95 protein-coding genes, 5 tRNA genes, 2 pseudogenes and 1 other annotated feature (2 of these 103 running past the window's edge) are annotated in these 115343 nt (G+C 47.6%); of the genes and pseudogenes, 51 read left to right on the top strand and 51 right to left on the bottom strand.

Annotated features, from left to right (window positions below; translation table 11 throughout):
• The 5 genes from acs to K4H25_RS14960 form a co-directional block, all read right to left on the bottom strand.
• Nucleotides 1-1375, bottom strand: the 5' portion of a protein-coding gene (gene acs, locus K4H25_RS14980; RefSeq protein ID WP_221021207.1) for an acetate--CoA ligase. Its footprint begins 596 nt before the window's first position; 1375 of the gene's 1971 nt are visible here — the first part of the coding sequence; the start codon lies at nt 1373-1375; the stop codon falls past the left edge of the window.
• A gap of 196 nt (nt 1376-1571) precedes the next feature.
• A complete protein-coding gene (locus K4H25_RS14975) occupies nt 1572-2177 on the bottom strand; it encodes a 3'-5' exonuclease (RefSeq protein WP_221021206.1) in 606 nt (201 codons plus the stop codon).
• Nucleotides 2174-3976, bottom strand: a complete 1803-nt coding sequence (locus tag K4H25_RS14970) for a DUF294 nucleotidyltransferase-like domain-containing protein (RefSeq protein WP_221021205.1) — start codon at nt 3974-3976, stop codon at nt 2174-2176. Before K4H25_RS14970 ends, K4H25_RS14975 begins: the two co-directional genes overlap by 4 nt.
• Nucleotides 3977-4043: 67 nt before the next feature.
• Nucleotides 4044-5867: a cation acetate symporter gene (locus K4H25_RS14965; protein WP_221021204.1), complete on the bottom strand. Its 1824-nt coding sequence runs from the start codon at nt 5865-5867 to the stop codon at nt 4044-4046.
• The gene (locus tag K4H25_RS14960) at nt 5864-6172 is read right to left on the bottom strand and encodes a DUF485 domain-containing protein (protein ID WP_173532263.1); all 309 of its coding nucleotides are present in this window, start codon (nt 6170-6172) and stop codon (nt 5864-5866) included. The genes K4H25_RS14965 and K4H25_RS14960 overlap by 4 nt, the downstream gene beginning before the upstream one ends.
• 228 nt (nt 6173-6400) lie before the next feature.
• On the opposite strand from K4H25_RS14960, the gene K4H25_RS14955 reads away from it, so the two are divergent.
• A complete protein-coding gene (locus tag K4H25_RS14955) occupies nt 6401-7303 on the top strand; it encodes a LysR family transcriptional regulator (RefSeq protein ID WP_221021203.1) in 903 nt (300 codons plus the stop codon).
• 170 nt (nt 7304-7473) lie between these two features.
• On the opposite strand, the gene rpmG is transcribed toward K4H25_RS14955, so the two are convergent.
• The 14 genes from rpmG to flhB all read right to left on the bottom strand — a co-directional run bounded on the left by rpmG (nt 7474) and on the right by flhB (nt 22495).
• Nucleotides 7474-7629, bottom strand: coding sequence for a 50S ribosomal protein L33 (rpmG, locus tag K4H25_RS14950; protein ID WP_027469283.1), 156 nt, complete (start codon nt 7627-7629; stop codon nt 7474-7476).
• 17 nt (nt 7630-7646) lie between these two features.
• Nucleotides 7647-7880, bottom strand: coding sequence for a 50S ribosomal protein L28 (gene rpmB / locus K4H25_RS14945; protein WP_173532261.1), 234 nt, complete (start codon nt 7878-7880; stop codon nt 7647-7649).
• Nucleotides 7881-8031: 151 nt separating this feature from the next.
• Nucleotides 8032-10431, bottom strand: a complete 2400-nt coding sequence (locus K4H25_RS14940; protein WP_221021202.1) for a DNA translocase FtsK — start codon at nt 10429-10431, stop codon at nt 8032-8034.
• Between the two features lie 105 nt (nt 10432-10536).
• The gene (locus K4H25_RS14935; protein WP_221021201.1) at nt 10537-11277 is read right to left on the bottom strand and encodes a lysophospholipid acyltransferase family protein; all 741 of its coding nucleotides are present in this window, start codon (nt 11275-11277) and stop codon (nt 10537-10539) included.
• A 162-nt stretch (nt 11278-11439) separates the two neighbouring features.
• Nucleotides 11440-12183: a flagellar motor protein gene (locus tag K4H25_RS14930; protein WP_221021200.1), complete on the bottom strand. Its 744-nt coding sequence runs from the start codon at nt 12181-12183 to the stop codon at nt 11440-11442.
• The gene (locus K4H25_RS14925; RefSeq protein ID WP_221021199.1) at nt 12183-12923 is read right to left on the bottom strand and encodes an RNA polymerase sigma factor FliA; all 741 of its coding nucleotides are present in this window, start codon (nt 12921-12923) and stop codon (nt 12183-12185) included. The genes K4H25_RS14930 and K4H25_RS14925 overlap by 1 nt, the downstream gene beginning before the upstream one ends.
• Nucleotides 12924-12961: 38 nt before the next feature.
• Nucleotides 12962-13564 carry an ABC-type transport auxiliary lipoprotein family protein gene (locus K4H25_RS14920; protein WP_221021198.1) on the bottom strand — a complete coding sequence of 201 codons (603 nt, stop codon included), beginning with the start codon at nt 13562-13564 and terminating at the stop codon, nt 12962-12964.
• Complete coding sequence (locus tag K4H25_RS14915) at nt 13561-14607, bottom strand: MlaD family protein (RefSeq protein ID WP_221021197.1); 1047 nt, start codon at nt 14605-14607, stop codon at nt 13561-13563. Before K4H25_RS14915 ends, K4H25_RS14920 begins: the two co-directional genes overlap by 4 nt.
• Nucleotides 14608-14610: 3 nt before the next feature.
• The gene (locus tag K4H25_RS14910; RefSeq protein WP_221021196.1) at nt 14611-15399 is read right to left on the bottom strand and encodes an ABC transporter ATP-binding protein; all 789 of its coding nucleotides are present in this window, start codon (nt 15397-15399) and stop codon (nt 14611-14613) included.
• 2 nt (nt 15400-15401) lie between these two features.
• Nucleotides 15402-16490, bottom strand: a complete 1089-nt coding sequence (locus tag K4H25_RS14905; protein WP_221021195.1) for an ABC transporter permease — start codon at nt 16488-16490, stop codon at nt 15402-15404.
• The gene (locus tag K4H25_RS14900) at nt 16477-17376 is read right to left on the bottom strand and encodes a MinD/ParA family ATP-binding protein (protein ID WP_221021194.1); all 900 of its coding nucleotides are present in this window, start codon (nt 17374-17376) and stop codon (nt 16477-16479) included. The genes K4H25_RS14905 and K4H25_RS14900 overlap by 14 nt, the downstream gene beginning before the upstream one ends.
• Nucleotides 17377-17412: 36 nt before the next feature.
• Nucleotides 17413-18999: a flagellar biosynthesis GTPase FlhF gene (gene flhF / locus K4H25_RS14895; RefSeq protein WP_221021193.1), complete on the bottom strand. Its 1587-nt coding sequence runs from the start codon at nt 18997-18999 to the stop codon at nt 17413-17415.
• A gap of 225 nt (nt 19000-19224) precedes the next feature.
• Nucleotides 19225-21294, bottom strand: a complete 2070-nt coding sequence (gene flhA / locus K4H25_RS14890; RefSeq protein WP_221021192.1) for a flagellar biosynthesis protein FlhA — start codon at nt 21292-21294, stop codon at nt 19225-19227.
• A 70-nt stretch (nt 21295-21364) separates the two neighbouring features.
• The gene (gene flhB, locus K4H25_RS14885; protein WP_221021191.1) at nt 21365-22495 is read right to left on the bottom strand and encodes a flagellar biosynthesis protein FlhB; all 1131 of its coding nucleotides are present in this window, start codon (nt 22493-22495) and stop codon (nt 21365-21367) included.
• Between the two features lie 81 nt (nt 22496-22576).
• Between flhB and K4H25_RS14880 the strand changes: the two genes are divergently transcribed.
• From K4H25_RS14880 to K4H25_RS14835, 10 genes are all read left to right on the top strand, one after another.
• Entirely contained in the window at nt 22577-23761 is a 1185-nt protein-coding gene (locus tag K4H25_RS14880) for a flagellar hook-length control protein FliK (RefSeq protein ID WP_221021190.1), read from the top strand.
• A 161-nt stretch (nt 23762-23922) separates the two neighbouring features.
• Complete coding sequence (locus tag K4H25_RS14875) at nt 23923-24468, top strand: flagellar basal body-associated FliL family protein (RefSeq protein WP_221021189.1); 546 nt, start codon at nt 23923-23925, stop codon at nt 24466-24468.
• Between the two features lie 37 nt (nt 24469-24505).
• Nucleotides 24506-25525, top strand: coding sequence for a flagellar motor switch protein FliM (gene fliM / locus K4H25_RS14870; RefSeq protein WP_221021188.1), 1020 nt, complete (start codon nt 24506-24508; stop codon nt 25523-25525).
• Nucleotides 25518-25952: a flagellar motor switch protein FliN gene (gene fliN, locus K4H25_RS14865; RefSeq protein WP_221021187.1), complete on the top strand. Its 435-nt coding sequence runs from the start codon at nt 25518-25520 to the stop codon at nt 25950-25952. The genes fliM and fliN overlap by 8 nt, the downstream gene beginning before the upstream one ends.
• A 63-nt stretch (nt 25953-26015) precedes the next feature.
• The gene (fliO, locus tag K4H25_RS14860) at nt 26016-26381 is read left to right on the top strand and encodes a flagellar biosynthetic protein FliO (RefSeq protein ID WP_221021186.1); all 366 of its coding nucleotides are present in this window, start codon (nt 26016-26018) and stop codon (nt 26379-26381) included.
• On the top strand, nt 26378-27121 hold the full coding sequence (fliP, locus tag K4H25_RS14855) for a flagellar type III secretion system pore protein FliP (RefSeq protein WP_221021185.1): 744 nt from the start codon (nt 26378-26380) through the stop codon (nt 27119-27121). Before fliO ends, fliP begins: the two co-directional genes overlap by 4 nt.
• Nucleotides 27122-27123: 2 nt before the next feature.
• Nucleotides 27124-27393 (top strand): flagellar biosynthesis protein FliQ, encoded by a 270-nt coding sequence (gene fliQ, locus K4H25_RS14850; RefSeq protein ID WP_182075536.1) that lies wholly within the window; start codon nt 27124-27126, stop codon nt 27391-27393.
• Nucleotides 27390-28178: a flagellar biosynthetic protein FliR gene (gene fliR, locus K4H25_RS14845; protein WP_221021184.1), complete on the top strand. Its 789-nt coding sequence runs from the start codon at nt 27390-27392 to the stop codon at nt 28176-28178. Before fliQ ends, fliR begins: the two co-directional genes overlap by 4 nt.
• Before the next feature lie 100 nt (nt 28179-28278).
• A complete protein-coding gene (gene folE2 / locus K4H25_RS14840; protein WP_221021183.1) occupies nt 28279-29067 on the top strand; it encodes a GTP cyclohydrolase FolE2 in 789 nt (262 codons plus the stop codon).
• Nucleotides 29068-29125: 58 nt separating this feature from the next.
• Nucleotides 29126-29326, top strand: a complete 201-nt coding sequence (locus tag K4H25_RS14835; RefSeq protein WP_221021182.1) for a hypothetical protein — start codon at nt 29126-29128, stop codon at nt 29324-29326.
• A 158-nt stretch (nt 29327-29484) separates the two neighbouring features.
• Here the strand turns inward: K4H25_RS14835 and pgeF are convergent, their stop codons facing one another.
• The gene (gene pgeF, locus K4H25_RS14830) at nt 29485-30228 is read right to left on the bottom strand and encodes a peptidoglycan editing factor PgeF (protein ID WP_255587733.1); all 744 of its coding nucleotides are present in this window, start codon (nt 30226-30228) and stop codon (nt 29485-29487) included.
• The gene (gene rluD, locus K4H25_RS14825) at nt 30197-31252 is read right to left on the bottom strand and encodes a 23S rRNA pseudouridine(1911/1915/1917) synthase RluD (RefSeq protein ID WP_374706350.1); all 1056 of its coding nucleotides are present in this window, start codon (nt 31250-31252) and stop codon (nt 30197-30199) included. Before rluD ends, pgeF begins: the two co-directional genes overlap by 32 nt.
• Here rluD and K4H25_RS14820 point away from each other — a divergent pair.
• The 5 genes from K4H25_RS14820 (at nt 31251) to K4H25_RS14800 (ending at nt 32542) form a co-directional block, all read left to right on the top strand.
• The gene (locus K4H25_RS14820) at nt 31251-32054 is read left to right on the top strand and encodes an outer membrane protein assembly factor BamD (protein WP_221021181.1); all 804 of its coding nucleotides are present in this window, start codon (nt 31251-31253) and stop codon (nt 32052-32054) included. The genes rluD and K4H25_RS14820 overlap by 2 nt on opposite strands.
• A gap of 70 nt (nt 32055-32124) precedes the next feature.
• Nucleotides 32125-32200 (top strand) — tRNA-Ala (locus K4H25_RS14815).
• A 45-nt stretch (nt 32201-32245) separates the two neighbouring features.
• Nucleotides 32246-32320 (top strand) — tRNA-Glu (locus K4H25_RS14810).
• A gap of 30 nt (nt 32321-32350) precedes the next feature.
• Nucleotides 32351-32426: transfer RNA gene (locus tag K4H25_RS14805), tRNA-Ala, on the top strand.
• A gap of 41 nt (nt 32427-32467) precedes the next feature.
• Nucleotides 32468-32542 (top strand) — tRNA-Glu (locus K4H25_RS14800).
• Between the two features lie 50 nt (nt 32543-32592).
• On the opposite strand, the gene K4H25_RS14795 is transcribed toward K4H25_RS14800, so the two are convergent.
• The 8 genes from K4H25_RS14795 to zwf form a co-directional block, all read right to left on the bottom strand.
• The gene (locus tag K4H25_RS14795) at nt 32593-32778 is read right to left on the bottom strand and encodes a hypothetical protein (RefSeq protein WP_221021180.1); all 186 of its coding nucleotides are present in this window, start codon (nt 32776-32778) and stop codon (nt 32593-32595) included.
• 286 nt (nt 32779-33064) lie between these two features.
• The gene (lpdA, locus tag K4H25_RS14790; protein WP_221021179.1) at nt 33065-34855 is read right to left on the bottom strand and encodes a dihydrolipoyl dehydrogenase; all 1791 of its coding nucleotides are present in this window, start codon (nt 34853-34855) and stop codon (nt 33065-33067) included.
• 113 nt (nt 34856-34968) lie between these two features.
• A complete protein-coding gene (gene aceF / locus K4H25_RS14785; RefSeq protein WP_221022969.1) occupies nt 34969-36585 on the bottom strand; it encodes a dihydrolipoyllysine-residue acetyltransferase in 1617 nt (538 codons plus the stop codon).
• 102 nt (nt 36586-36687) lie between these two features.
• A complete protein-coding gene (aceE, locus tag K4H25_RS14780) occupies nt 36688-39348 on the bottom strand; it encodes a pyruvate dehydrogenase (acetyl-transferring), homodimeric type (RefSeq protein ID WP_221021178.1) in 2661 nt (886 codons plus the stop codon).
• Between the two features lie 93 nt (nt 39349-39441).
• Nucleotides 39442-41088 (bottom strand): glucose-6-phosphate isomerase, encoded by a 1647-nt coding sequence (gene pgi, locus K4H25_RS14775; protein WP_221021177.1) that lies wholly within the window; start codon nt 41086-41088, stop codon nt 39442-39444.
• 55 nt (nt 41089-41143) lie between these two features.
• Entirely contained in the window at nt 41144-41989 is an 846-nt protein-coding gene (hexR, locus tag K4H25_RS14770; RefSeq protein ID WP_173532233.1) for a transcriptional regulator HexR, read from the bottom strand.
• Between the two features lie 89 nt (nt 41990-42078).
• Complete coding sequence (pgl, locus tag K4H25_RS14765; RefSeq protein WP_221021176.1) at nt 42079-42777, bottom strand: 6-phosphogluconolactonase; 699 nt, start codon at nt 42775-42777, stop codon at nt 42079-42081.
• Between the two features lie 103 nt (nt 42778-42880).
• Nucleotides 42881-44329, bottom strand: a complete 1449-nt coding sequence (gene zwf / locus K4H25_RS14760) for a glucose-6-phosphate dehydrogenase (protein ID WP_221021175.1) — start codon at nt 44327-44329, stop codon at nt 42881-42883.
• 312 nt (nt 44330-44641) lie between these two features.
• On the opposite strand from zwf, the gene edd reads away from it, so the two are divergent.
• From edd to gap, 3 genes are all read left to right on the top strand, one after another.
• Nucleotides 44642-46465 (top strand): phosphogluconate dehydratase, encoded by a 1824-nt coding sequence (gene edd / locus K4H25_RS14755; RefSeq protein ID WP_221021174.1) that lies wholly within the window; start codon nt 44642-44644, stop codon nt 46463-46465.
• 192 nt (nt 46466-46657) lie between these two features.
• Nucleotides 46658-47284: a bifunctional 4-hydroxy-2-oxoglutarate aldolase/2-dehydro-3-deoxy-phosphogluconate aldolase gene (eda, locus tag K4H25_RS14750; RefSeq protein WP_221021173.1), complete on the top strand. Its 627-nt coding sequence runs from the start codon at nt 46658-46660 to the stop codon at nt 47282-47284.
• 218 nt (nt 47285-47502) lie between these two features.
• Nucleotides 47503-48507: a type I glyceraldehyde-3-phosphate dehydrogenase gene (gene gap, locus K4H25_RS14745; protein ID WP_221021172.1), complete on the top strand. Its 1005-nt coding sequence runs from the start codon at nt 47503-47505 to the stop codon at nt 48505-48507.
• 80 nt (nt 48508-48587) lie between these two features.
• Here gap and K4H25_RS14740 read toward each other — a convergent pair whose 3' ends face one another.
• On the bottom strand, nt 48588-48824 hold the full coding sequence (locus K4H25_RS14740; RefSeq protein ID WP_221021171.1) for a hypothetical protein: 237 nt from the start codon (nt 48822-48824) through the stop codon (nt 48588-48590).
• 184 nt (nt 48825-49008) lie between these two features.
• Between K4H25_RS14740 and K4H25_RS14735 the strand changes: the two genes are divergently transcribed.
• The 14 genes and pseudogenes from K4H25_RS14735 (at nt 49009) to K4H25_RS14670 (ending at nt 63915) form a co-directional block, all read left to right on the top strand.
• Entirely contained in the window at nt 49009-50118 is a 1110-nt protein-coding gene (locus K4H25_RS14735) for a porin (protein WP_221021170.1), read from the top strand.
• Between the two features lie 230 nt (nt 50119-50348).
• The gene (locus tag K4H25_RS14730; RefSeq protein ID WP_221021169.1) at nt 50349-51419 is read left to right on the top strand and encodes a porin; all 1071 of its coding nucleotides are present in this window, start codon (nt 50349-50351) and stop codon (nt 51417-51419) included.
• Between the two features lie 465 nt (nt 51420-51884).
• Nucleotides 51885-52970: a porin gene (locus K4H25_RS14725; protein WP_221021168.1), complete on the top strand. Its 1086-nt coding sequence runs from the start codon at nt 51885-51887 to the stop codon at nt 52968-52970.
• A gap of 159 nt (nt 52971-53129) precedes the next feature.
• Nucleotides 53130-54233: a chorismate synthase gene (gene aroC, locus K4H25_RS14720; protein ID WP_221021167.1), complete on the top strand. Its 1104-nt coding sequence runs from the start codon at nt 53130-53132 to the stop codon at nt 54231-54233.
• The gene (locus K4H25_RS14715) at nt 54230-54871 is read left to right on the top strand and encodes a DUF4136 domain-containing protein (protein ID WP_221021166.1); all 642 of its coding nucleotides are present in this window, start codon (nt 54230-54232) and stop codon (nt 54869-54871) included. Before aroC ends, K4H25_RS14715 begins: the two co-directional genes overlap by 4 nt.
• Before the next feature lie 168 nt (nt 54872-55039).
• Nucleotides 55040-55876 (top strand): presqualene diphosphate synthase HpnD, encoded by an 837-nt coding sequence (hpnD, locus tag K4H25_RS14710; protein WP_221021165.1) that lies wholly within the window; start codon nt 55040-55042, stop codon nt 55874-55876.
• A 211-nt stretch (nt 55877-56087) separates the two neighbouring features.
• Nucleotides 56088-56240, top strand: a pseudogene (locus K4H25_RS17160) (endonuclease domain-containing protein); the annotation flags it as partial.
• A gap of 213 nt (nt 56241-56453) precedes the next feature.
• On the top strand, nt 56454-56690 hold the full coding sequence (locus tag K4H25_RS17155) for a DUF559 domain-containing protein (protein ID WP_374706349.1): 237 nt from the start codon (nt 56454-56456) through the stop codon (nt 56688-56690).
• Entirely contained in the window at nt 56687-58006 is a 1320-nt protein-coding gene (hpnE, locus tag K4H25_RS14695) for a hydroxysqualene dehydroxylase HpnE (protein ID WP_221021163.1), read from the top strand. The genes K4H25_RS17155 and hpnE overlap by 4 nt, the downstream gene beginning before the upstream one ends.
• 213 nt (nt 58007-58219) lie before the next feature.
• Nucleotides 58220-58981, top strand: a complete 762-nt coding sequence (locus K4H25_RS14690) for an SDR family NAD(P)-dependent oxidoreductase (protein ID WP_221021162.1) — start codon at nt 58220-58222, stop codon at nt 58979-58981.
• Nucleotides 58982-59283: 302 nt separating this feature from the next.
• On the top strand, nt 59284-61269 hold the full coding sequence (gene yoaA / locus K4H25_RS14685) for a DNA repair helicase YoaA (protein ID WP_221021161.1): 1986 nt from the start codon (nt 59284-59286) through the stop codon (nt 61267-61269).
• A gap of 71 nt (nt 61270-61340) precedes the next feature.
• On the top strand, nt 61341-62351 hold the full coding sequence (gene mltG / locus K4H25_RS14680; RefSeq protein ID WP_255587729.1) for an endolytic transglycosylase MltG: 1011 nt from the start codon (nt 61341-61343) through the stop codon (nt 62349-62351).
• Nucleotides 62352-62406: 55 nt separating this feature from the next.
• Nucleotides 62407-63297, top strand: coding sequence for a DMT family transporter (locus K4H25_RS14675; RefSeq protein ID WP_221021160.1), 891 nt, complete (start codon nt 62407-62409; stop codon nt 63295-63297).
• Between the two features lie 87 nt (nt 63298-63384).
• Nucleotides 63385-63915: a bifunctional adenosylcobinamide kinase/adenosylcobinamide-phosphate guanylyltransferase gene (locus K4H25_RS14670; RefSeq protein WP_221021159.1), complete on the top strand. Its 531-nt coding sequence runs from the start codon at nt 63385-63387 to the stop codon at nt 63913-63915.
• A gap of 98 nt (nt 63916-64013) precedes the next feature.
• On the opposite strand, the gene K4H25_RS14665 is transcribed toward K4H25_RS14670, so the two are convergent.
• The 3 genes from K4H25_RS14665 to K4H25_RS14655 all read right to left on the bottom strand — a co-directional run bounded on the left by K4H25_RS14665 (nt 64014) and on the right by K4H25_RS14655 (nt 70192).
• On the bottom strand, nt 64014-65612 hold the full coding sequence (locus K4H25_RS14665; protein WP_221021158.1) for an EAL domain-containing protein: 1599 nt from the start codon (nt 65610-65612) through the stop codon (nt 64014-64016).
• A gap of 467 nt (nt 65613-66079) precedes the next feature.
• Nucleotides 66080-67147, bottom strand: a complete 1068-nt coding sequence (gene hisC, locus K4H25_RS14660) for a histidinol-phosphate transaminase (RefSeq protein ID WP_221021157.1) — start codon at nt 67145-67147, stop codon at nt 66080-66082.
• A gap of 102 nt (nt 67148-67249) precedes the next feature.
• Complete coding sequence (locus tag K4H25_RS14655; RefSeq protein ID WP_221021156.1) at nt 67250-70192, bottom strand: bifunctional diguanylate cyclase/phosphodiesterase; 2943 nt, start codon at nt 70190-70192, stop codon at nt 67250-67252.
• A 105-nt stretch (nt 70193-70297) separates the two neighbouring features.
• Between K4H25_RS14655 and K4H25_RS14650 the strand changes: the two genes are divergently transcribed.
• Complete coding sequence (locus K4H25_RS14650; RefSeq protein WP_221020333.1) at nt 70298-71230, top strand: IS5 family transposase; 933 nt, start codon at nt 70298-70300, stop codon at nt 71228-71230.
• A gap of 23 nt (nt 71231-71253) precedes the next feature.
• Here the strand turns inward: K4H25_RS14650 and K4H25_RS14645 are convergent, their stop codons facing one another.
• The 3 genes from K4H25_RS14645 to K4H25_RS14635 form a co-directional block, all read right to left on the bottom strand.
• On the bottom strand, nt 71254-71607 hold the full coding sequence (locus K4H25_RS14645; protein WP_221021155.1) for a phytochrome family protein: 354 nt from the start codon (nt 71605-71607) through the stop codon (nt 71254-71256).
• Complete coding sequence (locus K4H25_RS14640; RefSeq protein ID WP_221021154.1) at nt 71597-72181, bottom strand: biliverdin-producing heme oxygenase; 585 nt, start codon at nt 72179-72181, stop codon at nt 71597-71599. The genes K4H25_RS14645 and K4H25_RS14640 overlap by 11 nt, the downstream gene beginning before the upstream one ends.
• A gap of 754 nt (nt 72182-72935) precedes the next feature.
• Nucleotides 72936-73628 (bottom strand): VC0807 family protein, encoded by a 693-nt coding sequence (locus K4H25_RS14635; RefSeq protein WP_221021153.1) that lies wholly within the window; start codon nt 73626-73628, stop codon nt 72936-72938.
• A gap of 211 nt (nt 73629-73839) precedes the next feature.
• Here K4H25_RS14635 and K4H25_RS14630 point away from each other — a divergent pair.
• A protein-coding gene (locus tag K4H25_RS14630) for an IS3 family transposase (RefSeq protein WP_374706346.1) occupies nt 73840-75059 on the top strand; the annotation gives its coding sequence in 2 pieces (ribosomal slippage) (nt 73840-74119 and nt 74119-75059; 1221 coding nt in all).
• Nucleotides 74115-74231, top strand: a sequence feature (AL1L pseudoknot). Its footprint overlaps the gene before it by 117 nt.
• 1185 nt (nt 75060-76244) lie before the next feature.
• Here the strand turns inward: K4H25_RS14630 and K4H25_RS14625 are convergent.
• From K4H25_RS14625 to K4H25_RS14595, 7 genes and pseudogenes are all read right to left on the bottom strand, one after another.
• Nucleotides 76245-77354: a hypothetical protein gene (locus tag K4H25_RS14625; RefSeq protein ID WP_221021152.1), complete on the bottom strand. Its 1110-nt coding sequence runs from the start codon at nt 77352-77354 to the stop codon at nt 76245-76247.
• Nucleotides 77355-77569: 215 nt separating this feature from the next.
• The gene (locus K4H25_RS14620) at nt 77570-77944 is read right to left on the bottom strand and encodes a hypothetical protein (RefSeq protein WP_221021151.1); all 375 of its coding nucleotides are present in this window, start codon (nt 77942-77944) and stop codon (nt 77570-77572) included.
• Nucleotides 77916-80579, bottom strand: coding sequence for a transglutaminase-like domain-containing protein (locus tag K4H25_RS14615; RefSeq protein ID WP_221021150.1), 2664 nt, complete (start codon nt 80577-80579; stop codon nt 77916-77918). Before K4H25_RS14615 ends, K4H25_RS14620 begins: the two co-directional genes overlap by 29 nt.
• A gap of 216 nt (nt 80580-80795) precedes the next feature.
• On the bottom strand, nt 80796-81599 hold the full coding sequence (istB, locus tag K4H25_RS14610; RefSeq protein ID WP_221021149.1) for an IS21-like element helper ATPase IstB: 804 nt from the start codon (nt 81597-81599) through the stop codon (nt 80796-80798).
• Nucleotide 81600: 1 nt separating this feature from the next.
• A pseudogene (gene istA / locus K4H25_RS14605) lies at nt 81601-83095 on the bottom strand (IS21 family transposase).
• Nucleotides 83096-83186: 91 nt separating this feature from the next.
• Nucleotides 83187-83948 carry a tyrosine-type recombinase/integrase gene (locus tag K4H25_RS14600; protein ID WP_221021148.1) on the bottom strand — a complete coding sequence of 254 codons (762 nt, stop codon included), beginning with the start codon at nt 83946-83948 and terminating at the stop codon, nt 83187-83189.
• A gap of 175 nt (nt 83949-84123) precedes the next feature.
• Nucleotides 84124-84210 (bottom strand) — tRNA-Leu (locus K4H25_RS14595).
• Nucleotides 84211-84527: 317 nt separating this feature from the next.
• Between K4H25_RS14595 and K4H25_RS14590 the strand changes: the two genes are divergently transcribed.
• Nucleotides 84528-85025, top strand: coding sequence for a hypothetical protein (locus tag K4H25_RS14590; protein WP_221021147.1), 498 nt, complete (start codon nt 84528-84530; stop codon nt 85023-85025).
• Between the two features lie 460 nt (nt 85026-85485).
• Here K4H25_RS14590 and K4H25_RS14585 read toward each other — a convergent pair whose 3' ends face one another.
• Nucleotides 85486-88032 carry a family 20 glycosylhydrolase gene (locus K4H25_RS14585; protein ID WP_221021146.1) on the bottom strand — a complete coding sequence of 849 codons (2547 nt, stop codon included), beginning with the start codon at nt 88030-88032 and terminating at the stop codon, nt 85486-85488.
• A 210-nt stretch (nt 88033-88242) separates the two neighbouring features.
• Between K4H25_RS14585 and K4H25_RS14580 the strand changes: the two genes are divergently transcribed.
• Nucleotides 88243-89103 carry a helix-turn-helix domain-containing protein gene (locus tag K4H25_RS14580; protein ID WP_221021145.1) on the top strand — a complete coding sequence of 287 codons (861 nt, stop codon included), beginning with the start codon at nt 88243-88245 and terminating at the stop codon, nt 89101-89103.
• A gap of 38 nt (nt 89104-89141) precedes the next feature.
• Here K4H25_RS14580 and K4H25_RS14575 read toward each other — a convergent pair whose 3' ends face one another.
• Nucleotides 89142-89333: a hypothetical protein gene (locus K4H25_RS14575; protein WP_221021144.1), complete on the bottom strand. Its 192-nt coding sequence runs from the start codon at nt 89331-89333 to the stop codon at nt 89142-89144.
• On the opposite strand from K4H25_RS14575, the gene purL reads away from it, so the two are divergent.
• The 3 genes from purL to K4H25_RS14560 all read left to right on the top strand — a co-directional run bounded on the left by purL (nt 89332) and on the right by K4H25_RS14560 (nt 94022).
• Entirely contained in the window at nt 89332-93288 is a 3957-nt protein-coding gene (gene purL, locus K4H25_RS14570) for a phosphoribosylformylglycinamidine synthase (protein ID WP_221021143.1), read from the top strand. The genes K4H25_RS14575 and purL overlap by 2 nt on opposite strands.
• A gap of 78 nt (nt 93289-93366) precedes the next feature.
• On the top strand, nt 93367-93624 hold the full coding sequence (gene bamE / locus K4H25_RS14565) for an outer membrane protein assembly factor BamE domain-containing protein (protein WP_221021142.1): 258 nt from the start codon (nt 93367-93369) through the stop codon (nt 93622-93624).
• 137 nt (nt 93625-93761) lie between these two features.
• Nucleotides 93762-94022: a hypothetical protein gene (locus tag K4H25_RS14560; protein ID WP_221021141.1), complete on the top strand. Its 261-nt coding sequence runs from the start codon at nt 93762-93764 to the stop codon at nt 94020-94022.
• Nucleotides 94023-94153: 131 nt separating this feature from the next.
• On the opposite strand, the gene K4H25_RS14555 is transcribed toward K4H25_RS14560, so the two are convergent.
• The 4 genes from K4H25_RS14555 to K4H25_RS14540 form a co-directional block, all read right to left on the bottom strand.
• Nucleotides 94154-94651 (bottom strand): hypothetical protein, encoded by a 498-nt coding sequence (locus K4H25_RS14555; protein WP_221021140.1) that lies wholly within the window; start codon nt 94649-94651, stop codon nt 94154-94156.
• Nucleotides 94652-94661: 10 nt separating this feature from the next.
• Nucleotides 94662-95411 carry a DUF2092 domain-containing protein gene (locus K4H25_RS14550; RefSeq protein WP_221021139.1) on the bottom strand — a complete coding sequence of 250 codons (750 nt, stop codon included), beginning with the start codon at nt 95409-95411 and terminating at the stop codon, nt 94662-94664.
• A 96-nt stretch (nt 95412-95507) separates the two neighbouring features.
• Entirely contained in the window at nt 95508-96602 is a 1095-nt protein-coding gene (locus K4H25_RS14545) for a tetratricopeptide repeat protein (protein WP_221021138.1), read from the bottom strand.
• Nucleotides 96599-98209, bottom strand: coding sequence for a GGDEF domain-containing protein (locus tag K4H25_RS14540; RefSeq protein ID WP_221021137.1), 1611 nt, complete (start codon nt 98207-98209; stop codon nt 96599-96601). The genes K4H25_RS14545 and K4H25_RS14540 overlap by 4 nt, the downstream gene beginning before the upstream one ends.
• A 184-nt stretch (nt 98210-98393) precedes the next feature.
• On the opposite strand from K4H25_RS14540, the gene K4H25_RS14535 reads away from it, so the two are divergent.
• Together K4H25_RS14535 and K4H25_RS14530 are read left to right on the top strand one after the other, a co-directional pair.
• Nucleotides 98394-99332: a LysR substrate-binding domain-containing protein gene (locus K4H25_RS14535; protein WP_221021136.1), complete on the top strand. Its 939-nt coding sequence runs from the start codon at nt 98394-98396 to the stop codon at nt 99330-99332.
• A gap of 296 nt (nt 99333-99628) precedes the next feature.
• Nucleotides 99629-99922 (top strand): YkgJ family cysteine cluster protein, encoded by a 294-nt coding sequence (locus tag K4H25_RS14530; protein WP_221021135.1) that lies wholly within the window; start codon nt 99629-99631, stop codon nt 99920-99922.
• A gap of 68 nt (nt 99923-99990) precedes the next feature.
• Here K4H25_RS14530 and K4H25_RS14525 read toward each other — a convergent pair whose 3' ends face one another.
• On the bottom strand, nt 99991-101898 hold the full coding sequence (locus tag K4H25_RS14525) for a B12-binding domain-containing radical SAM protein (protein WP_221021134.1): 1908 nt from the start codon (nt 101896-101898) through the stop codon (nt 99991-99993).
• Between the two features lie 607 nt (nt 101899-102505).
• On the opposite strand from K4H25_RS14525, the gene K4H25_RS14520 reads away from it, so the two are divergent.
• Entirely contained in the window at nt 102506-104131 is a 1626-nt protein-coding gene (locus tag K4H25_RS14520; protein WP_221021133.1) for a methyl-accepting chemotaxis protein, read from the top strand.
• 215 nt (nt 104132-104346) lie between these two features.
• Here K4H25_RS14520 and K4H25_RS17075 read toward each other — a convergent pair whose 3' ends face one another.
• Nucleotides 104347-105666, bottom strand: coding sequence for a methyl-accepting chemotaxis protein (locus tag K4H25_RS17075; protein WP_221021132.1), 1320 nt, complete (start codon nt 105664-105666; stop codon nt 104347-104349).
• A gap of 500 nt (nt 105667-106166) precedes the next feature.
• Here K4H25_RS17075 and K4H25_RS14510 point away from each other — a divergent pair, with 500 nt between their 5' ends.
• The 8 genes from K4H25_RS14510 to K4H25_RS14475 form a co-directional block, all read left to right on the top strand.
• Nucleotides 106167-107456: a tyrosine-type recombinase/integrase gene (locus K4H25_RS14510; protein ID WP_221021131.1), complete on the top strand. Its 1290-nt coding sequence runs from the start codon at nt 106167-106169 to the stop codon at nt 107454-107456.
• 89 nt (nt 107457-107545) lie between these two features.
• Complete coding sequence (locus K4H25_RS14505) at nt 107546-108370, top strand: hypothetical protein (RefSeq protein ID WP_221021130.1); 825 nt, start codon at nt 107546-107548, stop codon at nt 108368-108370.
• 141 nt (nt 108371-108511) lie between these two features.
• On the top strand, nt 108512-108718 hold the full coding sequence (locus K4H25_RS14500; protein WP_221021129.1) for a helix-turn-helix transcriptional regulator: 207 nt from the start codon (nt 108512-108514) through the stop codon (nt 108716-108718).
• A 203-nt stretch (nt 108719-108921) separates the two neighbouring features.
• The gene (locus K4H25_RS14495) at nt 108922-109845 is read left to right on the top strand and encodes a hypothetical protein (RefSeq protein WP_221021128.1); all 924 of its coding nucleotides are present in this window, start codon (nt 108922-108924) and stop codon (nt 109843-109845) included.
• Entirely contained in the window at nt 109845-110732 is an 888-nt protein-coding gene (locus tag K4H25_RS14490) for an ATP-binding protein (RefSeq protein ID WP_221021127.1), read from the top strand. Before K4H25_RS14495 ends, K4H25_RS14490 begins: the two co-directional genes overlap by 1 nt.
• Nucleotides 110733-110882: 150 nt before the next feature.
• Entirely contained in the window at nt 110883-111116 is a 234-nt protein-coding gene (locus tag K4H25_RS14485; protein WP_221021126.1) for a hypothetical protein, read from the top strand.
• A 1134-nt stretch (nt 111117-112250) separates the two neighbouring features.
• Nucleotides 112251-113864, top strand: coding sequence for a type I restriction-modification system subunit M (locus K4H25_RS14480; protein ID WP_221021125.1), 1614 nt, complete (start codon nt 112251-112253; stop codon nt 113862-113864).
• Nucleotides 113865-114024: 160 nt separating this feature from the next.
• On the top strand, nt 114025-115343 hold the 5' portion of the coding sequence (locus K4H25_RS14475; protein WP_221021124.1) for a restriction endonuclease subunit S. Its footprint extends 7 nt past the window's final position; only the first 1319 of its 1326 coding nucleotides appear in the window; its start codon is at nt 114025-114027; its stop codon lies beyond the right edge, outside the window.

Here is a 115343-nt window from a genome sequence, read left to right as displayed (position 1 = left end):
CAGATTCATCGACGATATCGGCCATAATGCCTGGAATTGGCAAGGTGCAAGAGCCCGGTTTGATCGCAACTGCGCCTGGCAACGGTGCAATCATATTGCAGCCGGTTTCGGTTTGCCACCAAGTATCAACGATAGGGCAGCGGCCACCACCGATGGTCTCAAAATACCACATCCATGCATCTGGATTGATCGGCTCACCCACCGTGCCCAAGAGGCGCAGTGATGAAAGATCATATTGTTTTGGCAAATCGCCACCGAGTTTGATCAATGAACGAATCGCTGTTGGCGCGGTGTAGAACGTGGTGACTTCGTGTTTTTCAATCATTTGCCAGAAGCGTGATGCATCTGGATAGGTTGGCACGCCTTCAAATACCACTTGTGTTGCGCCAATGCCCAATGGACCGTAGGCGATGTAGCTGTGACCTGTGATCCAGCCCACGTCGGCAGTGCACCAGTAAACGTCAGTTTCTTTGTAATCGAATACCCATTTCATCGTCACTTGCGTGCCGAGCAAGTAGCCTGCTGATGAGTGTTGCACGCCTTTGGGCTTACCCGTTGAGCCTGAGGTATATAGAATAAATAGTGGGTGCTCAGATTCAACCCATTCTGGTTCGCACACGTCGGCTTGGTCTTGAACCAGTTTGTGCCACCAGACATTACGTTCTGCATTCCAATATTCTGGTTTATTGCTAGTGCGTTGGAAAACGATCACTTTTTCGACTGAATCGCAGCCACCTAAGCCCAAGGCTTCGTCGACCATTGATTTGAGTGGTGTTGGTTTGCCGCCACGGATGGATTCATTGGCGGTAATAACGAGTTTAGCCGCAGCATCTTGGATGCGATCACGCAATGCGCCAGCTGAGAATCCGCCGAATACCACTGAGTGAATCGCGCCGATACGCGCGCAAGCTTGCATGGCAATCACGGCTTCAACCGTGTGTGGCATATAGATGACGATGCGATCACCTTTGACCACGCCAAGGCTTTTCAGACCATTGGCAAATTGGCAAACGCGGTGATACAGCTCGCGGTAAGTTACGCGAGTCACTGAGCCATCGTCGGCTTCAAAAATAATCGCGACTTTATTGGCTTTGCTTTCTAAATGGCGATCGAGACAGTTGTACGACACATTAATCAAGCCATCTTCAAACCATTTAAAAAACGGTGGATTGTCTTGATTCAAAATTTGGGTAAAGGGTTTTTTCCAGCTCAGTAGATTGCGGCCTAAATCAGCCCAAAAGCCTTCGTAGTCGGCTGTGGCTTTTTCACACAGCGCGTTGTAGCCTTCCATGCCTGAGACTGTCGCATTGGTGCGAAATTCATCAGAGGGTTGGAATAAACGGTTTTCTTTTAATACTGAATCGATACCACTCATGAGTGAACCCCTTAGCAAAGAAACTGAGTTGGAAATAATCTGAGATCAAATTTATGGGATTACAGTGCTGAAAGCTAATTGTCTTTTTTGATGTGGCAAATCAGTCAGACTGATGTGCTAGGCAATAAGTTGAATTACTTGGTTTTTTCGCCCTTGCTGCTGCGCACAGATTGATATCAACAGCGCGTAATGTGAGTCAATTGGCGTTGGCTTTGAGTTTTAAGAAAATTAACGCGGCAATCACTGCGTCGTTGAGCGGATTGTGGCGCGGTAGTGGAGGGATCTCTAATTCGGTGAGCATGGTCTCTAAGCTCAAATCCACATCAGGCCGATAAGCGCTGACTTTTTTGTCGTAATACAAGCCCGATACTTCAATGCCTTGATTCGGTAGCGATATGCCCAACCATGGCTTGAGCTGCCGATTTATCACCGCTAAATCAAATTCAAGGTAATAACCCACAATGGGTCGGCTGCCGATGAAATACAGCAATTGGCTCAGCGCTTCGTGGAGTATTAAACCTTGAGCGACGTCTTGCTGGCGTAGGCCATGAATCGGAATCGTTTTGGGATCAATCGCGCCGCTGGGTTTGACGAGCCATTGCCGGCTGCTGGATCTTAAAATGCTATTGCCACGAATAATCACGGCGGCAATGGATAAGATTTCTGCCTGTTTTGGATTGAGACTGGTGGTTTCGCAATCAATACTGACCCATTCATTGTGTGGCGGTTTGGCAAATAAAAACTCAAACTGTGGATCGCGTAAACGGCGCTTGGCTTGCCAGCGTTGGAATATTTGGATCATAGCGTGTTCAATTTAAATTGATGGGCAATGGTCTGTTTAAAGCGTTTCACCACGGTGAGGGTGTCTTTAAGTAAGTCGCGCTCAAGCGTAGTGAGCTGGGCTAGCTCAATGCCGTAGTCGAGTAATTTACCTTGCTGGGCTTTGATTAAGCCGTATTTCAATTGCAGGCTTTGCAGGTAGGCCAGTGACTCTCGGATGTCGCTAGCTAGTGTTGGCGAGAGGATTTCTTTTTGTTTGAGTATTTCAATTCTGCGGTAGGTATTGCGCTCTGAGAGCTTCGCCTTCAAGGCCAAGCTGCGTATACCGTGCACTAAAGTAAAGATGCCGCCCTTTTTTAAATCGAGTAAACCGCCTTTGCTGCGCAATTGGGAGAAAAACCCCAGCGGCGTATCAAATTGTTCGATTGGCAAAGCAAAGTGCGCCAGTAAGCTGTCGTTTTCGACTAGCCCTTGATAAAAATAATCGCGCAGCCGAGCAAACAGCGCTTTATTGCCATACACCGGATAGGCATCAAGCCAAATCGCCAGATGCAGCATGTTTTCACGATGCGTTTGCACCTGCCATTCATCCAGCAAAATTCTAAATTCGCTTTCACTGCGCCGCCAATACGGATTGTTGACCATGATTTGCCCAGGGCAGGGCGGGTAGCCAAAGCGAATCAGCGCTTGATTAAATGCCGCGCAGATGGCAGCTAAATCGGGGTGTTCAAAGCCATCGGCGATAATCAAGGCATTGTCTTGATCGTTAGCCAAAATTTGTTCGCCGCGCCCTTCTGAGCCCAAGCACAGCAAACAGACATTGGCGCTGATCTCAGCTGGTGCGAGTAGTTGCCAAGTTTTGGCGAGTAATTTGCGGTGTAGCTCACGCATGGTATCGGCAATCAGCGTGACTTTAACGCCTTGGCGTTGTTGCTGCCGTATCAGCTTATCGACGTGTGACCAAGCTTGTGCCAATTCATCAATCGACACCGCGCGCTCGATTTGACTTTGAATTAAGTGTGAATGCTGCGTGAGAAAAGCCAGCAAATCGACTTGCTCTAAAATCCCGAGTGTTCCATCGGCGCTGCGCACAATCACCCGACTAATGGTGTGCTTGGTCATTAACAGCATGGCAGCATGGATCGGTTCGTCGTCGGCCACGCTATGCAAACGATAGTGGGCATAGTTGGCAATTGCGGTACTGCGCGCGGGTAATTCGCTCATCACAAAGTCGCGTAAATCACGTTGGGTAAAGATGCCAATGTGTTCGCCATTTTTAATCAGCACTGCCGTGCAGTGCTTGCTTTGCATGCGCTGGGCTGCGTCAAGAATGCTGGCATCGGCGCTCAGCCATTGGACTGGATGAAGATAAGCGGCTTTGATTGGGGCCAGTAGTAAGGTTTGTAATTCATTTTCTTCTGGAGTTTGATGCGCTAAGGACGTCATCCGTACTGCAATATCCTGATAAAAATAGGCGCCAAACTGTGGGTTGCTACGGATGAGCTCTAAAATTAATTCGCGTGGAATGCTAAATACAATGCTGTCGTCAATCGCGACCCATTGCTGTTGGGCGGTTTCATTGAGTACCGCCTTGCTATTGATGGTGTCGTGTTCGCTATAAACGGTGAGTACTTCGCCGTTTTCTTCTTCAGCAATCAAGCCTTTACTTAGAATGAGAAGCGCATGATGGGGTACGCCAGCCGCAATGACGGTGTGACCGCTGGCAAAGTATTGAATATCGAGCGCGTTTTCAAAGCGTTCGCGTTCACTGGGCTTGAGGCTGCGATAAGGTGGAGCAGAAAACTCAAATAGCGTCGACATAATGTACCTTGCATCAAAAACGCCCTACATCGCTAAGCGTGTAGGGCGTGTTGCGATGTATCTACTCTTAATGCTTGTCAGTTGCGCCTTCTGCGCCAATACCTGTCATAGAGCGGATAAATTGTGGCAAGAATTTAGCTTTTTCTTCCGCCGCTTGCTTGCTGGTATCGAGTACCGAAACCAACCAAATCACAATGAAGGCTAGTGTCATTGAGAAGATTGTTGGGTTTTTGTACGGGAACCATTCGCTGCCTTTGTCGTGACCGAGTACTTCAACCCAAACCGATGGGCCAAGGATAATCAGTGCTAGCGCGGTGATTAAGCCAACAAAACCACCCACCACTGCGCCACGGGTTGTCAAACCTTTCCAGAACATCGACAAGAACAGCACAGGGAAGTTGGCCGATGCCGCAATCGAGAACGCTAGACCAACCATGAAAGCGATGTTTTGCTTTTCAAAGGCAATCCCTAAGAACATCGCCAATACGCCAAGCGCGATGGTGGTGATTTTTGAAACGCGAATCTCATCAGCTTCATTGGCTTTGCCTTTCTTGATGACCGAGGCGTAAATATCATGCGATACCGCTGATGCACCCGACAAGGTCAAACCGGCGACCACTGCCAGAATGGTTGCAAACGCCACCGCTGAAATAAAGCCAAGGAAGTAATCTCCACCGACTGCGTCAGACAAGTGAATCGCCGCCATATTCGAGCCGCCAATCAATGCGCCAGAGACTTCTTTAAATTTCATCCCCGCTTCGCCTGACAACAGCACAATCGCACCAAAGCCAATGATGAAGGTCAAAATGTAGAAGTAACCGATAAAGCCTGTCGCATAAAACACTGATTTACGGGCTTCTTTGGCGTTCGATACTGTAAAGAAACGCATCAAGATGTGTGGCAAACCGGCAGTACCAAACATCAAAGCCATACCAAGTGAAATCGCATCGATAGGATTCGATACCAAGCCACCTGGCGCCATGATATTGGCTTTAGCAGCAGCAACCGCAGCTTTTGAAGCCGCAGCAGCACTAGCAACAGCCGCAGAGGCGTTCGGGGCATTGCTAGAAACGGCCGCCGCCGCTGCTTCTGCAGCCACATTGGCTTTGAGAGCCAAGGCTTCAGCGCCAGCGTGTTTTACGGCAACAGCTTGTTGGAATAGCGTTTCAAAGCTAAAGCCAACGTGTTTCATCACCATAAAGGCCATAAATGATGCGCCTGACAGCAACAAGATGGCTTTAATGATTTGCACCCAAGTGGTGGCTAACATGCCGCCAAAGGTGACATACATAATCATCAAAATACCGACCAAGATGACGGCGTAGGTGTAATCCATGCCAAATAGCACTTGAATCAATTTACCTGCGCCAACCATTTGCGCGATCAAATACAGTGCCACCACAACTAAAGTGCCGGTTGCGGCAAAAATACGCACTGGTATTTGCGATAAGCGATACGAAGCCACGTCAGCAAAAGTGTATTTACCCAAGTTACGTAAACGCTCGGCAATCAGGAAGGTAATCAAAGGCCAGCCGACCAAAAAGCCGATCGAGTAAATCAAGCCATCGTAACCAACACCAAACACCATTGCGGAAATACCGAGGAACGATGCAGCTGACATATAGTCACCTGCAATCGCCAAGCCATTTTGAAAACCGCTAATCCCGCCGCCCGCAGCGTAAAAGTCTTTCGCTGATTTGGTGCGACGAGCTGCCCAGTAGGTAATACCCAGCGTAAAGGCAACGAAAATCAAGAACATCACAATCGCAGGGATATTGAGGTCGTGACGTTTTTCGACTGCGCCGTCAATACTGCCAGCAGCCCAAGTCGGGAGGCTGCTGGCGAGCATCAAGCTGGCGAGAGACAAGCGTTGCAAAGTAGATTTGATCATTTTTTCGCGTCCTCAACGACTTCACGGGTCAATTGGTCGAATTCTGTATTGGCTCGACGTACATAAATGCCGGTAATCACAAACACTGACAAAATAATCATGATGCCAATTGGGATGCCAATCGTGGTGACGCCACCAGATAGTGATTGCCCTAGGGTTGCGGGTGAGAATGCAATCACCAAAATAAAGCCGTAATAAATCACCAGCATTACAAAAGAGAGTAACCAAGAGAGTCCGGATTTTTTCCGTACCAACTCTTGAAATTTGGGGTTCTGCTGAATGCGTTCAATCGTATGATCTTGCATGCGTTGCCTCCTCGGATAAATCAATCGTCAAACCCAGATGGGTGTTGTGCCGCTAATTTATGTGAGAGTGGCTAATTTAAGCTAATTGCATTTTTTGATGCTCTAAATCAGTTCGACTTATGTTGCATTGCGCATACCTTACTGGAGTTTGTGTAATTGCTGATTTTAAAACTACATAGCCGGTGTAATTAGTTCACAAAAAGGCAAGGAGTAGGTGATAATCGGTGAATGGAAATCTATCAACTTCGCACATTTGTTACCGTGGCGCAGCAGGGGCACCTCACGCAAGCCGCTGAATTGCTGCATTTATCCCAGCCGGCAGTGACGGCGCAGATTAAGGCGCTGGAGGAAGAGTTTGGCGTTGCCTTGTTTGAGCGCTACCCCGGCGGAGTGCAACTGACTGAGGCCGGGAAATTAATCCTGCCCGATGCACAGCAGATCTTGGCGCAAGCCCGCAGCCTGCTCTATCGAGCTAAAGCGTTGCAAAATGAACCCAAAGGTAAAGTCAGAATTGGTACGATAGGGGTGCCAGGGCGTTTAAAACTCGGCCCTTGGTTAGCGCAATTGCGAGAAAGTTATCCTTTATTGACTGTACAGACCACGCATGGGATTTCGGTTGGCGTCTTAAATGAAGTTCGCAAAAAAATGCTCGATGCTGGGTTTTATTTAGGTCGAAATCCGTACCAAAATGTCAACACTGTGCCATTGAGCGAGATTGGTTTTTGCGTGGCATTGCCGCCGACCATGGCGTATTTGCAAGATGCGGATTGGAAAACCTTGGGTTCGGCTTTGTGGTTGGGTCTATCGCAATTCACTAGCTTGGCCGATATTTCGCAAGAGCTGTGGCGCAGTCAAAATATTGCCCCTAAATTAGTCGGTGAATTTGATGAAGAGGCAACGCTGCTCGAATTGATTAAGTCGGGTGTTGGCATTGCGATTTTGGCTGAGCGCACTGCACATCGCTATGCTGCGGATGGCTCGATTGTGTTGTGGCGTAATGGTGAGGTGGCGACCAGGGCTTTATTGCAGTTTATCTACTCGAGCGATCGAGAAAAAGATCCGATGATCGACATGCTGATTAAAGCTTTGCGCACCACATGGCAGGAAGAATCGGCGTCTTTTATTCAATAATAGGTATTGAGCTAGGGCCTAATTAGGTCTTAGCTTTCGGGTATATACCTTCTATTTTTGCGCTGCGTAGGCGAGTTAGTCGTGAGTTTTTCGCTATTTTATTGAGGCGCGAAAAAACAAAAACCCCGCTGAGGTAGCGGGGTTCTCGAGTATGGCGTCACTGCCCTGAATTACTTCAGTTTAGTTTCTTTGTAGATCACATGTTTACGAACAACAGGATCGAACTTCTTGATTTCCATTTTTTCTGGCATGGTACGTTTGTTCTTGGTCGTGGTGTAGAAATGACCAGTACCAGCAGAAGATTCTAGCTTGATTTTATCACGCATGATTTATAGTCCTTAGCTTACAGTTCGCCGCGCGCGCGCAGATCTGCCAAAACCACATCGATGCCGTTCTTATCGATGGTGCGCAGAGCTGCGGTCGAAACGCGCAAGCGGATAAAGCAGTTTTCGCTCTCAACCCAAAACCGGCGGGATTGCAGGTTAGGTAGGAAGCGGCGTTTAGTTCTGTTATTGGCGTGGGAAACGTTATTCCCTGTCATTGGGCCTTTGCCCGTGACTACACATACTCGTGCCATGATTCTGTCCTGACGTTCGGAACTGGAAAAGTCCACGTTTATATCACAAAGTGAAGATTCGATTCAAGTCCATTAATGAAAAAACTCCAGACTTTAGTCGCTGAAGTGACTGATTTACAACATAATGCATCGCGAAAATGCTCAGGCGACATTATTCACTGATTGGTGGCGCAAGTACAGTCCGGTTGCCATTTGTTTCCATAGAACTGACTAATCCGGCACTTTCCATTTGCTCAATCAAGCGAGCTGCGCGGTTATAGCCAATACGCAGTTGTCGCTGTACCGATGAAATCGATGCACGGCGGCTTTTAAGTACAAAAGCTACCGCCTCATCATACAGTGCGTCGCCTTCGCCAGCATCTGCATTCCCGCTACTGCCTGCGGCGGCTTCAGCATCAAAGCCGCCGTTTAAAATGCCATCAATATAATTGGGTTCACCTAAAGATTTTAGGTAATCAACCACATGGTGGACTTCATCATCGGCGACAAATGCGCCGTGAATTCGGAGTGGATAGCCTGAACCGGGTGGTAAAAATAACATATCACCTTGGCCGAGCAAGGCTTCGGCGCCCATTTGATCCAAAATGGTTCGACTATCGATTTTACTTGAAACTTGAAACGCCAATCGAGTTGGAATATTGGCCTTGATTAAACCGGTAATCACGTCGACTGAAGGGCGCTGTGTTGCCAAAATCAAATGTATCCCTGCGGCGCGGGCTTTTTGCGCGAGGCGGGCGATGAGCTCTTCGATTTTTTTACCGGCGACCATCATTAAATCGGCAAATTCATCAACGACGACGACAATAAACGGCAAATGTTCCAGCCGCTCAGGATCATCGGGCGTGAGACTAAACGGATTGGTGAGGTGTTTGCCGGCTTTTTCGGCATCTTTGATCTTTTGGTTGTAGCCAGCTAGATTTCGCACGCCCATGGCACTGAGTAGGCGGTAGCGTTTCTCCATTTCAGCGACACACCAATTGAGCGCGTTGGCCGCGAGCTTCATATCAGTTACCACCGGTGCCAGTAAATGCGGAATGCCTTCGTAGATCGATAGCTCCAGCATTTTGGGGTCGATCATAATAAAGCGCACTTCGTCTGGCGTGGCTTTATAGACTAAGGACAAAATCATCGCATTCACGCCAACCGATTTGCCTGAGCCTGTCGTTCCGGCAACCAACATATGTGGCGCTTTACCTAGATCGGTGACAATCGGTTTGCCGGTAATGTCTTTACCGAGCGCGATCGTTAGTTTGCTGCCCATGTCGTGATAGGGCTCGCTAGATAAAATCTCAGAAAGACGAATCATTTGCCGCGTCGGATTAGGGAGTTCCAACCCCATATAGGTTTTTCCGGGGATGGTTTCCACCACACGAATCGATACTAAGCCCAGAGCCCGCGCCAAATCTTTCATTAAGTTAACGATTTGTGAGCCTTTTACGCCAACGGCAGGTTCAATCTCATACCGGGTAATCACTGGGCCGGGATAAGCGGCGACAATTTTAACCTCGACATTAAAATCGGCCAATTTGCGCTCAATTAGCCGAGAGGTAAATTCCAGCGTTTCTTTGCTAATGGTTTCTTGCGACTGCAATGCCGGAGCGAGTAAGCCCAACGCCGGCAGTGATTCATCGGTTTTATTGCTGATATTGGCGCGTTTTACGGGTGCTGGCGGCAGATCGTCTTCAGCAAATAATAAGGGCTGCGCAGCTTGCTTGGCCACTTCGACTTGTTGTTTTTCGAGCTCTTTCTTTTCTCGAACAATGCGCTTTTCGACTTGACGCGCAACGGGGATGTCCAATTGAGCAGGCTCGATAATCAGCGGTTCTTTGCCCGCTTGTTTTTGTTTGGCGGCGACCACTTGTTCATTGCGAACTTTTTTGGTTTCGCGGCCGATGCGCCGATCTTTCGCCGCTTGAATGGCATTGAGCACGTTGAAAAAACTGTTCTCAACGACAGTACCGATGTTTTCCATCACATTGAACCAAGACAGGCCAGTAAATAATGAAATACCAAAACCAAACAGGGTAATTAAAAATAAGGTGGCACCGCTAAAGCCAAGGCTAAGCGACATCCAACTGGCCACGGTTAAACCTAACATGCCGCCGGGAACATAAGGTAGTGGTGCGCTCAGGGAATGCAATCGCAAAGCTTCAAAAGCACTACTGGCGATCAGCATCAGGAAAAAACCGCTACACGCTAAAAAAACCACAGGACGCGATGATTCGGCGACACGATCAATTCGGCGATAACCCCATAAAATGGCGGCTAAGCAAAATACCGTCCACCACCAAGCCGAAAAACCAAAGGTATACAGCAGTACATCTGATAACCAAGCACCAAAACTGCCACCGCGATTATAAATTTGAGCCTCAGTGGCGCTATGCGACCAGCCTGGATCGGCCTGATGATAGCTAGAGAGCACGAGGACTAAGTAGGCGAGCAAAACGACTAAAATTAACCACCAAGACTCGCGCAGCAAATTGGCCATGCCTGGCGGTAAAGCGGCACGGGTCGAGACATTGGCGACGTTTTTCTTGCGAAATAAGGGCATATATATATCAAGGAACGAGAAGCTGAGGCGATTATAAGGGCAAGCTTGCGCTTTGAGTGCTGTAAATGAATCGCATTGTGTTGGCAATCATCACAATTGAAACATTTAAATTAAATAACGTTTCTGCCAAGCTAGGTAATGTTGATAGCATGTTTCACAAAAGATTTCTTTATTCTCAAAGTCAGCAGGATAAAGCGCCGGAAAAACATGGTAGTGAACGACTGGATTGGGGCTAGTAAAAATGGCGAATATTTTTTGCAGCAAGCTTTCATTGGCACGCCATTCAAAACTGATTTGCGCTTCATGATGTAAAAACACCGGAACAATTGGCGTATTGGTGGCAAAAGCGACTGAAAAAGCACCAAACTGAAAGCGCTCGGCCAATAGCCTGCCGTGACAACCGCCTTCGGGAAATATCGCGATATTGTCACCAGCGTTGACGGCGGCAATCAGCTCAGCCAAAGCCGCTTGCCGTGAGGCTTTGTCTTCTCGGCGTACAAATAAAGTGCCTGCCGCTATGGCAATTTTGCCAACGAAAAACCAATCGCGAACTTCAATTTTGGCTAAGCTGCGCACCTTAAATAATGCAGGAATGCCAACGTCTTCGAGTGCCGAAGGGTGATTGGCAATCAAAATATACTGCTCGGGTAATGGTGCGTGCTGGTGTAGGCGCAATTGCACGCCTAAGGCGCGAACAAAGCAGCGACACCATGATTGAAATAAGCGCGGATAAATGGTGTGAATCAGTGCGTGGGGTAATGCCGCAAGCAACAGCATCAGTAATGTAAATAGCAGCAAATCCAACAGGGCAATGCTGCGTATTAGGACGCGAATCAGCCAAAGCATGGCATACCTTAAATCAATAGTTGGGTTTAACTATAGGTGATAGTAAGGTATGGATTAAAGGCGTGTTTTGAGTGGCAGGATTTAGTTTAGCTGTGTAGTGGGTATATCTTGCTAGGTATTTTCTATAAATGGTTAGCGATATATACCTACTAGCAGTATCAATCAATGATGCAAGAAACCAGAGAGTTTATTCTCAAGTAATCGCGGATTTTCGCCATTGGCGATGGTGACCAGCCCTTCGGTGAGCATTTCGCGGCGCCGCACTTCGAGCAAAATATAATGCTTTAATTTATTGGCCACGGGTAAGAAAAACATATTGGCTGCGCCAACGCCATAAATCGTTGCGACAAAGGCCACGGCAATACCTGCGCCTAATTTGGACGGATCAGATAGATTTTCCATTACATGAATCAGACCTAAAACGGCGCCTAAAATACCAAATGTTGGAGAATAACCGCCTGCGGCTTCCCAAATTTTAGCTGCTGCGCGAGCTTGATCTTCGTAAGCATCAATGTCGAGCTCCATCGCACGGCGTATGGTTTCGGGTTCAGCGCCATCGACGACCATTTGTAAGCCACGGCGTACAAAGGGGTCTTTTTCGCTATTAAAAAAAGCTTCTAATGCCAGCAATCCGCCGCGACGAGCTTGTGTCGCCCAATTGACTAAGGTCGCCAATAGTTTTTTGAAATCCATCGTCGGCGGGAAGAAAATCCAGCGCAGCATTTTGATACCAGCAATAAAGTGGCGCATTTGCGTTTGTAGCATGACCGCACCAATGGTGCCGCCCATCACAATCAAAAAGGCAGTAAATTGCAGTAAGGAACTGATATGGCCGCCTTCTAGCCATTGACCAAGAATGATCGCAACCAGGCCTAAAATAACCCCAAATACGCTGATTTTATCCATTAGACCAGCCAATCCTTTAGTTTGCCGCGCAGGCGGGCAATTGCCTGGCTATGCAGCTGGCAAACGCGTGATTCTGAAACGCCGAGTACCGCGCCGATTTCTTTTAAATTGAGTTCTTCATCGTAATACAGCGCCATCAACAGCTTTTCTCGCTCGGGTAGCAAGCCAATGCCGGCAATGAGTTGATCGCGAAAATGCGCATCGGTGAGCACTTGCGCCGGATTGTTGTGCGTATCTGCCGCATATTGATCGAGTTGATCATTATCGCCATCTTGTTCGAAATCTTCATAATGCAATAACTGATGGCCGCGCGCATCGCCAAGCATTTCTTGGTATTCAGTGAGGGGCAGGTTCATTTTTTGCGCAATTTCTGACTCTAGTGCAGCGCGGCCAAGGGTTTGTTCTAGCTGCACTGTGGCGCGTTCAATTTCACGCATATTGCGCCGCGCTTGGCGTGGTAACCAATCGGCGTTGCGCAATTCATCGAGCATGGCGCCGCGAATGCGTTGACTGGCAAAGGTTTCAAATTGCACACCCGCATCGGGGTCAAAATTGCGCGCAGCTTCCATTAAACCAATTAAACCGACTTGAATTAAATCATCGACATCCACACTGGCCGGCAGCCGACTCATCATGTGATAGGCGATTTTACGCACCAAAGGCGCGTGCTTTTCTACACGAAGATCTTCGCTGCTATTTTGGGTGCGACGATAAAGAGAGAGGGCACGATGGGCGGACATGGCATTGAATTAAGTGGCGTCTTGCTCAGTGTAGCTCACTACGGTGTGTTTACGGTAAGCAGAGACGATTCTAGTTGCAATAAAATAGTGTTTAAAGCGCGATTAAAGCCAATTACAGCTTGCTCGGGGCTGGCATCGACAATGGCTTCGGTTTGCGTGAACTCAAAAATAAGCGGTGTATTGTGCTCTACTTGGCTTAAAGCATAACGAATGCTCAGGGTGACTCGGGGCTGCGCAGGGATAGTTACATCGACATACAGTTGTTGTAATTCACCTTCTAAGCGCCAACTTGGCATTAGGCTCGAGCCTAGCGGTAAGATGACGGTAAACAATCCGCTGGCTGCCAAGGCTTCTCGCGTCAAGCTGCTAATTTGCTGGGCTGGCGGCGCGAGAAAGCCATTGTAGGGATCAAGTACAAAGCGCTGCGCGCTTTCGCGATAAATTAACGATGTGCTGCGGTAGGGCGAGAGTGCATGTAAATCTTGAACTTGCAAACTGCCTTTAAAGTGCGGCGTCGCTAAACGTGCGTGGTGCTGGCTGACTGGTACATTTGAGAGTAAAAAATCCTTACGTGGCGGCGTTGTGCTGCTACAGCCGAATAATAAGGCACTGATACAGCAAAGAGTCAGGATAGTTTTCATGGTTTTGGCGGCGTATACACTGGCGGCGGGTTAGAGAATAACAACTGGCTGGGTTGTTGCTCGGCTTTGTTGAGTAATTGCTTCATGCTCAAACTAGCGCTGCTCAGTTGTTCAATCAAGGCGTCGAGATCAGCTTCGCGATGGCTACTGAGGCGATCGAGTCGTTGGCTAACCCGGTCAATCCGCTGTAGGGTGCTGGCGATTTGCGGGTCGGTGGCGATTTTTTTGGCACTTTCGGCGGCAATGGCTAAATCGGCAGGTGCGCTACGCCAACCGGGTTGCATTAGAATTTCTTGTAAAGCTTGATTGCTTTGTCGTGCTTCAACCAGTAAGGCTTGGGTTTCTTTGGCCATGCTGGCCATTGGCAATTGGGCGACATGATCTAAAACGGTATTCATTTTTTCGCTCATGCTCAATAGAGGCAGTGGCGCGAGTTTTTGCTCTGCTGTGAGCAGTAATTGATCGAGTCTGGCCATGGTTTGTTCAATATCGACGTGCTGCATTTTGGCGATTAAATTTTGCGTGGCAGTGACAATTTGATTCACGGTGCTGGGGCTGGACGGGATATACAGCTGTTCGGGCGTCCAAGCAATCGGCAAGGGGCGGCCGGCGTTGGCACCCATATAGTCAATTTCTAAATAACTGGTGCCAGTGACGCCTTGTGGCGCGATTTTAACGCGTAAGCCCTTGGCAATTTCAGCGTTGAGTGCTGCTTGTGTTGGTGCCGGCAAACCTTTGCCGCTCATCATTTCGGTATTTAAACGCGACTCGATTAAGACGTATTGATAACGCTGTGCGCTCGGTAGTGCTTGTTGGTAACGGGTATAAGTAAAGGTAATCGCGCTGACTTCACCCACCACTACGCCGCGATAGCGCACTTTAGAGCCAATATCTAAGCCTTGTACCGACTCATTAAAGTAGGTCTCGAGCATGAATTGCTGGCGAAACCATTTACCACTGCCCAGAGCAATCATTAGTCCGGCGGCGAGGGTAATGGCGACGAGAATAAATAGGCCTAAGCGAAAATTGGATCGTTGTTCCATGGTTTAGCCTTGCAGGGGGGACTCGCTCGCGGCGCAGTCGTATGGCACGATCACTTGGCCACGATTAAAAAAGCGATTGACTCGTTCATCGCTCGATTGGGCCAGCGCCTCTGGGGTATCAATGGCGATAATGCCTTGTGTAGATTGATCTAACATAATGGCGCGATCGGCGATGGCATGAATGCTGGCCAATTCATGACTCACTAAGACACAGGTAACGTGCTGGGTTTCGGCGATGCGGCGAATGAGCGCATCGAGTTCGGCCGAGGTGAGTGGATCTAAACCGGCAGAGGGCTCGTCTAAAAATAATATTTCCGGATCCAGTGCCATGGCCCGCGCAATTGCTGCGCGTTTTTGCATTCCGCCCGATAGCGCGGCGGGGGCATAGTCAGCAAAAGACTCTAGCCCAACGAGGCGCAATTTAAGGCGAGCAATAATTTCAATCGCGTGTGCATCGAGTTGGCTAAAGCTTTGCAAAGGCAGCATTACATTGTCGAGTACGCTCATCGAGCCAAATAAAGCGCCGGCTTGAAACATTGCGCCAAAATGGCGCAGTATTGCCTCGCGATCCGCACCCGTAGTGCCGACTAGCTCATTACCTGCTATCCGTATACTGCCAGCTTGTGGCGAATACAGGCCAATCAGGTGTTTGAGCAAGGTCGATTTACCACAACCTGAGCCGCCTAAAATCGCCACCACTTCACCGCGTTCAATACTGAAAGAGACGTCTTTTAAAATGGTTTTGTTACCATAGCCGCAGCTTAAGCCTTGCACTTCAATTAAGGCGCTCATGTTTACCAGCCCATATGGTAAGCCACCACGGCAAATAAACCATCGGCGACCACCAATAGCACCAAAATTTGCACCACCGCTTGGGTGGTTGCTGCGCCGACGGCACTCGCGCCATTCCCTGTCGAAAGGCCTCGAAAACAACCGACAGCGGCGACAATAAAGCCAAAAATAGCCGCTTTACTCAGGCCCGATAGCAAATCGACTAAGTCAACTTGCCCAGCGATTTGCGAATAATACGTGGCAAACGGTATGCCAAAGCCTTTCATGACTAATGCACCGCCAAATAGACCGATGACTTCAGCAAATAAGGTCAGCAATGGCGCCATCAACACGCCGGCCAATAAACGCGGCAAGACTAAAAATCGAATGGGATCAAAACCAAAAGTAACCAGCGCATTGATTTCTTCGTTCACCTTCATCGTGCCTAGCTCAGCGGCAAAGGCAGCACCGGTGCGGCCAGCCAGTAAAATGGCGGTAATTAACGGTCCGAGCTCACGAACTAATGACAGCCCGAGCAAATTGGCGACATACAGCTCAGCGCCAAATTGCCGCATCGGAATCGCCGATTGAAATGCGAGAATGACGCCAAATAAGACGGAGATTAAGGCAATAATCGGCACTGCATTGGCGCCAACAAGTTCGCATTGCACACAAAATTCGCGCCAACGAAAACGTTTCAGCGAGTGCAAGCTATGCCATAGCGCAGCGCATATACCACCTAAAAAGCTGATCTGCTGATAAAAGTCGGCGCTGCTGCGCCGAACTTGTGATCCCAACTGGGCGATTGGCGTAATTGATGGTTTGGGAGCAGGTTTTAAGAGCGGCAACTCTGGAGATAGGGCATTGAGTAAACGTTGCCCTTGCTCGGGTAGCGCTAAAATATGCGCGCCGCGCTGCTGTAATTCAAATAATAGCGCCGCCCCCGCGCCATCAATGGTTTGCACTGCACTGGCATCAATCTCAATCTCTGCCCATTGTTGCTGCTGAATGCGCTGCCACAGTGGGGCGCTGGTCGCTAAGGTTAAATCACCACTTAGTTCAAACTGAGTGGCTGTTGTGCTAGGGCGTAATTGAGCTTCAGTAGGGCGCATGATCGATTCGATTGGCCAGTAAACGTGATGATTCGATTAAGCGATAAATAAAGCTCGCCATATTGCCTTGTGCTTGGCGTGGTGGCGCCCAGCGTAATAAGGCGTCAGCCAGCTGGCGAATCGCCGCGCTGGCCTCGGCATCAGGAAAGGCTTCCAGCACCGGACGGCCAAGGCGTGTGGCGCGGTTAAGCCATTCATCTTCTGGCACATAACCAATCAATTTGAGTTGAATTTCTTCCCCCAAATATTGCTGGGCCACTGCGCGAACGCGATCAAACAAAGTCATGGCTTCGCCTAAGCTGGCAACGCGATTGACCAACACGCGAAAATCACGCCGCGCATATTCGGTCGCCAATTGCTTAATGGTGGCATATGCATCGGTGAGGGATTCGGCTCGATTGGAGAGCACAATGACCACATCGTCAGCGGCAAGCGATAAGCTAGGTACACCTTGCGCCACAGCAGGGCGGGTGTCGAGTAAGAGGTAATCTAGCGATTCGGTCAGTTGCGCAAATTCACTCGCCAAGCCGCGTTGTTCGTTGTCGTTGAGCTGAGCGAGTAAATGCGGCGGGGCGGCAATCGGTAAAATGCCAAAACCGTATTGGCTCTCAATCAAGGTATCGAGTAGCCGTGCTTCACGTCGTATCACCTGCTCCAGCGCAAAGCGCGGGGTTAAATGCAAGCGATGGGCAATATTGTGTAAACCGGTAAATTCATCCAACACTACGACCTGTCTTTGTCGATCAGCCAAGGCGGCGGCTAAATTAATCACCAAGCTAGTGGTGCCCGCATCGCCACGGCCACCCGATAAACTAATGGTGCGGCAGCTGGGCGTGGCAACAAGTTGCCGTAAACCTGCGGCTTGGTCTGGCCAGCGTTTAGGCACGATGTGGTCCTACTGGGGAATGACTAAAAAGCAGATTCATCGTGGCGAAGTGGCAAGGCTAAAATCAGTCGGAATATCTTGGGTACTCATAAAGAGTGGATATTCGTCTTTATGCAATTGAAACACGCTATTTTCTTGTGGATTGCGAAAGGCACGATCCACCAGATAGGCCAAATTCGCCCGATGCAGATCTTCCGGCACGCGCTGACCATTGGTCACAAAGTGCAGCGGCAATTTATGCCGAATCGCTACATCAAGGCAGCCACCCAGCGCCATGGTTTCATCGAGCTTGGTTAAAATGCAGCCGACTAAATGGCTGTTTTTATAGCGCCGAGCCACATCATCGAGCGTGCTGGCTTGGGCATTGGCCGACAATAACAACACGGTGCCGACATTATCATGTCCAAACATCGCTAATTGTTCACCGATGCGTTGATCGCGCTGCCCCATGCCTACGGTGTCGATCAGCACTAAATGTCGATCGGTGAGCTCGCCGAGCGTGAGTTGTAAATCGGTTTCATCTTTAACTTCATGCACCGGCACACCCAAAATTCGGCCATAAATTCGCAGTTGATCGTGAGCGCCAATTCGGTAGCTATCGGTGGTGAGTAAGGCGACCGATTGTGGGCCGTAGGTGAGCGCACAACGCGCGGCCAGCTTGGCAACCGTCGTCGTTTTGCCAACGCCTGTTGGGCCAATTAAGGCATACACGCCGCCACGTTCAACGATATCGTCTTTGGCGCTAACGCTGGGTAAATTATGGGTGAGCGCAGCTTTGACCCATTTCATACCGGTATCTAAGCTCATCGCTGCTGGCATTTTATCTATGAGCTGACGCGACAGTGCAGCGCAAAATCCAGCACCGAGTAATTGGCGTAAAATTTCTAATTTTTCAGGGGCGTGTTTGGATAATTCGCCCCACGCCATGCCTGCCATTTGGCTCTCTAATAAGCCGCGAAGCATGCGAATTTCACGCGCAATATCTTGCATTGCAGCTTGATCGGCAACAGGAGCGGCGTTTTTAGCCGACGCATCCTCAAAACTAAACGTCGGCAACGGTTTTTCAGCCACTACAGGACGGCGTGGTGGGACCGGGCGGCGTTCTGCTTCTTGGCTTAATTGTGGTTCGCGTGGCGCAGACGGCGCTGGCTTGTCTTGGGCTCGCGGCGGTTGAGCGACTACTTCGGGCCGATTGATGTAATCGGTAAATGGCACTTCATTGGGCGTTTCATTGCGAGTGGTGCTGGTTTTGGGCGCACGATTACTACGCAACACTGACGGTATTTCATAAGGTACATCGTCGAGCGTTGGCTCTTGTTCATCGTCTGGAATGGCGTATGAGCGCGCCAAGGCTTTGGAAATATGCGGTGTGACCGGGGTTTGTTGCGCTGAGCTCATTAAGCGCGCGCCATTTTGCGCCGCGCGCGTTGCCGGTTTGGGCGCAGCTGCGACGGTTTGAATGCTTGTAAGTGCGGCGACATCCGCATCGGCCACCGCCATGATTTCGATCCCGCCACCCGCCACTTGCCGGTTGGACAGAATCAACGCATCTGGGCCGAGTTCATCTCGAACTTGGCGCAGCGCGTCACGAGTGGTAGCACCAAAGAATTTTTTAACCAGCATAAGAAACGATGATCACCGCGTTTGCGCTTTCAATTGCATCAACAAAGTCAGCCTCAAAAAATTAAGCTCGCAGCTAGAGACAATAAGCAGTTTATTTTTGTCTCTGGTGCGCGCCAGAAAAGGGGTCGAACAATGATTATCACTGTTCCTGTGCTTCTGCACAATTGAATAGCGTACTGACGACAAGGGTTTGTTGGCGTTTTGCTGCTGCAATACGCTGCAGTTTTAAGCACCTAAGACATTAATAATGCGTAAAGTTTTACTGTCTGGAATCTCGGTATGCGCAATGACGCGTAATCCGGGAATTGAACGGCGTAAAAAGCGCGATAACATCGGTCTTAATTGCGCTGGGGTAATTAAAATGGGATTAATGCCTTGCATTTCCAGTTGCTCGGTCATCGCGGCGGCTTGTTGGAGCAAGCGCTCGGCAAGGCCGGGTTCTAAGCCGCCTTGCGATTTGCCACTGGCGGCCGAGAGTAAAATGCTTTCTAGTTGTGGTTCTAATGCGACAACTTGGAGCTCTTGTTCCCCTGCAAATAATTGATGAACAATCGATCGCCCTAATGCAACCCGCACTGCCGAGGTTAATTCGTCGATATCGGCGGTGCGTAAAATCTGTTCGCTCAGCGTTTCGATAATGGTGCGTAAATCACGAATATGCAGACCATCTTCGAGTAGCGCTTGCAATATTTTTTGCAGCGTACCAATCGGCACCACCTTGGGTACCAGCTCTTCAATCAATTTGGGCGATTCTTTGGCAAAGTGATCCACCAGTGCTTGGGTTTCTTCACGGCCGAGTAATTCAGCGGCATTCGATTGCAAGATATTCGAGATATGTGTACCGATAACGGTTGACGCATCGACCACGGTGTAACCCATCGCTTGCGCTTGATCGCGTAAGCTGGCGTCAACCCAAGTCGCAGGCAGACCAAAAGTCGGGTCGGTGGTGGCTGGGCCCGGTAAAGTGCCGGCGGCATTGCCTGGATTAATCGCCAGCCATTGCCCGACAAAGGCTTCGCCAGCGCCAACGTCAACGCCTTTTAGTTGAATCCGGTATTGATTGGGGCGCAGTTCGAGATTGTCGCGAATATGTACTGCCGGTACTAGAAAGCCCAACTCTTGGGCTATTTTTTTTCTAATCCCGCGTATGCGGCGCAATAGTTCACCATCTTGATTGCGATCTACTAAGGGAATCAGTCGATAACCAACTTCTAACCCAACCGGATCGACCGTTTGCACATCATTCCAGCTGACTTCTTGTAATGGCGCATCCACCGGTGGCGGCGGAGCTGCGCCCGCTGGCAGTGCGCCACCTGTGGCGGTGGCCGTTGCCGCTTTGAGGATATTTTGTTCGGCAAACCAAGCTAAACCGCCGGCGAGTGCTGCCATCATTAAGAACGCAATGTGCGGCATCCCCGGAATAATACCGAGTAGGCCCAAAACGCCAGCGGTGACGTAGAGCACCTGTGGGCGAGCAAACAATTGACCCAAAATTTGATCGGATAAATCTTGATCGGTACCGACGCGTGAGACGACGATACCGGCGGCCACTGAAATAATCAGCGCAGGAACTTGCGCCACCAAACCGTCACCGATGGTGAGCAAGGTGTAGGTTTTGGCCGCATCGGCAAACAACATATCATGCTGCAACATGCCGACTAGCAAGCCACCAACGAGGTTAATCACCATCACTAAAATACCGGCGACGGCGTCACCACGGACGAACTTACTGGCACCATCCATCGAACCGAAGAAATTGGCTTCGTCAGAAATTTGCGCGCGTCGAGTTCGCGCTTCTTCTTCGCCAATCAAGCCGGCATTCAAATCGGCATCAATCGCCATTTGTTTACCGGGCATGGCGTCTAAGGTAAAGCGGGCCGATACCTCGGCAATACGCCCAGCACCTTTGGTGATCACGACAAAGTTAATAATGGTCAGAATAATAAAAGCGACAATCCCGACGGCAATATTGTCGCCAATCAGCACGTGGCCAAAAGACTCAATGACTTTACCAGCAGCATCACCGCCAGCATGACCTTCGGTGAGCACCAGCTTGGTCGACGCGACATTGAGCGACAAACGCAGTAGCGTTGTCATCAACAATACTGTCGGAAAGCTAGAGAATTCGAGTGGTTTATGGGTATATAAGCTGACCATCAACACAATGATCGAGAGTGCAATATTGAAAGTAAAAAAGAAGTCGAGCACAGCCGGTGGTAAGGGGAGGATCATCATCCCCAAAACCATTAAGACCAGCGCAGGCATGGCCAGTGCGGTGAGTTTGCTACGCCACATCTAAGATACCTAGTGTATGTATTTTAATAAGCATTATGTTATCTATTGCTTGCAGTTATATACCCTGTTTTTATGACTCAGGGTCGAGTTCGGCAGGAACGGGTAAATCGGTATTGAGTGTTGGCGCTAAGCCGCCTTCTTTTTGATATTGATTAAGCTGGTAGATGTAGGCTAAAACCTCAGCAGCGGCAGTATACAACGCAGCAGGAATTTCTTCGCCCAATTGGGCATGGTGATACAGCGCTCGGGCAAAAGGTGGCGTGCGTACAACGGTGACTTTGTGTTCTTTGGCCAATTCAATAATGCGCTCAGCCAATAAAAAAGACCCTTTGGCCACCACTTTGGGCGCGCGCATCGCTTCATCGTATTGAATCGCAACCGCATAATGCGTTGGGTTGGTGACCACCACATTGGCTTTGGGGATTTCCGCCATCATGCGCTTACGAGCAGCTTCTCTTTGTAATTGGCGAATCCGCCCTTTGACATGCGGATCACCTTCAGACTCTTTGTTTTCTTGGCGAACGTCCTCTTTGGTCATTCTGAGGCCTTTGTAATAATCCCAAAGTTGATATGGCACATCGATTAAGACAATGATCGCCATTCCGCTAACTGTCATCAAGAGGGTGTATTTGAGCATTTGCCACAACATATAAAAGCCAACATCGGGCGGCATGGCAATCAGACTAATAAATTGTTCTTTCTCATCCCATAAAATCCAGCCGGCAATGCCACCGATTAATCCCGATTTTAAAATCGTTTTCAGCGTTTCAATAATGGTACGTACCGAGAAGATCCGGCCAATACCAGCGATTGGACTGAGTTTTTCAAAGTTGGGCCCCAGCGCTTCGGTACTAAAAATCCAGCCACCAATGGCGATAGGGATCATGATGGCCACTAAGGCGCAGGCGGCAAAAATAGGCAATAAGGCAATCAGTGCAATGCGCATTGCCGCCATTAAGGCTTCGGGCATTTGTTTGGCGCTGATTAAATCTGTGCGATCAAAGCTGAGGTTGTCGATCATGATTTCGCGGATTGAGTGAAATATATCCGGCGCGAGTACAAACACCGCCACCAGCCCTGCCATCAGGGTGGCAAAGGTGGTGAGCTCGTGAGAACGTGGGACCTGCCCCTTTTTGCGCGCATCTTCTATGCGCTTGGGGGAGGCCGGTTCGGTTTTTTCTAGGTCTGAATCTTCTGCCATGGCGCAAGTTTACCTGCAGTTTTCAGCGGCTGGCATTGTCTTTGCTTATTACTAGGCAAAGTCTTCTTATTAGGTGTAATTATGGCAACAACTTCAGCTGTGCCAGTGCAAGTTCAAGCTCCTGTGAGCCGTGCAGTTGAGTCGCGTACTGCGCGTGAAGCGAGTCAAAGCAGTGACTTTAAAGATGAATTTAAGCGTGAATTAGGCCGTGATCGGGCAGAAGCGCCTGCGCCGACGCCGACAGATAAAGTCGCAGCAAAATCGGACAAGAAAGAAGAAACCCCAGCAAGCGAATCGCCGCAAGCGCAAGCGGCAGTGCTTGATCCTTGGTTAGCCATGCTACAAAACACGCTGGTTGCGCCGACTAGCACCAGCGTGGCGCTGACTGAGGAAGCGGCACCACTGAGTGATCTTGCCACTGATCCTGAAGCACAAAATCCAGCAGTATTCAATCCATTGACTGCCCTGATGGTTAAAAATCCAGCAAGCACTAGCGAAAATACCGATAGCGCTAAACTGGGCACTGACAAGCAAGCCAATCAAGCCGCATCCTCAGCACTTGCCGCAATGTCACAGCCTAAAGTGGATGCAACTGAAACGGCAAACCTTGCCGTCGATACGGCAAAATTAAACGCCACTGCAGTCATCGAAACGCCATTAGAGTTAATGCCCAATACCGACTTTAAAACGCAATTGACTGCGCTGCATGAGCAGCGAAGCCTTGCTACAAACAACCCTGTAAGCAGTGCTGTACCGAATAAGGAAGTCGCTGTACCAGTGCATCACTTGGCTGAGCCGGTTGGTCAAATGCGCTGGGGTGATGCCCTGGCGCAACGTGTTGGGCTGATGCTGGGTCGGCAAGAGCAACAAATTCAAATGCAATTGAATCCAGCGCATTTAGGGCCAATGGAAGTGCAGCTGAATCTGGCGCAAGATCAAGCGAGTGTGGTGTTTAGTTCGCAAAATGCTGCGGTTCGCGATGCCCTTGCTGCAGCCATGCCGCGCTTGACCGCTTTATTGGCCGAACAAGGCTTTACTTTAAGTAATGTGCAAGTGGCTTCAGATACTTTGCAGCAGCATCAACAGCAAGCACAACAAAACCAATCGCAATGGGGAGGGATGAATCAAGGTCAGCAGCAAGCTTCTCATGGTCGAGAACTGGGATTAACTTATGGAATGGCTGCGGGTTTGCTTGATGAAAACCCTCTGGAATCATCGATGGTGCGCCAGCCAATTCAAAAAGGGGGCTTGAATTTATTTGTCTGATTTCATATGCTCTGCCGCAATAATGCTTGCTTAGCGCTTGTTTTATAGTATCTTTCGCTATATTGGCAAAGTTTTACGCCCTAGCTATGCTGGGGCATAGTTATTTCAAGTTTCTCGTGAAAGATTGTCTGTTCATGAGCTTTCATTTTTAAGGATGTAATATGTCGGAAGCAAAAGCAGAAGCCGCTCCAAAATCAAAAAAAAATATCCTGCTTATTATCGTTGCTGCTGTATTGGTGTTAATTTTAATTTTAGGTGGTGCACTGGCCTTTTTCTTATTGAAAAGCCCGGCTGAAGGTAATGCCGAAGAAGCAACTGCAGAAGCTGCGGCGCATGGGGAAGAAAAGAAAAAGGAAAAGAAAAAAGAAAAGAAAGCCGATGAGCACGCTAAACCGGTATTTGCTAAATTACAAGATCAGCCATTTACAGTTAATTTAAGCGGAGAGGCTGAGTCGGTATTGCAAGTTGAAATTATGGTTGAACTCGCTGAAGAAGCGGATAAAGAGCGAATTACCTCAGTACAGCCGAAAATATTAGATGCGGTGAATCGCCTGTTGCGAGCAAAAACTTTAGAAGAAGTCAAAACGCCGCAAGGCCAAGAAGAATTAGCGAGACAAATTAGAGAAAAAATTAATGCGATTTTAGAAGTTGAAGCAAAAGACGAAGGCGTGTTAAGCGTTAATTTTACTAAGTATTTTTATCAGTAGATTGTTAAAAATTAGAACAGAGTCATAAAAAGAGATAATGGCAGACGATATTCTTTCTCAAGAAGAGGTCGATGCGCTACTGCGCGGTGTGACTGGTGAAGAGGACGATGGTGCTGATGACGTCGATCTAACGGCTGTCCGCAATTATGATATTGGTCGACAAGAACGGATTGTGCGTGGGCGGATGCCGACGCTGGAAATTATTAATGAGCGTTTTGCGCGGAACTTACGGATAGCCTTATATAACTTTATGCGCCGCAACGCCGAAATTAGTGTCGGCCCAATTCGGGTGCAAAAATACAGTGAATTTATTCGCAATTTAGTCGTCCCAACCAATTTGAATATGATTCAAATGAAGCCATTACGCGGGACTGGCTTATTTATTTTTGATCCGAATTTTGTTTTTTTGGTAGTGGATAACTTATTTGGCTCGGATGGTCGTTACCACGTTAGGGTTGAGGGGCGAGACTTTACTCCGACTGAACAAAGAATTATTCAGCGCTTGCTCGAAGTTGTGTTTGAAGAATATCAAAAAGCGTGGAAGCCGGTTTTTGAGTGTGAATTTAGCTATATGCGCTCAGAAATGAATACGCAATTTGCCAATATTGCGACACCGACCGAAGTGGTGGTGGCGTATACCTTTAAAATTGAATTGGGTGCTGGCGGCGGTGATTTTCATATTTGCTTACCGTATTCAATGATCGAACCGATTCGAGATATGCTGTATAGCTCGATGCAAACGGATCGTATCGAATCGGATAATCGCTGGTCATCGTTGTTACGCAAACAATTACATCATGCGGATGTCAATCTGGTGGCAACCTTGGGTAACGCGAAAATTACTTTGGGCGACATTTTAAATTTAAAGACGGGCGATGTGATTTCTTTGGAAATTCCAGAAGCCATTATTGCATCAGTGGATAGCGTGCCAGTGCTTGAGTGTAAGTATGGTATTCTTAACGGTCAATATGCATTAAAAGTCGACAAAGTGCTGGGCTCGGCCGAGGCTTTGAACGGCGTGCAAGACGAAGAGAATAGCGGAGAAGGTAATGGCTGAAGAAACCACGGGCGCAGCAGAAAATCCTGATGATATTATGGATGATTGGGCGGCCGCCCTCGCCGAACAAGAAGTGACCGACGCTGCCAGCGATAGCAGCAGTACTGTACAGGCTGCAGATATCTTTCAGCGTTTTGATACTGCGGCTGCGCCCACCAATGCGCCGAATAATATTGATATGATTTTGGATATTCCGGTCAATTTGACGGTGGAGCTGGGGCGTACCAAAATTGCCATTCGTAGTTTATTACAGCTAGCACAAGGCTCAGTGGTTGAGCTCGATGGGATGGCCGGTGAGCCTATGGATGTGCTGGTGAATGGATGTTTGATTGCTCAGGGTGAGGTTGTAGTGGTGAATGATAAATTTGGTATTCGACTCACTGATATTATTACTCCTGCTGAGCGCATCCGTCGCTTGCATAAATAATCCAATCATATGAATCTAATTCGATTGCTTTGCGGCAGCCTTGTGGGGCTGCCGTTCTCCGTTATGGCTGCAACGGCAGCGCAAACTGCACCGGGACCGGGTGTTGGGCAGCTGATTCAAGTGATTTTTGCTTTGTTGCTGGTGCTCGCTTGTATTGTTGGCGGCGCTTGGCTGATGCGCCGATATGCCTTAGTGCCGGGGGCTGGTAATCCGCATTTGCGCGTTGTTTCTGGGGTGATGGTGGGCACCAAAGAACGGGTGGTGATTGTTGAGGTGGATGGGACTTGGCTGGTTGTTGGCGTCACTCATCAGCAAGTCAATTTGCTGCATACGCTGGACAAACCCGCCGATGTGGAGACCACGCCAGCAACCCCAGCTTTTGCACAATGGCTGCAAGCGGCAATGGCTAAACGGAAGACCTCATTATGAAGAGAATCGTTCTACTCGCTGGGGTATTGCTTTGCCCGGTATTGTTGGCTGCGGAGCCTGCGGGTATACCCTTTATGAGTTCGTCACAAACAGCGGCTGGAACGGCGTATTCTTTGCCGATTCAAACCTTGCTGTTTATGACTGCGCTGGGCTTTATTCCGGCGATGTTGTTGATGATGACGTCGTTTACGCGAATTATCATTGTGCTGTCTTTGTTGCGGCAAGCCTTGGGAACGATGCAAAGTCCGCCCAATCAAGTGATTGTGGGTTTGTCCTTGTTTTTGACGTTGTTTATTATGGCGCCGACTTTTGACAAAATTTACGCCACGGCTTATCAGCCTTTTTCGGAACAGAAAATCACCTTTAATCAAGCCTTAGAACAAGGCGCTGTGCCGCTGAAAGATTTTATGCTCAAGCAAACACGGCAAAAAGACTTGGCGTTTTTTATCGAGGTGTCCGGTGCCAAAGCACCGAATGGCCCAGAAGACGTGAGTTTGCGTGTGTTGGTACCGGCGTTTGTGACTAGCGAGCTCAAAACCGCTTTTCAAATTGGTTTTTTGGTCATTATTCCGTTTTTAATTATTGATTTAGTCATTGCCAGTATTTTGATGGCGATGGGGATGATGATGGTGTCTCCGGTGATTATTTCTTTGCCATTTAAAATTATGTTGTTTGTACTGGTTGATGGCTGGACGCTCTTGATGGGCTCCTTGGTGCAAAGTTTTTATATTCCGAGTTAATCATGACACCAGAAACGGTAGTGACTTTATTGCAAAGAGCGATGGAAGTAATGATTTTGCTGGGCGCGCCAGTGTTGCTCACGGCGCTTATTGCTGGTTTGATTGTGAGTATTTTTCAGGCGGCAACGCAGATTAATGAGGCCACACTGTCGTTTATCCCTAAAATCCTGGCCTGTTTTTTGGTGCTGGTGCTCGCTTTGCCATGGATGATTGAAACCATCAGTGATTACACCATCCGCCTGTATCAAAGCATTCCTCAGTTGATTGGATGATTACGGTTACTCAAGTCCAAATTGAAATTTGGCTGGCGTTATTCTGGTGGCCATTCTTACGTATTTTGGGTCTGTTGCTGGCGGATCCATTTTTTTCTAGTCGCGCGATCCCGATTAAAGTGCGTGTTGGCTTGGCATTGTTACTCACGATGCTAGTGGCGCCCTTATTGCCGACAATGCCAAGCGTTGCTGTAGTCTCTCCCGAAGGAATGTTGATTGCATTGCGTGAGCTATTGATTGGCTTATCAATGGGCTTTGTGATGCGGCTTATTTTTAGTGCGGTGGAGCTGGCAGGGCATTTGTCGGGTTTGCAAATGGGTTTAGGTTTTGCCACGTTTTATTCACCACAAAGCGCTACCAATAGCTTGGTGATTTCTCAGTTGATGAGTTTATTTATGCTGCTGGCGTTTTTGTCCATTAGCGGTCATTTAATGGTGTTGCAGGTATTAATTGACAGCATGGTGCAGCTGCCTGTGGGGGGCATATCGCTTTCAGCGGGGGGCTTTAAACAAATTGCCAATTTAGGTGCGATTGTGTTTCGCACAGCGGTGTTGCTGTCCTTGCCGGTGTTGGCGGCGTTATTGATTACCAATTTAGCGATTGGTGTAATGACGCGAGCTGCGCCGCAATTAAATGTATTTGCAGTGGGTTTTCCACTGACTTTAGCGGTAGGTTTTGCCGCGATGTATTTTTCTTTACCGATGCTGGTGCCGCATATTGATCAAGCGCTAGCGAGTTATACCCGCTATATCGGGCAAATATTGACGGCGTTTAGCCAGAAGTAATCGCAGCGATTGATAAATGCAATTCCCGACTGGTTTGCTCGGGTATTGGGCTCAGGGTATAATCAACTTATCCAATTAATTCTTTTGAAGTGAGATTCCGATGAGCGTGGTGATTGCCGACGTGCAAAACACAGTGGATACCCGCAATATTGCGATTAACAAAGTCGGTATCAAGTCGATCCGCCATCCAGTACAAGTCGCGGATCGCGCTGATGGGGTGCAACATACTGTTGCTACTTTTGATATGTATGTCTTTTTGCCACAGCACTTCAAAGGCACGCATATGTCGCGCTTTGTTGAGATTTTAAATAGTCACAACAAAGAAATTTCAGTGGAATCATTTGAAGCGATTTTGCGTCAAATGTGTGAACGTTTAGAAGCTGAAGCGGGCTATTTAGAAATGCGCTTCCCGTTTTTTATCAATAAAACGGCACCGGTTTCAGGCGTGAAAAGCTTGCTCGACTATGATGTTTCGCTGATTGGCGAGTTAAAAGACGGCGTATTTACACAAACACTCAAAGTCCTCGTGCCAGTGACGAGTCTTTGCCCTTGCTCGAAAAAAATCTCGGAATACGGTGCACATAATCAGCGTTCACACGTGACCATTAGTGCCACTTTGGGCCAGCATGTATGGATCGAAGAAATCGTTGAGATGGTAGAGAAGCAAGCGTCTTGCGAGTTGTATGGTTTATTAAAACGCCCAGATGAAAAATACGTGACTGAACGTGCGTATGATAATCCGAAGTTTGTTGAAGACATGGTGCGCGATGTGGCTGCCAGTTTGAATAATGAGCCACGGGTTGTTGCTTATGTGGTTGAATCAGAAAACTTTGAATCGATTCATAATCACTCGGCCTACGCCTTGATTGAGCACGATAAGCGCGCTTAAATTGCATGCGTTAAAATATTAAAAGAGGCGCCATAGGCGCCTTTTTTTGAGGTTGCTGATGTATATCTTATTAATTGGTTACTTGTTTGTGATTGTGATGTTTGCCGCCGTGGTGGGGGCAAGCAATTGGATACTTGGGCTGTTTTTCTTTATTACCTTGGCAGTGTTGCCAACATGGCTGATTTTTTGGCTAAAACGCAGTGTGCAAAAGAAAAAAGCCGAAACCAAATTCGAGCAGCAAAATTTAGAGCAAGAATAAGTTGTTAAATCATTGTTTGCTTGTTGTCTTAATATGGCGATACGAATAAGGGTATTTGATCGCAAGCCATTGTGAATATGATTTGCGATCAAATACCCATTATGTAGGTAGATAAAGATTTTTTACTGTGTTGTATTCATGCCCGCTATCTAGCTGAGTTATTCCAGCCAAATCAAGCTGGCCATGCGGCCTGTGATACCGTCACGGCGATAGGAAAAATAATTTTCGCTATCGGTAAAGGTACATTCGCCACCACCATAAATGGCCGTAATACCGAGTGCATTGAGCCGTTGGCGTGCCAATAAATACATATCAGCCAGCCACTTGCCGTTGCTGCTCACAGTAAATGCCGCAACTGCTGCGGCATCATGCTGCATAAATGCAGCTCTGACTTCGTCGCCCACTTCAAAAGCGTTCGGCCCAATTGCTGGGCCCAACCACGCCATTAAAGTATTGCTGGGAACCGCCATCGCTTGCACGGTATTTTCAATTACGCCATCACAAAGGCCACGCCAACCCGCGTGCGCCGCCGCAACCACAGTTCCATGCTGATCACAAAGTAAAACCGGCAAACAATCAGCAGTCATCACGACGCAGACTGCGCCTTTAGTGCGGCTAATGCTGGCATCGGCCTCGATGGGCGCATGAATTTCTGCAGCATCAACCACAATGGTATTGTGGGTTTGCTTGAGCCAAGCAGCAGGGTGGGGCAGTTGTTGCCGATTGGCAGTGACGGCCTCTATATCATCGCCAACATGGTCGCCCAGATTGAAGCTGGCATAAGGCGCCACACTGACACCGCCATGCCGCGTGGTTTGTTTGGCCTGCACATTCGCAGGAGCGGGCCAAATCGGATTTAACAAATAGGTATTATTCACGGACATAAATGAGTTCACAGTCATGATCGTCTTCGCCTTCATCATCGTCGTCGAAATCGTCTTGGCTTAATCCAACATCTGCGCGCAAGGTACCAATCAGCTGCTCCAAATCAAATGGAACTGCCGCTTTCCACGTCATGGTTTTACCACTCTCAGGATGAACTAAAGAGAGTTTTCTTGCGTGCAATGCTTGGCGATTCAGCTCGTCGAGCGCCATTCGCACTTCGTTGCTGGTATCCATTTTAGGCGCTACGCCATAAACGGGATCGGCGGCGAGTGGATGTTTAATATGTGCCATATGCACACGAATTTGATGGGTTCGACCGGTTTCTAAGCGGCATTCAATCAGGGTATAAGCGTTAAAACGCTCTAAAACATGGTAATGCGTAATCGAGGGTTTACCGCTTCGAACCACAGCCATTTTTACGCGATCTTTCGGGTGACGACCAATCGGCGCATCAACCGTGCCGTCAGCATGGATTAGACCGCTGGCAACGGCGAGATAATGGCGTTTAACGCTGCGCTCTTGTAATTGATTGACTAAGTGCACTTGGGCTTGCAGCGTGCGTGCCACAACCATTAAACCGCTGGTTTCTTTGTCAAGGCGATGAACAATGCCTGCACGTGGGATTTGGCGTAATTCAGGGTAATGAAACAGCAGGGCATTTAATAAAGTCCCCGACCAATTGCCGCTACCCGGATGAACGACTAAGCCCGCAGGTTTATTGATAATAATAATGGTGGCGTCTTCGTATAGGACATCGAGTTCGATGTCTTCGGCTTCAAATGCCACTTCGTTGGGGTCGGGCTGCACGTCGACTTTAAGCGTTTCTCCTCCCCAGAGTTTGGTTTTTGGTAGCGCAGTTGCGTCATCTACCCAAACCCGCCCGTCTTTAATCCACGTAGTCAAGCGGCTGCGGGAAAAATCAGGCAAAATCTTCGCTAAAGCAGCGTCCAAGCGTGTACCTGCCAAGTCGGCGGGCACAGACAAAACACGGATGTCTGCGAAGTCGTTATAATCGTCGAGTTCAATATCGGATTGCATCATGACTAAGATTCTACCGCGAATCCTGATTTCTGCCTTGTTAGTTAGCTTAATGGCAGGATGTTCTTCGCTTAATAATGAAAAACCAGATGAAACTCAGGGCTGGAGTGCCGAGAAATTATTCTCTGCGGCTAAATCTGAGCAAGTGAGCCGCAGCTACGAGGCGTCTAATAAACTACTGGAAAAATTAGAAGCACGTTTCCCTTACGGGCGTTATGCACAGCAAGCGCAATTGGAGATGGGCTACAACTATTACAAAGATCAAGAGCCAGCATTGGCTTTAGCTGCAATTGATCGTTTTATTAAACAAAATCCAAGTCACCCAAGCTTGGATTACGCTTTGTATCTGAAAGGACTTGTGACATTTAATGAGTCACAGGGTTTTATGTCGAATATATCGAAGCAAGATATGTCAGAGCGTGATCCAAAAGCCGCGAAAGAGTCATTCAATTCGTTTCGTGATTTAGTGCAGCGCTTTCCAGAGAGTAAATATGCGCGCGATGCTGAAATTCGGATGGGCTATTTAATTGGTGCGATGGCAAAGTATGAATTGCATGTTGGCCGTTATTACTTTCAGCGCGGGGCATATTTAGCCGCAGCCAATCGTGGCCGTGCATTGCTGGATAACTATGCCAATACCAAGCAAGTTGAAGATGCTTTAGGTTTGATGATTCAATCCTACGATAAACTGGGAATGAAGGAATTGAGCGCAGATACCCGCCGAGTTTTATTGCAAAACTATCCTAATTCGAAGGCCGCTGAGGTGAACTTTGAAACAGATCCTTATTGGTGGGCACCGATTTAAAAATAAGTGCAGAATAAACTAAAGAAGGCTTGACGTACTTTAATTTGCCGTCTATTATTCTGCTCTCTCTGGGGGTATAGCTCAGTTGGTAGAGCGCTTGCATGGCATGCAAGAGGTCAGCGGTTCGATTCCGCTTACCTCCACCAGTTAGATTTAATTGATTGTTTGTTCATCAGTTAAATAAGATTTAAGTCCCTATAGTTTAGCGGTTAGAACACTGCCCTTTCACGGCGGCGGCCGGGGTTCGATTCCCCGTGGGGACGCCAGTATTAAGTTGTATGTTTATTTGTAAGTGCGGGGGTATAGCTCAGTTGGTAGAGCGCTTGCATGGCATGCAAGAGGTCAGCGGTTCGATTCCGCTTACCTCCACCAGTTTTAATCAAATTGGTTTTTGATCAATTTGAGATGTAGTTGTCCCTATAGTTTAGCGGTTAGAACACTGCCCTTTCACGGCGGCGGCCGGGGTTCGATTCCCCGTGGGGACGCCAATAGATAAAAAAGCACTCAATACATTGAGTGCTTTTTTATTGCCTAAAATTTAATGTCGACGATTTTTATCGTATTCAATACGCGCATGTGCAAGGCAATCATAGAAATCAATGCGTAAGTTCGCACAGAGTTCTAAATAATGCTGTAGTTGCGCAGTCACTTCATCACTCAGTTGTTCTGCTGGTTTTTGTTGCGAACCCGTAGAAATATGAGGCTTGAGTTGATAGCTGGCCATCTGAATTGCTCCTTGCAACACTGTAAATTAAGTATTGCAAGACGCGTGCCATGTTGCAATGCGGAAAATACGTATATTTTTATGGCTAAATTCATTTTTTTACCTGCTATGCCTTAAATGTCGGCAAAACTTGCCAGTACATAGCGGCAATTGATGTATTTCCTCGTTTTCTTGCGGCAAATATTTGTTTTTATTGAAGATTGCGTATTCCGCCACTCATCGTTTTAAATGCGAGTGTATAAAAAAAGCCACGAAAATCGTGGCTTTTTTGTCTCATAACAACAGTTTACTTTTTGCGCTGTGGCGGCAAATCAGTACAAACACCTTTTGCCACTTCGGCGGCCATACCAATCGATTCGCCCATGGTTGGGTGAGGATGAATGGTCTTGCCGATATCTACTGCATCTGCGCCCATTTCGATGCCGAGACAGATTTCACCAATCATATCGCCAGCGTGCGGGCCAACAATTGCGCCGCCGAGGATTTGGCCGTTTTCTGCATCAAAAATCAATTTGGTAAAGCCTTCCGTGCGGCCATTGGCAATCGCACGACCAGAGGCCGCCCATGGGAATACGCCCTTGGTGATTTTGATGCCGTCTTTTTTGGCTTGATCTTCGGTCAGACCAACCCAGGCCACTTCAGGGTCGGTATAAGCAACACCAGGAATCACGCGTGCGTCGAAGTAGGCTTTGTGACCGGCGGCGTTCTCTGCGGCAACGTGTGCTTCATGAACCGCTTTATGCGCCAACATGGGTTGACCAACTAAATCACCAATCGCGAAGATATTGGCTACATTGGTACGCATTTGTTTATCAACGTTGATAAAACCACGCTCGTCGACCATCACACCAGCATTTTCTGCGCCAACTTTCTTGCCGTTCGGTGAGCGACCGGTTGAGTACAACACTAAGTCATAGCATTGCGCTTCGCTTGGGGCTTTCGGGCCTTCAAACGTCACCCAAATACCGTCATCTTTTGGCACAATTGATGTGGTTTTTGAGCTGAGCATGATATTGTCAAAGCGATGTGCGTTCCAGTCTTGCCATACTTTAACGAGGTCGCGGTCTGCGCCTTGCATCAAGCCGTCGGACAATTCAACCACGTCTAAACGAGCGCCCAGAGTTGAATACACGGTGCCCATTTCCAAACCAATAATCCCGCCGCCGATAATCAACATGCGTTTTGGTACTGATTTGAGTTCCAGCGCGCCAGTTGAATCTACAATGCGTGGATCATTCGGGATAAACGGTAGTTTCACCGCTTGCGAACCGGCGGCAATCACGGCTTGCTTAAATTTAACGACTTTTTTCTCGCCGCTTAAATCTTTACCCGTACCGCTGGTGACTTGAACTTCCATGTGATTAGCGTCAAGGAAAGTACCAATACCGCGTACTTGTTCAACTTTACGCATTTTCGCCATGCCAGCGAGGCCGCCTGTGAGCTTGTTAATCACTTGCTCTTTGTAGCCGCGTAGTGCATCGATATCGACTTCTGGCGCACCGAATTTAATCCCGTTTTTCGCCATATGCGACACTTCATCAATCACCGCTGCATTGTGCAGCAAGGCTTTGGATGGAATGCAGCCGACATTCAAACACACGCCACCGAGCGTTGCATAACGCTCAACAATGACGGTTTTCATGCCTAAGTCGGCAGCACGGAATGCCGCTGAATAACCGCCAGGGCCTGCGCCAACGACCAGCATATCGCATTCAATATCCACATTGCCGGTGTATTGACCTGCAATCGTTGCCACAGCTGGTGTAGGGGCCGATACTGCTGGTGCCGAAGTTTGAGCAGGTGCAGTTGCAGCTGGCGCTGGTGCCGCCGCACTTGCTGCGACTTCCAAGATAGCGATCACGTCGCCTTCTGACGCTTTGCTGCCTGCAGTCAAACGCATTTCTTTAATGACACCCGCGTGCGTTGACGGTACTTCCATCGTTGCTTTGTCGGTTTCGAGTGCGATTAAGCTGTCTTCAACGGCGACGGTATCGCCGACTTTAACAAACACTTCAATCACATCAACACCAGCATGGCCGCCGATATCGGGTACTTTTAATTCAATCGTATTGCTCATTTTAAAATCCTGTGAGTTCTGTAGGGTGGGTTAGCCATCGGCGTAACCCACCATATTGCGCGAGGGTTTGGTGGGTTACGGCAACAGACCGCCTAACCCACCCTACAGGCTGCTTACAGCACCAGTCGACGAACATCCGACAATAATTTACCCAAGAACACAGTGAAGCGGCCAGCTTGTGCGCCGTCGATCACGCGGTGATCGAATGACAACGACAATGGGCACATCAGGCGTGGCGTGAATTCTTTGCCATTCCAAATCGGTTTGATTTGCGATTTGCATACGCCCAAAATCGCCACTTCAGGTGCATTCACGATAGGCGTAAAGCTGGTGCCACCGATACCGCCGAGGCTAGAAATGGTGAATGTCGCGCCTTGCATATCGGTCGGTTTGAGCTTGCCATCACGCGCCAAAGCCGACAATTCACTCAATTCTTTGGTGATTTGTTTGAGGCCTTTTTGGTCAACGTTTTTAATGACAGGTACCACCAAGCCATTGGGTGTATCAGCAGCAAAACCGATGTTGTAATACTGTTTGAGCACCAAATTATCGCCATCGAGCGATGAATTCATTTCTGGGAAGGCTTTGAGTGCTTCGGCCGCGGCTTTGATAATGAAAGCCAGTGGTGACAATTTCAGGCCACTTTTTTCCCATTCTTTACCGATGGTCTTGCGGAAGTCTTCGAGTTCAGTGATATCGCACTCGTCGTTAAACGTGACGTGCGGGATCACGACCCAATTGCGATGCAAGTTGGCGCCAGAAATCTTTTTGATTTTTGACAATGGCTTGCTTTCGATCGGGCCGAATTTGGCGAAGTCTACTTTTGGCCAAGGCAACAATTCCAAGCCAATGCCTGAGCCTGCCGCTGGTGCCGCTAGCGACGAAGCCACTGCACTGGTCATGACGGATTTAACAAAACTTTGCACGTCTTCATGCAAGATGCGGCCTTTCGGGCCTTTACCACTGATTTTGCCTAAATCAACACCGAGTTCACGGGCAAATTTACGCACTGATGGCGAAGCATGCGCTTTGCTAAAAGTCACTTCATTCACTGCAGTGCTTGCTGCTGGCGCAGCAGTTACTACGGCTGCAGGGGCTGCTGCGACCGGTGCTGGCGCTGCAGCAACAGGAGCCGCAACGGCAACAGTGGCTGCTGGTGAGTTCGCGCTTGCTGCAACTTCAAGCAATAAAATCACATCGCCTTCAGACGCTTTGCTGCCGACTTGGATTTTGATTTCTTTAACCACGCCAGCGTGCGTTGATGGCACTTCCATGGTGGCTTTATCAGTTTCAAGCGCGATCAGCGATTGCTCTTTTTCGATGACATCACCGACTTTAACAAACACTTCAATCACGTCAACGCCAGCATGGCCGCCGATATCGGGTACTTTCACTTCAACAAGGCCACCGCTGCTCGCCGGTGCGGCAGCAGTTGGCGCAGCAGCAACGGCAGCAACCGGTGCGACTGCAGCAGGCGCCGGCGCCGCTTCGCTGACTTCGAGCAACAACACCACGTCGCCTTCAGAGGCTTTATCGCCAACTTTGATTTTCATTTCTTTAATAACACCAGCGTGCGTTGACGGTACTTCCATCGTCGCTTTGTCGGTTTCAAGTGCGATTAAAGATTGTTCTTTTTCGATCGTGTCGCCAACTTTGACGAAGACTTCGATCACATCAACACCAGCATGCCCGCCGATGTCTGGAATTTTTACTTCAATTAAATTGCTCATCATCAAATCCTGTGTGGGTGAGAGTTAGGGGCGAGGTATAGGCCTCGCCCTCTGATCGTTCTTGGTTTTATGGGTTATACCCAGCAAGAACGACTCACTCGATTACACTGTCCAAGGGGCTGGTTTCGCTGGGTTGATGCCATATTTTTCCATGGCTTCAAGTACCTTCTCTTTACCGATCTTGCCTTCGTCAGCCAACGCTTTAATTGCGGCAACCGCAACGTAGAAGCTGTCGACTTCAAAGAACTTACGCAATTGTTTGCGTGAGTCAGAACGACCAAAACCATCGCAACCGAGTACCACGTAACGACCTGGCACATATTCGCGAACTTGATCGGCAAAGGCGCGTTTGTAATCGGTTGCAGCGATTACAGGACCTTGGCGGCCAGTTAAGCATTGGGTCACGTATGGCACGGCTTGTTCACCCATTGGGTTGAGCATATTGTGACGCTCAGCAGCCATACCATTGCGGCGCAATTCGTTAAAGCTTGGGCACGCCCAGATATCAGATTCGATACCGAAATCGGCTTTAAGTAATGCCGCAGCTTGGATTACTTCACGGAAAATCGTGCCTGAACCCATCAATTGCACTTTGAGCTTGGCATCTTTCGGGCCTTCTTGGAACATATACATCCCTTTCAGGATGCCCGCTTCTGCACCCGCTGGCATGGCCGGCTGGGTGTAGTTTTCGTTCATGACTGACAGGTAGTAATAGATGTTCTCTTGGTCTTGGTACATACGGCGCATACCGTCTTGTACAATCACCGCCAATTCATACGCAAACGTTGGATCGTACGATACGCAGCTTGGGATGAATTCTGCAAACAAGTGACCATGGCCGTCTTGATGCTGCAAGCCTTCGCCATTCAATGTCGTGCGACCCGCAGTACCACCAATCAAGAAACCGCGTGCGCGCAAGTCGCCTGCTGCCCAAGCCAAGTCACCGATACGTTGGAAACCAAACATTGAGTAGTAGATGTAGAACGGAATCATGGTTACGCCGTGGTTGGCGTAAGAAGTCGATGCCGCGATCCAATCGCTCATCGCGCCAGCTTCGTTAATCCCTTCTTGCAAAATTTGACCGGTTTTTGACTCTTTGTAGAACATCAATTGGTCAGCATCTTGTGGCTCGTACAATTGGCCTACGTGTGACCAAATACCGAGTTGACGGAACAAACCTTCCATACCAAAGGTGCGTGATTCATCCGGAACGATAGGTACAACGCGATTACCGATTTTCTTGTCTTTGGCCAAGGCAGTCAAAATACGTACGAAAGCCATAGTGGTCGACATTTCACGCTCACCTGAAGACTCAAGTAGACCTTTAAATAGATCTAAACCTGGCACTTCGAGTGGCTCATCCACTGGCTTACGGCTAGGCAAGAAGCCGCCTAAAGCACTACGACGCTCGTGCATGTATTTCAATTCTGGAGAATCAGCTGGTGGCATGTAGAACGTGCATGATGCAGCTTGTTCGTCAGTCAATGGGATATTGAAGCGATCACGCAGGTTCAATAAATCGTCATTGGCTAATTTTTTCGTGTTGTGGGCCACGTTTTGTGATTCGCCAGCGGTACCTAGACCAAAACCTTTTACTGTTTTAACCAGCAATAGGGTGGGTTGACCTTTGTGTTGTACCGCCGCTTTATAACCTGCATACACTTTGTACAGATCATTACCACCGCGAGTCAGACGCCAGATGTCATCATCGGACATGCTAGACACTAGATCGAGCAATTCTGGGTAAGCACCAAAGAAATGTGCGCGAACATAAGCGCCATCTTTTGATTTGTAGGTTTGATATTCGCCGTCAACGACTTCCATCATGCGTTTTTGCAACAAGCCTTTTTTGTCTTGTGCCAACAACGCATCCCAGCCTGTGCCCCAAACGACTTTAATCACATTCCAGCCAGAACCACGGAAGTCGCCTTCGAGTTCTTGGATGATTTTGCCATTACCGCGAACTGGACCGTCAAGACGTTGCAAGTTGCAGTTAATCACAAAAATCAGATTGTCGAGGTGTTCACGACCCGCGAGTGAAATCGCACCGAGTGATTCTGGCTCATCCATTTCACCATCACCACAGAAGCACCATACGTGACGATCGCCTTTTTGCGTAAAGCCGCGGTCATCGAGGTATTTCATAAAGCGCGCTTGGTAGATCGCCATTAATGGACCAAGACCCATTGATACCGTTGGGAATTGCCAGAAATCAGGCATCAACCATGGGTGTGGGTAAGACGACAAACCGCCACCATCAACTTCTTGACGGAATTTATTCAGTTGCTCTTCAGAGATACGGCCTTCAAGGAAAGCACGTGCGTAAACGCCAGGCGCTGAATGACCTTGTACGTAAACTAAGTCACCACCGTGGTTTTCGTCTGCAGCGTGCCAGAAGTGATTCCAGCCCACATCATACAAAGTAGCAGCAGAGGCAAACGATGAAACGTGGCCACCTAAATCACCATCAAAACGATTGGCTTTAACCACCATTGCCGCCGCATTCCAGCGGGTATACGACAAAATACGTTCTTCAAGATGCGCATTGCCTGGATGTTTGGCTTGTAAGTGCGCTGGAATGGTATTGATGTAAGCAGTGGTCGCGGTGTATGGAATATTGACACCGTCTTGACGGGCGTGATCGACCAATTGTTCCACTAAGAAATGAGCACGCTCAGCGCCCTCAGTTTCAATCACGCTTGCTAAAGCATCGCGCCATTCTTTAGTTTCTTGTGGATCATGGTCATTGAGTTGCTCTGCCATTTGTATCTACCTTGTGAGTGGTGTTGTGGTACACATCCGATGATCGGTTCGGATATTGTTTGTAAACAGGCGACGAGTAGTCGCCCTTTGGGGTTAGCGCGGGGTGTTCCGCTTGTAGTAATTGATTAAACCATTGGTCGATGCATCATGCGAATGTGTCAGACCTGGGGTAGTTAGATCCGCCTCGATCGCCTTGGCCAATTGCTTGCCGAGCTCAACGCCCCATTGATCGTAGGAATTGACATTCCATACGGTGCCTTGGACGAATACTTTATGTTCATACAGGGCAATCAACGCACCTAAACGGCGTGGCGTTAGGCGTTGCATCAAAATGGTATTGGTTGGGCGATTGCCTTTGAAAATCTTGTGCGGCACGAGTTTTTCTTGGGCTTCGCCGGTAATACCGGCCTTGTCGAGTTCGGCTCGAACTTCGGCTTCATTTTTACCGCGCATAAAGGCTTCGGTTTGGGCAAACACATTGGCCATTAAAATGGTGCTGTGTGGCTCTGGAATATCCGGATGCTCAATGGTCGCAATAAAGTCGATAGGCAGTAGCTGGGTACCTTGATGCAGCATTTGATAATATGCGTGCTGGCCGTTAATACCCGCATCACCCCAAACCACAGGGCCGGTGGCGTAATCAACGCGATTGCCATCGAGATCAATCGACTTGCCGTTTGATTCCATATCCAATTGTTGCAAGTAGGCTGGAAAGCGCGACAAGCATTGATTGTACGGAGAGATCAAATACGTAGTGGCATCAAAGAAGTTGGCATACCAAATGCCCAGCATCCCCATAATGACCGGTAGATTTTGCTCGAGGGGTTTGCCACGGAAGTGTTGATCCATGGTGTACGCGCCATGCAGCAAATCTTGGTAGTTATGCTTACCTAAGAAGATCGCAATTGGCAGGCCAATCGCTGACCACAGGCTGTAACGACCGCCAACCCAATCCCAGAATTCAAACATATTGTTGATGTCGATACCAAACTCAGCCACGGCTTTGCTATTGGTCGAAACGGCAACAAAGTGTTTAGCAATGTGTTTTTCTTCGAGCGCGCTCGACAAGAACCATTTGCGGGCGGTGCGCGCATTGGTAATGGTTTCTTGGGTGGTAAAGGTTTTTGACGCAACAATAAATAACGTGGTTTCAGGATCAAGCTGCTTGAGCGTTGAGACAATTTGGTCGCCATCAACGGTTGAAACAAAGTGCATTGTTAAACGAGCGTGACCGTATTCTTTGAGTGCTTGGCAGACCATCAACGGGCCTAAATCTGAACCACCAATACCGATGTTCACAATGTCGGTAATCGGTTTGCCGGTGTAACCTTGCCATTCACCAGAGCGAACTTTGTCGGAAAAAACGCCAATTTGCTCTTTCACTGCATTGACTTTAGGCATCACGTCTTCGCCGTCGACCATGATGGGCGTGCGGTCTAAATTACGTAATGCGGTATGCAGTACGGCACGATTTTCGGTGGTGTTGATTTTTTCACCAGAAAACATTTTTTCAACGCGATCGACCAAGCCCGATTGACGCGCCAAGTCCATGAGCAAGCTCATGGTTTTTTCGGTAATTCTGTTTTTTGAGTAATCAAAAAATAGACCACCCGATTCAAGCGAAAACCTTTCAAATCGATGCGGATCATTATTAAATAAATCGCGCATATGCATTGGTGACACTTCTTTGAAGTGCTCAGCAAGTGCCAGCCAAGCAGGAGAAGAGGTTAGGTTAGACATCGGAATCGTTCCTTGTTGATCGCTTGCAGGTATTGCCGTGTGAGGGCGAATTTTTTTAGTGCTCATGTCCACGAACTCGTTTTTCTTTCATATTGCGTTTCATTTTCTCAAGCTGATCGATCAGCTCAGGGCCACGTTTGAGTGCGACACCCACGGCCAATACATCGATGATGACCAAATGCACGATGCGGGTAATCATTGGCGTGTATAAATCAGGATCTTCCATCGTGTCGGCAAACAAACAAATATTGCAGCGTTTGGCCATTGGTGATTTGGAATGGGTAATGCCGATCACATCGGCGCCTGAATCACGCGCAATCTCAACCGAGCGCAGCATATCTAAAGTGCGGCCCGAATTAGACACCGCAATCACCGCATCGCCCGGTTTAAGCATCGATGCGCTCATGCCGTGCATATGCGGATCGGTATAAGCCACCGTCGGTACGCCAAGACGGAAAAATTTATTCTGCGCATCAATCGCTACGGCACCCGACTGACCTTGTCCCCAAACTTCAATTTTTGGCGTATTAGATAAAATCTTGATGGCTTTTTCTAATACATCGGTATCGAGTTCATTACGACAACGCAGTAGATGAGAAATATTATTGTCGAATAATTTTTTTGCCAAATCGTGCGCGGAGTCATCCGCAGAAACCATCGAATGCACATACGGTACGCCAGAAACCAAACTGCGCGTGAGGCGTAGTTTGAAGTCTTGCAATCCTGAGCAATTGAGTGAACGGCAAAAGCGGATCACGGTGGGCTGAGAAACTGCGGCCAGATCGGCAATTTGGGCAATTGGCGCATTGGCGACTAAATTGGGTTGCGCCAGCACTAAATCAGCTACTTTGCGTTCGGATTTAGACAAAGTGTCGAGTACTGCTTTGATTCGTTCGAGCATTATTTAGCGCCCTCAATCAAACGCAATAACGCCAAGCAGGATGACTGCTTTGGCGTTGATAGAAAAAAGTTAAAGGAAAAACGGTTCACTTAAGCAGTCCAATAAACCTGAGCAGGTTGCTCGCTTTGGTCGAGCACACGGCGAATTGGATATTGCTCGGTCAGTGACTTTTGTTCTTGCATGGCGTGTTGCAGCAATTCTTTTTTGCCTTCGCCGGTGATATGCACGTAAAGATTGCGTGCTTTTGCAATCGTCGGCAAAGTAAGCGTGATGCGCGAATGCGGTGCAACCGGCGGTGTGACTGCGGCGACCCAGTCTGTGGAAACACAGGCGGCTTCGAGCTCTACGGCGTTAGGGAATAAAGACGCGGTATGACCATCATCACCCATACCTAGGATGAGTATATCAATAGGGGCTTTGATTTTTTTGAGTTCGGCTTCAATACCTGCAAGACCGGCATGTGGCGTTGCGGCATCGTTGACCATAGAAATAAACTGCGCTGCAGCTGCATTGTCTTGCAATAGATTTTCGCGCGTTAGGCGTTCATTACTATCTGCGTGATCGATAGGTACCCAGCGTTCATCCACCAAGGTAATGATCACTTTTGACCAATCAATATCACTGGTGCGCAATGCTTTAAACATACCAGCGGGTGTGCGACCACCCGATACGGCCAGGCTCGCTGAGCCCCGCTCAGTAATCGCCGCTTGGAGTTGTTGGGCAATGGATTGAGCGAGTTTGAGGTCGAGTTCGTCTTTACTTGTGAACTCATGCCATTGCAACGTCATGCGTGGATCTCCAGTTTTATAATTGTGCAATGCAATACGGAGTTTCCCCAATTTTGCCATATCTAGTCAAAATTTAGGGAAACTCTTTAAGGTTTGTTGCAGATCAAGATTCTTCGTGCCAGCACAAACCGTCGCGAGATAATAGGGCTGAGGATGCTGCTGGGCCCCAAGTGCCGGCAGTATAGGTTTTCGGACCTTCTGAACTATTTTCCCAGCTCTCGATAATTGGCTCAACCCAACGCCATGCGGCACGTTGTTCATCACGACGTACAAACAGGGATAGATCGCCTTTGATGACATCCATCAACAAACGTTCATATGCTTCTGGACTGCGGGTGCTGAAGGTTTCTTTGAAATCCAAGTCCAAATACACTTCGCGCAAACGTTCACGACCTGGTTCTTTGGCCAACAGGTAGAGACGAACTGACTCATCCGGTTGTAATTGAATCACCATGCGGTTCGCTTGCATGTTTTTGCCAAAAATCGACGTCGGCGCTGCACGGAAATTAATGACGATTTCAGCCAGACGTTCTTGCAAGCGTTTACCGGTACGCAAGAAGAACGGCACGCCAGCCCAACGCCAAGTTTCGATCTCGGCTTTTAATGCCACAAAGGTTTCCGCTTTCGAACCTGCAGGTACACCAGGCTCGTCTTGATAGCCAGGAACGGCTTTGCCGCCAACAGCGCCGGCACGATACTGACCGCGTACCACTTTGTTGTGAACGTTTTCAGGTGTGAGCGGTTTGAGTGCACGCAATACTTTGAGTTTTTCGTCACGAACTGCGTCAGCATCAATAGACGCTGGCGGCTCCATTGCCACAATCGTTAACAGTTGCAACAGATGGTTTTGCACCATATCGCGCAGTGCACCGGTTTTGTCATAAAAATCCGCACGGGTTTCGACGCCAACTTGTTCGGTGACGGTGATTTGTACGTCGCGAATCCATTCGCGACGCCATAGCGGTTCAAGCAAAGTGTTGGCAAAACGCAATGCAATCAAATTCAGAACCGGCTCTTTACCCAAGTAATGGTCAATGCGGTAAATTTGCTGTTCTTGAAAGTATTCGCCGACTTCATCGTTGATTTTATTCGAAGATTCTAAGTCGTGGCCGAGTGGCTTCTCGAGTACGACGCGTGAGTTGCCTTGGTTAAGACCGACTGCCGCTAAATTTTTTGCAATCGGAGCAAAGAAATCTGGCGCAGTTGAGAGGTAGAATACACGGCTACGATTTGGATAAATATTCAGTGCTTCAGCTAAAATCTCGAAGTCGCTGAGGGTATGGGCATCGACTTTAAAGTATTCGATGCGTTCCGCGAACTGAGCCCAATCGGCTTCGTTATAGTGGCTACCTAAAAATTCTTTGGCTTTGCTTTGCGCTTTAGCGGTGTAGCTTGCCGTGTCTGAAGGGCTGCGGCCTAAGCAAATAATCCGGCCATCTTTTGGAAGGTTGCCGTCTTGGTGTTGGTGGTAAAGTGCCGGTAGTAACTTGCGCAAGGCTAAGTCACCAGTGCCGCCAAAAAATACCATGTCGAAAGCGTCGATCGGGTTCATTGCAGCAAATCCTTCCTGATAATAAGGGGGGTTAATATGCACCTAAATGATACAGGTTAACAAGTAAGCTTTGTAATCTTACTACATGCCTAAATGACGGTGCAAACGAATTTAGATTTTAAGTTTTTCCTTATGGGTATTTTTACCGTTTTGCGCGTCAAGTCCATGGTACTAAACACCAATGTTGCGTTGCAGCGCGAGTGGCTGACGTACTTTTTGGGTTGCTCTAGCGCGCTGATTGTAGTAAAACTACGCCAAATTTCATAAGCATTTTAGCTGAGTGCTGATCCCTCAGCCTATCAGGAGTTCCGTATGACATTGCATCCTCGTCTGGTCGAAGTAACACAACGTGTTATTGAACGCAGTAAAGCGTCTCGTGGTCGTTATTTAGCACGTATGGAGCTCGCTGCAAGTAAAGAGCCGGTTCGTAAAGGTTTAGCCTGTACCAATCAGGCGCATGCTTGGGCTGCAATGCCAGAGACCGACAAAATCATGTTGCGTGAAATGCGTCAGCCTAATCTGGCCATTGTGTCTTCATACAACGAAATGTTGTCGGCGCATCAGCCATTTGACGCTTTTCCAGCATTGATTAAGCGCGCCGCTCACGAAGTTGGCGCAACGGCACAGTTTGCTGGCGGTGTGCCAGCAATGTGTGATGGGGTGACACAAGGTCAAGCAGGGATGGAATTGTCCTTGTTTAGTCGTGATGTGATCGCGATGTCAACGGCAGTGGCTTTGTCGCACAATATGTTTGATGCGACTTTATGTCTTGGTGTTTGCGACAAAATCGTTCCGGGTCTGTTGATTGGCGCATTACAGTTTGGCCATCTACCAACAATTTTTGTACCAGCGGGTCCTATGACCAGCGGTATTTCAAACAAAGAAAAAAATGTCACTCGTCAGCTTTTTGCTGAAGGCAAAGTAGGGCGCGATGCCCTGTTGGCATCAGAAGAAGGCTCTTACCACGGTGCGGGTACTTGTACTTTCTTTGGTACGGCCAACTCCAATCAAATGCTGATGGAAATCATGGGTCTGCATTTGCCAGGCGCAGCCTTTACTAATCCAGGCACACCATTGCGTGATGCATTGACTATGGCTGCCGCCAAGCGCGCAGCGCAAATTACATCATTGGGTAATGAATTTATTCCCGTCGGTAAAGTGGTTGACGAAAAAACCATCATCAATGGCATTATTGGCTTGCTGGCTACGGGTGGCTCTACCAACCATACGATTCACTTGATCGCGATTGCCCGTGCAGCTGGTGTCATGATTGATTGGTCTGACTTTAGTGATTTATCAAGCATCATTCCGTTGTTGGCTAAAGTCTATCCAAATGGCGCGGCCGATGTGAACCACTTCCACGCCGCTGGTGGTATGGGCTATGTGATTCGTGAATTGCTCGACGCTGGTTTGTTGCACAACGATGTGTGGACTGCCGCTGGCTTTGGTTTGCGCCATTATGCGCAAGAGCCTTTCTTGGATAATGGTGTTGTGGTGTGGCGTGATGCACCAACGGTTGCCGGTGATGCAGAGGTATTGAGCACCGTTGCGAATCCATTCCAAGCCGATGGCGGCACTAAGTTGCTGCAAGGTAATTTAGGTCGTGCGGTAATTAAAACTTCGGCGGTTGCGCCTGAATTCCGCGTAGTGAATGCACCAGCGATTGTGTTTGACGATCAAGAAGACGTGATAGCAGCCTTTAAACGTGGCGAGCTTGAGCGTGATTTTATTGCGGTGGTGCGCTTCCAAGGTCCACGTGCTAACGGTATGCCTGAGCTGCACAAGCTCACGCCACCATTGGGCGTGTTGCAAGATCGTGGTTTCAAAGTGGCACTGGTGACCGATGGTCGTATGTCGGGCGCGTCGGGTAAAGTACCTGCTGCAATTCACATTACGCCAGAAGTGGTGTCCGGCGGTGCCTTAGGTAAAGTGCGCACTGGCGATATGATTTTGCTCAATGCCGAAACCGGCGTGCTTGAAGCACAAGTCGATGCCGCTGAGTGGGCCGCGCGCGAAGTGGTGACAGCGGATCTGAGTAAAAATGAACACGGCATGGGTCGCGAGTTGTTTGCGACTTTCCGCCAAAATGCGACCGGTGCCGAAGAAGGCGCGGTCAGCATGGGCTTAGCGCATTAAGCGCTTCGTAGTGTCTGTAGGATGAAGAATGGTGCGCTTAGCGCATTGGGTATGTGTAGTTCTGGTTATATCTGACGGTATATCGATCTAGGTCATGATTTGATTGGTTTGGATCGATATACTCTATGCTTTATTTGGGCTGTGTTATTTTTTGACGGCTTATTTTCATAACGTAAAACGGAAGAGTTAAAAATGCAGATTCGTGACATCATGCGCTCGTGCTCGGTTATGCCGGTGCTCGTAATCGAAAACGTGGAACACGCAGTACCTTTGGCAAAAGCCTTGGTTGAAGGCGGCATCCGTGTCTTAGAAGTGACTTTGCGTACCGAAGCTGCATTGGCTGCGGTGAAAGCGATTGTTGATAACGTACCTGGTGCGATTGTTGGCGTGGGCACCGTGGTTCGTCCAGAGCAATTCCAAGCAGCAAAAGACGCCGGTGCCGTATTTGCGGTAACGCCAGGTTTGACGCCTAAATTAGCTGCTGCAGCTCGTGCTTGCGGTATCCAATTATTGCCAGGCGTGATGACGCCATCTGAAGCGATTGCAGCGCTTGAAGAAGGCTTTGATGCCATGAAGCTATTCCCCGCTGAACAAGCGGGTAGCTTGGGTATGCTCAAAGCCATGGGCGGTCCATTGCCACAAATCTTATTCTGCCCAACTGGCGGCGTGAGCTTGGAATCAGCGCCTAAATTATTGGCATTGCCCAATGTTGGCTGTGTTGGCGGCTCTTGGTTGGCACCGAAAGATATGGTTGCTAAAGGCGATTGGGCTGGCATTACTGCGCTAGCGCGTGAAGCTGCTGCTTTGCGTCCTGAGTAACAGTTAAGATTATCGCTAGGCGTTTTGCCTAGCTGTTAATCAAACTGGCTTTATCTATATAGTGTTTGCTCTGTTTTGATTGTGGTGCACGCTGCGCGTGTATTGCAGTGAGTTTGTATTTTTTGCATGGTCTTTGTCGTGGCGCAATGGCACTCCTATTCTGAATGGTGCATGCTTAGTCGTCCCGATTTATTTGATTTCTTTTCTGGAGATGATTCATGACTATTAAAGTTGGTATCAATGGTTTTGGCCGCATCGGCCGTATGGTGTTTCGCGCAGCTGTTTATGACTTTGCCAATGATATTGAAATCGTTGGTATTAACGATTTGCTTGAGCCAGACTACCTAGCTTATATGCTCAAGCACGATTCAGTGCACGGCAAATTCAAAGGTGATGTTGCGGTTGTTGATGGCCAATTGGTGGTGAATGGCAAAACAATTCGCCTGACCGCAGTCAAAGATCCTGCAGAATTGAAATGGGGCGAAATTGGCGCGGATGTTGTGGTTGAAGCAACTGGCCTCTTTTTGACGAAAGAAACCTGCGAAAAGCATTTAGCTGCTGGTGCGAAAAAAGTCATCATGTCTGCGCCGAGCAAAGACGCTACACCGATGTTTGTTTACGGCGTGAATAACGCAACGTATGCCGGTGAAGCTATTATCTCTAATGCTTCATGCACCACCAATTGCTTGGCGCCGATTGCTAAAGTCCTTAACGACAACTTCGGTATCAAACGTGGTTTGATGACCACGGTACATGCAGCAACTGCAACGCAAAAAACCGTTGATGGTCCATCAAACAAAGATTGGCGCGGTGGCCGTGGTATTTTGGAAAACATCATTCCTTCATCAACTGGCGCTGCAAAAGCCGTTGGCGTGGTAATTCCTGAAATCAAAGGCAAATTAACCGGTATGGCATTCCGTGTGCCAACTTCTGATGTGTCAGTCGTTGACTTGACGGTTGAGTTGAACAAAGAAGCCTCATACGAAGAAATCTGCGCGGCAATGAAAGCAGCGTCTGAAGGCGCAATGAAAGGTGTATTGGGTTATACCACTGATAAAGTCGTATCAACTGACTTCCGTGGCGAAGCATGCACTTCTACATTTGACGCTGATGCCGGTATTGCTTTGGATAAAACCTTCGTTAAATTGGTAGCTTGGTATGACAACGAATGGGGCTATTCAAGCAAAGTGTTGGAAATGGTTCGTGTTATGGCTGCTAAATAAGTCGTTTTAAGGTAGTGAAAAGCCAGTCAGCAATGCTGACTGGCTTTTTTTTATGGGCATACGCTGGTGTGAAGCCGAGTCTATTGATTGGCGGATGCCAGCGCTGGTGCTGTATTTTGCTGCGATTTATTACTTGCAATTGAGTTTTTGCCACTGTTTAGCAGTTTTTTAATGCGGTTTTTTTTATTTGCTGTGTATTTATTCTCTTTAATGTCTAAATTTCTGCTCCTTGCTTGTTGAGTTTGTGTTGGCTTTGAGGCTAATTTGCTTGCTAAGTCAAGCACTTGCTGTTTTGACTGGGGTACTGTCGTAAACAAATCACATTTTAGAATTAAGTTGATACAAATATTATGACAGCAGTATTTTGCGTCGCCGTGTTGTGAAGTTTTACACTGTTCAAAACTGCCTTATTGCACAGATTACGATGGAAGGCGTCTGGATAATGCCGAGCATACCTTGCATTTTGGGGTGGTTATTATCTGTTCAACAGGAGTTTTAAATATGTTCAAGCGTGTATTGATTGGTGCTTTGGTATCAACTGCCTTCGCAATGCCAGCAATGGCAGAAGTTTCTATTTCGGGTTCAGCTGAAATGGACTTCTTCTACCGTACTAACCAAGCCAATGGCAATGGTTCTTCTACTGACGGCGCTTTCGGTCAAGAAATCGCCATCATCGTTAACGTAGATGGTAAAGACAAATTAGACAGCGGTGACGTATTGAAATGGCGTCTCGCGCAAAAAGTAGCCACTGACTACCGTTATGACTCTTTCGGTCAACGTGAAGCTTGGATCGGCTACCAAGGTACTTGGGGTGAAGCACGCTTCGGTAACCAATTCTCTAACCAATACTTGCAATTAGACTGGCCATATGGCGCGCAAGGCGTGGGTAACTTGTGGGCTGACTTCGGCGCGCAAAACGTTCAATACGCTCGTGCAATCAGCTACTTCTCACCAAGCTTTGGCGGTTTTGCATTCCAAGCTCAGTATGACTTAGGTTCTGGCACTTCTGATGCTAACGCTTACGAAATCACTGCAAACTACGCCAACGGCGGCTTCCGTATGGACGCAGGTTTCTCTGAATCGAAAAACAGCAAGACTATGTCTTCTGAAGCGTTTGTATTCGGTGGCAGCAAATGGGGTAGCTCTGGCGAGTACCTAACTACTGGTGAAAACAAAGCTCGTGCTTACAATGTGGGCGCAATCTACAAGTTTGAAAGCGGCTTTGATTTAGCAGCTGGTGCTAAACGCAATGAATGGTCTGGCTATGTGAACAACGCCATCCATGCTGGTAACGGCAAAACAACTGTTGACCAATACTTGGTTCGCGCTGGTTACACTACTGGCAAGCACAACATGAACTTGGGCTTCCAACGTATTGAAGACAGCAAAACTGATGGTGCTACCGCTGATGACGGTATCAACGTAGTAAATGCTCAGTACAACTACAGCTTGTCTAAAAACTCGACTGCTTTTGTACAAGTTCGTCACCACATGTTTGACAACGCAGCTAAGACTAGCGTAATGCACGGTTCATGGCAGCTTGATGGTGCAGCTAACAACGGTAAAGACAATGCAACACGTATCTTAGTAGGTACTTGGACTGGTTTCTAATCAGCCAAACCACTGATTTATAAGTGTTTTAAACAAAAAAACGGCGCAGCAATGCGCCGTTTTTTGTTGTATCCGAGATACAGTTTGTGTTAGTGCATCGGCATGTTTTTGCTTTGCCTATGAACAGTGAGTATTCTCGAGTCTGTAAAGCAGTGGCAACAATTGTTCAGGTTGTAGCCTGCTGTTACGGTGGTTTTAACTTAACTCTCGTATCTTTTGGAGAATAATAAATGTTCAAGCGCGTTCTTATGGCTGTAGCTGTTGCTGCTGCCGTTTCTGCCCCAGCTTTTGCTGAAGTGTCTATCAACGGTTCTGCTGAGATGGACCTGTTCGTACGTACTAACCAAGCTGCTGCTCAAGGTACAACTTTGGCTGAAGAAATCGCCATCGTGGTTAACGTTGACGGCAAAGATAAATTAGACAATGGCGACACTTTGAAATGGCGCCTAGCTCAAAAAGTGGCAACTGACTGGCGTTATGACGGTTGGGGCGGTCGTGAAGCTTGGATCGGTTACGCTGGCTCTTGGGGTGAATTGCGTTTCGGTACTCAATTTACTAACGCTTACTTGACTCTTGACTGGCCTTACGGTTCTAAAGCACAAGGTAACTTGAGCGCTGACTTTGGTGCTGTAAACGACAAATGGAAAGATGCAATCACTTACTTCTCTCCAGATTTCGGTGGCTTTAACTTCACTGCTCAGTACAAAATTGGTGCAGACACTGCCGGTACGGCAACTGCTGGCAGCACTTTGACTAACGGCTATGACATTGGTGTTAATGGCGCATTTGGTCCAGTAGCTGTAAATGCTGGATGGCAACGTCAGAATGACGCTGTGTTCGGTCAATTCCCAGTCGGTGCTGGCGGTTCAGGCGATGTAACTAAATTCCGCGCTGTTGGTGATGGCGCTTCAAGCGACGTGTACTTTGTTGGTGCTCGTGGTTCAATTGGTGACTTCTCTTTGAAAGCATTGTATAAAAACAATACTTGGAAAGACGTAGGTCAAAAATTAGAAGTAAATCAATACTTGGTTGGCGGTACTTACTCTATGGGTAAAAACGCCTTCAGCTTGGGTTGGCAAGAAGTGTTGGATGGTAAATTCAACGGCAAAGATATGGACAACAGTGTTAAACAAATTTCTGCTCAATGGGATTACAGCTTGAGCAAAAATACTGGTGCATTCTTGCAAGCTCGTTACCACATGTACGGCACAGACACTCAATTGTTTAAAGTTGACGGCTCTTCTGGCTACAAAACTGATGACACCTTGCGTGTTCTGGTTGGTACTTGGACCGGCTTCTAATCGATTGATTTAATCATCGATAGATAAAAGAAAGGCAGCTTAGGCTGCCTTTTTTTATTAAATTGAATTAAATTGTTGTGCCGTATTAATGGTATGAGTTGCAAAAAAGTGTAAGAGTGGATTTGCTCGTGAAAGCAATGCCAATAAAAGCTGCAATTAATCGTATTTTTTTGTCGGCAACGCTACAGCAATAAGTAGTTCAGCTGAATGTAGAAACTAAAATTTGAAATGAATGCCGTGATATTGAATAAAAATGAATGGGTTTAAACCTAGGGTTTTCTCGAAGTGGAAAGTGTGCAACACGAGGGGCTAATTTAGGGGTACTTTTATCGGTTTGTCATATATTGGTAACTTGAAGCTGCTAATATTTAGATATAAAAAATTAAACTCATCGCTAGATTATATTGCCGAGTTAAAACAATTTTTTACTTATTTTAATATCCCTTTTAAAAGAGTTAAATCGATATGAGCAAAATCATTGCCCTTTCTATTGCTGCTGCATTGTTAGCACCATTAGCTTCTGCTGAAGTCACCATTAGCGGTAGTGTTCGTACTGCGATGGAATATCTTAGCCCTGATCAAGTAGGTGTTAAAGCCGGTTCTAAAAATGACGGCGATAATAAAACCCAATTAGCCGATCAAAGTTCACGTATCCGTGTTTCTGGTGTTGATAAACTAGATATCGGTGGCGATTTGGTTTGGGTTTTAGAAAGTCGTTTCCGTGTTGGCGATCCATACAATAAAGAGGCGGGTTCAGTATGGGGCTCGCGTGATACCTATATCGGTTATAAAGGTGATTACGGTTTTGCCCGTTTTGGTAAAATGGATAATGCCTACAAAAACCTATACAAAAACATTTCACCAACCATTGATGGCGAAATGAACGATACATCGGGTTATATGGGTGATGGCCAATTATTGCGCCGTTTAGGTGCTCGTTCAGGCTCGGTTATTTATTACGAAACACCTAATTTTAGCGGTTTTAATGCTAATGCGTCGTATACTATTGGCGAAAAAACAGCAACTTACGATGCGTCAACATATCAAATCGGTGGCTATTGGAAAAATGATATGTTTAACGTCGGTGCTTCATATTCAATGGGCAAAGACCAAACTTCTAGCTATACCTCTTCAAAAATTACCCCAGTCGGCACTGCAAATGGTTCAAGCATTAGCGGCTTTATGGTTGGTGGTAATGTTAAATACATGGACTTCGGTCTAGGTTTAACTTGGGAACAAGTTGATCGTGATGATGGCAAGCAATCACGCACTCAAGATAGTTATGCCATTGCCGGTTCATACAAATATGAAAAAATGAATTTCTTGTTGTCGTATGTACAAGCTGGTGATGTAGAAACATTAAATGATTCTGGTGCCGATCAAGTTTCGGTTGCCGCATCATATAATTTATCCAAACGCAGCAGAGTATATGCAACATATACTAAAGTGAATAACGATAAAAACGCTAATTTCACGACTGAATCAGGTTATGTATTAAACAATGGCCAAAGCGCTGATTTGTTCTCAGTGGGCGTACGTACTGATTTCTAATTGGATTTAAAGTTTTACCGCTTGAACTTGAGCCGCTCAAACAGTGTTTGGGCGGTTTTTTTTAGCCTGAATAAAACTTCCGCATACAGAGTCGGCGGCAATCCGGCAAGCGCGTGGTAAAATTGCAGTCATAAATTCATTTTGAGTTAGGGGCGGGCAATGTCAGGCAATTCTATTGGTTTATTGTTTACCGTAACGTCGTTTGGTGAGAGCCACGGCGCAGGGATTGGCTGCATTGTCGATGGTTGCCCACCGGGAATGGCGCTGTCTGAGGCAGATATTCAGTTGGAGCTTGATCGCCGTAAACCTGGCACTAGCCGCCACGTCACGCAGCGCAAAGAGCCCGATTCGGTGGAGATTTTATCCGGGGTGTATGAGGGCAAAACCACCGGTACGCCGATTGCTTTATTGATTCGTAACCAAGATCAACGCAGCCAAGATTACGGCAAAATTGTTGAGACTTTCCGCCCGGGCCACGCCGATTACACGTATTGGCATAAATATGGCATTCGCGATCCACGTGGTGGTGGCCGCTCTTCAGCACGCGAAACTGCGGTACGCGTTGCGGCGGGCGCGATTGCCAAAAAATGGCTCAAAGAGCGTTACGGTGTTGAAATTCGTGGCTATATGAGTAAGCTCGGTGAAATCGATATCCCGTTTGTGAGCTGGGATCAGGTGGCTGAAAATGCTTTTTTTGCGCCCAATAATGCCATTGTTGCTGAACTTGAAGACTATATGGATGCGATTCGCAAAGAGCGCGATTCGGTCGGCGCACAAATTTCAGTGGTCGCCGAAAACGTCCCTGTGGGTTGGGGTGAGCCGGTCTATGATCGTCTTGATGCCGATATCGCTTTTGCGATGATGAATATCAATGCTGTTAAAGGCGTTGAAATTGGCGCGGGTTTTGCCAGCATTGCCCAGCGCGGTTCAGAGCATTGTGATGAGTTGACGCCACAAGGTTTTGCTAGCAATCATGCTGGCGGTATCTTGGGGGGTATATCAACAGGGCAGGCGATTACTGTTAACTTGGCGGTTAAACCTACCTCGAGTATTGCACAAGAGCGTCGCTCGATTGATAAAGACGGCAATCCAGTGATGATGGCCACCACTGGCCGACATGACCCTTGTGTTGGCATTCGTGCTACGCCAATTGCCGAGGCGATGCTGGCCTTGGTGCTGATTGATCATGCCTTACGCCACCGGGCGCAGTGTGGTGATGTGGTGGTGAATACACCACAAATTGCGGGGAGTATCAAAGCATGAAATTACGCGGATGGAGTGCTGTGGTTGGCCTGATGTTACTGGCCGGTTGTGCCAATACTTTTGTTTCCCAAGTCTCTGTTCGCCATGATTTACCCGCATCCATGGCCGGTAAAGTGTTTGCCATTGATCGACCCAAAGCCGATGACCAAAGCTTAGCGCGCTATGACTTTGAAAACCTATTGGCGACTGAATTACGTCGGCAAGGCTTGGTACAACAAACCGACCCTAAGCTGGCCGATTGGTTAGTGCAGCTCGATTATCAAATTGATGATGGCAAAAATGCGTCTTATCAGCAGCCGATTTGGGGCACGATCGGTTACTCCGTGAGTTATCAGCGCATCAACACCGGCGGCGGCATTGCTTTTATCCCACGTTACTACCCAGAAACGGGGATTATTGGCTCGCAAACCATTAATGAAACGCTATTTACTCGCGAAGTGTTTGTCGATATTTTGGATCGTAAGGCCTTGGCAGCTGGCGATTTTGCCAAGTTGTATGAAGGACGAGCTAGAAATCGTAGCCTCAATGATGTACTCGATCCGGCGGTACCTTGGTTGATACGCAGCTTATTTTTACCTTTTCCGGGCCCTTCGGGCGTCACGCGAGAAGTGCGGCAGGTTTTGCCTGAAAGCAAATAAACTGTGCGGCCAGCGCATCAATCGCTGGCACCAGCAGAAGAAGTAGGCAGGCAAAAGTTTCCGTGCATCGTTGCTTCACCTTGTCGTGCGTATGTACTGTCTGCAGCGTTGCGCCTTGCGTGAAAACTGTTGCTCAGTGACTTAGTTATTTTTGAATTGGATTTTCTTGTGACACCAGATCAATATTGTGAAGATAAAGCCGCCAAAAGCGGCTCGAGTTTTTATTACAGCTTTCGTTTTTTAAGCCCAGAAAAACGCATCGCCATTACAGCTTTGTACGCATTTTGTCGTGAAGTGGACGACGTGGTCGACGAAATCAGTGATGAAGGCGTCGCACGGACGACCTTGGCCTGGTGGCGCAACGAAGTCGACCAAATGTACGCCGGCTCGCCGCAGCACCCGGTGACTCAGTCTTTGTGGCCAGCGGCCCAAGCCTATGATTTACCGCGTGAATTGCTGCTCGAAATTATCGACGGCATGGAAATGGATTTAAATCAGGCGCGTTATAACAGCTTTAAAGATTTGCATCTGTATTGCTACCGCGTTGCCAGCGTGGTGGGGCAATTGGCGGCGATGATTTTTGGTTTTACTGATCGTAAAACCTTAAAATACGCGCATGATTTAGGCATTGCTTTTCAGCTCACCAATATCATTCGCGACGTGGGTGAAGACGCTCGACGCGGCCGAATTTATTTACCGGTGGATGAATTGCAACGCTTTAATGTGCCCGCCGCCGACATTATGAATTACCGGGAAACGGCTGAATTTAAAGCCTTAATGAATTTCCAAATTGATCGTGCCGAGCAATATTACGATCAAGCCATCGCTTTATTACCTGCATGCGATAAAAAAAGTCAGCGTACCGGCTTGGTGATGGCGGCGATTTACCGCGCCACCTTGGCCGAAATTCGCGCCGATGGCGCGCAAAAAGTACTCAATCAACGCATCAAACTCACCCCCATTCGCAAGCTCTGGCTGGCATGGAAAACATGGTGGTTTGCTTAAAGATTTCACCCCCATCCCAACCTTCCCCCATCAAGGGGGAAGGCGCTTGTGCAGTAGCATTGGCCATAGTTATGTCGTAACTCCAATGGTTTATGGCAAAGCAATGCAAAGACGAGAGAAAACGGTTGTCGATCTATTGACGCTGCATTGATTCCCTCCCCCTTGATGGGGGAGGGTTAGGGTGGGGGTGAAATCGTTGAGTAAACACCATTTGGCTCGCTGGCAAGTTCAATTTGCAAGAGCACTTCGGCATGAGGCGACTGATGCTGAAAAATTATTGTGGCAGTATTTGCGTGCTGAGCAGATGGGCTTTAAGTTTCGCCGCCAGCAACCGATTGGTATTTATATTGTGGATTTTGTTTGCTTCGGGTCTGTTGATGTTTGGTTTGCCAGCCGCGTTTGTGCGGATTTTGGCCTGAGGCAAGGCACGAAGCGCGCAACTTAGTCATTCTAAGTCAGCGCTTTGTAACGCAGCATCACGCCAAAATCCGCCAAACCCTGCGGGCTGGGCGCTTTTCGCGGCGACTCTGCGTTGTAGCAAGCTCACATAGATTGACTATACATCGCTTACTACGCCTTGATTCGCCGCGAAAAGCACTCCAGCGCGGCGGGAAACCAAGCTTCAACAGACCCTAGAGCTCACTTGATTATTGAGCTTGATGGTGGGCAGCATATGGCGTCGCATGCAAAAGATGCGATTCGAGATCATGATTTGAATGAACAAGGATTTAAAGTTTTGCGGTATTGGAATCATCAAATTTTCACTGAAATGAATGCTGTTCGGGCTGATATTTGGCAGCACCTTTACCCATGAAAACCGTCGCCATTATTGGGGGGGGTTATGCTGGCATGGCAGCGGCGGTTGAGTTGGCGGCGGCTGGCGTGTCGGTCACAGTGTTTGAGGCTGGCAAAGTGCTCGGTGGCCGTGCGCGCCGCGTGGCGCGTAGTCATCAATCTGGGGCGAGCGCCGTGGATAATGGCCAGCATTTATTGATTGGCGGCTATAGCGAATTATTGCGTTTAATGACGCAATGCGGCGTGGATTTATCGCAAGTTTTTTTGCGCTTGCCGATGCGTTTGCAAGTTGATCCTGATTTTGTACTGGCTTGCCCAAGGTTGCCAGCGCCCTTGCATTTGGCGGTGGGTTTATTTTTGGCCAAAGGCTTATCGTGGGCTGAGCGTTGGGCCTTAATTCGTACCATTCAGCTGAGTAAATGGCGGCGGTGGCGCTTAGCGCAAGACATCAGTGTGGCGCAGTGGTTAAGTAACGAGCGGCAACCGGCCAATTTAATTGCTAAGTTTTGGTCACCATTGACCTTGGCGGCGCTCAATACACCGCTGGAATTGGCGAGCGCCCAAGTGCTGCTCAATGTATTGCGCGATAGTTTGGGCGGCGCACGGGCCGCTTCTGATTTACTGTTGCCGCGTTGCGATTTTAGTCAGTTATTTCCTGAGCCTGCAGCGCAGTATATTGAGCAGTATAGTGGGTATTTAAAGCTAGGCCATAGAGTAAAAAGTCTGTCGGTAGATACCCAAGGTTTTTTACTGGATGATGCTGAGCGATTTGACGCGGTGATTTGTGCCACGCCACCGCATCAAGCGGCAAATATTTTGCCTGCGATCCCGGCGCTCAATGCCTTAAGCGCGCAGTTGGCCGCTTGGCAATATCAGCCGATTGTGACGGTGTATTTGCAATATGCCGCCGAGATTAAGCTGGCTACGCCGATGCTCGGTTTGGCCGATGCGTATTCGCAATGGGTGTTTGATCGCGGCGTGAGTCATGGCCAGCATGGTTTGATTGCGGTGGTGATTTCTAGCGAAGGCCAGCATAGTGGTTTGAGCCATGATGAATTAGCCACCGCAGTGCAAGCTGAATTGCATCAACGCTTAGGCTTGCCCGATTTAGTGTTGCGCCAACAAGTCATTAGTGAAAAACGCGCTACGTTTGCCTGTACGCCTGACTTGCTTCGGCCTGACAATAACACTGATGTCGCGGGTTTATTTTTGGCCGGGGACTTTACCTCAGATTTAGCTGGCCAAGGTCGCGGTGAATACCCCGCGACGCTAGAAGGCGCGGTGCGTAGTGGCGTTAAAGCGGCACAGCAATGCCTGCAGTATTTGCGTCGCTAGTGTCGCACTGGCAAAGCGAGCGCCAATCCAGCGCGAACAATCCATGATGAATCCTTGATGAGTTTGTCGCTGGGACTCGTCCCCTTTTTGGTCGATTAATTGCAGCGATGAGCCGAGCTCTCAGTCTATTTTTGCAGTGCGCCGCAGGCGAATTAAGTAGCACTTTAGGTAATTACACTTCAAGCCGTTTGGCTGATGATTAGGAATAAAAAAATGGCAGATTGGAAATCAGCAAGCTTTGCAGCAGATGCATTTAAAGATCGAGTGATTCTGGTCACTGGTGCGGGTCAGGGTTTGGGCGCAATGGCCGCTATTGAGTTGGCCAAACTTGGCGCGACGATTATTTTATTGGGCCGTAACGAAAAAAAACTCAGTCGCACTTACGATGCCATCGAAGCGGCTGGCGGGCCGCAGCCAGCGGCCGTACCGCTTGATTTGGCCAAAATGGGCGAAGCTGAGCTCAATCAATTGGGCGTGCTGATCCAAAAAGAATTTGGTCGTTTAGATGGTATTTTGCATTGCGCCAATGGTTTTAATCATTTGTCGCCGCTGGCTAATCAAAAGTTGGACGAATGGGTGGATATGTTCCGCGTCAATGTGGCTGCGCCTTTTGCGATGACGCGGGCGTTGTTTCCGCTATTGCAGCAATCACCCGATGCCGCCGTATTGGTTTTGGGTGAAACCCATGCCTTTGAGCCCAATGCGTATTGGGGTGGTTTTAGCGTAACGAAAGCTGGGCAAAAAAATTGGGTTGAGATTGCCGCAGCCGAATGGGAAAACATCCCCAATGTTCGGATTAATTTACTGGTGCCCGGCCCGATTCAATCGCCATTCCGTTTGGCAACGCATCCTGCTGAATCTACTGAGAATCTACCGCTTGCCAACGATTTATTCCCTGCGATTGCTTATTTATTGGGCGGCAATAGCACCGGTCAATCTGGCGAAGTGGTGTTTTTTCAAGCAGAAAAAAATTAAAACCAACACTGAACTTTTGCCAGTAGCGGCACTCTGAATGAGGGTAGTGAGCAATGCGATATATTGTGTTGGTCTAGGTTGAATAGATCTGCGCTAATGCGATGTGTATTGTGTTTTTCATCTCTCCCTGTATTGATTGGCCCCGCCGCGTGCGGGGCTTTTTTTTTGCTGCGCTAATTTAAGTCATGCATTTGGCCTTGGCTCAGGCCAAAATCCGCGCAAACGCGGTTGGCAAACCAAACGTCAACAGACCCTAGGCGCTAGCTACGGTACAATCGATCATCCGATGTTTTGAGCTTTCCATGACTCTTGAAGAAGTTTTTGCCGATAACGGCCCGTTTGGTGCTGCTTTTCCCGGCTATAAATTGCGTCAACCGCAGCTAGAAATGGCGCAAGCGGTTGAGCGCACCATTGAAGCGCGTGGGCAATTGATTGCCGAGGCTGGCACCGGCACCGGCAAAACCTTTGCCTATTTAGTGCCGGCACTGTTGTCGGGCGGCAAAGTGATTGTTTCAACCGGCACCAAAACCTTGCAAGATCAGTTGTTTAATCGCGATGTGCCTAGCGTGCGTGATGTGCTCAAAGTACCGGCGATTATTGCGCTCTTGAAAGGGCGCTCTAATTATGTGTGTCATTACCATTTGGCGCGCGCCGAGCATGAAGGGCGCTTTATGCGCCGTGAAGACATTGCCGATTTACAAAAAGTAAAACGCTACGCCAATACCTCCGGCTCTGGCGATAAAGCCGCTTGCCCCGGGGTGGCAGAAGACGCGCCGATTTGGGCGCAAGTGACCAGCACGCGCGATAATTGCCTGGGGCAAGATTGCCCCAATCACAAAGAATGCTTTGTGCTTAAAGCACGTAAAGACGCCCAAGAAGCCGATATTGTGGTGGTGAACCATCATTTGTTTTTTGCCGATGTGTGGCTAAAAGACGAAGGTGCGGGCGAATTACTGCCGGCGTGTAATACGGTGATTTTTGACGAAGCACATCAGCTCCCCGAAGTGGCGAGTCTGTTTTTTGGCGATACGCTGACCAATGGGCAAATCATTGAGTTAGCACGCGACGCGCGCGCCGAAGCCTTAGTGGTGGCCAAAGATTTTGTCATGCTGCCCAATGCCGCCGAAGCGCTGGAAAAATCGGTCAAAGATGTGCGCTTAATTTTTAAAGACACGGTGCGTTTACCGCAGCATGAACTTAAAGAAAAATTCCCGAGCTTTTTTAGCCAGCTGGTTGAAATGACTGGGCATATTCAGCATTTAACCGAATTACTCGCCAAGCAAGCCGAGCGCGGTGAAGGGTTAGAAAAGTGCTATAAACGCGCGGCTGAAATGTTGGCCTTGCTCGAAAAATGGCAAAAATCAGATTCAGCCGAAACCGTGCATTGGCTAGACGTTACGCAGCATGGTTTTTTGCTGCATATTACGCCGCTCAATATCGCTGATTTATTCCAAAAACAAGTCAATCTTAATCCGCGCGCTTGGATTTTTGCCTCGGCGACATTGGCGGTGAATCATCACTTTACTCATTTTCAGCATGAATTAGGCTTATGGTCGGCCGAGACCGCCACATGGGATAGCCCGTTTGATTACAAACAGCAGGCCGTGCTGTATGTGCCGCAAGACATGCCTCAGCCTAATACTGCCGAATATACCCGTGCGGTGGTGGAGAAAGCTTGGCCTTTATTGCAAACCACCCAAGGCCATGCTTTTTTGCTGTTTACCTCATTACGTGCCATGCGGGAAGCGCATGAAATCTTGCTGGAAAAACTCAAAGAGGCAGGATTAGATTGGCCAGTATTTTTGCAAGGCACGGGCTCGAGAACTGAATTGCTCGATCAATTTCGTAAAGAGCCGAATGCGATTTTGGTCGCCAGCCAAACCTTTTGGGAAGGCATTGACGTGCGTGGCGAGCAATTGTCCTTGGTGGTGATTGATAAATTACCGTTTTCGCCGCCCGATGATCCGGTGCTTTCAGCCAGAATGGAGCAGCTGACCAAAGCCGGGCGCAGCCCGTTTATGGATTATCAGCTACCCAATGCCACCATTACGCTCAAGCAAGGCGCTGGGCGATTAATTCGTGATGAGAGCGACATTGGCATTTTAATGATTGCCGATTCGCGTCTAGTTGAAAAACAATACGGCAAAATGATTTGGAAAAGCCTGCCGCCGATGTATCGCTCGCGCGACTTGGCCAATGTGCAAAAATTTTATGCCGTGCAAAAACAAAAAGCGCGCACTAACGACGTCAATGGCGAAGCGAGCGCCGCCGAAAATCAAGCTAACTAATCCAAAGGTAAAACGCAGTGGCCGCACCGACACCCTACAAAAAGAAGCCCAATCTTTATCACAAGAAAGCAGTGAATAAACCCGTATCGTTTTGGGGGCGCTTGTTTGGCTTACTGATTTTTGGCTTTTTTGCGGCATTGGTGGCTGGTGGTGCATGGTTTTATAGCTGGACCCAATCAGAGCAGCCCAATCCACCGTCGCATTCGGTATTGATTGCGCCCGGTGGCGTCAATTCGGTTGCTGCGCAATTGGTCCAGCAAGGGGCAATTGACTCCGCGCCATTATTTATTTTGCTCGCGCGCATTTCAGGGCAAGACGCCAGTATTAAAGCCGGCAGCTACGTTTTAAAATCACCGATGTCGCCTTGGCAGTTACTTAAAAAATTGGCCAAAGGTGAGGTTGATTTACAAATGTTCAGCATGATTGAGGGCTGGAATTGGCGCGAACTACGCCGCGCACTCAACGCTCACCCCAATTTAAAACACGATACGGCGGGCATGAGCGATAGCGAAATTTTGGCGGCCTTAGGCATTAGCGCCACCTCGCCAGAGGGTTTATTTTTCCCCGATAGCTACCACATCGATCAAGGCAGCTCAGACCTCAAGCTATTAGCGCGCGCGCATCAATTAATGCAAACAAAACTCGATGCCGCATGGGCCAATCGTCACCCTGATTTGCCACTTAAATCGGCCTACGACGCGCTGATTTTGGCGTCCATCGTTGAGAAAGAAACCGGCAAAGCGGCCGATCGACCGCTGGTCTCGGGCGTATTTATCAATCGTTTACGTAAGGGCATGCGTTTACAGACTGATCCTACGGTGATTTATGGCGTTGGCGAAGCGTTTAAAGGCGATATCACCAAAGCGCATTTGCGTACCGATACGCCTTACAACACCTATACCCGCGCCGGATTGCCACCGACGCCGATTGCCATGGTCGGTGAAGCGGCGCTGATTGCCGCGACGCAGCCAAGCAGCACCAAGGCATTTTATTTTGTCGCCAAAGGCGATGGCTATTCAGCGTTTTCAGAGACCTTAGAACAACACAATGCAGCGGTACGGCGCTACCTATCCAACAAATAAGTTGGCGCTGTGTAAAATTGCGATTCAAATTGGCTGGGCCGACGAAGGGGTAACAATGAAACCGGTTTTAAAAGGCCATTTAATGGTGTTGTTCTGTGTTTTGGTCTGGGGCGTGACCTTTGTTTCCACCAAAATATTATTAGATTTTCGTAGCCCGGTAGAAATTGCCCTTGATCGCTTTGTCTTAGCCTACGCTTTATTGTTTTTAATGCATCCCGTGCTTAAAAAACCGCAATGGCGCGAAGAATTGTATTTCTGTGGCCTGGGCTTATTTGGCGTGACGCTGTATTTTTTAACTGAAAATATCGCGCTGCAATATACGCAAGCCTCCAGCGTGGGTTTATTGGTGTCATCCGCGCCATTACTCACGGCATTTTTTGCGCATTTCACCACCCACGATGAAAAACTCAGTCTGCGATTAATTATTGGCTCTTTGATTGCTTTAGCGGGGGTTGCTTTGGTGATGTTTAACGGCAGCGTGATTTTAAAGCTCAATCCTTTGGGCGATATTTTGGCTTTATCTGCGGGGGCGGCGTGGGCGATATATTGCTTATTGCTCAAGCGAGCAGGGCAGCGTTATGGTTATTTATTTTTAACGCGACAAGTGTTTTTTTACGGCATCGTCACCTTATTACCCGCCGCGTGGATCATGGGTTACCGCTTAGATTTGGCTTTGTGGCTTAATCCATTACAGGGCGGCAATATGCTGTTTTTAGGCGTGATTGCTTCGGCGCTGTGCTTTGTGGCGTGGAATAAAGCGCTGGGTATCATCGGCGCAGTGAAAGCCAGTAATTACATTTATTTAATCCCTATGGTCACCATGCTCACTGCGATTGTGATTTTGGGCGAGCGCATCACCGCCGTTGGTGCGACCGGTGCAGTCTTGATTTTGCTTGGGGTATATTACGCTGAGCATGGGTTTAAATTGCCTGCAACTAAATACTAGCTGGAAAATGGCGCGTTCGAATACTGGTTTAATTCTCCGCCGTGACGCCGGTTTTTTTGCCGCCAACACATCTACAGGTCGGTTTTTATGCAATTGATTTTAATTAGCGGTGGGCAAAAAAGCGGCAAAAGCCGCTACGCAGAACAGCGCGCTTTGGCACTCTGTACGCGGCCGGCGTATTTGGCCACATCGCGCATTTGGGATGACGACTTTGCGCAGCGCATTGCACGCCATCAAGCGCAGCGTGATTCGCGCTGGGTGAATTTAGAGCAAGAGGTTGATCTGGCGGCGCATGGATTTAGCGGCGAGGTGATGGTGCTCGATTGCATTACATTGTGGCTCACCAATTTATTTACCGATTGCGCTTACGATGGCGATGCAACGCTGCTTGAGGCGCAAACCCGTTGGGCCGCATTTGTCGCGTGTACGCCGCAAATTGTGATTGCCGTGGGTAATGAAATCGGCTGGAGCTTACACGCCGAAACGCAAATGGGCCGGCATTTTGTTGATTTACACGGCAGCTTTATGCAGTGGGTGGCAGTACAGGCCAATGAAGTGGTGTTGATGGTGGCAGGGTTACCTCTGACGGTGAAGGCGCCTGCAGCAAACGAATTTTAATCTCTAGCATGCCAATCGTTGGCTTGGCCAAGCAAGCATACTGCGTGACAAAAAAATGCCGCCAACGCGAGTTGACGGCGATTTTATTGCTTGCTCACTTAGTGAAAGTAAGGGGATGGCGCTGAGTTGACGGTATTAAATTTAAACTGAGCCAACTCGGCGATCGGCAAAGGTTTAGAGAAATAAAACCCCTGCAAATAATCAACCCCCAGTATTGCTAAGTAATCAGCTTGATCTTTGTTTTCTACGCCTTCGGCAACGACATTTAAATTGAGTTGTCGTGCCATATCGACCATATTCGCGACGATAATCTGATCTTTTTCTCGACTGACAATATGAGCAATAAAGCTTTTATCAATCTTTAAATAATGAAATGGGAAGCGGCTTAAAGAAGCCAGTGAGCTATGCCCAATACCAAAGTCATCAATCGCCACCATAATGCCGGCGTGTCCCATTTTTTGAATGATTTTATTGGCTAAATCTGGATCGCTCACTAATCCCTCTTCGGTTAATTCAATCACCAGTTGATAATCAAGATATTTTAATTTTGCATTGAATGCAAAAATGGCATTAAGCATAGATTGATCATTTAATTGCTGTGCGGTTATATTAATCCCAACCCGAGATTGTGCTGGGATGGTTTTTTTACTTAAATCGATTTCTACTTGCTCAATGATACTCAGCATCATTGGCGTCAGTAGGCCTTGGGCTTCGGCTTGTTGAATAAATAAAGCCGGATTTAATAAACCGTGCTGAGGATGTTGCCAGCGCGCAAGGATTTCTACGCCGGCAATTGAGTTTTGCTGCCCCATCACAGGTTGGTAAAACGCGATAAATTTCTGCTGCTGAATCGATTCGATTACTTGCTGACGAAAATGGTTGTTTTCTCCAAATCGTAACCAAATCCAGCGGCTGCTCCACGCTAAAAACAAAACAGACAGTAAAATAGCCAAGGGTAAATTAGTTTCAATGTATTTTCTTAATTGAAAACTATTATGTTGTGCCGTTATTTTAACCGGCAGCTGATCCATTAAAATGGCGGTACTATTGCTTTTGGTGGCGGTAAGTGGCGTTAATATAAAATCATTATCCTGATTAACGAGCTGTAAATCACCCACTTTAAGCGTAATGGTTTTAACCCGTAAACCCATGACCAGTTGCAAGATGTCTTTGTAATATTGCGAATCGAGCACCCCGATGAGCACGCGGCCATTATCCAATTTGCGATAAATAATTAAGGCTTCTCGATCTGAAATTAAACTTTTTTCATGCCAAGCAATGCCGCTGGCCTGTGTGGCGCCGTTGCTAATCAGCGTTTGTATGGGGGAGTCTATATTGCCAAGCGCATGGCTGGATGAACAAAAAATGCGCTGGGTTTGGCTATCGGCAATATAAATTCCACGAAAGTAGGGCGTCGCTGAACTGATTTTTTGTAAATCAGCATATAAATCTTGGCAAGGCGCTGATGGACTTAAAGCGATTTGATCCAGCACCGTATAGGCATTGTGTAAAGACTGCTCGATCATCGCTGAGCCACGTTCAGTCAGTAATTGAATCGATTGCCGCGATTGATAACTCGCCACTTGCCAGACTAATAGCGCCAGTAATAAAAAAAAACTGACATTACATACTGCGATTAGGAGTACCCGAAACGCTTTAGAACTCCCAAACATAGGCTTAACAAAAAATGAATTCATGGTAGTAGCCCATTTGACTTGTTTGGGATGACGTTGCTTTGTCTAGATTATTTATTAGATTTTTCTAATATACAGGATTGGTGTAAGGTAGGCACTTCAAGAAAAGTAATATTTTAATACCAAACGTACTAGGGTCTGTTGACGTTTGGTTTCCCGCCGCGCGGGATCGATTTTCGCGGCGAATCAAGGCGTAGTAAGCGATGCACAGTCATTCTATGTGAGCTTGCTACAACACAGAGTCGCCGCGAAAAGTGCCCAGCCCGCAGGGTTTGGCGGCGGCTGTTTTAAAATAAAGTCAGCCTGATGCTGCGTTACAAAGCGCTGGCGTAGAATGACTACGCTACGCGCTTCGTGCCTTGCCTCAGGCCAAAATCCGCGCAAACGCGGTTGGCAAACTAAACGTCAACAGACCCTATAGTCAGTGCAATATTGACATCAAACTTGCACTGACTCTGTGGTCCTTCAAATTAAGCTTTTAGAATGGCTTGCAAGGCTGCAATCAATGCTGCGCTTTCGGCATCGCTGCCAATCGAAATCCGCAAAAATTGCTCAATGCGCGGGAGTTTGAAGTGGCGAACTAAAATCGCGCGCTCGCGCAGTGCTTGCGCGAGCTGTGCAGCATCGTGCTCTGGATGGCGTGCAAAAACAAAATTGGCGTGTGAAGGCAACACCTTAAATCCCAATTCGCTGAGTTGCTGAGTGAGGGTATCTCTCGTAGTATTAATCGCAGTACAGGTTTGATTAAAATACCCTGTATCTTCGATTGCAGCCACGGCGCCCGCTAGTGCAACGCGATCGAGCGGATAGGAATTAAAACTATTTTTAACCCGCTCCAACCCTGCAATTAAATCGGCATGGCCAACGGCAAAGCCAACGCGTAAGCCCGCTAGCGAGCGAGATTTCGACAGCGTTTGCACCACCAGCAAATTGTTATATCGATTCACCAGCGCAATCGCGCTAGTGCCGCCAAAGTCGATATACGCTTCATCGACCACCAGCACTTGATTGGGATGCGCTTTTAATAGCGCTTCGATTTGCGCTAGCGGCAGCAAAATACCCGTCGGCGCATTGGGATTGGGGAAAATAATCGCGCCACCGCCGGTGTAATCGTTGGTGTCGATTTCAAACGCTTCGTTGAGCGGCACACTGCGATATTCAATGCCATACAAGCCACAATACACCGGATAAAAGCTGTAGCTAATATCGGGAAATAATAGCGGCGCATCGTGCTTTAGCAACGCTTGAAAGGTATGCGCTAGCACTTCATCCGAGCTATTGCCCACAAAGACATTGGCCCGAGTAATGCCATCGGCGTGATGAAAATGCGCCACCGCGTCTTTAAGTACATCGCCATTGGGATCTGGGTATAGCCGTAATAAATCATTCACCGCAGCCTGCATCGCATCGATGGCTTTGGGCGATGGGCCATATGGGTTTTCATTGGTATTGAGTTTGATCAGATTGGTGATTTTAGGCTGCTCACCCGGCGTATACGGTGTAAGGGTGTGAACAATAGGGCTCCAAAAACGGCTCATGGCATTGATCTTTTGACGTGGGCAAAAACTGATTTTACCAAGATCACGTTGAATAGGAATGCCAGTTTGCTGCGAGTGAATAAGTTTTTATTTTAAATTGTTTTAATCGCATTCAATCTGCTTGTATTTCGCTATGGCTTGCGTGTTGATCAGCAGTTCAAAATCAGTGATTTCCATGGGTTGACCAAATAAAAACCCCTGATAAGTCAGGCATCCCATGCTCTCTAATCGTTTTTGTTGCGCCAGAGTTTCTACTCCTTCGGCAATGACGGTTAAGCCTAGATTTTTGCCTAAGGCAATAATGGTTGAGGCAATCGCAGCATCTTTGGGATCACTTAATATATCTTGGATAAAAGATTGATCAATTTTTAACTGCTCTAGTGGTAAGCGTTTTAAATAAGAGAGCGAAGAAAAGCCAGTTCCAAAGTCGTCGATTGAAAAAGTGACTTTTTGTTTGCGTATGGCATTCATTTTCTTTATAACCACATCGGGTTTATCTAAAAATAAACTCTCGGTGATTTCAATTTTTAGTCGATTTGGATTGGCTTGATATGTTGCGAGTAATTGCTCAATTTCATGTTCAAAACTAGGAAATCCAAATTGCTTGGCACTGACATTCACCGATAGGGTGAGGTTTGCAAATAAAGGATTTGTTGCCCAACGCGCCAGCAGTTGGCATGCTTGTTCCAGCACCCAAAATCCCATCGGTAGGATTAATCCAGTTTCTTCTGCTAAATGAATAAACTCAGCGGGTAAAATCAAGCCTTGCTTTGGGTGTTGCCAGCGAATTAACACTTCGGCACCAATGTATTGACCTAAATGATTGACCTGAGGCTGAAAGTGCAGAACAAATTGCTCCCATACCACAGCAAGGCGTAATTCAGTTTCTAGTGTGATTCGATTTAAAACCACTCTTTGCATTTCAGGATCAAAAAAGCGGTAGGTGTTTTTTCCGCCATTTTTAGCTTGATACATGGCAGTATCTGCGCGCTTGAGTATTTCTTCTGCGCTTAAAGTGCAACCTTGAAATAGAGAAATACCAATGCTTGGACTGCAACGATGTTGAATTGCCGGTTTAATTTCAATTTCGTTTGGAATTTTAATATGAAACTCATGAATGAATTGATCCAAAATTTGCTTGGCAATCGATTCTAAATCTTGTGCCGCATGTGCTTCATTGGCGTTGAGTTCATCCAAAATAAGTACAAATTCATCGCCACCCAGTCGAGCAACCGTATCTCCTTTTCTAACTACACTAATTAGCCGATTGGCCACTTCTTTGAGTAGCCAATCTCCTGCATCATGCCCATGGATATCATTCAGTGATTTGAAGTTATCCAAATCAATTAAGATCAGTGCTGCATGTTTACCCGTTCTGGCGCTGCCCAATAGGATTTGGCCTAGCCTATCGAGCATAAGACGACGATTGGCCAGCCCAGTGAGTGGATCATAAAAAGCGAGTTTTTCAATCTCATGCTCTGCTGCGCGTTTTTCGGTGACATCAATCGATACACTGAGTAGATGTGTGGCATCACCTTTTTTATTTTTGAGGGCAATTTTACGCGTAAATAGCGTTTTAATTTCGCCATTACGAGTTCGGATGTCTTCGGTGTTAATTTCAACGATGCATGATTTTTCTAAAATTTCACGATCACTTTGAATAAATCGTTCTGCTTGTTCTTGCGGAAATAAATAAAAATCATTTTTGCCAATGATGTCTTCTTCTTGAATGCCAAAAAACGCACAACCCGCAGGATTGAGTAGTTTAAAGCTTAAATTGTCGGCATTTTTTAAGGTCACTATCGCTGGAATATGTCGAATAATTGACGACATTATTTCTTGCGTTTGTTCTAATTTTTCAGTTACTTCATTTAATTCATGCTCGTTTTTTTCTAGCTTAAATATATATTCAATTTGATTGAGTAAAGCCGAACCAAAACGCTGCGCAATCATGATTTGGGCCGGAAGCCATGCTAGGGCATGCCCTGGCCACATCTGAATCCATTCCGAAAAAGATGTCCTAGGGATCAGTCTGTGCGAGCCATCAGCAGCATGAATAAAGATTTTATTCGGCTCGCCAGCCCAATGAATGTGACGTGGATATTCAGAGCGAAACCACAGCACATAACTGCCATTACGTAATGGAAAAGGCCCGGCTAAAACGCCAGAAACCAGATGCTTATAGGCCTTGGCGGGTTCAAAGCGAAGACTCAGATCGTCGCAGGCAAAAGCTTTATCGCCTTCTTGAGTATGCAGCCATTGAATTAATGCTTCGAGCTCAGCCGGTGCAGGGACTTTACCAAATTGGTGGCGCTTGTTATTTAAGGATAAAACCACCCCATCTGCAGTCATTAAGTGCTGAATTTCTTCTAAAATCTGGTCGGGTATACCTTGTTGCGGCAACCATAAAAATTGCGATAATTTACCAAATAAAGCAATGATTTGTTCATCCAGCGAAAATTGCTCCACTACTTGATCAGTGCTTAAATGCTCAGAAACTAAATTTCCAATTAATTCACACTGCTGCAAGGCTTGGGAGCTTAATAATTTTGGCGTTCTATGGTGACAAGTAATTAGACCCCATAAACGTTGATCTTGTAATAAAGAAATAGAAAGAGAGGCAGCAACGCCCATGTTTTTTAAGTATTGCAGATGAATTGGTGATAATGAACGTAATTGAACGTAGCTTAAATCAGGCGTTTTATTGCTATTTAAGGAAACGGATAAAATCGGAACTTGATCGGCATCCACATTCGCGACATAACGAATGGTGTTTTTGGTATACAACTGTCTGGCTTGCGCTGGAATATCGCTCGCAGGAAAGCGCGATCCAAAATATGAAGCTGAAGTATTATGGCAATTCTCTGCGATCACTTCGCCATCCCAATTGCTATCAAAGCGGTAGATCATTGTATGGTCAAAGCCGCTAATCTCTTGAATATATTGCGCTAATAATTTGAAGTATTCAGGGCTATGAGTTGATCTATCGACAGATAATAATTCATTTATTATGTCTTCAATTTTAAGTTTATTTTCTTGTTTCACTGTATTTGGAGTTAATTCAATATAAAAATTTTCATCGTGAATAGGCTTTGTTGCACAAATCAGCGGCGCAATGCTGCTGGTAGAATAGCGATATAGAATAGCGATATGAGCAAACCAGCACCCCACAAATACAAAACCACCAACTGGCCAAGCTATCACGCAGCTTTGAAATCGCGTGGCGCATTAATGATTTGGCTTGATCCAGCGCTGAAATGGGCTGCTGAGCCCACTGGCAAGCGCGGACGAAACCCCACTTTTAGCGATGCTGCCATTCAATTCTGCCTCACCATCAAATGCCTGTTTGGCCTCGCATTGCGCCAAGCAACCGGCATGGTTGAAAGCCTACTTCGGCTCGCCAACTTAGATTGGAACGTTCCTGATTCGAGCACGATCTCTCGTCGACAAAAAACGCTGAAAGTCACGATTCCGGCCCGTCAAAGTCAGGGTGGACTGCATTTACTCGTCGATAGCACAGGCATCAAAATGCTCGGTGAAGGTGAATGGAAAACCAAAAAACACGGCGCTGAATATCGTAGGCAGTGGCGTAAAGTTCACCTCGGCATTGATGCCGAAACCCTTGAAATTCGTGCCATCGAGGTCACCGATAACAAAACAGGTGATGCGCCCATTTTGCCGGAATTGATGAATCAGATTCCCGAGTCTGAACAGATTGCGGCGATTTACGGTGATGGCGCTTACGACACCAAAGAATGCCACAATGCCATTGCGGCAAGAGGTGCGGCAGCGATTATTCCTACACGGAAAAATGCACAATTTCGGAAAGAAAATACGGCCGGAGCGAGAGCGCGGAATGACATCTTACGGGCGACCAAATACTTGGGTAGGGCCATCTGGAAAAAATGGTCTGGGTATCATCGACGTAGCTTGGTAGAAACCAAAATGCAATGCTTCAAACTATTGGGTGAACGAGTGATGGCGCGGGACTTTGATCGTCAGGTGGCTGAGTTGCAAGTGCGTGCAGCGATCTTAAATCGCTTCACGCAACTGGGTACGCCAATGACGGTAAGAGTGGGATAAATCCGTCTGGGGTTAGGGGTGACTTACCCTCTAGTTGATTTGTGCAACAAAGCCTCGTGAATAGATGAAATGATATTGAATCTATATTTGTTTCCTATGGAGATATTTTGATGATATGCCTTTGGTTTTTTTTCTTTAATGAAATTTAATACTGGATGCAATGCAGGAATGTGGCTGATATTTTTGCCGAGTAATTGATGAGGCTCTAATCCAAAATAATGGTTAGTATTGCTACTAACATAGGCAAACTCATCGTTTAGATCTAAAACCAACAACACGCCATGATCTTGTATGGAACCGATTAAATGAATCGGCTCAGTTGCGCAGTTGCGCAAAGCTTGCTCAAATTCTGGCGTATTCAATATTTTATTGGGCATAAAAATCTAGACCTTTATTGAATAACTCAAAGGTCTGTGATGCTGCATCGGTGATTTCTGTTGTTGCCACAATTGGATGACTGGCTAGAAAAATTTGATATTCATGCCAGTATTTTGAGGTATTCAAACCATAGGCATTAAAAAAACGTCCAGCAAACAGCGGGCTAATTCGGAGTGACTTTTGTAAACAAGCGCTAATCACACTGGCACCTAAGGTTGAGCCCTCAAGCACATACGCCGCACCTAGCCATTGCTCTGGCGTAGTGATGATGCCAGATGTTGCTTTAGCAAGAGTGGGGTGGCTCATCGTGGGCTGCGATTCAAGATCCTTTAAATCGGCTTGTAACCACGGCAGCTTATAGCGAGTTTGGTAATCAAAATCGAGTTTAAATTGACTTTGTCTTTGCAAAAGCACGGTTTCAATGGCGGAGTAGATTTCATAGTAAGCTTTTAGTAGTTGAATATAACGCGCCAAAGAATACCCAGAGTGGGTAATCCCTCTGAGTAGGGAGTGTTGATGAAGACGTGTGTGTTGTTTGCGAGTTTTTAATTTTAGGTCTTCTAAAATCATCATAATCTGAACCCAGTTTTGCTTTCTCTATACTGATGGTAGTACTATTTTTTAGTTTAAGCTCGGTGTAAATATCAAAAAAACGACTTCAAGCCCTTCTGGTCTTGAATCAGCGCTGGATCTAGATACTCAGCACATTTTTTGCCAGTCAATCACTTAGCAATCAGCGTCTACACCGCAGCAAGTAGAGAAAACAATGCCCTTATTTGGCCGTCGAGGTATCGCGCAGCGGGTGCGTGGTTGTTGTGTCGATGAAGTTATTGGGAGTTTGTTTGCAGATTGATGCTTGCAACAAGCTCAAACTCGCAATGAGGTTTTTTATTTAATTATTCCAAGCCGGATGCTGATTGGGGTAAATAGGTCATTATTCAGTTGGCTTTTATTGTGCCTGCGGGCCATTTGATATGAGCCCCCCCCGTGGCGATGACCTGCCTCGGTTGTAGTAGGGGCAGGTTTCGCACTGATTGTTTTGCAGGGATTGGTGGTGGTGGAGCGCTGCTTGTGGAATTTGTAAATGCAACGGGGTTGGCGGCATGACTAAGCCAATCCACGGGGAAGCAGAAAAAGACGTGACCGAGTACATCGTGGGCTTCTCTCTCTGCGCGCGCTGGCACTCGACACGCGGCAATTAAGCGCCGATTGTTTATGAGCAAGAAATGGCAGCAAAAAAATCGATCTTGGCATCTGAAAATATTTGACCACCACCTTGCCAGCACTGGCGACCATTGGCAGCCAGCGTAGTGACTCACAGTGACAATTAACCCTTCACAGCCAGTAGCTGGTCGGTGTCAAGTCCAGTCAGTTTTTTAAGGCTGTGCAGCAAGTACCACAGGCTGGCCATCAGGACGATCATGCTAGGGATCGCGATCACTGGGTAGCTAAGAGCGGTCATTTTGCCCAGTTCTGCGGCAAATTCGCTCGTGCCCGCAGGGCTAACCACGATCCAACGAGCCAACAGATAATTCAGCACGCCCGATAAAAAGAACGAGCTGGCTACCAAGTAGCTAGTGATGTTTAGGCGTTTATCTAGCTCAACTTGCTGTTGCTTAGCGGCTAGTGCTTGCTCAATAGCGGTGAGGTTAAGAATCTGATCGTTATACAGCAGCTTATGGAGCAGCGGGTAGGGCGTGAACTGGCTAATCAGTAGCGTTAAGCCAATCAGGGTGGGGATGGCGGCTTCTTTGATGGCGAGGTACTTGGCATCAAGCTCTAGCAAACTAATACCACCGGTGAGTAGCACGCTAACCATCCCTAGAATCGAAATAAAGTTAACTTTGCCACTTTGTTTTAAATCGTATAAGCCGTAACCCAAGGGAAACGCCAGCGCGGCCACCACAGCCCAAGTCGGCCCAAGCCATTCATTGGTGCTTAATTTGGTGAGAATCAGCGTCGGGATCAGAATGTTCAGCAGCAGATTGACAAGCAGGCTGGGTTGTTTTTGTGCGCTCATAGTGTTCACCAAATAAAAAGAAGCCCATGCTAACAAAAAAATGCCCAAAGGCGATAAACCGACTAAATTACTCGCGGCTTAAACGGTGATTCGCAACGCTCGCATCTTCTGCGTTGTAATGATCCACAGAACACCTGTTGTAGTACGGGGGCAGGAGTGGGTGAATCGCACCGGGTTTCGCGGAGGCACTAACTCTTGAGAGAATAGTGCCATGAAAAAATCTACCCCATTTTCCCCTGAAGTCCGCGAGCGGGCCGTTCGCATGGTCATTGAGCACCTTGCCGAATATCCATCTGAATGGGCAACCCTCGTTTCCATCGCCAGCAAAATAGGCTGCACACCCGAAACGCTGCGCACCTGGTGTCGTCGACAAGGTGGCGATAGCGTTCAAGCCAACAAAAACTCCGCAGAGAGCGAACGCATCAAAGCCTTAGAGCGCGAAGTGCGCGAGCTTAAAAAGGCCAATGAAATTCTGCGCCTGGCCAGCGCGTATTTCGCACAGGCGGAGCTCGACCGCCGCTTGAAATCGTAAGAGGATTCATCGATACCCACCGTGAGCAGCACGGGGTCGAGCCGATCTGCAAGCTATTACAGGTCGCTCCGTCTGCTTATCGACGGTATGCCGCTCGGTTGCGTAATCCCGCATTGCGTTGCCAGCGCGCCATTCGTGACGAGCAACTGAGCGGTGAAGTTACGCGCGTCTGGCAAGAGAATCACCAGGTGTATGGTGCCGTCAAAGCCTGGCGGCAACTCAAGCGCGATGGGCATCTTGTCGCGCGGTGTACCGTTGAGCGTTTGATGCGCAGCCTCGGTTTGCGCGGCATATCGCGTGGTAAAACGGTGCGCACCACACGTCCAGACCCTGCTGTTGCGTGCCCGCTTGACCATGTAAACCGACAATTCGTGGCTGAACGACCAAACCAGCTCTGGGTGTCGGATTTTACCTATGTGTCGACTTGGCAGGGCTTTGTGTATGTGGCGTTTGTGATTGATGTCTTCGCTCGTTATATCGTGGGCTGGCGAGTTAGTCGCAACATGCAAACCGAGTTTGTGCTGGATGCATTGGAGCAAGCCCTTTGGGCGCGCCAGCCAGAGCGCGAAGCATTGATTCATCACAGCGACCGTGGCTCGCAATACGTTTCGATTCGCTATACCGAGCGATTAACCGAAGCGGGTATCGAGCCATCAGTGGGCACGACTGGTGATAGCTACGACAATGCGCTGGCCGAGACGATTAACGGACTCTACAAAACTGAAGTGATTCATCGTTTGGGTCCTTGGAAAAGTTTAGAATCTGTGGAGATAGCGACATTAGAATGGGTTTCGTGGTTCAATCAGCATCGTTTGCTTGGGTCGATTGGCCACATTCCACCTGCGGAAGCAGAAGCAAATTATTATCGTAATCAAAGCGAGCAGGCCATGTTGGTCTGACTCAAACCAAACAGCCTCCGCGAAACCCGGTGCGATTCAATCACGTGTTGTTTAACAACTGCGAGCATTTTGTAACGTGGTGCATTCAGGGTATTCACCATAGTCAGCAAACCAGCAAACTGATTGATGCTGTGGCGCTAGTGCCTGTTTGCTTGATAGCCGCTAAAGTTATCGCAATGCGACATGAATCACGCAATTAGAACAACAAATAACAAAAGGCAGCCCCATCAAGGGGCTGCCTTTTGTTGTGTGCTTATTTTTTGTTCACGTGTCTGAGTGACTGCTCTTGTTTCGATTGCTGGCGTTATTAAGGTTGAATGGCTTTCTGCTGTTCGGGCTTTGCGGACATTCATGACATCTTTTTTAACTAATTTAGTCTCAAGCATCGGTGTCCATATTTAGCAGCACGCCTCACTCAGCTCAGCGATAAAATCAATCGACTTTGACCCCTTTGATTTTCTTATTCCACCGTAATACGCAAAAGTGCAGCACAAAGGATGGTTTGTGAAGAACGAATACGGCAAGCTAGAACACAAAGATCGACCTTTTTTTGAAAAACAAAAAATTGCCAATGCAAGACTAAGTAGCCTTCTACCTAGCTGCCCTCCATAAAATGCAAATACAGTGGATGCAATTGCTAAAATTGGAGCAATCCAATTCAGTTCTACCTGACTAATAAATAGAGCCAAATATTTAATTTTTATTTAATTAAAAATACAAATTAAATATCTTCACCAATTTAACTTATGGGTAGCTCTGCATAAAAATCGTGCATTATATCAAACCCAAAAAAACCATTTTAACCTTACTTTATTTTTATTACTACGAGGTTTAAAATGTAATTTAAACACGACAAAAAAGCCAGGGCCATTGTATATAGCAATACAGTTTCTATATTGCCAGTATATGTAGTGATATTAATAGCAATGACTATTGCCAACAAACCAAAAACAAAAAGGTAACTTAACACTAATTTAGAGGTACAAAAAGTGCAACACGCAATCAATATAGCCCCCATCAGTGCACCCATTGTATTGTTACTTAAGTTTGTCAAACCAAGATGGTACCCAGAGCCTATCAGTATAGCTGTAGCAATTATACATTGAGATATACTTCTGTTCTTTATGTAGATCTCAAAAAATGATGAACAATAAAATAAAAACAATGCGATTAATAAATAACTCATTATATTACTACGCACTCTTTGGCTGTAGATCCACCAAGTTTCATTGCAAACAATGAACCCAATAAGAACCCTAGCACTGAAGAAATGTAACCTTGTCCAGAAATCAATCCAGCCATCGACGATCCCCAGCCAAATCCACCATAAAAACACCCAAGACTCTTTTCATCAGATGAATAATAATCAACGAGAGCAGCGATAATAATTGCCTGGATAACAAGCATAACAATTGCAATAATTAATACGGCCATCATGATAAAAAAGGGTGATGCCACACCCAAAAGTGTCAGTGTTTCTAATGACGCCAATCCAATAAAAGCGAAAGTTGCTCCAATACTAACCCCAGCAGCCAAACCCGAAAACCATCCACCATTCGCCCCACCACTAATTTTATATGCCCCTGCCCCCGTATCTGGATCGAGGATGATATAACCCGCGCCAGTCCAGCCACCGATATTGACGTTGTTTTGAGATACCGTGATTTGTTTGCCGGAGTTCGCCGCGTTGCGGATTTCATCTTTGATCTCAGTACTGACGGTTAATTGATTCACAGCGGAGTTCACGTTGTTTTGGTTGATGGTATAAATCCGCAGCCCTTGTGCTGCGGCGACTGCTAGCGCTTTCACTGCCGATACGCCTTCACCCGGATTTTGTTCATTGGTAAACAATTTCTCTGGAATCAGGTGTTCGTTGGATGACGCAATCGTGCCGATTTGCTGTACGAAACTGATTCGTTTGGCGTTATCGGCGTCATTGCTGGTAACGGTATTTTTCCAGTGCTTTACATCAATCGTCACGCCGGGGAAGCTCACTCGCTTCGGAATCCCAAACCAGTAATCGGTTTTGGCGCTGGTGTGGAAGTAACCATACGATGGCAGGCCGTAGCGTGTCACGCCAGCAGAGCGAGCGGCAAAGTTGGCTTGCGCGCCGGTGGCGGCAAAATAGCTGGCGATACTGGCGTTGAGTAAATCGCCCGCTAGGTCTTCCTTGGTTAAACCGTCGTATTGCTTGGCTTTTTTGACGGGATTGTTGCCCAGCTCCTGCGCTTTGGCACGAATCGTTGGCATGAGTTGAATTTCTTCGGTTTCCGAGACTAAGTTTAAATTCCTCATTCAGGGTATTTTATTGTAGGCATTATTCCGCAATAGCTAGCTGGCAATACCTATCAAAAATAGATGTTAAAGTCATGTGGCGCAATCAGCTGCAAATCGAGAGAGGGCAAATCATGCATAAGGCAAGATTTGCCCCCCTTCTTTCTGGTCGCCCTTGCGAGTAAAAGATTCAGCTCAGTGATTTAATTAACCGCATCAGAGACTTTTGATTTTGGTTAATTAAACAATGTATAAACTGCAGATAGTAGTGGAATAACTCCAAGTGCAACATATGGAAAGTAAGTTATTAGGCTATCAGATAAATCATAACCTTCAATCTTGGCAACTCTTGGATTGTAATTAGCAAGAGACTTTTTTAAAAAAAACATAGTTACCTCACTCCCTTCTTTTATAACTACGGAGTTAATATTGCCATACTTCTTACATGAGTAGTAAGCAATTGAGCCATTGTTGTTTCTAAGTGTTAGGCTAATCAAAAACAAGCCATTATTTTTGGTTTTTTCATTAAAATGCTTTATATCAACCTTCACTACTCTGAAAACATCTTTAGATAGGTTTTTTTTAAACAACGTTATGGCGATAGGTAGCATTGGGTAAATTAATAATGGGAGGCATATGGCTATAAATATAATTGGAATTAGGTTGTTCTGCATATATTTTCATTCTTTGGCGTAGTAGAGAAAAGTATAACTTGCTTATTAAAGTTGATGCTATAGATAAAGTAAAGCCTATAATCAATGCAAAAGCAATCGCGGGAAGCCCTCCGATCAAGCCTGCAGCTACAAGCGAACCAATCAAATACGCAGTAATCATGTTGGCCAACACATTTATCGATATTTGTCCAATTATCTGGTCAATACTTAGTGATTCATCACTCAATATCAAGCCTGTTTGAATAAAAAGACCCGCCCATCCGACTAATGAAGAAGCACGCGCTAATGTTTGTTGGTAAATTACACTATCTGAAAAAAGTATTCTATAGTCCAAAGAACCACTAGATAAATTATCTGAAACAGCCAGTGCGGCAGAGGAAATGCCATTCATAATGTCTGGAATTGAGCCTCCATTTGCTCCACCACTAATTTTATAAGCTCCAGAACCTGTCTCTGGATCGAAAATGATGTAGCCAACACCTGTCCAACCATTAATGCTTACATTTCCTTGTGAGATCGTTATTCTTTTCCCTGTATTTGCGGCATTAGTAATTTCATACTTTACATCAGTGCTAACAGTCAATTTTTCAATGGTGGAATTTAAATTTCCTGCATGAATGGTATAAATTTTTTGCCCTTCTATAGCGGCAACTGACAATGCCTTAATGGCAGAAACAGCTTCGTTAGTACTTCCATTGCTGCTGAATATTTTTTCTGGAATTAGGTGTTCATTGGCAGAAGCAATCGTACCTATTTGTTGAGAAAAGTTAATGCGTTTCGTGATGTCTGCATCATTGCTCTCAATAATATTTTTCCAGTGCTTTACATCAATAATTAAATTTGGAAAGCTAACTTTCTTAGGAATACCAAACCAATATTCTGTTTTAGCACTAGTTTGAAAATAGCCATAGGAAGGCAAAGCATAGCGCACAGAATTTGATGTTTGTGCAGCTAGACTAGCCTGTGTGCCAATGGTTGAAAAATAACCAATGATTGCTGAATGTAATAAATCTCCAATTAAATCATCTTTAGTTAATCCACCGTATTGCTTGGCTTCTAGTTTGGATTTTGTTTTTTCTAATTTAGCTTTTATTTTATTAAGTTGGCTTGAAGAAACCCCCGCCAAATCCAAACCAATCGCAATATATTCACCCGCCGCTGGATGCGCTACTTCACCGGCATCCCAGTTTTGACTGACTGGATCGTACAGCGCGCCTTGGCTGCTGAGATCGCTACCCAGTTTAAAACTGCCGCCGCTGGCAATAATTTGACCATCAATGCGCAACTCGGCTTTTAGGTTGATCAAATAGCCCGGTAGGCTGGCAGGGAGTTCGCTCGGCTGAATCGGCGTGCCATCGGCATGTGGTTTCGGTAAATAGCTGTTTAAGGTATCTGTATCGGCTTGCGTGGCAGGCGTAAACGAGAGGGTGATCTTTTTACCTGCTAAACGCGGTAGGCTTTGTTCCAGTGCGATGATGGGGCTGTCATTGGCCAAATCAAAATCACTGGCAAATAATTTGTACTGGAATTTATGCCTAAAACTATCTGGTAAAGCACTGAATTTACCGGCCTCGGCGAGGGTTTTGTACGGCAAGGTGCCGAATAAGATCGACGGATTGGCAATTACCACTTGTTGCGAACCCAGTACATCACCGACGGTGGCGTTGGCTTTTTGGCTGTCGATATAGGTTTTGAGCTGGGCTTGATAGCTGCTCAAACTATTTTGCAGTGCAGTTTGGTTGACGTTTTGCACCCAGCCTTCGGCTTCGTTGATGGTTGCGCCTGCTTTCAGTTGATCGGCCAAACCCTTGCCGTCAAATGGCACGTTTTGCTGCAAATCCATCCCGGCTTTGTAGGTGTATTGCTTGAAGCTCGCGTCCAGTGGCACCCATGTATTTGGTTTTTTGTTTACCGCGCCGCGAGAGGGCACGTAATCAACGAAAGCCTCGACCCAGACGTGCTCCATTTTGATGAATTTCACCGTACCGCCCACCGTTTGGCCGATATTGGGAATGCCACCTTGGCCGAGTAATTTTTGTGCTGCTTGGGCGTTTTTAACGCCGCCGACCCAGTTCATCACTTGTTCAGCAGGCAATTGGATTGTGCCGTAGGCATAACGAGCCGAGGTGCCCGATGCGCGCAATAGCGCAATCAACAAACTCGCGGTGTCGAATGCATTACCGCGTTTATTCAGCAGAGTAAGTTCCGCACCTTGGATCGAGCCATAGGTCGGCAGGAACTGGATGTTATTGCGTACCCAGTTATAAATTTTGACGGGGTTGTTCCCGAGCTCCTTCGCCTTAGCACGAATGGCTGGTGTGAGCTGGATTTCTTCCGTTTCTGCCAGATCTGCCGCTGTTGGTGTTGCTGGTAAGGCAGGAATGGTTGCAAGTGCTGCACCAGCAGGAATTGCTCCTGCAACTTGCAGGGGTTGCACTCCGAAAGTGCGACTAAGTCGTTGATAGGCCGCAGCATCTTCAGCGGGGGCACGTACTTTTGCTTTTGGCACACTCCAAGGCAGCTTATTGGGGTCGAGCGCCATATGCGCTTTGCTTTTTTGCTGGCTATTCAAAAACTGAGCTAAGTCAGTTGCCGCTTGTTGTTGGCTGTTTGCGTCTTGCGCGCTTTCTACCGCTTGCAGGTTTTGTTTTAGCTCGGCACGGCGCGCTGTTGAGGCGTACTGAATTTTGACCAGCGATGCGCGTTGAATTTTAACCAGGCGTTAGCGTCATCCACGGCATGGATGACTGGTTTTAGCGTACTGCTTTTCTCCTCTTTTTTACAAGCTTTAAAATAATTCGTCGGCGCTGCTTGGCTGCTCTTTTTGTCGCTCTCGTTCCTGTATTTTAAGTTTGGCACTGGCGCTACTTTGCTTAAAGCGCCATGACTCATTACCTGTTTCGATGATATGGCAATGGTGCGTCAGCCGATCCAGTAAGGCCGTGGTGAGCTTAGCGTTGCCGAACACATTAGGCCACTCCGCAAAGGTCAAATTGGTGGTGATGATCACGCTGGTGCGCTCATACAATTTGCTCAGCAAATGAAACAGCAGCGCACCGCCCGCTTGTGAGAAAGGTAAATAGCCCAATTCATCCAGAATCACCACGTCCATATGCATCAGGCTATACGCCAATTTACCTTGCCTACCTGCAGCCTTTTCTTGCTCAAGTCGGTTGACCAATTCCAGCGTGGAATGGAACCGTACCCGTAATTCTTGTTGTTGGATGCCTGTGATGCCTAGCGCCGTCGCCAGATGCGTTTTGCCCGTTCCTGTACCGCCAATCAATACAATGTTATGGGCTGCTGCGGCGTATTGACCTTGGGCGAGCTCACGAATTAAGCTTTCATCAACTTTGGATTGGCTAAAGTCAAAGCCCGCCAAGTCACGATGATGTGGGAAGCGAGCGGCTTGCATTTGATAGCTAATCGAGCGCACATGCCGATCGGCATGTTCGGCGCGAATCATCTGCCGCAGATAAACATCAAGGGTATTGCCCTCATGGCTAGGGCTGGATTGGCGTATGTCGGTATACGTCGATGCCATGCCGTGGAGCTTCAGCTGTTTTAGTTCAGTGTGGATGTCGAGCTCCATGCTACACCTCGCTATTTTGGTGCAGCTGATCGTAACGCCCACTATCCGCAAGCGGCGGGTCTTTCAGTTGCAACGCCGTTTCTAATGTCGCTGGCTGTGGCGCTTCGTGTAACCGCGTCACTACATTGAGAACATGCTCGGCACTGACTTGCCCCGTTTCCAGCATTAACTCAACGGCCACTTGCAACGTAGTGAGGCCATGCCGAGGAATACAGCCAAGCACTTTGGCCATGACTCGATCACCGCCGTCATGTCGCAACAAGCGCTGTTGCAATTGTTGCAAATAGTCAGGCATTTCGCTGAATGGCGCGCCATTGCGCAATGCGCCTGGCTTCTTCTCAACCAAAGGAACGTAATGTTGCCAGTCATAAAAGATGCGGCTGCGATCAAAGCTACGCGGATGCTGTGTCACTGGATCTTGATCGGCATAGATGACGATGTGCGTTGGATAGAGTCGAATACTCACCATTTGATTGGCTAAATGGCACGGCACTGAATAGCGATTGCGCTGAAAGGTGATCAAACAGGTACTCGAAACCCGCGCTAAGATTTCGGTATAACCATCAAACGCACCTGGAAACGGCATCATCTGCACTTGTTCGTCTTGCAGCAACTCAGCCAAAGTGAGTTCTGGATAGTCGGGGTGATGCATCTCTTGCCATGCGGCGCGACAGCGCTCGGCGAGCCAGAGATTGAGCTCATCAAAGTTGGCGAACTGTACTTGCTGTGCCGCCTGCCAAATTTGCCGCCGCCGATCTTGCACGTTCTTCTCAACAATGCCTTTCTCCCAACCGGAAGCGACATTGCAGAAATCGGGATCAAACAAATAATGCGCCGTCATGGCATGAAAGCGCGCATTCACGACCCTTGATTTGCCTGGCAAGACTTTATCCACGGCGGTCTTCATGTTGTCGTAGATGCCGCGAGTCGGCACACCGCCCAGCATTTGAAACGCACGAGTATGTGCATCAAACAACATCTCGTGACTTTGGGTCGGATAGGCCAACAAGGCAAATGCACGACTAGCGCACAGTTTCAGATGCGCCAACAACACCTTGCGATGAATGCCGCCAATCAGCAGCGATTCCTCGCTCCAGTCGAATTGAAACGCTTCACCCAGTGCAAACTTGAGCGGTACAAAAGCGGATTTCAACGAGGGCCCCATGGTTTCTAAACGCCACTGGCGAATAAATGCGGTGACGCAGGAATAATCGCCATCAAAGCCAGCGAGAACGAGTTCTTGGAACAAGACTCTGGCCGTGCGACGGTCGCGTTTCGGGCGATGCAAATCGGTTTGTAATGCCTTGATGAGCTGCGCGTGAAACGCGCGTGAGTTTGGTATTAACGGACTTGCGTTGATAACGGGGTTCAGTGCTGGACTCGGTACGAATCCATTTCTTGACGGTATTACGAGTGAGTGAAGTGCGTCGTGCAATCTCACTAATGGAGAGCCGATCGCGGAAATACATGCGGCGGACTTTAGCAAATGTGGCCATGGTAATCACCTTCAATTTCCTAGCTCGTTGAACGAGTTTGGAGATTAGTTACCCTGGTCAAAATTCACTGCGCAAAATGGCGTTTTGCTGGTTAATATTCAATGCGCCTCAACATCGCTGCTTTGACAGTCGGGCTGTCATAGGCGTTTATTCGACCCATAAGTTCTGCGAGTCGAGTTAAGGGTAGGGCTGCACGGTTGGTGGTTTTTTTTGTGGGTATGGCACCTTGTAGGTCTAGGACAGGGTTAGATTTGATTCTGCCTGTTTGCACAGCGAAGCGCATGATGACGGTAATGTACTGGCGGTAGGCTTTAGCTAGGTTGAATGTGCCGCGCTGAGTCACCAGCGTTAGCGGGTAGAGAAGATCACGAGTTTCTAGGCTTTCAATGGCGCGCATGCCAATGATGGGGAAAATATCCGCTTTTAAACGCTTCAGAATGCGTTCAGCATGGCTTGGTATCCATGAGCCACTTTCAAGCTCTTTGGCGTGCCACTCCAGCGCAATGGCTTCAAAAGTATTGGCCATTGAATATTGGGCAGCAATTTTCGCTACTTGTTTTTCTATACGCGGATCTTTGCCTTCTTCGACTTTGCTGAGTGAGTCATTGCGTAGCTTTCTAGCTTGAGCCAATGTGACCTTGGGGTATTCTCCGAGCCATTGCTTAAACATTTTTCCGTTCAGGCCGTAACGATAGCGCCAGCGTTTTCTGTTTTCGGTAATGATCAGGTAGAGGCCGCCACCGTCATTGAGTGCGGCTTCTGCTTTGCCTTCTGGCAATTTGGCATTTTTTATTTCTAGCGGCGTTAAAAGATTGCATGTTTTTGCAGTCTTTTCTATTTTGGCTCTTGGCATGAAAATGCCCCTGTTGCAATGACCTGCCCCCATTGTAGTACGGGGGCAGGAATGGGGGCAGGTTTTGTACTGGCTGTCTTGGGATCTTGTTGGATGTTACAGGCAACAAAAAACCCGCAAAGCTAGGCTTTATGCGGGTTTGAAGTACTTCTTTGGACTACTTAAAACAACCTAATGGTGCGCAACACGAGACTCGAACTCGCACGCCTGTAAGGGCACAGCGACCTCAACGCTGCGTGTCTACCAATTCCACCAATCGCGCACTACATACTGAAAAGATTGCTCAATTCAGTGAGGTGGCGAATTCTAGCTAGACTCGGGGTGTTTGTAAACCCCTTTGTGCTAATTTTTTGCCGAGCAGCGGGTAAATGTTTGAATTCACGCTAAAAATTTTTCATTCAAATTGGCCAATTTTGCCGTGTAGAGAATTTTTTGTTTGCTTTGATATGAATCGTCGGTGCAGGTGGGCGGTTTGATTGCATTTTTGTCATGGGATGTACTTCATACTTGATGCTAATTAAAAGGGGCGTCACACTGCTGAGATACACTCTTTTGTAAATCGAAAGCTAGGAGCATTAAATGAGCAATAAAGGTCGTTATAAAGTCGGTGCCCGTGCCAGTAATCGTTTACCTGAAGCATTAAAGTCGAATGAAGGAATTCGTCAGGCACTTAAGGCGGTGGAAGGTCATTTCCCTATGGATTTGTATGTGGATGATTTGGAGTTAGAGTTATTACAAAAGTCATCACGTACTTTAAGTCGCTTTTTAGTACCGGGTAGCAAGATTGATATTGCGATTCAATTTGCTCAATTGTGCGAAATATCAAGCGATTTATTTAAAGAAGTAAAAGAAATTCGCAAAAAAATTAAGAGCATTATTAGTGATAATGAAGATGAGCTAGAAACCAATCACGTTGGCGCTTTGCAATATGTTGGTGAATTCCGCTCTGAAATGGGCCCAGCGTTAGCCGATTCGATTGTATTGCGTCGTTTTGCTAATTTTGTTGACGCGGTATTGTTGGCGCAGATTCAATATTCGGCAGAAAACGTTGAAATTGAATTGTTTATTGTTGAATAAATTGAACTTGCGGTTTGAATGACTAAGCCCCATCGTTTGATGGGGCTTTTTTTATGTGCGATGCTGCGGCTGTGTCGTTTTGTATAGATGCATTGGATTGGGTTTGGCAGATTGTTACTTGACCTTGAGGCTAGCAATATTGAGGCGCTGTGTCATCAGCCTGAATGCGTGAAGCAAAGCGTGCAATAGGGCGGTAGCGGTTAATAAGGCGGCAAGTGGGGGGGGGGCGTTATTAAGAACACTTAACTCAACTCAATGCATAGGTATATTAATTTGATTTATTTATTTAAAAGGTTGCATTGATATACCCATGAATTTGTAAATTGAGTATTCGTAGCCTTAGAGTAAAAATTTGATGGCCAGCCGTCAAGGCCACAGCAAAAAAACGCCTGCCGGTTGATTGAATTTCGACGCAAAAAAGCCCCGCATGATGCGGGGCTTAATCAGAAATACTACTGCTTTAGTTGACTACAACCGTAGCGCTCTTGCGATTGCTGCTGCTAAAGGTGGCGAGCTTCACGCCAGTAAAGCCAACTGCTTGGCTGAGTGCCGCGTAATCGAGCGCGCTGGTGTATTGCGCCGATTGTGCGGTAGGCTCGCTGCCATCAACGGTGTAGCGAATGGTTAAACCCGGTGCTGAGACATTGGCGAGCAATTGACCATTTACAACTTTGGCGCCCGGCAATGGAATGCGGTAGCCGTAGCCGCCTAAAAATCCATCCAAACGCGCTAGTTCACGTTGACCAAGTCGATTGGCAAACTCATTCCAATCGGCATCCATTTGGGCTTGGCGCGTTTCTGCATCGGCGATCAAAGTCCATTTTGGATCTCGCGCCCAAGCGCGCTCGGCCAAAGCGATCATGCGTGGCATGGCGAGGTATTCCAAACGGTCCGCATCACGGATGTTTTCGGCCCACAGCTGGCCTTGAATCCCGATGATATTGTTCACTCCGGCTGGCGTTAGGCGCACTTTGCTGGCGATTTTTTCTTTATCGAGCGGGTGGCCCATTAAATCGACGGTGGCGGTGGTGAAAATATCCAAGGGGCAAAATTCAAATGCGCCACGGGTTTCGATAAAGCCACCCCAGTAGTAGCCAGGCTCAGCAGGGTCTTTGCTATAGGCCAAGTCAAAGTACAAATTGGTCACATTGGATAACACGGTTTTATAACCGGCATTGGCCAATTGATAAGCAAAGTCTTCTTGGCCCCAGCCCCAAACGTTGTTCCATACGTAAGGGCGGAAGTTGGCGTTCACAAACTCTGGATTTGGCCCATGGGTGTGTTCACCATTGACTTCTTTTTTGACTAAAGCGATTTCTTCCCAGCCACCAAATACCAAGCCGTATTTTTTCAATAAATCACGGTAACGGGCGAGGAAATAATTTTGTAATTGAACGATTTGCGTCATGCCTTGTGCTTGCATAAAGGCTTGGCAAACAGGGGATTTTTCCCATGCACCGTGTGGTACTTCATCGCCACCGGTGTGCATCGTGGTTAGCGGCGCACCTGCTTCAAGGTACATCGCTTGTAAATCATGCAGTACTGTTTCGATAAAGTTGTAGCAAGACTCTTGGGCGATGCAGATCACATTGTCGTGCCACAATTGCACTGATTCATAGTCGGATGCATCGTCAAAGTCGCACAGCAAATAGTGTTTGGCGGCTTCGGTTTGTCCTTGCGCCATCAAGCGGTGGTAGCGCAGATTCATCGCTTTAATTGCAGCGCGGGCATGACCAGGAACGTCGATTTCTGGCACGACTTCGATGTGGCGCGCGGTGGCAAATTGCAAAATTTCGATAAAGTCAGCACGGCTGTAAAAACCACTGCCAGCAGGGTTGCTCACATCGCCACCAGAGCCAAAACACGGCACTAAATGATCGGTTTCAGTTTGGGTAAAGCCGCGTTGGCTGCCGATTTCGGTGAGTTCTGGCAGGCTAGGGATTTCTAGGCGCCAGCCTTCATCGTCGGTGATATGAAAATGAAATTGATTGAGTTTATATAGCGCCATGCAGTCCAGTAGGCGCAAGACACTCTCTTTGCTGCTGAAATTACGGCCAACGTCTAAATGCATGCCGCGATACGCAAAGCGCGGCGCATCAATGATTCGGCAGCAAGGTACGCTGAGTTCCGCTTGTGGATTAAGGAAGGCCGCGACCGGCAAGAGCTGGCGCAGACTTTGTAAGGCATTAAACACGCCGTGCGCGCTTGCGCCGGTAATGATGATTTCATTGGTATTAATTTGCAACGAATACGCTTCGTTGGGCGCTAAGGTGTCATTGACGGTGACGGCGCCAATTTGCAACACAATCGCTTGGCTGCCCGTTGGGCGAATGGCGGATTGTTGTAAATAAACGCGGCTCACATCATGAATTGCAGTGCGCAAAAAGCGCGCTTCGGTGGCCAATTGGCTGCTGTGAACAATCAAAGTGTCTTTGTTGATGCAAAACGTACCGCTGAGCCATTCGCTCGACAATGGGCTTGGGGTGATTTTGCCGACTTGCTCGATGGGCAGTTGCTGCAAATCTTGGTTGTGTTCAAACGTCAGTGCTGGCGTGCTTAGCGGCACTAAATCATCGGCTTTGCGATGGCGTTGCTGCTCGGTAATAAACGGTGCGATTTCAGGATCACCAATCGTTTCGTGGTAAGCGTTCTCTTGCCCGTCGTTATACACAATGTAAAAACCCAGTGGCGCATCGGTTTCGGCAATGACCCAATACAGGCCTTCATAGGCAAAGGTGCGCGTCTCGCCCGGGGCTACCGCAGCAAAACCGGCCTTCGGGGCCAAGCGCCAAAAGTCGCCGTTCACATGCGTGACTTCAACATCACCGCCGACGGTTTCGGGTTTGATTTTGCGGCAGGTATTAAAATACAAAGCCCAGCCCGATGCTGGCAAGATTTGATCAGAGAGATTGACGAGGCGAAGCTCGGCAAGAAAATTATCGCCGTTATGGGCGTTGGTTTTATTGGCCCATGTTAGTTTGAGGTGTGCGCCAGCTGGATTGCTCATTGTTTTAACTCTCCCTTTGCTTGGTTGAAGTGGGTCTTTTGCCCATCCGACAGTGTAAAAGCGCCACCCGTACAATGCGAGCATTGCCGGTGCGCTGTCGTTCGGATGCTGCGACAACGCACCGATAGTGCAGTTATACCGCGAGTGCCGCTGATTTTATCTGCTATTAGCTCAATAAAGTATATGATTGGCTCAAACGAGAGGTGATAGATGCTCATTAGAGAATGGATTGGTAATTCGCAAGGCCATGCATGGCGTTTAAACCATCATGTGGCGGAGCATATTCCGTTTAATTATCACTTTCATCCCGAATATGAGCTGACTTTAACGCTGGGTGCTGGCGGGCAACGCCATATTGGCCATGATATAGAAAGCATCACTGAATGTGATTTGGCCTTGGTGGCTCCCAATCAACCGCATAGCTGGCAAGCGCCGGTACGCAGCGATGGCGCGGCGCTGGAATTACAAGTGGTGTTGTTTCGCCTTGATTGGCTGGTGGCATTGACCGAGCACGGCATGCCTGAATTACGTCACTTGTGCCAATGGCTGGCGCAAATTCGGCAAGGGGTGGTGTTTAGCCCTGCATTTAGCCAATTGCTGGCACCGCGATTGGCGCACTTACATGAACTCACAGGCGTAAAGCGCTTGGTTGCGGTGCTGGATATTTTGTCTGAATTAGAAAAAGACACCGCCGCGCGCTTTATTGATTGCGAAGTCGCGCAATTAGAGCCCGATCGCCGCTTAATTAAAGCCATGACGCATTTACAAAGCCATTACCTGCAATCGGTGACTTTGGGTGAATTGGCTGAAGTCGCCGCATGCAGTGTGACAACGCTTAAGCGTTTATTTTTGCAACAAATGAAGTCGAGTTTTAGTCAAGAGCTCATGCGTTTACGTATTGCCCATGCCAGCCATTTATTGCTCACCACTGATCGGGGTATTGATTGGGTGGCCAATCAAAGTGGTTATCCATGTTTAAGCCATTTTTATCAGCAGTTCAGTGCCCGGCTTGGGTTGAGCCCACGGGCATTTCGCCGTCAGGCCAAAATTAAAAACCAGCCCATTGCTTAAGCATACTGCTGCAATTGGCAGCCGCTGATCGTTGGCTTTTACCCGAGTAATGCCAAATAAATACTGCAGCCTGATTGATCTTGCATGGATGAGGTCAGCTCGAATGCGCCTAGATTTAATGCAATCTGGGTGTATTGGCAGGGAATTCCTTGCTTTCTTTCTCCTAAAGAGGGTGAATTTTCGGTATAATTACGTACTTTTTGCCACATTTCTGGGTTAATTTCAAACATGGCCAATGTGCTCCAACTACGCGGCGGTACCGCGCTTTCACCGTTCCGGATTGAAAAATTATCATCGGCACTTGCTGCGCAAGGCGTTGCGGTTAATTTGTACGCCGAATTCTGGCACTTCATTGAGCAAACTCAGGATTTGAGTGAGGCCGATACCGCAATTTTGGCGCGAATTTTGAGCTATGGAGAACCAGCTCAAGTCGATTTGGCGCAAGGTACGCCGATTTTGGTCTTGCCACGTTTGGGCACGATTTCACCATGGTCTTCTAAAGCAACGGATATTGCCTTGCATTGCGCTTTAGCGGGCAAGGTGGCCAGAATTGAACGGGGTGTCGCAGTTTATGCCAGCAAAGCAGATGGTTCTGCTTTGTCGAGCGCAGAAAAAAATATCCTGCTGCCGCTGATTCACGACCGAATGACAGAGCAAGTGTTTGATGGCTTGGCGGCGGGCAATGAATTATTCCGTCACTTTGAGCCAAAACCACTCGAAACGGTGGATGTATTAAACGGCGGTAAAGCGGCACTCGAAAAAGCCAATGGCGAATATGGCTTGGCTTTGTCGGATGACGAAATCGACTACTTGGTAGAAAACTTCACCAAGCTTGCTCGTAACCCAAGCGATGTGGAACTAACCATGTTTGCGCAAGCGAACTCGGAACATTGCCGCCATAAAATCTTTAACGCCAATTTCATTATCGATGGCCAAGCGCAAGACTACAGCTTGTTTGGCATGATTCGCGAAACGCATAAAGCCGCGCCGGAAGGCACTGTGGTGGCGTATTCGGATAATTCATCGGTGATTGAAGGCGCGTTAACTGAACGTTTCTTCCCTGCGTCGTTGTCAGAAAATGGCAGCGCTGAATATGCGTTTACGCAGGAAGAAACGCATATTTTGATGAAAGTGGAAACCCACAATCATCCAACCGCGATCTCGCCATTCCCGGGCGCAGCCACTGGTTCGGGCGGTGAGATTCGGGATGAGGGCGCAACCGGTCGTGGCTCAAAACCTAAAGCTGGTTTGTGTGGCTTTACCGTGTCAAATTTGTTGTTACCCGGCCATGTTCAGCCGTGGGAAACGCCGTACGGTAAACCTGATCGTATCGCCAGCGCGCTGGATATTATGATCGAAGGCCCAATTGGTGCGGCAGCATTTAATAATGAATTTGGTCGCCCCAATCTAGCCGGTTATTTCCGTACCTTTGAGCTTGATTTTAACGGCGAGCGCCGTGGTTATCACAAGCCAATCATGATTGCCGGTGGTTTGGGCAATATCAGCGCCTTGCACGTGAAGAAAAATGATTTGCCTGATGGCTCATTGCTGATTCAACTCGGCGGCCCAGGCATGTTAATCGGTATGGGCGGCAGTGCGGCTTCGTCGATGGAAACCGGTTCCAACGCGGCTGATTTGGACTTTGATTCGGTGCAGCGTGGTAATCCAGAAATGGAACGTCGTTGCCAAGAAGTGATTGATCGCTGCTGGCAAATGGGCAGTAAAAATCCAATCCAGTCGATTCATGACGTCGGTGCCGGTGGGATTTCCAATGCCTTCCCAGAGCTAGTTAACGACGCGGGCATGGGCGCGGTCTTCAATTTACGTAAAGTGAATATCGAAGAAAAGGGCATGGCGCCAAAAGAAATTTGGAGCAATGAATCACAAGAGCGCTATGTGCTCGGCATTCATCCGAATGACTTGCTGACCTTTGAAGCGATTTGCGAGCGTGAGCGTTGCCCGTTTGCGGTGATTGGCCGCACGACTGACGAGCGTCAGTTGACGGTAGAAGATCCGTATTTCGACAATAAACCTGTCGATATGCCGATGGACGTTTTGCTCGGCAAACCACCAAAAATGACGCGGGATGTCACGCGGGTTGCGCCAGAATTACAAACTTTTGATTCAGCGGCGCTGGATTTAAAAGAATCGCTCTACCGCGTTTTGGCTTTGCCATCCGTGGCCGACAAATCGTTCTTGATTAATATCGGCGACCGTACTGTCGGTGGTTACACCGCGCGCGATCAAATGGTTGGCCCGTGGCAAGTACCGGTGGCGGACGTTGCAGTTACAACCATGGGGTATAACACGCTACGCGGCGAAGCCATGGCGATGGGTGAACGTACCCCTCTTGCTTTGATTTCTGGCCCAGCATCTGGCCGCATGGCGGTCGGTGAAGCGTTAACCAATATTGCCGCTGCGCCAATCGCTAAATTGTCCGACGTTAAATTGTCAGCTAACTGGATGGCCCCTGCTGGGCATCCGGGTGAAGACGCTAATTTATACGATACCGTCGCTGCCGTTGGTTTGGAATTATGCCGTCAATTGGGTGTGTCGATTCCAGTTGGTAAAGACTCGTTGTCGATGAAAACAGTATGGAATGATGGCGAAGCGAAAGCCGTCACTGCGCCGCTGTCTTTGGTGATTTCGGGTTTTGCACCGGTCACTGACGTCACCAAAACGTTGACGCCGGTGCTTAAAGACGTTGAGTCTGATTTATTGCTGATTGATTTGGGTACCGGTAAATGCCGTTTAGGCGGCTCGGCCTTGGCTCAGGTGTATAGCCAAGTGGGTAATTTTGCCCCTGATGTGGTGAGTGTGGATCATCTGAAGTCGTTCTTTGCGACGGTTCAGCAATTGAACGCCGATGGCAAGTTGCTGGCTTATCACGATCGTTCTGACGGTGGTTTGATCTCTGCCGTGTCAGAAATGATGTTTGCTAGCCACTGCGGTGTCACGCTAGAAATCGACGAACTCTGCATCGAGCGTCGTTTGCGTCAGCGTCAATTGGACGAAATTTCATCCGATGACATCGAGCGTGCCGAAAACGGCCGCGTGATGGGCGTGTTGTTTAACGAAGAACTCGGCGCAGTAATGCAAGTGCGTCGTTCTGACACCGCTGCGGTGATTGCGGCATTTATGAATGCCGGGTTGGCGGGTGAGTTGCACGTGATTGGTTCGACCAACCATGACGACAAACTCAAAATCAAAAAACGCAATCGCTTGTTGTTGGATGAAACTCGCGTCAATTTGCAACGCGCTTGGAGCCACACTAGCTGGCAAATCCAACGTCTGCGCGACAACCCAGAATGCGCCGACGCTGAATACGCGCGCATTGGTGATAAAGCCGACAAAGGCTTGTTTGCCAAATTGAGCTTTAATCCATCAGACGACGTTGCGGCACCGTATATCAGCAAGGGCGTTAAACCCCGCGTTGCGGTATTGCGTGAGCAAGGCGTGAATGGTCATGTGGAAATGGGCGCTGCGTTTACGCGTGCAGGTTTCGCTGCGGTTGACGTGCACATGAGCGACGTCATTGCTGGCCGTGTGCAGCTGGCTGACTTTAATGGTTTGGCGGCATGCGGTGGCTTCTCATACGGCGACGTACTCGGTGCTGGTGAAGGTTGGGCGAAATCGATTTTGTTTAACGGCGCAGCGCGTGAACAATTCGAAGCGTTCTTTAACCGTGCCGATACCTTTGGTTTGGGTGTGTGTAACGGCTGCCAAATGATGGCCAATTTGTCGGGCATTATTCCTGGCGCTGAGCACTGGCCGAAATTTACCCGCAATCAAAGTGAGCAATTTGAAGCACGCTTTGTGATGGCCGAAGTGATGAAATCGCCATCGCTATTCTTTGCTGGTATGGAAGGCAGCCAAATGCCCGTGGTAGTGAGCCACGGCGAAGGGTTTGCGAATTTCAGTCAGCAAGGCGATAAAGCCAAGGCCTTGGTAGCGATGCGTTATGTCGATAGCCACGGCAAAGCGACACAAACTTATCCGATGAATCCAAATGGATCGCCGGACGGGATTGCCGGTGTAACCACGCCAGATGGTCGTTTTAGCATTATGATGCCGCATCCAGAGCGCGTATTCCGCACAGTGCAAAACTCATGGCATCCGCAAGACTGGTCAGAAGACGGCGCATGGTTGCGAATGTTCCGCAATGCGCGCGTTTTCCTCGGTTAATCCGCTCGGTCATTGCTACGATAACAAGCAGCCTACGGGCTGCTTGTTTTTTTTTATTTGAAATCAAGGACAAACAGTATGAAACGTTATTTCATTTTATCTTTGCTGGTGCTGCTGATGGCGTGTAGCAAAATCACCGCCGAAAATTACAACAAGGTCACCACGGGTATGAGCCGGGCTGAAGTGGTAGCCATTTTAGGCGAGCCAACGCAGAGTGAATCAGGTGGTTTTTTAGGGATTCAAGGTGAGACGGCCAGCTGGCAAGACGGCAAAGTGCAAATCACTGCGCAATTTGTTAATCAAAAACTACTGACACATTCCATGGTGAAGCAATAAGCAATTAATCGCTTATTTATTACAAATAACAATGTTTATATTTACTAGTAAATAAAGCAAGCTATGGCTTGAGTGTTGAATTTGCTTGGTTATACTCCAATCAGAGCCGTATTTAGCGGTTTAAATAGGAGATTTCAATGCGTCATCTGATTCAAGCCACATTGCTGGCCACCGCCGTTTTGGGTTCTACCATGGCTTATGCCGATTGTGATGATGGTCCCCGCGTAATGCCAAAAGTCGAAGTGACTAAAACGGATTATCTGAAAAAAATGGAAGCTTTTTTTGATTTTGTCGATGCCGATAAAAATGGCGTGATGACTCCTGCTGAGCGAACCGCTGCCAAGCAAAAAATGAAAGCCGAGTGCCGGGCTAAAAAATCCAACGCCTCGGCTTGGTAATTTAAGTCGCTGCTTTGGGGTATTTTTCGGTTAAATATCAAGATGAGTAACAATCCATTGCAAATAAAAATAGGCCAAATAAATGGCCTATTTTTTTTATTTAAAAATGGATCAATCATCCATAAAGTAAATTAATACGGTTGGTTCACCACAATATAAGTCACATTACTGCCTTGATATTGCGGTTGATACCAAGTTGATCCGCATTGCATATACGCTGTATTTCCACGCATGACTTGAACGCAATTACTCGGCATTTGGTTGGCATTTACAATACTGCCAATCACTGCTGAGGTGACTGCGACAGCTGCAGTGACGGCCACTGCGGTGGCTACGGGATGATAGTCATTGTCATAATGTCCGCCATGGCGGTAGCCACCATTATGATCGACATTTACATTGACGTTATTGTTGCTGATATTGGTGTTTTTAATATTGTTATTGTTTTTTCGATGATCGTTTTTATTGTTGTTGTTGCGGTTGTCCATGACTTTATTGTTTTTGCTCGCGGCAGGGCGAGCGCCTTTTTGGTGATCGCCTTTAGCTTGTGCTTGAATTGGCATACCGATGCTGATTAAAGCCACTGCGCTCAGTGTCAGGATGCTGGCTTTTGATGCGAATTTAAACATAATATGCCCCTTATTCTGCCGCTTTTTTAAATGGAATCGCAATATCACCTGGTTTTGCTTTAAAGGTGAATTCGCTGTTATTGAGTTTTGGCTTTAGATTCCAAGTATAGGTTTCAGATAGTGCCGGGCGATTGGGTTTGCTGCTATCGGTAATGAGCACCTTGCAAGGTAGGGAGGGTTTGCTGCGGCTAGTCCATAATTGCCATACTGACTCTGCTTGAGCAAACACTAAGTGATCACACAGTTGACCATTAATTTTGCTGACACCAACGTACTCGGCGAGTGTTAATTTATCGAGTGCCGCTTGGTCTTTGCCAATATCAAATAAAGATTTGAGTGGGATATTGAGCGCATAGTAGTTTTTGACTTGATTGAGCATATCGCTGGTATTGCTGGCCACGTCAACCGTGGTGTAGTAACGCAAGGTAGGGGCGTATTGTGTTAATTGCTTGCCGTTATAAAAATATTCGCGATTTAAATTGTCGCTATTTATTTTTACATACAGTTTATTGTTGCCATCAATGATCATCGTGCTATTGCCCATTGCCTGAATCATTTGGCCTGATGGCGACAGAATATCTTGCGTGATGCTGGCTTTCACCTCGGCCTTAGGCAGGCTACGTAGGTTTTTTCCGACTTCCACCGCCTTAGCAACCACCAATGGATTCACAGCAGCTGCAAGTGGCTGCTTTTCACTCGCCCATAGCGAAACGCTCAATGGCAGTAGTGCCAAGCCGAGCCAAGCTGTTTTTAATTGCATTTACTTACTCCATAATTATTAATAATTAATAATTTATGAGTTATAGCCTATAAGGGCTAAGCAAAAGGCATATTATTTTGGTCAGCTTGTTGCTATTTATCCATTGTAATGCGGCGAAGGGCTTGCTACTGATGTCGCTCGATAGCGAATTCGGCTTAAAGCTAAGCGCAATTCAAGTTCAAGTGGGTTGAGCTGTTTTTGTGAAATGCGCTGCAATTTTCTTTCGGCTTTGGATTGCAGTTGTTGTAGCTGTTTGGCATGGCCCGCTTTGAGGTGGCTTAAGGCGCTTTGGTAATCACCTTGCTCTATGCACAGCGTTTCCAGTAATTCATGCGCTTGTTGGCTCATATTAAAGCCACGAATTTGTTCGCCCAATTCAAGGCAAAACTCAAGTGATTGCCGCGCGGCAGCGTGTTGATTTTGATGTAAATAAATGCGCCCTAAAATTAAGGCCACTAAAGATCGGCACCATAAACCACCATAGTTTTGCGCTAATGTTTTCGCCGTTTGCAATTGATCAAATGCCGCGCTGAGCTGTTGGTGATCAAATAATACTAAGCCGGTATAAATATGAAATTCAGCTTGGGCTTCGATGCGGGGATTTTTTGCCAGGTGCTCGCTTAATTGTGCCAATAGCCGCTCGACTTCGGTGTAATGCTTAAGCTGGTAGCAATTGGCGATTAAAGCCAGTAGGCAATCAGTAAACAGCGTGGCATCGGCGATGTTGGCGGCTAAATCAAAGGCGCGTTGTTGGTACTCTAGCGCGAGCTCGGCCTGACCAAATACTAAACAGACTTGGGCAATGCCTGAGTAGCTGCGTACAAAAGCGGGATGATCTTCCGCGTCGATGGCCGTTTGCAGGGCTTGCAACCAAATATCCAGCGCCCGCATGTATTCGCCCAAATGCAATTGGCATTGCGCTTGCCAATGTAATGTTTGGGCGAGTAAAGACCAGTCATTCAGTTGGCGGGCGAGTATGCCGGCCTCGCGAAAGTCTTTGCTGGCGGCACTGGGCTGTTCGCCGATATCGATTAAATACTCGCCACGACAAAGCAGCGCTTGTGCCAATAGCGATAATTGATGCGTTTTTTTGGCGTGTCGAATAGTGTGGTCAATCTCGGCGGTATCGTGATCGCGGTAGAGGGTATGGCGTAGTAGTGCCAAGTCGCTAGTTGCTGTTGCACACATCATCGATATAACTCCACACGGTTACGGCCAAGGTGTTTGGCTTGATACAGCGCTTGATCGGCGTGTTTGATCAAGGTTTGGGCATCGGGCTCGTCGTGATATTCGGCAGCACCAATGCTGGCGCTGACGCGTAAATCGATATGGCTATCTTGCCAAGAATGGGTTTCAATTTTTTGTCGAATTCGCTCGGCAATGTCTGAGGCGATATCGCCAGCAGCACCCGGTAGTAAGAGCACAAATTCCTCGCCGCCGAAACGGACAATCAGATCGCCACTTCGGCAAGATTGCAGCAAAATCTGCGCGGTATTTTGAATCACAACATCGCCTATCGGGTGGCCGAAGCGATCGTTAATGTGTTTGAAATGATCTAAATCGACCATCAACACCGAGAATGGACGCTGCTCTTCGATACAGCGCTGATACATTCTGGGCATTTCTTGTTCGAGATGACGGCGGTTGCTCAGGCCGGTTAAGGGGTCTTGCAAAGTGGCGCTGCGCAGTGAGCTGAGTAATTCAGAATCGGCCGAGCTTTTTTGCCGCAAGATGATGTTTTCTTGTTGCGTTTGTAAAAACAGCAATTGAATATCGAGCTCTTTCATTCTGCGTTCGAGCGCCGAGGTGATTTTATCTTTGGCAATTTGTTGTGCGTCTTGCAGCGCCAATTGTTGGTATTGGCGGCGATACTCCCACGCCATTTTAAAGTCTGCTATTTGCTCACCCAATTGCGCTAACAAGTGATAAACCTTGAGCCGCAAGGGATTGGATTCAAACGATTGAATCAGATTGAGTGCCATCAGTAGATATTGCTTGGCCGATAGCGGCTCTTGGGTCGCCATATAAACGCGGCCTAAGGCCAGCAAATTATTGGCTTGGCACCAGCGATAATTGAGCTTTTGATTTAAGTTCCATGCGGTGTGTAGCCAAGTTTTGGCTTGGGTATATTCTGCTAGCTCAAGATGAGCTTCGCCTCTATAGCTATACCATTCAGCCAACCACGCTTTGTGCTGGCTGGATAAAAATATCGCCTCGCCTTGCGTAGATAAAGACAGCGCAATGTCGTATTCGCCTAACAGATTTAAATCGGCCGCAACGTGTAAATAACTATTGGCGAGTAATTCATGTTGCTGGCTATGCGGTGCAAATTCCAAGGCCATTTCATGCCAGTGCAAAGCGTCGCCATATTGTTGATAGGCGCAATAGATATTGCCGATGCCAATACAGGCGTGCACATATAAATCGTAGGCGTGTAATGGCAACGCTTTTTTTAAGCAGCTCATCCACAATTTAAGTGCGGCGAGGTATTGGTTATTCGATAGCAATAGTCGTGCCCGGGCATGCTCATATTCGGCATGCTGATGCGGCGATTTATGGCTTTTGATCAGCGTTTCAGCCCGATCTAAGGCCGCATGGCCTGCAGCGCTATCATCGAGTGCCCAGTAGCATTGAGCCAAGAGTAATTGCGCATTGATTTCTGTTTGCGGGGCATCTTGGGCCTGCTCAATGACGGGCAATAAAATCGCCACGCTTTGAGTGCAATCGGCAATAAAACAGGCGCGAGCAGCGGCGATGTTTTGCTCGAGCTGAGGCTGAGCGTCGATGGTTATTTGCATACGTTATTAATCAATAAAGTCGGTGATCGTTGCTGGCCAAATAGGGCATCAAGCTACTGGTTTTTTTCAACGACCCAGTGAAATGATTTAACGATCAGAAGCTTTAAATTATAAACGCTTGCTGTCAGCCAATCAGATATTTATAGTGCAGATTGAATTTTAAAAATCAATTGAAGGTATCGAAATGAAATTCACCCTACGCCAGTTAGAGGTGTTTGTGGCCGTAGGTCGTGGCGAGAGCGTGTCTCGGGCCGCAGAATGCGTAGGTTTATCGCAATCGGCGACCAGTACGGCGCTATCTGAATTAGAGCGCGTGTATGATCGGCGCTTGTTTGATCGGATTGGCAAACGCTTGCAACTGAATGAATTGGGCGCAGCTTTATTACCACAAGCCATCCAGTTACTCGATCATGCGGCAGAGATTGACGCTTTATTAGCCGGGCGATCTGGCTTTGGCCCGATGCGGGTCGGTGCGACGCTGACTATTGGCAATTATCTCGCTACCTTACTCATTGGTGATTTTATGCGGCAGCATCCGGGCTGCCGTGTTTCATTGGGGGTGCATAATACCGCGCATATTGTGCGGCAAGTGGCGCATTATGAGCTGGATTTGGGCTTGATTGAAGGCGATTGCCAGCATGCAGATTTAGATGTCATCCCATGGATTGCCGATGAGTTAGCGGTATTTGCTGCGCCCGAGCATCCCTTGGCGAACAAATTACAGCAAGGTGGGGTGATTGATTTTGCTGATTTGCTCGCGGCGTCTTGGATTGTTCGGGAATCGGGGTCTGGCACTCGGCAAACCTTTGATTACGCGATGCGGCATGTGCAATCTAAGCTCGATATCCGGTTGGAGCTAGAGCATACCGAGGCGATTAAACGCGCGGTGGAGTCGGGTTTGGGGATTGGTTGTATTTCACGTTTGGCGCTAAAAGAAGCGTTTCGCCGTGGCAGTTTGATCGAGTTACCTGTCGTGGGCCTGGATTTGGCGCGGCAATTTCATTTTGTGTTGCACAAACAAAAATATCGCACCGCAGGAATTACGGCGTTTTTAGAGCTTTGCCGCAGCGTGACCGCCGGGGCTAGCCGCAGTGATGAGATTGTTTTGCCGTATATTCGCTAAGCAGCGGATTGCTTCATCGTTGGTGATGTGCCGCTGATGCCGTGCCGGTCGCTGCGAACTAGCAAACAGTGCAAAATATCAGCAAATCGCCATGCTTGCGCGTTGTTTGAGTTATGAATTAGTTTTTCTCTGCGCCTTTGCGTCTCTGCGTCAAAAAAAAGTTCTTCAGTAAACGGTATTACCGTCCCGTAGGCACCTAAAACCATCAACACGTAATCGGAACAAAGCCCGACTACTGGGTATATGGCAGTAAGCTTTATTTAATATAGGTTGTAATGATATACCCATGGAGGTCTATGTCTAATGCTGTATCGTGTAGTAGTTGTAAAGCCTGTTGTTGCCAATTAGAAGTGATGCTGATTGCTGGCGATGATGAGGTGCCTGCTGAGTTTATTGAAAAGGATGCTTGGGGTGGCGAGATTATGCATCGCCTGGCCGATGGTTGGTGCGCGGCGCTCAATCGCAGCAATATGCTGTGTACGATTTATGCGCAGCGCCCTTGGATTTGTCGTGAATATGAAGCGGGCGATAGCGACTGCATTGAGCAAAGACAGCGCATTCCGTCATTGTCGATTCAACGCATTATTTAACCGCTTATCACTGCAGCTTGAAGACTAGCCATCGTTTGACTGTGGATATTCAACGATGGCCCGTCGACTTAATATTGCTGCAATGCTTTGGCTAGGCGATGTTTGGCAATGGTGGTGCGCGGTACTTTGCTATCAAACCAAACGCGCACATCGTCATCTAAACCAATGCCGTGCATATAGTTATACAGCGCTTTATTCAGCGCTCGACCGAGCGCATCATGATCAACCCCGGTTGGATCCATAAAGCCAATATCATTGGTGGCAAAGCTGATTTCGGGGAGCTTTTCCAGCGTAACGCCAAATTCTTCTGGATTTTTGCCAACTGGGGAGTGCACCGTGCAGGCAAAACGGTGGAAAAACCCAGATTGAATACAGCCATTATCAAATAGCTGCCGCACGTATTCGAGCGCATCGACGGTGTCTTGCACCGTTTGCGTTGGAAAACCGTACATCAAATACGCGTGCACCAACACGCCGGCCTCGGTAAAACTTTGCGTCACTTTGGCCACTTGCTCGACCGAAACGCCTTTTTTCATCAAGGTCAGTAAACGATCGGATGCGACCTCAAGCCCGCCAGAAATCGCGATGCAGCCACTTTCGGCGAGCAATCGGCAAAGATCTGGGCTAAAGGTTTTTTCAAAGCGAATATTGCCCCACCAAGAAATCGATACATTGCGGCGAATCAGTTCTTCAGCGAGTGCTTTCAGCGCTTTCGGTGGCGCAGCTTCATCGACAAAGTGAAAACCAGTTTGCCCAGTTTCGGCGATGATGGCTTCGATGCGATCGACCAATACTTCGGCGGTGGTGGTTTCATAGCGCGAAATATAATCGAGGGTAATATCGCAAAAGCTACATTTTTTCCAATAGCAGCCGTGCGCCACGGTGAGCTTATTCCAGCGCCCATCCGACCACAGCCGGTGCATTGGGTTGAGCATATCGAGTAGTGATAGGTAGCGATCAAGCGGCAAGCCATCCCACGTTGGTGTACCGACTTCGCCAAACGGCACTTCAGGCTCGACGAAGTTGATGTATTTCACCGCGCCATCAGCGCGGGTAAAGGTGCGCACCAAACGCTGTTGTGAGCGTTTGCCTTTTAAGTGCTCCAGCAGCGCCAACAAGGGGCGCTCACCGGCATCGAGCATCACGAAATCAAAGTAATCAAAAACGCGCGGCTCTTTGAGTTCGCGCAATTCGGTATTGGCAAAACCACCACCCAGAGCAATGACCATATCGGGGTATTGCTTGCGAATCGTTTGGGCAATTCGGAAAGCGGCATATACCGCGCCGGGGAAGGGCACAGACAGTAAGACGATATTGGGCTGGTGCTGCGCGATAGATTCTAGCGTCAGCTCCGCCAAATAATCATCGACCATCGTGGTGGGCGCGGCCAGCGCCCGCGCTAGCGGATCAAACGTCGCTTGCGACATCGCTAATGACTCGGCGTAGCGAACAAATTCAAAGCGCGAATCTACCGCTTCACGTAATACATCGGCGATATCGTTTAAATACAGCGTACCCAAATGCCGCGCGCGGTCTTGCATGCCGAGCGCACCAAAGGCCCACGCAAGCGGATCGCCCCCCTCGTCGTCGACATAGGCATCGAGCTGGGCAAAACGCTGGCCTTCAGGCAGAAAATTGCGGCTGCAAATGCGGTGGCCGATGGTGGAATCGCGGCCTTGCAAAAACGCCATGGTTGGCGTGATCGTGCTGAGGTAGCGATCAAACGTCGCGTCAAATAGCGCCACCTGCGGCGTGCGTTTTTTGGGCGGGATTTTGTCGATTTTTTTGCGAACGTCGAGTAAACCGTCTTTAGAAAACAGCTTGAGCATCAAGGCCAACGCCAAGTCGGTTTGCTGCGCTTGCACGCCTTGCGAGCGCAAAAAGCCCGTTAAATACGCCGTGGATGGATAGGGCGTATTCAATTGCGTCATCGGTGGGATGATGGATAAAACGCGGGCGGTATCGATCTTGCTCATATCAGGCCTAGAGTGGGTATCTGCTACTAAATTAGGTATATCAAGATCTAGCTGCCAATACCCAAAGATATAAACCACTAAATCCATCACAAAACAAAAAACCCCAGTCGCCAGCGCGGTCTAGGGTTTGTGAGCGTTTGCTTTCTTGCTGCGCTGGTGCGGTTTAATCGTTCGACATTTGGCAAGCCCAGCTCAAGTCCGAATTCTACCTTGTTATCTGTCGAGTGTATTGATTTGGGTCGGATTTTCTGTTTCGCAGCGCTGGGGCGTCAAGCGATATTGCCTATTTAATCAGTGCATCGAGCATATCGTCAGCCTTGCTTGGAGAGCGCCAATTTTAAGTCAGCGTATCTTAAACTTCAGTGGTTTGGGATCAGGTTTTGTTGTTTAAAGGATGATGATCTGCTGTGATTTGAAGGCCATTTGCAGTTTTGGTCTTTGACCTTGGCGCTAATTTTGAATAGTAGTTTGTTTTTTTCCAAACTTTACTTTATCCGTGCTTATCGACTGAGAGGCAACTATAAATCATTACAACTAGTTTTATTTCTAGTTTTGAAATTTATGATTAAGGTGGGGTGTGGAAATGCCGCTTGTAATGTCATGGTCAATGAGTATTAAACAGATTTTTTATATCTTAGCGTTGGGCGTTGCCGCACTATTGGGCATGATCATAGTGACCAATCATCTTTCCAATATTGCGAATGCAGACATTAATAAGGCGCAAAAATCTCGTTATGAGTCTTATTTACTTGCCGATGAATTGCGCCAAAGCTCAGATGATTTAACCCGCTTAGCCAGAACTTATGTGCTCACTGGCGATGCGCGCTATGAAGCGCAGTATATGGCCATATTAGATATTCGCAATGGTGTACGGTTTCGACCTGAAGCTTATCAGCGCATCTACTGGGATCTTGTCGCCAACGGCAATCAACCCCCACGTCCTGATAGTCAGGTAAAAATCGCTTTAACCGAGCTGATGCGTGAAACCGGTTTTACCGAAGCTGAAATGAAAAAACTGGTGGAAGCCGCGAATAATTCTGATGAATTAGTAAAGACGGAAGTGATTGCAATGAATGCAGTCAAAGGTCTATTTCTTGATGCAAATGGGCAATTCACGATTAAAGGCCCGCCAAATATGAAAATGGCGGCTCAAATCATGCACGATACAAAATATCATCAAAATAAAATCATGATTATGAAACCGGTCGATGAGTTTTTTACCTTGTTAGACAACCGAACACAAACAGCGATTGATCAAGCAGAGCATAGAGCATCACAGATTACCTATTTCATGTTTGCGCTATTGGCAGCAGGACTTATTTTCATTATTGGCTTATTAATTGTTGCGTATCGAATCATTTTTCGCTGTCTGGGCTGTGAGCCACAGCGCGCTTCTCATATTATCCAAACCATTTCTCGGGGCGACCTTACTGTTCAGATTGATTTAGAAAAAAATGATAATGTGAGTTTGCTTTACCACACCAAAATGATGGTTGCGCGCTTAGCGGATGTGATGGTGAATGTGAGCCAAGCGTCATCGTTACTGACATTTGCATCGAATGAAATTTTGGTGTCATCACAGTCTTTAAGTCAAGGCGCGTCAGAGCAGGCGGTGAGTGTTGAGCAAACGAGTGCCGCTGTTGAGGAAATGTCGTCTTCAATTGCCCTTGCTTCTGAAAATGCGCGTGCAACTGATGAGATCGCCAGCCAATCTTCAGCGAGTGCGATTGAAGGCGGCGAGGTTTTTAAGCAAACCGTTGACGCAATGCGACAAATTGCAAAAAAAATCAGCGTTATTGATGAGATCGCCTATCGCACTGATTTATTGGCGCTCAATGCCGCAATTGAAGCTGCTCGAGCAGGCATTCATGGTAAGAGTTTTGCTGTTGTTGCGGCCGAAGTTCGCAAACTGGCTGGCAATAGTAAATTCGCAGCTCAAGAAGTTTCTCAAGTCGCACGCGATAGTGTGTTACTTGCTGAGCGAGCTGGTGACTTACTTGAGCAGATGGTCCCTTCTATTTGTCGAACTGCGATTTTGGTGCAAGAAATCAGTACCGCTTCTCGTGAACAAAGCTATGGATTGGAACAGATCAATTCGGCGATTTGTCAGTTAGTACAAGCAACTCAAATCAATGCCAATGAATCGGAGCGACTGTCTGCTACATCCGAAGAAATGAATGTACAGGCCTCGCAACTGCAAGAAATGATTCGATTTTTTCGAATCAGCAGCTGATAAACCGCCTATGAGATTATCTTGGTTCAACACAGGCCAGAAGCATCTACTGACTTTATAAAATATGCGCATCGTACAGAGGCCAAAATCAATGACGGATATGAATCAGCGATCAAAAGCGATGTTGGGTCTAATTGATGACAAAAAAGGGTTTAGCTTTTCAGCTAAACCCTTTATCGCTGGTTCGGAGCGTTTCTTGCATCGACGCTCGCGGTTTACTTGCTCTGCCGAACTAGGCTTTCTACATCTAGCGTTGCGGCACTGGTTCTTTCGGCGAGTTTTCTGACTTCATCGGCCACCACAGCAAAGCCACGGCCCGCCTCACCAGCGCGGGCGGCTTCGATGGCGGCGTTCAGCGCCAGTAAATTGGTTTGATCGGCAATCGATTTAATGGTGCCGACAATGGTGGCGATTTCGGCAAGGCTTTTTTCTAGGCTCTGCCTTTGCGAGCTTTCTCCGCTGAGCGCTTCGGATTTCTTTTCGGCATCAATGGCGACCAAAGCCCCCACCACGCGCAGTGGCGCGCCGTTGCTGTCTCGGCGGGTTTTGCCTCTGGCGCGAAACCAGTGATATTCGTTATTTTTACACTTCAGGCGGTATTCGATGCTGTAGGGCGTTTTGCCGGTTTTATCGTTTAAATGAGCGGCAAATGCATCCAGTACGTTTTGCTTTTCATCCGGGTGTAAGCGGCTGGCCCAGCTTTCTAGCACATCCGGAAATTCGTTCACCGAATTAAAACCCAATAAAGCTCTAAATTGCTCTGACCACCAGAAGGCATTTTGCGGATTAACGGGGTTTTCTACATCGACTTCCATATCCCACAAGCCTTCGGACAGCATCGCGCTACTCAGTTCGAATCGAGTTAGCGTTTTATCCAGCTCGGCCTCGTTTTTTTTGCGCAGGGAAATACCCTCCAAAGAGCCCGCCACTCTAAGCGGTATACCTTCACTATTACGTTGCGTTGCGCCTCTGGCTCGGAACCAGCGATATTGCTTATCTTTGCATTGCAGGCGGTATTCAATATCGTAAGGGGTACGCCCGCTTTTATCATTTAAGTGATCAGCAAAGGCGGTGAGTGTGCTGTCTTTATCTTCAGGGTGCAAAAGGTTAGCCCAGCTGCCGAGCACATTCGGAAAATCTCGCTCATCGGTAAACCCGAGCAAACGCCTGAAGGTCGGTGACCACCAAAATACATTGGCGGGATTAAGCGGATCACCCGCTACTACGCTCATATCCCACAGGCCTTCGCTGGATGCTTGATTCACTAGATCAAAACGTTTTTCTAAAGCACTGTACTGCGTTTTTTCCTTGGCTAATTCTTCCTGCAAAGCGCTTACTTCATCATGTAAAGCGCGTTTTTCATGCAGGGCAGCTGAAAGCGCTTCGCTGTTTTTATGCCAGATGCGATGTAATTTATCGCCAATGGCGCGCCACTTCTCATCACCATCCATAGTCCAGCGTGGCATATCGCCACGTAAAGCCGCTTCGGCCGCGCTGTCTAATTGGCTAATTAACCGACTTTGTTTAAAAAACATAGTGCACCTCAATCAATATCCCGACCCAGAGGGGATTTGTATCAATCTAGTGCATTGCGGCGGCAGCTCTAAGAAAAAAAACAATATTTTTACATTATTAGTAATTAATTAATTGCTTTAATGTATTTTTTATCTAAATTTATGCGATTGTTGTAAGTTATAAGCGCAGTTAACGGACTGTAGGATAATTTGGGTGCGCTCTGATGTCCCACCAGTGTCCCATGAGAGGGTTTGGCTAACTTGCAGGCAAGAAAAAAGGGTCTAGCTTTTCAGCTAAACCCTTGATTCTATTAGTGGTGCTCGGAGCGGGACTTGAACCCGCACACCTTTCGGCGAGGGATTTTAAGTCCGTCATTTTGGCTTTTCTTGGATTTTCATGGAATCAATTAATGTTTTATAAAACAATGACTTAAGTTGTTTTCTGGCTATGGTGTTCCATGTGTTTCTAGAGTAAAATGTTCCCCAGAGTGTTCCCCAAATTAGATAGGGTGGGTGGGTATATGGCGGTCAAATTACTAAGTGCGTCGACGATAAAAAATGCCAAGCCTGGTATGACTCATAAAGGCAAAACGAAGCCAGTTGATAAAGATTTTTTACTATCTGATGGTGAGTGTCTTTTCTTACGGGTTCGCCCATCTGGCACTAAAGACTGGATGTTTATTTACACGGCCAGTGACGGTTCTCGCGCCAAGATGGTTTTGGGTAGTCAGACTGACCATAGCGACAAAAGTGCACGAGACTGGGCATCAGAGCAAAGAGCATTAATTGATGCTGGGGTTGACCCTCGAACAGTACGCGCTCAGAAAAAACAAGCGGAGGAAGAGCTGAAAAGTTACTCTTTGGGCTTGCTATTGAAAGCCTATGTGACCACGCTAGCCAAGCGTGGGAAAGTATCATTTCGTGAGGTTGAAAATGCGCTCAACTGTCACATTCCCGAAAAACTTCGAGCAAAAAACGCCGCCGCTATCACACGTGATGATTTGATTCCGATTATTCGTAAATTAGTCGAGGATGGTAAAGGTCGAACTGCGGGTAAAGTGCGCAGTTACTTACGAACCGCCTTTGAAATGGCATTAACCGCCCCTGACGACCCTAATGCCCCATCAGCCATGCTTGGTTTCAAGCTGACGCATAACCCCGTAGACCGCATTAAGGCCCTATCTGAGCACAATAGAGCAGGCGAGCGCGCCTTAAGTCGTTCGGAGTTGATTGAATTTCAAAAGCACATTCTCAAGGTCCAAAATGTAGACGTTCGTGATATTTTACGCTTGGCCATATTGTTAGGTGGCCAACGTTTTACGCAGTTGGCTACAGCAGGGCTGGAAAAAGATACTGAAGGTAATCCAGTTATTGTTATTCGTGATAGTAAGGGTCGCCGTCAGCAAGCTCGGCGTCACGTTCTGCCACTTCAGGGTGAAGCATTGGAAATCGTTAATTCACGAAACGGTCAGTTATTTTGTTTGGATGCAATTTCTGCTACGGACTTTGTAAAGACCGTATCTAGTCGAGTTTCTCGAATTAGCAAAGCGATGTTGGCCGAGGGGGCATCTACTGAGCCATTTCGTGGTGGGGATATACGGCGTACTGTTGAAACACATTTGGCTGCTCGCGGCGTTTCAAGCGATTTGCGGGCACAACTACAGTCGCATGGCTTAGGTGGTATTCAATCACGGCATTATGATAAGTACGATTATTTAGAGGAAAAACGCACCGTGCTGTCTAACTGGGAGGTCTATTTGACAGAGTTATATGTCGGCAACGTCATCAATTTGAGTCGAAAAGTTGCTTAAATGTGACAAATGCCATCTTGGTATTCTGTGGAATGTGATGGAGGAGGTGGCTCAGTTACAATTAAAAAAAACTTTGGACACCTCTGATTATGACGACTAAAGCATTTTATCCATTTGACGATACTGGTGTTCTCCTTGGAGATACATTTTTTGCTGCGTTATCACCCGTTGATTGGGATAAATATCAGAATTCTTCAATGATTGCCGCTGCTGAAGCGGCATTTTTATTGGTAGGCTTGCCACCACCGGAGCACTTAAAATTAAATATCAATTCACAGTATGGATTGTCAGATTTAAGTGGATTAGAGGCGCAAGGCGGCTGGCGTAAACATAACGCAACGACTGCTGCGGCCAAGTTAGCTTATCAATTTATGCAAGTAATTCAGCGGCAACTAGATGATGGTCAGCCCGTACCTAAGATTGGAGCTTTGTCTGATTGGATTACTTGGGCCGATGCTTTTCAGTTGCCGATTTACACGCTTGTACGAGAGTTGGCAAATATGAGTGCTAAATCTCAAGCGACGACTAAACCCCAGCTTGATGCTCGTTCGGCTTCAGCATCAATCGTTTGTAAAAGCGAGCCAACAGCACCGCCTTGTTTTAGTCGCTGCAAAAATGCAAATATTCGTATGATTGTCGCTGCGGCTTGGGTAATTGAAACATATGGCCGTACCGCAAGCATATTTGAGATATTGAATTTGTTAAACGAGTGGCATGAACATACCTCTGCGCCTCAATGGGTAGAGCGTGAAATGGGGCGACTACTGAGTGTTGATATAGAAAATCGTTGTTTTTATTGGGATGCAGATAAAAGTGAAGGTAAGGCAAAGACCCAGTCTACCTTCAATAATATTCAAGATGCGCTTGATAGATGGCGAAAAAATAGAAAAGAAGAATTAGTTGATGCCGTTTAAAACCGCATAAAAAACCGCGTTAGCCGAATTAGCCGAACTGGGAAGTTCGGCTTTTTTTTGGGCATAAAATTTGTCTTGTCACTTCCGTCACTGCACGAGGTGAGCTTACCTGTTCTTTAACAATCTAATAAAGGATTCAGCATGAAGCACCAAAATTTGGATGAATATATTCATTTGTTGCGCCGTCCTCGGGTCGAGAACATCACAGGCTTGGGCCGTTCTGCCATTTATGCTCTTGTGGCCCAAGGTGATTTTCCTGCTCCTGTGCGCTTAACTGCCAAGTCGGTTGCTTGGCGCTCTGATGAGGTACAAGCATGGGTTAATTCTCGCCCATCAACCAAATCGTAATCGGCATTAATTCAAATCGAAACATTACTTTTATCAGCGCATCTGTCCTCAACATTCACGTTTATTTGAGAATGTTGAGGCTTTTTTATAATTGAAAGAATGGAGTAATTATGAGTCGATATCGCCAAGTAAAGACCAGTATTTGGTCTGATACGAAATTTCGCTCGTTGTCTGCAATGCAGCCAAGTGGCCAAGCATTGTGGTTGTATTTACTAACTGGGCCGCACACTAAAATCATTCCTGGTCTATTTCGTTTGGGTCGGGCGGCTCTCGCCGAAGAACTGAATTGGGATTTGGCAGACCTTGACCGTGTTTTGGCTGAGTTAATTGAGCAAGGCATGGTGAAGGTTGATTTTGATGCGCGACTTGTTTGGCTACCAAATGCAATTAAACATAATGCACCTGCCAATCCGAATGTAATTCTAGGTTGGACCAGTGATATTGGCGAGCTGCCAGAGTGTGCTTTGAAGACCGAGGCTCTACAGCACTTTGAGCAATTTATTCAGACTTTAGGGGGCAGTGCGAGCGCCCAAAAAACTTTCTTGACTGCGTTTTACCGTGCAGTAAATCCATTGAGCACAAAACTAAATACAAACGGTTCGGGTAACGGTTCGGGTAACGGTTCGGGTAACGGTTCGGGTAACGGTTCGGGTAACGGTTCGGGTAACGGTTCGGGTAACGGTTTAGGTAATGGTTTAGGTAACGGTTCGGGTAACGGTTTAGGTAATGGTTTCGATAACGGTTTGCCTAATCAGGAGCAAGAACAGCAACAAGAACAGCAACAAGAAACATATCAAGAGCATGACTCTGCAGCACCAACTGAACGCAAGCGTTCATCGCAACAGAAAGTGAACTTCGATATGGGTACTGGAAAATTTTCTGACATTAGTGACGCTCAATTGGCGACGTGGACAAAAGCACACCCAACTGTAGACATTGAAAAAGAAAAGGCAAAAGCCGCTGCATGGCTAATTGCTAATCCAAGTAAGAAAAAATCGAACTACGCCAGTTTTTTGACTAACTGGTTTAGTCGGGTTTTAGAGTTCACGCCTGCTAAATCCAAGGTCAAGACGGGTAATCACGATAACTTTTCATCGCAAAACTATGGCCAAGGAGGCCTATTATAATGACTAATGTTAACAGTACTGACGACGTAGATGATGAATTGAATTTTCGTGAGCAAGAAGAGCAGATGGAAAAATATGGTTTTTATTGGATGCCCGTACCTAGGGATAAATTGATTGAGTGTCCCCAGCATGGTTGGATGCCGACATATGGAATGAAATGTAGGGCGTGTCTGCATGAGCGCGAAAAGCAAGAGCAGGAATTGAAAGCGCACAATGAGTACATCCGTCGCTGGAACGAGCGTAAAGACTATGCAGATATTCCTCCTCGTTTCGAAAAGTGCGAGCTTTCAACATATCAAGCGACTCTGCCAAAACAAATTGCGACGCTCAACTTTGCACAAAAGTTTGTTGCAGGCTTTGACACTATTTATAAGGGGCGCTGCTTTATTTTCTCAGGCCAAATCGGCACAGGAAAAACTCATCTCGCAATTGCGATTGCCAATGCCTTGATGCGTAAAGAAGGCTTTTACGTTAAGTATACGACGGTTTCTACCATGATTCGCCGCGTGCGGGCCACATGGCGCTCTGATAGCGAAGTGAGCGAAAGTGAGGTGCTGAACCGTTACGCACAACCAATGTTACTTATTTTGGATGAAGTGGGTATTCAATCTGGCTCTGACAATGAATTAAGCATCTTGTTTGAGATTCTAAATTGGCGCTATATGCACCGTAAATCAACCATCTTTATTACCAACCTTACCCGTGATAAATACATCAGTTTTCTAGGCGCTCGTGTGATTGACCGCTTGCGTGAAGACGGGGGAGAAGAAATTGTTTTTGACTGGGAAAGTTTTCGTCCAATACTCGGTCGTCAAGCTAAAGAAGCAGCAAATCATGAGCAAGATTTATCTAATGAAGTTGGCAGCCAAATCGTCGTGGATAACTAGTCAATCAAAGAGGCTATTTAGCTGAGTTATGGCGATTGTCTTCTGTCTTAAACGAGCTTAAATCGGGGTTAATGCTATCGCTAGCGGTGGATTAACCCCGTTTCCGCGAACGAACTATTAATTGAACAACAATTGAACGGGGAGTTGAACATGGCACGCGTTTGGACGGATGAGCAACGACAACGGCAACGTGAATTGATACAACGCACTCAACCTTGGCGCAAGTCGACTGGCCCTGTCACGGCAGCGGGCAAGGCCGTATCAAGCCAGAATGCGACTGTTCATGGCTTTTGTAGTAATCGAGTGCGGGTGCGTTTGCGGGATACCATGCGGGTGATGAAACAAGTAAAGCGCGAAATAAAATTGTATGGTCTTGAGTTTTAAGAGTCTTGCTGAGCGATTTGTGAGTGCTGCGCCGAATGTTGCAACTCGAACTTATAGGTTTAACTTGTGGGCTGTAGTGGCAGCATCCGACCCAAAGCAGTCACAGTCGACTCAATTATTTATTGCTTTGTTTTTTGATTCTTTTGAATTCTTCGAGAGCTGGAGAAAATGAAAAAACAATTACAAGATAAAGCAAGAGCATTGAAATAATACCCCGTATTCCTGTCGTGATATGGATGCCAAAAACAATTGCTTTTTCAGGTAAAGCCAAATCAACAAACAAGATAACCAATAGCATAAGAACAATTGTTCTTGATGTGTATAGAAAGGCTTTTTTGTAAATGCTCAAATTTACCTCGAATAATAAGAGTCTGCTTCTTGCCGACTGCTGCCTGTCACGCAGTCTAAACTAGTCATTTTCACCTAGCATTAAAACTCTGGGTTTTATGACAGAATTGGTCAGTCTGAGGGGGCAATTGATGGGCTATTTCTACGCTAAAACATCGCTACCTCAGCGCTTCTTTAAGTAATAACCGCGTGTAAAAAATGATGGATTTGAGGTGGGAGCATTGCGGGTGGAGCTGTTTGCGTTTGCAGTAGCCTTGCCATAGTAGTGATGGCCAATCTTCTGTCATGGGTCGCCAACTGTTTAGTGCTTGCGACAAATACGGCGCTCTGTCGGTCTTTTTTGGTGAACGAATTGCGTAGTAATGTAGCTCGGCTAATGCCAATTGAGTGTCGTAACTGCACCGTTGCCAAATGCGCTGCCACTTTTCCAAACGACTTTTTTCCTCGTTAGCCATCTTCAAACTCCCCAAAGTGGCTTTAATTAATAGGGCTGCGTTTGGCGGCTCGCAATGCCATTCATGGATGCCCGCGCCAATCGGCAGATAGGCGCAACTAGGGCTACTGCATAAAAAGTCGCTTAAATTTTGCTGCTGTAGGCTGAGCGCGAATTAGGCAACTGGCCGCTTGAGTATTAGTTGCAATTGCTTGGCTTCTCTTGGTTTAAATCCCCTGTTAGTGACCCAATCCATTAAGATGTCACCTTCGCGTCAGCATCGTGCTGACCACCTATTTTTACGCTCGGCGCATTGCGCTGTGCGGCTTGTTATTCATTTTGCAAAGTGACCCATGTCTGAAAAATTAACGCTAGAAAATCTTGAATCTTGGCTGTGGGAATCGGCCAATATTCTGCGCGGCTCGATTGATTCGTCTGATTTCAAAAACTATATTTTTGGCCTCTTGTTTCTGAAACGCTTTAACGACGTATTTGAAGAACGCGTTCGCGCCTTGGTCGCGGCAGAAGGCGTATCAGGTAGTGAAGCGGAAGACGAAGTACAAGAAAAACACGGCACATTTCCGATTGATGCCCGCTGGTCGTCGCTGATTATTCGCACCGAAAATTTAGGCGAAGCACTCGATAAAGCCTTCGCCGCCATCGAGGCCTACAACCCTGAATTGCAATACGTGCTGACCGCCACCCAATACGGCGACAAACAAAAATTGTCCGACCATGTATTGCAGCGCCTCTTGCGCCACTTTAACCAATACAAACTCGGCAACGACGACCTGTATAAAGCCGATATGCTCGGCGACGCCTATGAATACCTGATTAAGCAATTTGCCGACGACGCGGGTAAAAAAGGTGGCGAGTTCTACACGCCCAAGGGCGTGGTGCAATTGCTGGTGAATATTCTCGACCCGCAGGCTGGGCAGCATGTGTATGACCCGACTTGCGGCAGTGGCGGGATGTTGGTCGAAAGCGCGCACCACGTTGCCGCGCAGCCCAATGGCTTGGTGATGGGCAAGCCCAATGTACTGCTGTTCGGCCAAGAAAAAAACCTTGGTACGTGGGCGATTGCCAAGCTTAATCTTTACCTGCACAACATGAGCGTCGACGGCATTGCCAAAGGCGATACGCTGGTTGACCCCAAGCACTTGAATGGCACTTACCTGCGTACCTTCGACCGCGTGATTGCCAATCCGCCATTTTCGGCCAAAGCATGGTGGGCACCGCTAGAGCTGGCCGCCGAAGCTGAAAGCGAAAATGGCACCAAGGCCAAGTCGCCCAATTACAAACAGGTTAGCGACCCGTATGGCCGCTTTGTGTATGGCGTGCCACCGCGTGGCTATGCCGATTTGGCCTTTGTGCAGCACATGCTTGCCAGCCTAAAAGACAATGGCCGCATGTGCGTCGTGCTGCCGCATGGTGTGCTGTTCCGCAGCGGTGAAGAAGGCAAAATCCGCGACGGGCTGCTATTTGGCACCGACGCAGCCAGTGGAAACCAACAGGGTGATTTGATTGAAGCCATTATCGGCTTGCCGTCGGCACTGTTTTACAACACGGGCATTCCCGCCTGCGTGCTGGTACTAAACAAAGCCAAACCCGCAGCACTGAAAGATAAAGTCATCATCATCGACGCCAGCGCCGACTACGCCGAGGGTAAAGCGCAAAACAGCCTGCGTGCAGAAGACATCACCCGCATCAGCGCCACGCATAAAGCCGCGTTTGCGTCACAAACCGAAGTGGATAATTACTGCCGCGTCGTGCCGCTGGCCGAAATCCGTGGCAACGACGGCAATCTGAACATCGCCCGTTATATCGACAATGGCGAAGTCGAAGACGTAGTCGATGTAGCCGCCACGCTGGCGCAACTGGCTGCACTGGCTGATGACGAAGCGGCCATTGACGCACGCCTGAACGGCTATCTGGCTGAGTTAGGTTTGCTGGAGTCGGGGCAATGAGTTGGATTTTTAATAAAGGGTATATCAATCCAGCCATTGTTTATGATGGGCTAGAGTCAAATACCCTTGGTATTGTTCTCGTAGGAGCGGGCTTGCCCGCGAATGCCGTCGTGGAAAAACCTTCGCGGGCAAGCCCGCTCCTACGCGTCGAGTTGGCGCGATGAGCGTGGTCGGCAAGGCAGGGTATAAAGAAACGACGATTGGGTGGATTCCTAAAGATTGGGACGAATCAAAGCTTGATTTTCACGTATCTAAGGTAGGTAGCGGCATTACACCTAAAGGCGGCAGTGAGTCCTATCTCTCTGAGGGTGTTCCGCTGATTCGCAGTCAAAATGTACTGTGGGGAAAGCTTAACCTATCTGATGTTGCTTACATATCTGAAGAACAGCATCAACGAATGAAGGGCTCGTTCTTAAATCCTAAAGATGTGCTTTTGAATATTACAGGCGCATCTATTGGACGATGTGCTGTGCTTCCTGATGATTTTACAGTTGGAAATGTTAATCAGCATGTTTGTATTATTCGGACCACTGAAACATTGAACCCATACTTTCTTGCCCATTTTTTGGGTTCCGATTTAGGGCAAGGACAAATTAATAGGCTTCAAGCTGGCGGCAATCGTGAAGGACTGAATTTTCAGCAAATACGCGGTTTTTCTATTGGCATTCCACCTGTACCCGAACAAGAAAAAATCGCGGCGATTTTTGGGGCGGTGGACGACAAGCTGGACGTGATTGCGCGGCAGATAGCCGCGACTAACACGCTCAAGCGCGGCCTGATGCAAACCCTGTTCAGCCAAGGCGTCGGCACCCAAGACGCCAACGGCCAATGGCACGCCCACACCGAATTTCAACAAACCGAGCTGGGCGAGGTTCCTGCTGGCTGGCGCTATGAAGAATTAGGGTCTTTAGTTTCTTTTATGTCAAATGGTTTTGTCGGGACTGCTACTCCATTTTATGCCGATAAGGAAAATGGCGTTCCATACTTTCAGAGCAATAATATCCGTGAAAACAGATTTGATTTTAAGAAAGAAATTTATATAACCGAAGATTTTCACTCGAAGCAGAGCAAGTCCAACTTAGAGGCTGGTGATTTGTTGACAGTGCAGTCTGGTCACATTGGCACAACGGCAGTTGTCCCAGATACGATGGGGCGCTCAAATTGCCACGCCTTAATAATTAGTAGACCAAATAAAGACGTTCTTAATTCTCGCTTTGCCTCATATCAGCTTAACTATTTAAAAAATACAGGTGGCATGAACAGTATTTTTGTAGGTTCAACAATCAAGCACATTAATGTTAAAGACTTTAAGAAGTTTAAGCTGATTGTTCCTACATTAGCCGAGCAGTTATACATCGCCGACATGATAGATAGCATTGAGGCAAAAATTGATAAGTTGTTGAGCAAACAAACCCACTACCAAACCCTAAAACGCGGCTTGATGCAAAAGCTGTTGACGGGTGAGTGGCGGGTTAAAGT

This window comes from Deefgea piscis (assembly GCF_019665785.1).
In the GTDB taxonomy this organism is placed as follows: Bacteria; Pseudomonadota; Gammaproteobacteria; order Burkholderiales; family Chitinibacteraceae; genus Deefgea.
Note: the sequence above shows the minus strand (reverse complement) of the source record. Positions and strands in the feature narration are given on the sequence as shown.

What these genes read in the sequence shown, in the direction of transcription:
- K4H25_RS14975 (WP_221021206.1), bottom strand. Translation starts at nt 2,177, where the DNA reads ATGATCCAAATATTCCAACGCTGGCAAGCCAAGCGCCGTTTACGCGAT.
- K4H25_RS14970 (WP_221021205.1), bottom strand. Translation starts at nt 3,976, where the DNA reads ATGTCGACGCTATTTGAGTTTTCTGCTCCACCTTATCGCAGCCTCAAG.
- K4H25_RS14965 (WP_221021204.1), bottom strand. Translation starts at nt 5,867, where the DNA reads ATGATCAAATCTACTTTGCAACGCTTGTCTCTCGCCAGCTTGATGCTC.
- K4H25_RS14960 (WP_173532263.1), bottom strand. Translation starts at nt 6,172, where the DNA reads ATGCAAGATCATACGATTGAACGCATTCAGCAGAACCCCAAATTTCAA.
- K4H25_RS14955 (WP_221021203.1), top strand. Translation starts at nt 6,401, where the DNA reads ATGGAAATCTATCAACTTCGCACATTTGTTACCGTGGCGCAGCAGGGG.
- rpmG (WP_027469283.1), bottom strand. Translation starts at nt 7,629, where the DNA reads ATGCGTGATAAAATCAAGCTAGAATCTTCTGCTGGTACTGGTCATTTC.
- rpmB (WP_173532261.1), bottom strand. Translation starts at nt 7,880, where the DNA reads ATGGCACGAGTATGTGTAGTCACGGGCAAAGGCCCAATGACAGGGAAT.
- K4H25_RS14940 (WP_221021202.1), bottom strand. Translation starts at nt 10,431, where the DNA reads ATGCCCTTATTTCGCAAGAAAAACGTCGCCAATGTCTCGACCCGTGCC.
- K4H25_RS14935 (WP_221021201.1), bottom strand. Translation starts at nt 11,277, where the DNA reads ATGCTTTGGCTGATTCGCGTCCTAATACGCAGCATTGCCCTGTTGGAT.
- K4H25_RS14930 (WP_221021200.1), bottom strand. Translation starts at nt 12,183, where the DNA reads ATGGATAAAATCAGCGTATTTGGGGTTATTTTAGGCCTGGTTGCGATC.
- K4H25_RS14925 (WP_221021199.1), bottom strand. Translation starts at nt 12,923, where the DNA reads ATGTCCGCCCATCGTGCCCTCTCTCTTTATCGTCGCACCCAAAATAGC.
- K4H25_RS14920 (WP_221021198.1), bottom strand. Translation starts at nt 13,564, where the DNA reads ATGAAAACTATCCTGACTCTTTGCTGTATCAGTGCCTTATTATTCGGC.
- K4H25_RS14915 (WP_221021197.1), bottom strand. Translation starts at nt 14,607, where the DNA reads ATGGAACAACGATCCAATTTTCGCTTAGGCCTATTTATTCTCGTCGCC.
- K4H25_RS14910 (WP_221021196.1), bottom strand. Translation starts at nt 15,399, where the DNA reads ATGAGCGCCTTAATTGAAGTGCAAGGCTTAAGCTGCGGCTATGGTAAC.
- K4H25_RS14905 (WP_221021195.1), bottom strand. Translation starts at nt 16,490, where the DNA reads ATGCGCCCTACTGAAGCTCAATTACGCCCTAGCACAACAGCCACTCAG.
- flhF (WP_221021193.1), bottom strand. Translation starts at nt 18,999, where the DNA reads ATGCTGGTTAAAAAATTCTTTGGTGCTACCACTCGTGACGCGCTGCGC.
- flhA (WP_221021192.1), bottom strand. Translation starts at nt 21,294, where the DNA reads ATGTGGCGTAGCAAACTCACCGCACTGGCCATGCCTGCGCTGGTCTTA.
- flhB (WP_221021191.1), bottom strand. Translation starts at nt 22,495, where the DNA reads ATGGCAGAAGATTCAGACCTAGAAAAAACCGAACCGGCCTCCCCCAAG.
- K4H25_RS14880 (WP_221021190.1), top strand. Translation starts at nt 22,577, where the DNA reads ATGGCAACAACTTCAGCTGTGCCAGTGCAAGTTCAAGCTCCTGTGAGC.
- K4H25_RS14875 (WP_221021189.1), top strand. Translation starts at nt 23,923, where the DNA reads ATGTCGGAAGCAAAAGCAGAAGCCGCTCCAAAATCAAAAAAAAATATC.
- fliM (WP_221021188.1), top strand. Translation starts at nt 24,506, where the DNA reads ATGGCAGACGATATTCTTTCTCAAGAAGAGGTCGATGCGCTACTGCGC.
- fliN (WP_221021187.1), top strand. Translation starts at nt 25,518, where the DNA reads ATGGCTGAAGAAACCACGGGCGCAGCAGAAAATCCTGATGATATTATG.
- fliO (WP_221021186.1), top strand. Translation starts at nt 26,016, where the DNA reads ATGGCTGCAACGGCAGCGCAAACTGCACCGGGACCGGGTGTTGGGCAG.
- fliP (WP_221021185.1), top strand. Translation starts at nt 26,378, where the DNA reads ATGAAGAGAATCGTTCTACTCGCTGGGGTATTGCTTTGCCCGGTATTG.
- fliQ (WP_182075536.1), top strand. Translation starts at nt 27,124, where the DNA reads ATGACACCAGAAACGGTAGTGACTTTATTGCAAAGAGCGATGGAAGTA.
- fliR (WP_221021184.1), top strand. Translation starts at nt 27,390, where the DNA reads ATGATTACGGTTACTCAAGTCCAAATTGAAATTTGGCTGGCGTTATTC.
- folE2 (WP_221021183.1), top strand. Translation starts at nt 28,279, where the DNA reads ATGAGCGTGGTGATTGCCGACGTGCAAAACACAGTGGATACCCGCAAT.
- K4H25_RS14835 (WP_221021182.1), top strand. Translation starts at nt 29,126, where the DNA reads ATGTATATCTTATTAATTGGTTACTTGTTTGTGATTGTGATGTTTGCC.
- pgeF (WP_255587733.1), bottom strand. Translation starts at nt 30,228, where the DNA reads ATGACTGTGAACTCATTTATGTCCGTGAATAATACCTATTTGTTAAAT.
- K4H25_RS14820 (WP_221021181.1), top strand. Translation starts at nt 31,251, where the DNA reads ATGACTAAGATTCTACCGCGAATCCTGATTTCTGCCTTGTTAGTTAGC.
- rluD (WP_374706350.1), bottom strand. Translation starts at nt 31,252, where the DNA reads ATGATGCAATCCGATATTGAACTCGACGATTATAACGACTTCGCAGAC.
- K4H25_RS14795 (WP_221021180.1), bottom strand. Translation starts at nt 32,778, where the DNA reads ATGGCCAGCTATCAACTCAAGCCTCATATTTCTACGGGTTCGCAACAA.
- lpdA (WP_221021179.1), bottom strand. Translation starts at nt 34,855, where the DNA reads ATGAGCAATACGATTGAATTAAAAGTACCCGATATCGGCGGCCATGCT.
- aceF (WP_221022969.1), bottom strand. Translation starts at nt 36,585, where the DNA reads ATGAGCAATTTAATTGAAGTAAAAATTCCAGACATCGGCGGGCATGCT.
- aceE (WP_221021178.1), bottom strand. Translation starts at nt 39,348, where the DNA reads ATGGCAGAGCAACTCAATGACCATGATCCACAAGAAACTAAAGAATGG.
- pgi (WP_221021177.1), bottom strand. Translation starts at nt 41,088, where the DNA reads ATGTCTAACCTAACCTCTTCTCCTGCTTGGCTGGCACTTGCTGAGCAC.
- hexR (WP_173532233.1), bottom strand. Translation starts at nt 41,989, where the DNA reads ATGCTCGAACGAATCAAAGCAGTACTCGACACTTTGTCTAAATCCGAA.
- pgl (WP_221021176.1), bottom strand. Translation starts at nt 42,777, where the DNA reads ATGACGTTGCAATGGCATGAGTTCACAAGTAAAGACGAACTCGACCTC.
- zwf (WP_221021175.1), bottom strand. Translation starts at nt 44,329, where the DNA reads ATGAACCCGATCGACGCTTTCGACATGGTATTTTTTGGCGGCACTGGT.
- edd (WP_221021174.1), top strand. Translation starts at nt 44,642, where the DNA reads ATGACATTGCATCCTCGTCTGGTCGAAGTAACACAACGTGTTATTGAA.
- eda (WP_221021173.1), top strand. Translation starts at nt 46,658, where the DNA reads ATGCAGATTCGTGACATCATGCGCTCGTGCTCGGTTATGCCGGTGCTC.
- gap (WP_221021172.1), top strand. Translation starts at nt 47,503, where the DNA reads ATGACTATTAAAGTTGGTATCAATGGTTTTGGCCGCATCGGCCGTATG.
- K4H25_RS14735 (WP_221021170.1), top strand. Translation starts at nt 49,009, where the DNA reads ATGTTCAAGCGTGTATTGATTGGTGCTTTGGTATCAACTGCCTTCGCA.
- K4H25_RS14730 (WP_221021169.1), top strand. Translation starts at nt 50,349, where the DNA reads ATGTTCAAGCGCGTTCTTATGGCTGTAGCTGTTGCTGCTGCCGTTTCT.
- K4H25_RS14725 (WP_221021168.1), top strand. Translation starts at nt 51,885, where the DNA reads ATGAGCAAAATCATTGCCCTTTCTATTGCTGCTGCATTGTTAGCACCA.
- aroC (WP_221021167.1), top strand. Translation starts at nt 53,130, where the DNA reads ATGTCAGGCAATTCTATTGGTTTATTGTTTACCGTAACGTCGTTTGGT.
- K4H25_RS14715 (WP_221021166.1), top strand. Translation starts at nt 54,230, where the DNA reads ATGAAATTACGCGGATGGAGTGCTGTGGTTGGCCTGATGTTACTGGCC.
- hpnE (WP_221021163.1), top strand. Translation starts at nt 56,687, where the DNA reads ATGAAAACCGTCGCCATTATTGGGGGGGGTTATGCTGGCATGGCAGCG.
- K4H25_RS14690 (WP_221021162.1), top strand. Translation starts at nt 58,220, where the DNA reads ATGGCAGATTGGAAATCAGCAAGCTTTGCAGCAGATGCATTTAAAGAT.
- yoaA (WP_221021161.1), top strand. Translation starts at nt 59,284, where the DNA reads ATGACTCTTGAAGAAGTTTTTGCCGATAACGGCCCGTTTGGTGCTGCT.
- K4H25_RS14675 (WP_221021160.1), top strand. Translation starts at nt 62,407, where the DNA reads ATGAAACCGGTTTTAAAAGGCCATTTAATGGTGTTGTTCTGTGTTTTG.
- K4H25_RS14670 (WP_221021159.1), top strand. Translation starts at nt 63,385, where the DNA reads ATGCAATTGATTTTAATTAGCGGTGGGCAAAAAAGCGGCAAAAGCCGC.
- K4H25_RS14665 (WP_221021158.1), bottom strand. Translation starts at nt 65,612, where the DNA reads ATGAATTCATTTTTTGTTAAGCCTATGTTTGGGAGTTCTAAAGCGTTT.
- hisC (WP_221021157.1), bottom strand. Translation starts at nt 67,147, where the DNA reads ATGAGCCGTTTTTGGAGCCCTATTGTTCACACCCTTACACCGTATACG.
- K4H25_RS14650 (WP_221020333.1), top strand. Translation starts at nt 70,298, where the DNA reads ATGAGCAAACCAGCACCCCACAAATACAAAACCACCAACTGGCCAAGC.
- K4H25_RS14645 (WP_221021155.1), bottom strand. Translation starts at nt 71,607, where the DNA reads ATGCCCAATAAAATATTGAATACGCCAGAATTTGAGCAAGCTTTGCGC.
- K4H25_RS14640 (WP_221021154.1), bottom strand. Translation starts at nt 72,181, where the DNA reads ATGATGATTTTAGAAGACCTAAAATTAAAAACTCGCAAACAACACACA.
- K4H25_RS14635 (WP_221021153.1), bottom strand. Translation starts at nt 73,628, where the DNA reads ATGAGCGCACAAAAACAACCCAGCCTGCTTGTCAATCTGCTGCTGAAC.
- K4H25_RS14625 (WP_221021152.1), bottom strand. Translation starts at nt 77,354, where the DNA reads ATGAGGAATTTAAACTTAGTCTCGGAAACCGAAGAAATTCAACTCATG.
- K4H25_RS14620 (WP_221021151.1), bottom strand. Translation starts at nt 77,944, where the DNA reads ATGCTACCTATCGCCATAACGTTGTTTAAAAAAAACCTATCTAAAGAT.
- istB (WP_221021149.1), bottom strand. Translation starts at nt 81,599, where the DNA reads ATGGAGCTCGACATCCACACTGAACTAAAACAGCTGAAGCTCCACGGC.
- K4H25_RS14600 (WP_221021148.1), bottom strand. Translation starts at nt 83,948, where the DNA reads ATGCCAAGAGCCAAAATAGAAAAGACTGCAAAAACATGCAATCTTTTA.
- K4H25_RS14590 (WP_221021147.1), top strand. Translation starts at nt 84,528, where the DNA reads ATGAGCAATAAAGGTCGTTATAAAGTCGGTGCCCGTGCCAGTAATCGT.
- K4H25_RS14585 (WP_221021146.1), bottom strand. Translation starts at nt 88,032, where the DNA reads ATGAGCAATCCAGCTGGCGCACACCTCAAACTAACATGGGCCAATAAA.
- K4H25_RS14580 (WP_221021145.1), top strand. Translation starts at nt 88,243, where the DNA reads ATGCTCATTAGAGAATGGATTGGTAATTCGCAAGGCCATGCATGGCGT.
- purL (WP_221021143.1), top strand. Translation starts at nt 89,332, where the DNA reads ATGGCCAATGTGCTCCAACTACGCGGCGGTACCGCGCTTTCACCGTTC.
- K4H25_RS14575 (WP_221021144.1), bottom strand. Translation starts at nt 89,333, where the DNA reads ATGTTTGAAATTAACCCAGAAATGTGGCAAAAAGTACGTAATTATACC.
- bamE (WP_221021142.1), top strand. Translation starts at nt 93,367, where the DNA reads ATGAAACGTTATTTCATTTTATCTTTGCTGGTGCTGCTGATGGCGTGT.
- K4H25_RS14560 (WP_221021141.1), top strand. Translation starts at nt 93,762, where the DNA reads ATGCGTCATCTGATTCAAGCCACATTGCTGGCCACCGCCGTTTTGGGT.
- K4H25_RS14555 (WP_221021140.1), bottom strand. Translation starts at nt 94,651, where the DNA reads ATGTTTAAATTCGCATCAAAAGCCAGCATCCTGACACTGAGCGCAGTG.
- K4H25_RS14550 (WP_221021139.1), bottom strand. Translation starts at nt 95,411, where the DNA reads ATGCAATTAAAAACAGCTTGGCTCGGCTTGGCACTACTGCCATTGAGC.
- K4H25_RS14545 (WP_221021138.1), bottom strand. Translation starts at nt 96,602, where the DNA reads ATGATGTGTGCAACAGCAACTAGCGACTTGGCACTACTACGCCATACC.
- K4H25_RS14540 (WP_221021137.1), bottom strand. Translation starts at nt 98,209, where the DNA reads ATGCAAATAACCATCGACGCTCAGCCTCAGCTCGAGCAAAACATCGCC.
- K4H25_RS14535 (WP_221021136.1), top strand. Translation starts at nt 98,394, where the DNA reads ATGAAATTCACCCTACGCCAGTTAGAGGTGTTTGTGGCCGTAGGTCGT.
- K4H25_RS14530 (WP_221021135.1), top strand. Translation starts at nt 99,629, where the DNA reads ATGTCTAATGCTGTATCGTGTAGTAGTTGTAAAGCCTGTTGTTGCCAA.
- K4H25_RS14525 (WP_221021134.1), bottom strand. Translation starts at nt 101,898, where the DNA reads ATGAGCAAGATCGATACCGCCCGCGTTTTATCCATCATCCCACCGATG.
- K4H25_RS14520 (WP_221021133.1), top strand. Translation starts at nt 102,506, where the DNA reads ATGAGTATTAAACAGATTTTTTATATCTTAGCGTTGGGCGTTGCCGCA.
- K4H25_RS17075 (WP_221021132.1), bottom strand. Translation starts at nt 105,666, where the DNA reads ATGTTTTTTAAACAAAGTCGGTTAATTAGCCAATTAGACAGCGCGGCC.
- K4H25_RS14510 (WP_221021131.1), top strand. Translation starts at nt 106,167, where the DNA reads ATGGCGGTCAAATTACTAAGTGCGTCGACGATAAAAAATGCCAAGCCT.
- K4H25_RS14505 (WP_221021130.1), top strand. Translation starts at nt 107,546, where the DNA reads ATGACGACTAAAGCATTTTATCCATTTGACGATACTGGTGTTCTCCTT.
- K4H25_RS14500 (WP_221021129.1), top strand. Translation starts at nt 108,512, where the DNA reads ATGAAGCACCAAAATTTGGATGAATATATTCATTTGTTGCGCCGTCCT.
- K4H25_RS14490 (WP_221021127.1), top strand. Translation starts at nt 109,845, where the DNA reads ATGACTAATGTTAACAGTACTGACGACGTAGATGATGAATTGAATTTT.
- K4H25_RS14485 (WP_221021126.1), top strand. Translation starts at nt 110,883, where the DNA reads ATGGCACGCGTTTGGACGGATGAGCAACGACAACGGCAACGTGAATTG.
- K4H25_RS14480 (WP_221021125.1), top strand. Translation starts at nt 112,251, where the DNA reads ATGTCTGAAAAATTAACGCTAGAAAATCTTGAATCTTGGCTGTGGGAA.